The 115,343-nt window shown below is 36.6% G+C and carries 108 protein-coding genes, 1 other RNA gene, 1 pseudogene and 1 riboswitch (1 of these 111 running past the window's edge); of the genes and pseudogenes, 17 read left to right on the forward strand and 93 right to left on the reverse strand.

Going from position 1 to position 115,343, the window contains the following annotated elements; translation table 11 throughout:
- Positions 1–62: 62 nt before the first annotated feature.
- The 5 genes from purB to ACYPXO_RS06335 all read right to left on the reverse strand — a co-directional run bounded on the left by purB (position 63) and on the right by ACYPXO_RS06335 (position 7,615).
- A complete protein-coding gene (purB, locus tag ACYPXO_RS06315; protein WP_459639770.1) occupies positions 63–1,496 on the reverse strand; it encodes an adenylosuccinate lyase in 1,434 nt (477 codons plus the stop codon).
- A 16-nt stretch (positions 1,497–1,512) separates the two neighbouring features.
- On the reverse strand, positions 1,513–2,220 hold the full coding sequence (gene purC / locus ACYPXO_RS06320; protein WP_459639771.1) for a phosphoribosylaminoimidazolesuccinocarboxamide synthase: 708 nt from the start codon (positions 2,218–2,220) through the stop codon (positions 1,513–1,515).
- Between the two features lie 132 nt (positions 2,221–2,352).
- Positions 2,353–3,114 carry a hypothetical protein gene (locus ACYPXO_RS06325; protein ID WP_459639772.1) on the reverse strand — a complete coding sequence of 254 codons (762 nt, stop codon included), beginning with the start codon at positions 3,112–3,114 and terminating at the stop codon, positions 2,353–2,355.
- Positions 3,089–4,333 (reverse strand): DUF5716 family protein, encoded by a 1,245-nt coding sequence (locus ACYPXO_RS06330; protein WP_459639773.1) that lies wholly within the window; start codon positions 4,331–4,333, stop codon positions 3,089–3,091. The genes ACYPXO_RS06325 and ACYPXO_RS06330 overlap by 26 nt, the downstream gene beginning before the upstream one ends.
- Positions 4,334–4,351: 18 nt before the next feature.
- Entirely contained in the window at positions 4,352–7,615 is a 3,264-nt protein-coding gene (locus ACYPXO_RS06335) for a DUF5717 family protein (protein WP_459639774.1), read from the reverse strand.
- 116 nt (positions 7,616–7,731) lie between these two features.
- Between ACYPXO_RS06335 and ACYPXO_RS06340 the strand changes: the two genes are divergently transcribed.
- A complete protein-coding gene (locus tag ACYPXO_RS06340) occupies positions 7,732–8,826 on the forward strand; it encodes a pyridoxal phosphate-dependent aminotransferase (RefSeq protein ID WP_459639775.1) in 1,095 nt (364 codons plus the stop codon).
- Positions 8,827–8,871: 45 nt separating this feature from the next.
- Here the strand turns inward: ACYPXO_RS06340 and ACYPXO_RS06345 are convergent, their stop codons facing one another.
- The 5 genes from ACYPXO_RS06345 to ACYPXO_RS06365 all read right to left on the reverse strand — a co-directional run bounded on the left by ACYPXO_RS06345 (position 8,872) and on the right by ACYPXO_RS06365 (position 14,464).
- Positions 8,872–9,837: a calcium/sodium antiporter gene (locus ACYPXO_RS06345; RefSeq protein ID WP_459639776.1), complete on the reverse strand. Its 966-nt coding sequence runs from the start codon at positions 9,835–9,837 to the stop codon at positions 8,872–8,874.
- 112 nt (positions 9,838–9,949) lie between these two features.
- Positions 9,950–11,941 (reverse strand): FtsX-like permease family protein, encoded by a 1,992-nt coding sequence (locus tag ACYPXO_RS06350; protein ID WP_459639777.1) that lies wholly within the window; start codon positions 11,939–11,941, stop codon positions 9,950–9,952.
- Positions 11,934–12,701: an ABC transporter ATP-binding protein gene (locus ACYPXO_RS06355; RefSeq protein ID WP_459639778.1), complete on the reverse strand. Its 768-nt coding sequence runs from the start codon at positions 12,699–12,701 to the stop codon at positions 11,934–11,936. Before ACYPXO_RS06355 ends, ACYPXO_RS06350 begins: the two co-directional genes overlap by 8 nt.
- A 114-nt stretch (positions 12,702–12,815) precedes the next feature.
- Positions 12,816–13,796, reverse strand: coding sequence for a sensor histidine kinase (locus ACYPXO_RS06360; RefSeq protein ID WP_459639779.1), 981 nt, complete (start codon positions 13,794–13,796; stop codon positions 12,816–12,818).
- Positions 13,793–14,464: a response regulator transcription factor gene (locus ACYPXO_RS06365; RefSeq protein ID WP_459639780.1), complete on the reverse strand. Its 672-nt coding sequence runs from the start codon at positions 14,462–14,464 to the stop codon at positions 13,793–13,795. The genes ACYPXO_RS06360 and ACYPXO_RS06365 overlap by 4 nt, the downstream gene beginning before the upstream one ends.
- A 509-nt stretch (positions 14,465–14,973) precedes the next feature.
- On the opposite strand from ACYPXO_RS06365, the gene ACYPXO_RS06370 reads away from it, so the two are divergent.
- Complete coding sequence (locus ACYPXO_RS06370; protein ID WP_459639781.1) at positions 14,974–16,239, forward strand: peptidoglycan-binding protein; 1,266 nt, start codon at positions 14,974–14,976, stop codon at positions 16,237–16,239.
- Between the two features lie 43 nt (positions 16,240–16,282).
- On the opposite strand, the gene rseP is transcribed toward ACYPXO_RS06370, so the two are convergent.
- From rseP to gpr, 28 genes are all read right to left on the reverse strand, one after another.
- Positions 16,283–17,308: an RIP metalloprotease RseP gene (gene rseP / locus ACYPXO_RS06375; RefSeq protein ID WP_459639782.1), complete on the reverse strand. Its 1,026-nt coding sequence runs from the start codon at positions 17,306–17,308 to the stop codon at positions 16,283–16,285.
- Between the two features lie 5 nt (positions 17,309–17,313).
- Positions 17,314–18,456, reverse strand: coding sequence for a 1-deoxy-D-xylulose-5-phosphate reductoisomerase (dxr, locus tag ACYPXO_RS06380; protein WP_459639783.1), 1,143 nt, complete (start codon positions 18,454–18,456; stop codon positions 17,314–17,316).
- 12 nt (positions 18,457–18,468) lie between these two features.
- A complete protein-coding gene (locus ACYPXO_RS06385; protein ID WP_459639784.1) occupies positions 18,469–19,272 on the reverse strand; it encodes a phosphatidate cytidylyltransferase in 804 nt (267 codons plus the stop codon).
- On the reverse strand, positions 19,272–19,982 hold the full coding sequence (locus ACYPXO_RS06390; RefSeq protein WP_459639785.1) for an isoprenyl transferase: 711 nt from the start codon (positions 19,980–19,982) through the stop codon (positions 19,272–19,274). Before ACYPXO_RS06390 ends, ACYPXO_RS06385 begins: the two co-directional genes overlap by 1 nt.
- Before the next feature lie 85 nt (positions 19,983–20,067).
- Positions 20,068–20,619, reverse strand: a complete 552-nt coding sequence (gene frr, locus ACYPXO_RS06395; protein ID WP_459639786.1) for a ribosome recycling factor — start codon at positions 20,617–20,619, stop codon at positions 20,068–20,070.
- Positions 20,620–20,651: 32 nt separating this feature from the next.
- Complete coding sequence (gene pyrH, locus ACYPXO_RS06400; protein ID WP_459639787.1) at positions 20,652–21,347, reverse strand: UMP kinase; 696 nt, start codon at positions 21,345–21,347, stop codon at positions 20,652–20,654.
- Positions 21,348–21,466: 119 nt separating this feature from the next.
- On the reverse strand, positions 21,467–22,783 hold the full coding sequence (locus tag ACYPXO_RS06405; protein ID WP_459639788.1) for a M18 family aminopeptidase: 1,317 nt from the start codon (positions 22,781–22,783) through the stop codon (positions 21,467–21,469).
- Entirely contained in the window at positions 22,776–23,645 is an 870-nt protein-coding gene (locus ACYPXO_RS06410) for a phosphatidylserine decarboxylase (protein ID WP_459639789.1), read from the reverse strand. The genes ACYPXO_RS06405 and ACYPXO_RS06410 overlap by 8 nt, the downstream gene beginning before the upstream one ends.
- An 11-nt stretch (positions 23,646–23,656) precedes the next feature.
- Positions 23,657–24,274: a CDP-alcohol phosphatidyltransferase family protein gene (locus tag ACYPXO_RS06415; protein WP_459639886.1), complete on the reverse strand. Its 618-nt coding sequence runs from the start codon at positions 24,272–24,274 to the stop codon at positions 23,657–23,659.
- A gap of 13 nt (positions 24,275–24,287) precedes the next feature.
- Positions 24,288–25,322, reverse strand: coding sequence for a lysylphosphatidylglycerol synthase transmembrane domain-containing protein (locus tag ACYPXO_RS06420; RefSeq protein ID WP_459639790.1), 1,035 nt, complete (start codon positions 25,320–25,322; stop codon positions 24,288–24,290).
- On the reverse strand, positions 25,294–26,019 hold the full coding sequence (locus tag ACYPXO_RS06425) for a phosphatase PAP2 family protein (RefSeq protein ID WP_459639791.1): 726 nt from the start codon (positions 26,017–26,019) through the stop codon (positions 25,294–25,296). Before ACYPXO_RS06425 ends, ACYPXO_RS06420 begins: the two co-directional genes overlap by 29 nt.
- An 86-nt stretch (positions 26,020–26,105) precedes the next feature.
- Positions 26,106–26,861, reverse strand: a complete 756-nt coding sequence (locus ACYPXO_RS06430; protein WP_459639792.1) for a YibE/F family protein — start codon at positions 26,859–26,861, stop codon at positions 26,106–26,108.
- The gene (locus ACYPXO_RS06435; protein ID WP_459639887.1) at positions 26,858–27,928 is read right to left on the reverse strand and encodes a YibE/F family protein; all 1,071 of its coding nucleotides are present in this window, start codon (positions 27,926–27,928) and stop codon (positions 26,858–26,860) included. Before ACYPXO_RS06435 ends, ACYPXO_RS06430 begins: the two co-directional genes overlap by 4 nt.
- 75 nt (positions 27,929–28,003) lie before the next feature.
- Positions 28,004–28,432 carry a PPC domain-containing DNA-binding protein gene (locus ACYPXO_RS06440; protein ID WP_459639793.1) on the reverse strand — a complete coding sequence of 143 codons (429 nt, stop codon included), beginning with the start codon at positions 28,430–28,432 and terminating at the stop codon, positions 28,004–28,006.
- Positions 28,433–28,592: 160 nt separating this feature from the next.
- On the reverse strand, positions 28,593–28,859 hold the full coding sequence (gene rpsO / locus ACYPXO_RS06445) for a 30S ribosomal protein S15 (protein ID WP_009461013.1): 267 nt from the start codon (positions 28,857–28,859) through the stop codon (positions 28,593–28,595).
- Between the two features lie 125 nt (positions 28,860–28,984).
- The gene (locus tag ACYPXO_RS06450; RefSeq protein ID WP_459639794.1) at positions 28,985–29,902 is read right to left on the reverse strand and encodes a bifunctional riboflavin kinase/FAD synthetase; all 918 of its coding nucleotides are present in this window, start codon (positions 29,900–29,902) and stop codon (positions 28,985–28,987) included.
- Positions 29,903–29,904: 2 nt separating this feature from the next.
- Complete coding sequence (truB, locus tag ACYPXO_RS06455; RefSeq protein ID WP_459639795.1) at positions 29,905–30,816, reverse strand: tRNA pseudouridine(55) synthase TruB; 912 nt, start codon at positions 30,814–30,816, stop codon at positions 29,905–29,907.
- A gap of 10 nt (positions 30,817–30,826) precedes the next feature.
- Positions 30,827–31,774, reverse strand: coding sequence for a DHH family phosphoesterase (locus ACYPXO_RS06460; protein ID WP_459639796.1), 948 nt, complete (start codon positions 31,772–31,774; stop codon positions 30,827–30,829).
- Position 31,775: 1 nt separating this feature from the next.
- Positions 31,776–32,147: a 30S ribosome-binding factor RbfA gene (rbfA, locus tag ACYPXO_RS06465; RefSeq protein ID WP_459639797.1), complete on the reverse strand. Its 372-nt coding sequence runs from the start codon at positions 32,145–32,147 to the stop codon at positions 31,776–31,778.
- A 24-nt stretch (positions 32,148–32,171) separates the two neighbouring features.
- Positions 32,172–34,640: a translation initiation factor IF-2 gene (gene infB, locus ACYPXO_RS06470; protein ID WP_459639798.1), complete on the reverse strand. Its 2,469-nt coding sequence runs from the start codon at positions 34,638–34,640 to the stop codon at positions 32,172–32,174.
- Positions 34,641–34,657: 17 nt separating this feature from the next.
- Complete coding sequence (locus ACYPXO_RS06475) at positions 34,658–34,981, reverse strand: L7Ae/L30e/S12e/Gadd45 family ribosomal protein (protein WP_459639799.1); 324 nt, start codon at positions 34,979–34,981, stop codon at positions 34,658–34,660.
- Entirely contained in the window at positions 34,968–35,222 is a 255-nt protein-coding gene (rnpM, locus tag ACYPXO_RS06480) for an RNase P modulator RnpM (protein ID WP_459639888.1), read from the reverse strand. Before rnpM ends, ACYPXO_RS06475 begins: the two co-directional genes overlap by 14 nt.
- 41 nt (positions 35,223–35,263) lie before the next feature.
- Entirely contained in the window at positions 35,264–36,370 is a 1,107-nt protein-coding gene (nusA, locus tag ACYPXO_RS06485; RefSeq protein ID WP_459639800.1) for a transcription termination factor NusA, read from the reverse strand.
- 20 nt (positions 36,371–36,390) lie between these two features.
- Complete coding sequence (rimP, locus tag ACYPXO_RS06490; RefSeq protein WP_459639801.1) at positions 36,391–36,858, reverse strand: ribosome maturation factor RimP; 468 nt, start codon at positions 36,856–36,858, stop codon at positions 36,391–36,393.
- Positions 36,859–37,008: 150 nt separating this feature from the next.
- Positions 37,009–39,249, reverse strand: coding sequence for a DNA gyrase/topoisomerase IV subunit A (locus ACYPXO_RS06495; RefSeq protein WP_459639802.1), 2,241 nt, complete (start codon positions 39,247–39,249; stop codon positions 37,009–37,011).
- Between the two features lie 13 nt (positions 39,250–39,262).
- Positions 39,263–41,185, reverse strand: coding sequence for a DNA gyrase/topoisomerase IV subunit B (locus ACYPXO_RS06500; protein WP_459639803.1), 1,923 nt, complete (start codon positions 41,183–41,185; stop codon positions 39,263–39,265).
- A gap of 78 nt (positions 41,186–41,263) precedes the next feature.
- Positions 41,264–42,454, reverse strand: coding sequence for a stage II sporulation protein P (spoIIP, locus tag ACYPXO_RS06505; RefSeq protein ID WP_459639804.1), 1,191 nt, complete (start codon positions 42,452–42,454; stop codon positions 41,264–41,266).
- Between the two features lie 72 nt (positions 42,455–42,526).
- On the reverse strand, positions 42,527–43,492 hold the full coding sequence (gene gpr / locus ACYPXO_RS06510) for a GPR endopeptidase (protein ID WP_459639805.1): 966 nt from the start codon (positions 43,490–43,492) through the stop codon (positions 42,527–42,529).
- Between the two features lie 181 nt (positions 43,493–43,673).
- On the opposite strand from gpr, the gene rpsT reads away from it, so the two are divergent.
- Entirely contained in the window at positions 43,674–43,937 is a 264-nt protein-coding gene (gene rpsT, locus ACYPXO_RS06515; protein ID WP_459639806.1) for a 30S ribosomal protein S20, read from the forward strand.
- 369 nt (positions 43,938–44,306) lie between these two features.
- Here the strand turns inward: rpsT and ACYPXO_RS06520 are convergent, their stop codons facing one another.
- The 17 genes and pseudogenes from ACYPXO_RS06520 to ACYPXO_RS06600 form a co-directional block, all read right to left on the reverse strand.
- On the reverse strand, positions 44,307–46,331 hold the full coding sequence (locus ACYPXO_RS06520; protein ID WP_459639807.1) for a HelD family protein: 2,025 nt from the start codon (positions 46,329–46,331) through the stop codon (positions 44,307–44,309).
- A complete protein-coding gene (locus tag ACYPXO_RS06525) occupies positions 46,332–48,125 on the reverse strand; it encodes an ABC-F family ATP-binding cassette domain-containing protein (protein WP_459639808.1) in 1,794 nt (597 codons plus the stop codon).
- A 65-nt stretch (positions 48,126–48,190) separates the two neighbouring features.
- Positions 48,191–48,379 (reverse strand): alanine racemase C-terminal domain-containing protein, encoded by a 189-nt coding sequence (locus ACYPXO_RS06530; RefSeq protein ID WP_459639809.1) that lies wholly within the window; start codon positions 48,377–48,379, stop codon positions 48,191–48,193.
- Between the two features lie 7 nt (positions 48,380–48,386).
- Entirely contained in the window at positions 48,387–48,821 is a 435-nt protein-coding gene (locus ACYPXO_RS06535; RefSeq protein ID WP_459639810.1) for a hypothetical protein, read from the reverse strand.
- Positions 48,814–49,389, reverse strand: a pseudogene (locus ACYPXO_RS06540) (response regulator transcription factor); the annotation flags it as partial. The gene ACYPXO_RS06535 and the pseudogene ACYPXO_RS06540, both read right to left, overlap by 8 nt.
- A gap of 85 nt (positions 49,390–49,474) precedes the next feature.
- Positions 49,475–50,302: an ATP-dependent sacrificial sulfur transferase LarE gene (larE, locus tag ACYPXO_RS06545; RefSeq protein WP_459639811.1), complete on the reverse strand. Its 828-nt coding sequence runs from the start codon at positions 50,300–50,302 to the stop codon at positions 49,475–49,477.
- Positions 50,303–51,589, reverse strand: a complete 1,287-nt coding sequence (larC, locus tag ACYPXO_RS06550; RefSeq protein ID WP_459639812.1) for a nickel pincer cofactor biosynthesis protein LarC — start codon at positions 51,587–51,589, stop codon at positions 50,303–50,305.
- Positions 51,582–52,334, reverse strand: a complete 753-nt coding sequence (gene larB / locus ACYPXO_RS06555; RefSeq protein WP_459639813.1) for a nickel pincer cofactor biosynthesis protein LarB — start codon at positions 52,332–52,334, stop codon at positions 51,582–51,584. Before larB ends, larC begins: the two co-directional genes overlap by 8 nt.
- 5 nt (positions 52,335–52,339) lie before the next feature.
- Positions 52,340–52,954, reverse strand: a complete 615-nt coding sequence (locus ACYPXO_RS06560; protein ID WP_459639889.1) for an ABC transporter ATP-binding protein — start codon at positions 52,952–52,954, stop codon at positions 52,340–52,342.
- A complete protein-coding gene (locus ACYPXO_RS06565; RefSeq protein WP_459639814.1) occupies positions 52,944–53,864 on the reverse strand; it encodes an ABC transporter ATP-binding protein in 921 nt (306 codons plus the stop codon). Before ACYPXO_RS06565 ends, ACYPXO_RS06560 begins: the two co-directional genes overlap by 11 nt.
- 10 nt (positions 53,865–53,874) lie before the next feature.
- On the reverse strand, positions 53,875–54,708 hold the full coding sequence (locus tag ACYPXO_RS06570; protein ID WP_459639815.1) for an ABC transporter permease: 834 nt from the start codon (positions 54,706–54,708) through the stop codon (positions 53,875–53,877).
- Positions 54,701–55,684, reverse strand: a complete 984-nt coding sequence (locus ACYPXO_RS06575; RefSeq protein ID WP_459639816.1) for an ABC transporter permease — start codon at positions 55,682–55,684, stop codon at positions 54,701–54,703. Before ACYPXO_RS06575 ends, ACYPXO_RS06570 begins: the two co-directional genes overlap by 8 nt.
- A 16-nt stretch (positions 55,685–55,700) precedes the next feature.
- Entirely contained in the window at positions 55,701–57,308 is a 1,608-nt protein-coding gene (locus tag ACYPXO_RS06580; RefSeq protein ID WP_459639817.1) for an ABC transporter substrate-binding protein, read from the reverse strand.
- A gap of 198 nt (positions 57,309–57,506) precedes the next feature.
- On the reverse strand, positions 57,507–57,917 hold the full coding sequence (locus ACYPXO_RS06585) for a DUF3842 family protein (protein ID WP_459639818.1): 411 nt from the start codon (positions 57,915–57,917) through the stop codon (positions 57,507–57,509).
- A gap of 138 nt (positions 57,918–58,055) precedes the next feature.
- Entirely contained in the window at positions 58,056–58,937 is an 882-nt protein-coding gene (locus tag ACYPXO_RS06590) for a DMT family transporter (protein ID WP_459639819.1), read from the reverse strand.
- Positions 58,938–58,968: 31 nt separating this feature from the next.
- Positions 58,969–60,075, reverse strand: coding sequence for a putative NPN-dependent ornithine cyclodeaminase (locus ACYPXO_RS06595; RefSeq protein ID WP_459639820.1), 1,107 nt, complete (start codon positions 60,073–60,075; stop codon positions 58,969–58,971).
- Between the two features lie 189 nt (positions 60,076–60,264).
- Positions 60,265–61,500, reverse strand: coding sequence for an AraC family transcriptional regulator (locus ACYPXO_RS06600; protein ID WP_459639821.1), 1,236 nt, complete (start codon positions 61,498–61,500; stop codon positions 60,265–60,267).
- Positions 61,501–61,654: 154 nt separating this feature from the next.
- On the opposite strand from ACYPXO_RS06600, the gene ACYPXO_RS06605 reads away from it, so the two are divergent.
- Positions 61,655–63,337 (forward strand): ABC-ATPase domain-containing protein, encoded by a 1,683-nt coding sequence (locus ACYPXO_RS06605; protein ID WP_459639822.1) that lies wholly within the window; start codon positions 61,655–61,657, stop codon positions 63,335–63,337.
- Between the two features lie 303 nt (positions 63,338–63,640).
- Here the strand turns inward: ACYPXO_RS06605 and ACYPXO_RS06610 are convergent, their stop codons facing one another.
- The gene (locus ACYPXO_RS06610) at positions 63,641–64,237 is read right to left on the reverse strand and encodes a TetR/AcrR family transcriptional regulator (RefSeq protein WP_459639823.1); all 597 of its coding nucleotides are present in this window, start codon (positions 64,235–64,237) and stop codon (positions 63,641–63,643) included.
- Positions 64,238–64,401: 164 nt separating this feature from the next.
- Between ACYPXO_RS06610 and ACYPXO_RS06615 the strand changes: the two genes are divergently transcribed.
- Both ACYPXO_RS06615 and ACYPXO_RS06620 read left to right on the forward strand, forming a co-directional pair.
- On the forward strand, positions 64,402–66,504 hold the full coding sequence (locus ACYPXO_RS06615; protein ID WP_459639824.1) for an efflux RND transporter permease subunit: 2,103 nt from the start codon (positions 64,402–64,404) through the stop codon (positions 66,502–66,504).
- 19 nt (positions 66,505–66,523) lie between these two features.
- Complete coding sequence (locus ACYPXO_RS06620) at positions 66,524–68,863, forward strand: hypothetical protein (RefSeq protein WP_459639825.1); 2,340 nt, start codon at positions 66,524–66,526, stop codon at positions 68,861–68,863.
- A 51-nt stretch (positions 68,864–68,914) separates the two neighbouring features.
- On the opposite strand, the gene ACYPXO_RS06625 is transcribed toward ACYPXO_RS06620, so the two are convergent.
- From ACYPXO_RS06625 to ACYPXO_RS06680, 12 genes are all read right to left on the reverse strand, one after another.
- A complete protein-coding gene (locus ACYPXO_RS06625; protein ID WP_459639826.1) occupies positions 68,915–70,186 on the reverse strand; it encodes an amidohydrolase family protein in 1,272 nt (423 codons plus the stop codon).
- A gap of 54 nt (positions 70,187–70,240) precedes the next feature.
- A riboswitch (purine riboswitch) is annotated at positions 70,241–70,336 on the reverse strand.
- Positions 70,329–71,120, reverse strand: coding sequence for a GTP pyrophosphokinase (locus ACYPXO_RS06630; RefSeq protein ID WP_459639827.1), 792 nt, complete (start codon positions 71,118–71,120; stop codon positions 70,329–70,331). Its footprint overlaps the riboswitch before it by 8 nt.
- Positions 71,121–71,218: 98 nt before the next feature.
- Complete coding sequence (locus tag ACYPXO_RS06635) at positions 71,219–75,583, reverse strand: alpha-L-fucosidase (RefSeq protein ID WP_459639828.1); 4,365 nt, start codon at positions 75,581–75,583, stop codon at positions 71,219–71,221.
- A 142-nt stretch (positions 75,584–75,725) separates the two neighbouring features.
- Positions 75,726–76,271, reverse strand: coding sequence for a GNAT family N-acetyltransferase (locus ACYPXO_RS06640; RefSeq protein ID WP_009460934.1), 546 nt, complete (start codon positions 76,269–76,271; stop codon positions 75,726–75,728).
- Between the two features lie 68 nt (positions 76,272–76,339).
- Positions 76,340–77,350, reverse strand: coding sequence for a GGGtGRT protein (locus tag ACYPXO_RS06645; protein WP_459639829.1), 1,011 nt, complete (start codon positions 77,348–77,350; stop codon positions 76,340–76,342).
- A gap of 18 nt (positions 77,351–77,368) precedes the next feature.
- Complete coding sequence (locus ACYPXO_RS06650; RefSeq protein WP_459639830.1) at positions 77,369–78,061, reverse strand: iron-sulfur cluster assembly scaffold protein; 693 nt, start codon at positions 78,059–78,061, stop codon at positions 77,369–77,371.
- 185 nt (positions 78,062–78,246) lie between these two features.
- On the reverse strand, positions 78,247–78,732 hold the full coding sequence (locus ACYPXO_RS06655; protein ID WP_459639831.1) for a CinA family protein: 486 nt from the start codon (positions 78,730–78,732) through the stop codon (positions 78,247–78,249).
- A 1-nt stretch (position 78,733) separates the two neighbouring features.
- Complete coding sequence (gene pgsA, locus ACYPXO_RS06660) at positions 78,734–79,279, reverse strand: CDP-diacylglycerol--glycerol-3-phosphate 3-phosphatidyltransferase (RefSeq protein ID WP_459639832.1); 546 nt, start codon at positions 79,277–79,279, stop codon at positions 78,734–78,736.
- Positions 79,279–80,601 carry a 30S ribosomal protein S12 methylthiotransferase RimO gene (rimO, locus tag ACYPXO_RS06665; protein WP_459639833.1) on the reverse strand — a complete coding sequence of 441 codons (1,323 nt, stop codon included), beginning with the start codon at positions 80,599–80,601 and terminating at the stop codon, positions 79,279–79,281. The genes pgsA and rimO overlap by 1 nt, the downstream gene beginning before the upstream one ends.
- 59 nt (positions 80,602–80,660) lie before the next feature.
- A complete protein-coding gene (gene rpoZ / locus ACYPXO_RS06670) occupies positions 80,661–80,903 on the reverse strand; it encodes a DNA-directed RNA polymerase subunit omega (protein WP_459639834.1) in 243 nt (80 codons plus the stop codon).
- 4 nt (positions 80,904–80,907) lie between these two features.
- The gene (gene gmk / locus ACYPXO_RS06675) at positions 80,908–81,540 is read right to left on the reverse strand and encodes a guanylate kinase (protein WP_459639835.1); all 633 of its coding nucleotides are present in this window, start codon (positions 81,538–81,540) and stop codon (positions 80,908–80,910) included.
- Positions 81,541–81,552: 12 nt separating this feature from the next.
- A complete protein-coding gene (locus ACYPXO_RS06680; protein WP_459639836.1) occupies positions 81,553–82,431 on the reverse strand; it encodes a YicC/YloC family endoribonuclease in 879 nt (292 codons plus the stop codon).
- Positions 82,432–82,579: 148 nt separating this feature from the next.
- Here ACYPXO_RS06680 and ACYPXO_RS06685 point away from each other — a divergent pair, with 148 nt between their 5' ends.
- Positions 82,580–84,313 carry an Rqc2 family fibronectin-binding protein gene (locus tag ACYPXO_RS06685; RefSeq protein WP_459639837.1) on the forward strand — a complete coding sequence of 578 codons (1,734 nt, stop codon included), beginning with the start codon at positions 82,580–82,582 and terminating at the stop codon, positions 84,311–84,313.
- 20 nt (positions 84,314–84,333) lie between these two features.
- On the opposite strand, the gene ACYPXO_RS06690 is transcribed toward ACYPXO_RS06685, so the two are convergent.
- The 5 genes from ACYPXO_RS06690 to pheA form a co-directional block, all read right to left on the reverse strand.
- Complete coding sequence (locus ACYPXO_RS06690) at positions 84,334–85,815, reverse strand: DUF6612 family protein (RefSeq protein ID WP_459639838.1); 1,482 nt, start codon at positions 85,813–85,815, stop codon at positions 84,334–84,336.
- Between the two features lie 18 nt (positions 85,816–85,833).
- Positions 85,834–88,203, reverse strand: a complete 2,370-nt coding sequence (locus ACYPXO_RS06695; RefSeq protein ID WP_459639839.1) for a transglutaminase domain-containing protein — start codon at positions 88,201–88,203, stop codon at positions 85,834–85,836.
- Between the two features lie 52 nt (positions 88,204–88,255).
- Positions 88,256–88,771 (reverse strand): hypothetical protein, encoded by a 516-nt coding sequence (locus ACYPXO_RS06700; protein WP_459639840.1) that lies wholly within the window; start codon positions 88,769–88,771, stop codon positions 88,256–88,258.
- Complete coding sequence (locus ACYPXO_RS06705) at positions 88,755–89,264, reverse strand: RNA polymerase sigma factor (RefSeq protein WP_459639841.1); 510 nt, start codon at positions 89,262–89,264, stop codon at positions 88,755–88,757. The genes ACYPXO_RS06700 and ACYPXO_RS06705 overlap by 17 nt, the downstream gene beginning before the upstream one ends.
- Before the next feature lie 111 nt (positions 89,265–89,375).
- Positions 89,376–90,503 carry a prephenate dehydratase gene (gene pheA, locus ACYPXO_RS06710; protein WP_459639842.1) on the reverse strand — a complete coding sequence of 376 codons (1,128 nt, stop codon included), beginning with the start codon at positions 90,501–90,503 and terminating at the stop codon, positions 89,376–89,378.
- 87 nt (positions 90,504–90,590) lie between these two features.
- On the opposite strand from pheA, the gene ACYPXO_RS06715 reads away from it, so the two are divergent.
- The 4 genes from ACYPXO_RS06715 (at position 90,591) to ACYPXO_RS06730 (ending at position 93,002) form a co-directional block, all read left to right on the forward strand.
- Complete coding sequence (locus ACYPXO_RS06715) at positions 90,591–90,977, forward strand: putative ABC transporter permease (RefSeq protein WP_459639843.1); 387 nt, start codon at positions 90,591–90,593, stop codon at positions 90,975–90,977.
- A 97-nt stretch (positions 90,978–91,074) separates the two neighbouring features.
- Complete coding sequence (locus ACYPXO_RS06720; RefSeq protein WP_459639844.1) at positions 91,075–91,611, forward strand: nitroreductase family protein; 537 nt, start codon at positions 91,075–91,077, stop codon at positions 91,609–91,611.
- Positions 91,612–91,620: 9 nt separating this feature from the next.
- Positions 91,621–92,541 carry an aspartate carbamoyltransferase gene (gene pyrB, locus ACYPXO_RS06725; RefSeq protein WP_459639845.1) on the forward strand — a complete coding sequence of 307 codons (921 nt, stop codon included), beginning with the start codon at positions 91,621–91,623 and terminating at the stop codon, positions 92,539–92,541.
- A gap of 20 nt (positions 92,542–92,561) precedes the next feature.
- The gene (locus ACYPXO_RS06730; RefSeq protein WP_459639846.1) at positions 92,562–93,002 is read left to right on the forward strand and encodes an aspartate carbamoyltransferase regulatory subunit; all 441 of its coding nucleotides are present in this window, start codon (positions 92,562–92,564) and stop codon (positions 93,000–93,002) included.
- A gap of 54 nt (positions 93,003–93,056) precedes the next feature.
- On the opposite strand, the gene ACYPXO_RS06735 is transcribed toward ACYPXO_RS06730, so the two are convergent.
- The 6 genes from ACYPXO_RS06735 to ACYPXO_RS06760 form a co-directional block, all read right to left on the reverse strand.
- Positions 93,057–94,049, reverse strand: a complete 993-nt coding sequence (locus tag ACYPXO_RS06735; RefSeq protein WP_459639847.1) for a hypothetical protein — start codon at positions 94,047–94,049, stop codon at positions 93,057–93,059.
- 203 nt (positions 94,050–94,252) lie between these two features.
- Complete coding sequence (locus ACYPXO_RS06740) at positions 94,253–94,657, reverse strand: hypothetical protein (protein ID WP_459639848.1); 405 nt, start codon at positions 94,655–94,657, stop codon at positions 94,253–94,255.
- Between the two features lie 269 nt (positions 94,658–94,926).
- The gene (locus tag ACYPXO_RS06745) at positions 94,927–95,805 is read right to left on the reverse strand and encodes a TraX family protein (protein ID WP_459639849.1); all 879 of its coding nucleotides are present in this window, start codon (positions 95,803–95,805) and stop codon (positions 94,927–94,929) included.
- 20 nt (positions 95,806–95,825) lie between these two features.
- Complete coding sequence (locus ACYPXO_RS06750) at positions 95,826–96,344, reverse strand: hypothetical protein (protein WP_459639850.1); 519 nt, start codon at positions 96,342–96,344, stop codon at positions 95,826–95,828.
- Between the two features lie 327 nt (positions 96,345–96,671).
- Positions 96,672–96,944: a hypothetical protein gene (locus tag ACYPXO_RS06755; RefSeq protein WP_459639851.1), complete on the reverse strand. Its 273-nt coding sequence runs from the start codon at positions 96,942–96,944 to the stop codon at positions 96,672–96,674.
- 5 nt (positions 96,945–96,949) lie between these two features.
- Positions 96,950–97,561 carry a hypothetical protein gene (locus ACYPXO_RS06760; protein ID WP_459639852.1) on the reverse strand — a complete coding sequence of 204 codons (612 nt, stop codon included), beginning with the start codon at positions 97,559–97,561 and terminating at the stop codon, positions 96,950–96,952.
- Between the two features lie 202 nt (positions 97,562–97,763).
- Between ACYPXO_RS06760 and ACYPXO_RS06765 the strand changes: the two genes are divergently transcribed.
- From ACYPXO_RS06765 to ACYPXO_RS06775, 3 genes are read left to right on the forward strand one after another with little or no spacing between them, the layout of a single operon-like run.
- Entirely contained in the window at positions 97,764–98,111 is a 348-nt protein-coding gene (locus ACYPXO_RS06765; protein WP_459639853.1) for a PadR family transcriptional regulator, read from the forward strand.
- A gap of 3 nt (positions 98,112–98,114) precedes the next feature.
- On the forward strand, positions 98,115–98,534 hold the full coding sequence (locus ACYPXO_RS06770; RefSeq protein WP_459639854.1) for a DUF6120 family protein: 420 nt from the start codon (positions 98,115–98,117) through the stop codon (positions 98,532–98,534).
- Between the two features lie 17 nt (positions 98,535–98,551).
- The gene (locus tag ACYPXO_RS06775) at positions 98,552–99,019 is read left to right on the forward strand and encodes a hypothetical protein (RefSeq protein ID WP_459639855.1); all 468 of its coding nucleotides are present in this window, start codon (positions 98,552–98,554) and stop codon (positions 99,017–99,019) included.
- Between the two features lie 28 nt (positions 99,020–99,047).
- Here the strand turns inward: ACYPXO_RS06775 and ACYPXO_RS06780 are convergent, their stop codons facing one another.
- From ACYPXO_RS06780 to ACYPXO_RS06800, 5 genes are all read right to left on the reverse strand, one after another.
- Complete coding sequence (locus tag ACYPXO_RS06780) at positions 99,048–99,614, reverse strand: hypothetical protein (protein ID WP_459639856.1); 567 nt, start codon at positions 99,612–99,614, stop codon at positions 99,048–99,050.
- A gap of 16 nt (positions 99,615–99,630) precedes the next feature.
- Positions 99,631–100,093, reverse strand: an RNA gene (rnpB, locus tag ACYPXO_RS06785) — RNase P RNA component class A.
- Between the two features lie 16 nt (positions 100,094–100,109).
- Positions 100,110–100,589 (reverse strand): ribonuclease HI, encoded by a 480-nt coding sequence (gene rnhA, locus ACYPXO_RS06790; RefSeq protein WP_459639890.1) that lies wholly within the window; start codon positions 100,587–100,589, stop codon positions 100,110–100,112.
- Positions 100,590–100,594: 5 nt separating this feature from the next.
- The gene (locus ACYPXO_RS06795) at positions 100,595–102,289 is read right to left on the reverse strand and encodes a MutS-related protein (protein WP_459639857.1); all 1,695 of its coding nucleotides are present in this window, start codon (positions 102,287–102,289) and stop codon (positions 100,595–100,597) included.
- Positions 102,290–102,304: 15 nt separating this feature from the next.
- Positions 102,305–102,889 (reverse strand): HD domain-containing protein, encoded by a 585-nt coding sequence (locus tag ACYPXO_RS06800; protein ID WP_459639858.1) that lies wholly within the window; start codon positions 102,887–102,889, stop codon positions 102,305–102,307.
- Between the two features lie 181 nt (positions 102,890–103,070).
- Here ACYPXO_RS06800 and ACYPXO_RS06805 point away from each other — a divergent pair, with 181 nt between their 5' ends.
- A complete protein-coding gene (locus ACYPXO_RS06805) occupies positions 103,071–103,646 on the forward strand; it encodes a xanthine phosphoribosyltransferase (RefSeq protein ID WP_459639859.1) in 576 nt (191 codons plus the stop codon).
- Between the two features lie 41 nt (positions 103,647–103,687).
- On the opposite strand, the gene ACYPXO_RS06810 is transcribed toward ACYPXO_RS06805, so the two are convergent.
- Positions 103,688–104,713: a threonine aldolase family protein gene (locus ACYPXO_RS06810; RefSeq protein WP_459639860.1), complete on the reverse strand. Its 1,026-nt coding sequence runs from the start codon at positions 104,711–104,713 to the stop codon at positions 103,688–103,690.
- Between the two features lie 58 nt (positions 104,714–104,771).
- Entirely contained in the window at positions 104,772–106,244 is a 1,473-nt protein-coding gene (gene spoIVA, locus ACYPXO_RS06815; protein WP_459639861.1) for a stage IV sporulation protein A, read from the reverse strand.
- Positions 106,245–106,371: 127 nt separating this feature from the next.
- Here spoIVA and ACYPXO_RS06820 point away from each other — a divergent pair, with 127 nt between their 5' ends.
- On the forward strand, positions 106,372–107,298 hold the full coding sequence (locus ACYPXO_RS06820; RefSeq protein ID WP_459639862.1) for a cation diffusion facilitator family transporter: 927 nt from the start codon (positions 106,372–106,374) through the stop codon (positions 107,296–107,298).
- A 40-nt stretch (positions 107,299–107,338) separates the two neighbouring features.
- Here ACYPXO_RS06820 and ACYPXO_RS06825 read toward each other — a convergent pair whose 3' ends face one another.
- The 4 genes from ACYPXO_RS06825 to ACYPXO_RS06840 are packed head-to-tail and all read right to left on the reverse strand — an operon-like array spanning position 107,339 to position 111,657.
- Positions 107,339–108,349 (reverse strand): NAD(P)H-dependent glycerol-3-phosphate dehydrogenase, encoded by a 1,011-nt coding sequence (locus ACYPXO_RS06825; RefSeq protein WP_459639863.1) that lies wholly within the window; start codon positions 108,347–108,349, stop codon positions 107,339–107,341.
- An 11-nt stretch (positions 108,350–108,360) separates the two neighbouring features.
- Complete coding sequence (plsY, locus tag ACYPXO_RS06830; RefSeq protein WP_459639864.1) at positions 108,361–108,999, reverse strand: glycerol-3-phosphate 1-O-acyltransferase PlsY; 639 nt, start codon at positions 108,997–108,999, stop codon at positions 108,361–108,363.
- A 1-nt stretch (position 109,000) separates the two neighbouring features.
- Entirely contained in the window at positions 109,001–110,329 is a 1,329-nt protein-coding gene (gene der, locus ACYPXO_RS06835) for a ribosome biogenesis GTPase Der (RefSeq protein WP_459639865.1), read from the reverse strand.
- A 20-nt stretch (positions 110,330–110,349) separates the two neighbouring features.
- Positions 110,350–111,657, reverse strand: coding sequence for a DUF512 domain-containing protein (locus ACYPXO_RS06840; RefSeq protein ID WP_459639866.1), 1,308 nt, complete (start codon positions 111,655–111,657; stop codon positions 110,350–110,352).
- A 154-nt stretch (positions 111,658–111,811) separates the two neighbouring features.
- On the opposite strand from ACYPXO_RS06840, the gene ACYPXO_RS06845 reads away from it, so the two are divergent.
- Positions 111,812–112,978, forward strand: a complete 1,167-nt coding sequence (locus ACYPXO_RS06845) for a ribose-phosphate pyrophosphokinase (RefSeq protein ID WP_459639867.1) — start codon at positions 111,812–111,814, stop codon at positions 112,976–112,978.
- Between the two features lie 49 nt (positions 112,979–113,027).
- Here ACYPXO_RS06845 and ACYPXO_RS06850 read toward each other — a convergent pair whose 3' ends face one another.
- The 3 genes from ACYPXO_RS06850 to tgt all read right to left on the reverse strand — a co-directional run.
- Positions 113,028–114,449 carry a polysaccharide deacetylase family protein gene (locus tag ACYPXO_RS06850; RefSeq protein ID WP_459639868.1) on the reverse strand — a complete coding sequence of 474 codons (1,422 nt, stop codon included), beginning with the start codon at positions 114,447–114,449 and terminating at the stop codon, positions 113,028–113,030.
- A 279-nt stretch (positions 114,450–114,728) separates the two neighbouring features.
- A complete protein-coding gene (gene yajC / locus ACYPXO_RS06855) occupies positions 114,729–115,001 on the reverse strand; it encodes a preprotein translocase subunit YajC (protein ID WP_459639869.1) in 273 nt (90 codons plus the stop codon).
- Positions 115,002–115,096: 95 nt separating this feature from the next.
- Positions 115,097–115,343: the end of a tRNA guanosine(34) transglycosylase Tgt gene (gene tgt / locus ACYPXO_RS06860; RefSeq protein WP_459639870.1), read on the reverse strand. Its footprint extends 881 nt past the window's final position; 247 of the gene's 1,128 nt are visible here — the last part of the coding sequence; the start codon falls outside the window, past its right edge; it ends in the stop codon at positions 115,097–115,099.

A 115,343-nucleotide genomic window follows, 5' to 3' on the forward strand; every position in this document is an offset into this window, starting at 1 on the left:
CAGACTAAAGTCCATAATTTAAAAATAGAATGTGCTATGCACATTCTATTTTTACTTTCCTATTATACATTAATCTCAGCCTTCATGCCAAGTATATTTTTATTTTCTTCTAACATCGGATTTACTACATTTTTCAAGAAAGCATCTACCTGCTCTTTTGAACGACCTACATATTTTGAAGGATCCATTGTTTTCTGTAAATCTTCCAAAGTAAGATTAAAAGCGGAATCTGATGCGATTAATTCCAAAAGATTATTGTCTAATCCTTTTTCTTTTACATTTCTTCCTGCTTCCATTGAAAGTTCACGAATTCTTTCATGAAGTTCTTGTCTGTCACCGCCTGCTTTTACGGCATCCATCATAATGTTTTCTGTCGCCATAAACGGAAGTTCTGACATAAGACGTTTTTCAATTACTTTCGGATATACAACTAGACCGTCTACAACATTTAAGCAAAGGTCTAAAATACCGTCGATTGCCAAAAATCCTTCCGGCACACTTAAACGTTTATTTGCAGAGTCATCCAATGTTCTCTCAAACCACTGTGTTGCTGATGTAATTGCCGGATTCATAGCATCTACCATAACATAACGTGCCAAAGAAGCAATACGTTCACTTCTCATTGGATTTCTTTTATATGCCATTGCAGATGAACCAATCTGTGTCTTTTCAAAAGGTTCTTCCACTTCTTTTAAATGCTGAAGAAGACGGATGTCGTTAGAAAACTTGTGAGCGCTTGCTGCAATTCCTGCAAGAACATTCACTACTCTCGTATCCACTTTTCTCGAATATGTCTGACCTGATACTGCATAACAATGTTCAAATCCCATTTTCTTTGCAATCATAGGGTCGATTTTATCAATAATTTCCTGATTTCCGTCAAATAACTCAAGGAAACTTGCCTGTGTTCCCGTAGTTCCTTTTGAACCTAGAAGTTTAAGACTATTTAATACATAATCTAAATCTTCTAAATCATGCATAAACTCCTGCAACCAAAGTGTCGCTCTTTTTCCTACTGTAGTAGGCTGTGCAGGTTGAAAATGTGTAAAGGCAAGTGTAGGAAGCGCTTTGTATTCCTCTGCAAATTTTGCAAGTTCTGCAATAACATTCACTAATTTCTTCTTTACCAGTTTCAATGCTTCTGCCATGATAATAATATCTGTATTATCTCCTACATAGCATGAAGTTGCGCCGAGATGAATAATTCCCTTTGCCTTAGGACACTGCTGACCGTAAGCATATACATGCGACATTACATCATGACGGACAAGTTTTTCTCTTTCTTTTGCCACTTCATAATTAATATTGTCTGCATTTGCCTTTAATTCTTCAATCTGTTCTTCTGTAATATTTAATCCAAGTTCACGTTCTGTTTCTGCAAGAGCAATCCATAACTTTCTCCATGTTCTGAATTTCATATCAGGAGAAAAGATGTACTGCATCTCTCTACTCGCATAACGTTCTGATAACGGGCTTTGGTATCTGTCTGTACTCATTATAATCTCCTTTGAATTAGATTCCTAAACGTTTGAACACTTCGTTGTATGCTTCTTCTACATTTCCCATATCACGACGGAAACGGTCTTTATCTAATTTTTCGTTTGTGTGTACATCCCATAATCTGCAAGTATCAGGTGATACTTCGTCTGCAAGAATAATTGTTCCGTCTTTTAAACGTCCAAATTCAATCTTGAAGTCGATTAATTTCATATCTGCCTGAAGGAAGTATGCTTTTAATACTTCATTTACTTTTCTTGTATATGCTTTAATTGTGTCAATCTCTTCCTGTGTTGCAAGTCCGAGTGCCAAAGCATAATCATCATTGATGAACGGATCTCCTAAATCATCATTTTTATAACTAAATTCAAGGATTGGACAAAGAAGTTCTTTTCCTTCTTCCACACCCATTCTCTTGGAAAAACTTCCTGCTGCCACATTACGAACGATAACTTCAAGCGGAACAATGTCTACTTTCTTAACTGCTGTTTCACGGTCGCTTAATTCTTCAACTAAGTGAGTAGGAACACCTTCTTTTTCCATTAACTTAAATACATGGTTTGTCATACGGTTGTTTACAACACCTTTTCCTACGATAGTTCCTTTTTTCTCTCCGTTAAAAGCAGTTGCATCATCTTTGTAATCTACAATAACAACATCCGGATCATCTGTCATAAATACTTTCTTCGCTTTTCCTTCATATAACTGCTCTAATTTCTTCATACGTTTACACCAATCCTTTTCTTGATTTTTAACTTGTTTACACGAAGAGTATAATACAAGGCAGATAGAAATGCAACCTTTCCACCTGCCTTATATGCTTATACTATCATTATTTATTATAAATCCAATTCATTAGTTCAACTTATATACCTGCTTATATGCACGAAATACTGCCTTCGGATTTTCTATGGAAATCTGCGTTTTCCACTCTTCTTCCTTCTCTGCGAGATAACAGTCCGCCTCCTGATACATTTCATTATCAGCCAAAAGTTCTTCGTGCTCCTCAGCAGTCATATAACGGCGGCAGCAATATAGATATGCATATAGCATAGATTTTTCCTCGCAAATTTGAAACGCTGACAAAAATCTATCCCCCGCTTCCCTATATAAAAACAATCTGCCGTATGCCGTTCCAAGACATCCATACACTTTCCCATAGAATTTCGGTTCTACTGACTCATCCTGCTCTCCATGCAAAATAGAAAGATAGCCCCGAATTGCCGCCTCCGTTTCCCCGTTCTTCAAAAGACTGTCCGCCTTATATTTCTGCTTTTCTACATCCTTTTGATTTTTTAATTGCGTTAATATTCCTTCAATATGGCTGAGTTCGTTTGCCATATATATGCCGCTGTCTTTTAATATGTATAAGACAAACTGCTCAACTGAACCATGTGATTTCAGACAATCATTAAGTTGTTTTGCAAGTTTCTCCTTTTCCAGTTCTTCCTCAATCCAATCGCACAGTTTTTTATTGACTAAAGTATAATCCACTAAATAAGGAAAATTACAGATATAATAGCAAAGTTCTTCCAACGTATATATTTTTTTATGTACCCTTGTAATCTCATACGGTTGTCTTGCTTTTTTGCTATGACAAAGAATTAAACTGCCCATCTCGTCCTCCTAACTCTATCACTGTCTGCGTCTGAAATCCTGATGACTCGAAAAAGTTTCCAAACCCAATATCTTTCCATGTAATTATGCAAGTATATTCATCCTGAAAAATAACGTTTACCTGTAAACGAAGTGTATATTTTTCTCTGTCCGGAAGATTTTCAAATGGTACTTTTACTATCCTTGCAGAACGCTCCGTCAGCGATTCAACATGAATTTCTATATCATTTGTATCTTCCAAAAGTATTTCAAACTGTTTATCATTTTCGTACCATTTTGTCCCCCACTGTACAATCGGATACCATGTATCCCTGCCATTTATTCTAAGTTTAAGACAAATCTGTTCCGTCATTTTAGTATCGTCTAGATAAACAAGTCCGCCTCTTCCCTCATCCGATTTATATTGCGCTGTATAACACGCTCCCTTGCTGTACAGATTATCTCCCTGAAATGCTCTTCTTCCATTGCACAATGTTCGCAAAGAATTTGGATACCAATTCCTTTCAAATCCTTCTCCGATTAAAAATACGGAGGAAATCAATCTGCGGCTAAATACACTTTTGATAAAATGATTAAAATGCTCGTCCGCCCTTTTTTGTCCTTCTTCATCCTCCGACGGATATACTATGGAAAGTTCTTCCCATTCTACATTTGCCACCTCATCTACGGAAACAAAAGTATCACGCGTCTTTCCAAACTCCGTGTGCAATTTTTTCAACATATATGAACGTACTCCATCCCCATCACAATAAAAAAGCGCCGACTCATACTGCCAAAGTTCTTTCGGTTGGTAAAACATATAATAACAAAAACTTTCTCTGCTATCCTGCACATATATTTTTTCTTTCGGTACGCCCAATTTCTGCCCCACACTTTTTAAAAGATGTACAAGGTCCACATCTATATCCGGAAGAGTAAACGCAATCGCTTCTATATTTTGAAACTGCTTTAAAACAAGTTGAATATATAAAGATAACAGCCAAATACCCTCATATGTGTTTTCTCCCACCTGTATCAACTCATGCTTTGCCGCAAGGGAGAGAAGATCATAAATGCCTTCTTCCCCTGCTTTTTCTCCATATATCCATTCCTGTCCTTTTTTGCCAATAACAAGCGGAATGCGTTCTGCCGTTTTCGGTTCCTGCTGTCCCTCTTCACAATAACTTATCTGACAGGTATGTTGATTTAATTCTACACCGACCACATAGCCCCTTTGCATTTTTCTTCCCTCTTTCTTCTAGTATATTTCAAATAATTCTTCCGCCATCTTTTCTTCTAATCGATATTGGAAAAGCGCTTTTTCCAATTCTTCCCCATCCATTTTATTCATAGCATTCAGGCGACCGTATTTTCCAACCGTCTCAACTTTTCTTTGTTGTCTGCATACTCCGCTTTCCTCACAAATAACATTTTCTTCTTTCTGTTCTCTAAATGTGTATGAAAGACTTTCTCCCTCAAGAAGAACAAATTCTTTCACATAAATATTTGCATAAACAGGTTGAAGCGGCTCTACAATAACATCTCTTCCTGCTTTATATGTCAATTTTACTTTCCCGTCTTCTTTTGCCTTATACTGAATTAATATTTTATCGTGAAGTAAAACTTCCCGAAGCCAATCTTCCTTATATTTCAAATAGAATGGAAAAACAAGTTGTCGTTCGCAAAGTTCCTGCAGAAACAGTTTTAAACTATCTTCCATTTCACTTGTATATGGATGACCCGCATAGAATTTCAGTACCGTAATTTTGCATACTTCCGGAAGTTCTGTTCCTTTCTCATATTCATTTAAAATTACTTTTATAATCTCTTCTTTTATTTCTCTTGATTTTACGACATACTCCCGTGAAACGTACGATAAATACGCCTGTTTCAAACGAAAATATGCACTTCCTCTATAATAATCCATGAAAATCTGTTCTTCATTAAACATTGTTTCCGAATACAACATCTGCGTAATAATACGCTCGGCAAGTGCATCAGTCTTAATCTCATAATCTTTTGCAATGCTCCACACCTTTTTCATATTTTTTGTTGCACCACAATAATATTCCGACAAATAATTAAGAGTCACTTTATCATATTGACCTCTTTCCAAAAGCGAGAAACAAAGATATGTAAGATAATCATCCTCATTTTCCTCTTCCCGAATATATTTACTGCAAAAACGAAATACTTTGCCATCTCCGAAATAGTCGATACCGTATCTCTTTACATTTTCAAAAGTCAGTTCCGCTCTGCTCTCCTCTTCTCCCATTTCAAGCAGTTTTTCTTTATCCTTATACATTTCCACAAACTGCGACTCAAAACAAAGTCTTGTCAGTTCATATGGAATTGAATCCGTATAATGTCTTCCGTCATCTGCCTCCCAAACAATTCGGGAAGTCTTATGGTATAAAAGAATTTTCGCTCCCTCTTCTCTATACGCAACACGTTGACTGATTGTTCCATTTTTCTCAATGACAACAACATACTTCATATGCGGTGCATTTGTTTTTACAACATATATATGAGAAATATCGTAAATGGCTTTCATTCTCTCCATATCCAAATCCGGTTCATTACAGAAACGTTTATAAAGAAGTCTGAGATCTTCATTAATTCTTCTTTTTTCCAGTTGTTTCCATGCAAACGCTTCCATCTGCTCACAATAACTTGCAAACAGTCTGCTATCTTCATCCTCATGTGTCAGCACATTCGCATATAAAAATGCCGTATTTTTGTAATCCAATGAACTTCCGTGTACAAAGTAAAGCCATACTGTTCTTGGAAATGCTTTTTTCATTCTTTCTTTGTCGGCAGACATAATATAATATTCATACAGTTTTGCAATTCTAAGTCCCGCTTCCACCGCTCTCTCATACCATACAAAATAAGATTTTTCTTTCTTATCTCCTTTGATAAGCAATGTACAGATAGCATTTAAAATCATTTCTTCCGGATATAACTGGTAAGAACGTGCCAATATCTGATACAACCTTTCCTGATAAACCTTTTCCTGACTGGCAAGATTTGCCGTATAGAGTGCCAATTCCTTTGTAATCATGCGGTATTTCGTAGCAAAATCCAATACCTGTAATTCAAAATGTCCAAGTTTTTTTAGCAGACTGCTTCTTTCCTGAAAACAAAGATATGCTTCAATATATAAAAGAATCTGATTCGCTCCCTGTGAAAAACATTGCTGCAATACACGGATTTTTTCACTATAATTGCGATACTTCACATCTATATTCAACAACATACATAACAACTGCCATGACTCAGGATGCTTTCCGTACGCTTTATTTAGTTCTTCTGTTACTTTCTTGATATGACTTTCATCTTTTGCCAGAAGTCCTGTCAAAAACATATAATAAGAGCCTAATTCCGTTTTTTTCCCAACGGCAAACCGGTTATAATTATAATTTTCTAAAAACCATTTTCCTTCTTCTTTACAACCGCCCCTTAAATAAACATGAGCCATAAGTAATTCGTAAAACTCATTGTCCGGTGCTATTTCCTGCAACTGTTTCACAAGATCCACAGCCTGCTTTGTCCACTGTTTCAATTCTAACCTGCCCGAAACGCAAGCCATATAACTTTTTAACAGACAGCCAAACATCAATTTTTCTTCCCCATGTTTTTCTTTGTGGGCTGATTGTTGATGAACGGTTACCGGATATTCTATCTTTTCGTAAGGCGTTTCCACAACAATTTTTCCATAATTATAACCGGCGTGCAGTTTCTTTACATCAACTACATACTCTAAATAATAATCATTTCCAATAAAATCTTCTGTTGTAATCTGCTCTTTCTCAACACGCAAAAATTCACCGACCACATAAATCTTAATCGGCAAGCATCCCCATGTATTCTTTGTGACACTTACCATTTCCTTTGTTGTTTCTGTATAATAAGAAAGTTCTGCCTTTTCATCCTGAAAAAGTAAATAAATTCTTTCCTTCTGCTTAATACCAACCAAAAATTCTTCTAAAGCCTGTTCATCCAAAGACCATTTTCTCATATTGCCATAAAGAGCCGTAATTCTTTCATCTTCATACTTCAACAGTTCAGAAAACTTCTTTGAACGGAATAATTTCCACGCTTCAACAAAATCTGCCTTGGCAAGTCTTTTGAAATCTTTAAGTGTCTGTATCTTCCCGTATTCTGTTATGACAAAAGGTTTCTCCACTACGGCCGTGTAATCAATATCGTACTCTCCACCGTCGCATACTACCGTAAATTTCCCATTTTCTATATCCCCGGGTGTCATTCCCTTTCCGTCAAATGTATAGTGAACTTCTACCGGATTTCCCTGAAATCCCTGTTCCTTCAATTGTACACGAAAAGAAGACGGATAAATCAGTCCACGAATATCCCCCTCTTTTCTATTGTGCAACGTAAAACTTCCCTCGTAAATTTCCCCCTCGCTGATTTGCATCATTATATGGGTTTCCGAGAATTGTACGTCCGGTTGTATTACTTCAAAATCTCCCTTTGAAATTCTTTTAATTTTATTTTTCATGCTATCCACCTGCTACTCATTTGTTTCTTGCATTGCGTTTCATCATATTGTATTATTATAGCATTAATATTTCATTTATGGCAAGTTTTTATATTAATCGGAAAGGCGGTCTTCATATGAGTAAAATACCACAATTTCACGGTAGTGATTTAGAGGCGGTTGCTGAATATTTTCAGTTTCCTCAAGAAGAAATTATCTGTTTCGGAGCAAATGTAAATCCCCTCGGTTTATCTTTCTCCGTCAAAAAAACACTGGCAGAACATCTTGATATCATCTCATCTTATCCTGACAGAAATTATACTTCCCTAAAAAAACAGATTTCCTCATACTGCCATGTTTCCCCACAAAATATTGTTGTCGGAAACGGCTGTACAGAGTTAATTTCTCTTTTCATTCAGTTGTTAAAACCAAAGAAGGCTTTGCTCCCCATCCCAAGTTATTCTGAATACGAACGGGAAATCGTCTTATCCGGAGGTAGTGTAGAGTATTTCCCACTCCTACAAGAAGATAATTTTACTCTTTCTCTTTCTTCCTTATATAAAGCGTTAGAAAACAATATTGATTTACTTATTTTATGTAATCCGAATAACCCTACTTCAACTGCCATACAGACAGATGAATTAAAGCACATTTTATCTTTCTGCAAAGAAAGAAATATTTTTATCATGATTGACGAAACATATGTAGAATTTGTAGAAAATATAGCAGAAATTACTGCCATGCCATTGACAGATTGCTTTGATAACTTAATCGTCCTTCGTGGCGTTTCTAAATTTTTTGCCGCACCGGGATTACGTTTTGGCTATGGCGTTACCGGAAATGCTAATCTTCTCGCAGAATTAGACAGTATCAAAAACCCATGGAGTTTGAATAGCATAGGCGCTTACGCCGGAGAACTTCTTCTTTCTGATAAAAACTATATTCAAAAAACGCATTCTCTCATCTCATCAGAAAGAAAACGCATATGCAAAAAACTTTACTCCTTACCTTTTATACGGGTATATGAACCCGCTGCAAACTTTATTTTAATAAAAATCTGCAAAAATAATCTAACCTCATATGATGTCTTTGCCTTCGCCATGCAAAAAGGATTGATGATTCGGGACTGTTCTACATTTAACGGACTGAGCGGTGAATTTATTCGTTTTTGTATTATGAATCCTGAAGACAATGACAAACTTCTCGACTGTTTGGAAGAAATACTAAGATAATACAAAACCAGCCACTTCATATCAATTTGAAGTGACTGGTTTTTCTTATCTGATAAACAAGTATGCCATATATGCCGCATAAGTTGCAACCATTGTGCCACCCATAACTTTAGACACTCTCTGCTTTTTGCGGATCGGAATAAAAAATACAATGGAAACCACAATTAAAATAGCAATATCGTATAAATATGTATTCGCAACTGCCATAGGAAGAATTGTTCCTGAAACCCCTAAAATAAAGAAGATATTAAAAATATTAGAACCTACAACATTACCAAGTGAAATGTCGCTCTCTCCTTTTCTCGCTGCCACAATGGATGTAACAAGTTCCGGAAGAGAGGTTCCGAAAGCAACAATTGTAAGCCCGATAAACGCTTCGCTTAAGCCGAATGCTCTGGCAATCTCTTTTGCCCCGTCTACAACCATATTCCCTCCGATAATAATTCCTGCCAAACCGATGATACACACGATAATACTTTTTCCAAGACTATATTTTATCTCGATTTCTTCTCCATTCTCTTTATGTTCCGCTCTTCCTTTTAAACCTTCTCGTATGGCAAGATACATAAAAATCGCAAAACCGATAAGTAAAACAACTCCGTCCACTCTGCTAAGTTCCATACTCGTCTTGCCAAATAATGTGTCCATAGCAAGCACTCCTAACAATACCGCTGCAATAATAGAAATCGGATAATCTTTCTTAATCATGCTTTTCTGTACATGAAGAGGATAAATAAAAGCACTTACTCCAACTACAATCAATAAATTAAAAAGGTTAGAACCAACAACATTTCCGATAGCAATGTCATTACTTCCTTTCATCGCAGCCGATACACTTACTGCAAGTTCAGGAGCACTTGTTCCGAAAGCAACAATTGTAAGCCCGATAACTACAGCCGGTATATGTAACTGTTTTGCAATAGATGACGCTCCGTCAACAAAAAAGTCTGCTCCTTTTACCAATAAGATAAATCCAATTACTAAGCAGATAACCGCAACAAACATATTCATTTTCTTTCTCCTTCTCTTTCTCAAAAATTGCCTAAAAAATATAATAGCACTCTCACTATTTTTTTACAAGAAAAAGTACACAAAACACTTTGTTTCATGTACTTTTCTTTCGCTATTTTACAATGCGATAATATTCTTTTGTTGTAATCATAAATACAATTGTATAAAAAATAGCAAACACAATCACTGTAACTGCTGTTGTTCCCGCAATCAGTTTCACATTTTCCAATGCAAATGCTGAAAGTAATTTCGTAATAATTTTAAACGCTACTATCACATGAACAACCGCACAGGCAAGAGGAAGGTAGAACACACTCATCACCTGACTTCTGATAGAATGTTTCACTTCCTGTTTACTCATACCTACTTTCTGCATAATCGCAAATCGTTCTTTATCACTATACCCCTCTGAAATTTGTTTATAGTAGATAATCAGTACTGTTGCCATAAGGAACAATCCGCCAAAGAAAATGCCTAGGAAAAGGAACACTCCATATAATGAAAAAAATGCTTCTCTTTCCGTTTCTTTAAATTCCCCTGCAATATTACTTGCATTCATCGGAAAAGATTTTTTCAATTCCTCTGATGCTTTCATAATATTTTCTTCACTTCCTTCAAAATCCAAACTTTTGTAATAACATTCTGTCGTATTTTCCTGTGTTTTATCATCTCCAAGAAGAGTATCGATTGCTTTCTGGTCCGGAAGTACAATATAATACATATCTATCATCATCTGCAATTCTTTATCCAGATTTTTCATCTCCATTTTTTTCACATGGAACTTTTTTCCGTTAATCGACAGTTCATCGCCCGAAACATTTTCTCCCTTTGCTCCATAATAAAGAATTTCATTCTCTCCAAGCATTTCATTTCTCTTCTCAACCTGATTGAACTCTTCCAATGTCATAAAGCGAACTCCACAGTAAGAAGAAACATCCAAAGTTGTAGGTCCTATATTATCTATATTAGTCACAAGTGTATTTTTTCCTTTAGACGCATCCGTTTCCGTATAATAATAAGATGCCTCATCTTTTGCTTTCAGATTATATTTTTCCAGCACTCTATTTACTTCGCTATCGATTGTATGAATAACCTGCTCCTTATCCTCTCCTTCAATCACATCTCCCATCATAATACACTGTTTAGGAAATCTTGTGTTTAAAATATCTTCCAGTCCTGTATACAATGCCAATGTAGTCGATAACATAATTAATACCATTGTACTTAAAATACATATATTTCCAAGTCCCACTGCATTTTGCTTCATACGGTACATCATTCCCGACACAGATGTAAAATGTTTTGTTTTATAATAGTAATTTTTATTTTTTCGCAATGTTTTCAAAAGCGTAATGCTTCCCGCCGTAAATAAGGCATATGTTCCAATAATAACAAGAATGACGGCAACAAAGAAAAAGCCCAATGCATTCATTACACTTTCTGTAGTCAATGCAATGTAATATCCTATTCCTAATGAAATAACACCGATAATTGTCATAAATATTTTCGTTTTTGGTTCTCTTTCCCCTTGATTACTTCCATGTAACAGTTCTATCGGATTTGAAAGTCTTATCTGAAAAAGATTAAACACCAAACCGGCAAGGAAAATGGCTGAAAACAAAATAATCGTAACCGTAATGGCACTCGGTTCAACAGCAAACTCCATATGTGTATCAAAATGTAAAATTTTCAGCATAATCAAAAACACTAATTTTCCAAAACACATACCTCCTAAAATACCACCCACAAGACTAACAAATGCAATAATCAGCATTTCTACCGTAAGCATTTTAGCAATATGCCTTTTCCCAAGTCCCAGTACATTATAAATTCCTATTTCTTTTTTTCTCTGTTTCATCAGAAAACTATTTGTGTAAAACAGAAAAATCACCGAAAAAATGCCGACTATCGTCACACCCATGCTAAGCAGTTCACGAAATGTGTCTTCCCCCGGAACACCTACAATTCCTTTATTCAGTGTCAGTCCATAAATAATATAAAACATCATTACGGTAATTATACAAGTAATCATATATGGCACATATGTCCTTCTATTATTTTTAATATTCGTCACCGCAAGTTTCCTATAAATAGAGCTACTCAATTTTTTCACCCCCTGTAGTAATAGCCGTTAATGTATCCGAAATTTTCTGATACATTTCTTCATTGGATAAATTCCCACGATACAGTTGATAAAAAACTTCCCCATCCTTAATAAACAACACACGGCTTGCATTGCTGGCAGCCTTCACACTGTGCGTTACCATTAAAATAGTCTGTCCGTCCTGATTAATCTCTGAAAAAAGTTTTAGCAACTCATCTGATGCCTTAGAATCTAACGCTCCAGTCGGTTCATCGGCAAGAATCAATTGCGGCTTTGTAATCAATGCTCTGGCAACCGCCGCTCTTTGTTTCTGTCCTCCTGAAACTTCATACGGATATTTATTTAAAAGGTTTTCAATCCCTAGTTTTTTTGCAATCGGTACAAGTTTCCTCTCCATTTCCTCATATTTCTTTCCTGCCAACACGAGTGGAAGAAAAATATTATCTTTTAAAGAAAATGTATCAAGCAGATTAAAATCCTGAAAAACGAACCCTAAATTCTGTCTTCTGAATGCCGCCATCTCTTTTTCTTTAATTGTGGATAAATCCCTTCCTTTTAATAATACTTTTCCACTTGTCGCTTTATCTAATGCAGCTAAAATATTCAGCAATGTTGTTTTCCCCGAACCTGATTCTCCCATAATCGCAACATATTCTCGCGGTTCAACAGAAAAACTCACATCCGAAAGTGCCTTCACCTGATTCCCTCCAAATCGTGTTGTATATATCTTTTTTACATTTTTCACCTCTAAAATTGACATCTTTATGTCCTCCTTCCTATCTTTCCTCTTTATTATAAAAAAGGGAGAAATGCATTGCCATAGATTTGGCTTACATTTCTCCCTGTAAACTTACAAAATTGTAAGAATTAACTTTTACTCCCTGCTAAAGTCAATTAACACCTTTGTTCCTTTTCCAACCGTGGATTCCAACTGTAATCTATGCCCCAGTTTATTCAACACCTCTTTTGTCAGATACAAACCAAGTCCTGTAGACTTTTGATTGCTTCTGCCGTTATATCCGGTAAATCCTCGCTCCACTACTCTAGGCAAATCTTCTGCACTGATGCCTATACCTGTATCTTCTATTACAAGCAGATTTTCATTGTTTTTATCCATATAAATGGAAACACTTCCCTCATTTGTATATTTCAATGCGTTTGAAATAATCTGTTCGACTGCAAACAACAACCATTTTTCATCAGTCAGAACAGTCATTTCCATCAGTTCAAAATTCAATTTAATCTTTTGTAAAATAAATAATTTGGAATACTTTTTGATTGCTGTTTTAATTATCTCTGAGAGAGAATATCTATTCAACACCATATCCTGCGACATCTGTTTTTCCCGCAGATAATGTAACACCATCTCTACATACTGCTCTATCTTAAACAATTCCGCAGACAATATCTTTGGATCAGCCTCTCCTGACTGTAATAACAAATTCATCACGGAAATCGGAGTCTTTATCTGATGTGCCCACAACATATAATACTCTTCCGCTTCTTTCGCCGAAATATCCATGGAAGAAACCAATTCTTTTCGACTTCTATGCAATTCTTTAATCATTTCCTGATACGTTTGCTCCAAAAGTCCTTCCGGTTCAGGAAACTCTCCCATTTCATATGACAACTGTCTTTTCAAATATTCTAACTTTTTATATTTCCCTACATATTTTACAAAGTCAGCCAAACCAATCAAGCCAACACTTATCACGCAAAGAAACAACGCATAGTTCGTATCAGTTGGTTTTGCCCCATACAAAAAGGCAATTAGTTTTATCACTATCCCGCAAAATAATAAAACAAATATTATTTTCCTTTTTTCTTTTATATACGATAACACTAATTTCATCATGGAATGATATATCCTATCCCTTTCTTTGTTATGATAAACTCTTTAACACCTATTGTTTCCAACTTTTTTCGAAGTCTTGTTACATTGACAGTCAATGTATTATCATCAATAAATTCTTCATTTTCCCACAGACGCACCATAATTTCTTCTCTTGAAACTATTTTTCCTGCATTTTCTAAGAGAAGTTGCAAAATTTTATAATCATTTTTCGTCAATTCCAAGTGTTTTTCCTTATAAGATACACTCGCATCATTTAAATTCAAAACTACTCCCCTATGCTCTATCACATTTACACTACCTTGAAAAGAATATGCCCGTCTTAAAAGAGCCTGTATTTTAGCAGTAATTACATTTAAGTCAAATGGTTTTTCAACAAAATCATCCGCTCCCATATTAATAGCCATAACAATATTCATATTGTCCGAAGCGGAAGAAATAAAGACTATCGGAACTTTTGACACTTTTCTAATTTCTCCACACCAATGGAAACCATTAAAAAACGGCAATGAAATATCCAACAATACCAAATGAGGCTCAAAGTCTAAAAACTCCTGATATACTTTTTCAAAATCTGCAATACATTTCACCTCATAGCCCCATTTTTCCAAATGGCTTTCTAAAATTTTTGCAATCATCATGTCATCTTCTACAACGAGTAATTTATACATTTTCTTCCTCTTTTCCGCTAAATAATATCTGTATCGGTTCTAGTATAAAATAAAAATTATATTTACACAATGTAAAATGACTATTAATTATCTTCTATAATCAATAGCCATTTTACTTAAACACTTCAATCATTCTGTTTTACCTTTTTGGTGGTCTATACCTTCCTTTCATAAATTTGCCTTATTAACTTCCTAACTTAATAATCACATTTTCTGAAGTTGATATTTCATTTTTGTGCTATCATCGTTATGGGTTTTAATAAGGATATAACCTTTCCGTAGATTATATCTCCCTCATAAATAAAATAAATATTAGAGTATCAGTTTAGTGGTATCTGCTATTTGTTTTATTTATTTTGTTTATACTGTTATTATATCATTGTTTTTATAATTGTCAATACTTTTTTAAAATATTTTTTATTTTTTTATTTTACTTCTACTCTCTACTATAATTCACATTCGTTTACAATGAACATATATATATTGTAACAAAACAGTGTGAGGTAGTTATGCGTTCTATTCACGCAATGCAAAATAATACTGTCGATAAAGGAACTCTTCAACTAAACATTACCTCCGAAATCACTTCTTATCCGATTTCAGATGCAACCGTCAACATTTATTATACCGGTGTTCCCGATAGTCAATTAGAACAACTAACCACAGATTCTTCCGGTCAGACCGAAACCATTGAATTGGATACTCCTCCATTGGAATACAGTTTAAATCCTTCTATTGAATCTCAGCCCTATTCTGAATATACTTTTGAGATTGGTGCTCCCGGATATGAAACAATGAACATCGCAGGAGCCGAACTGCTTCCAACAGTAAAAGCAATTCAAAACGTTGCCTTAAAACCATTGGATACAAATACACAGCAGCAGGATGTTTATGTCATTCCCGGTCATACACTTTATGAAGAGTATCCTCCTAAAATCGCTGAAGATGAAATCAAACCTATGGATGAAACAGGAGAAATCGTACTTAGTCGTGTTGTTATACCTGAATTTATCATTGTGCACGACGGTTCTCCAAGAGATACTACCGCAAAGAATTATTATGTTCGCTATCGGGATTATATTAAAAACGTTGCATCCAGTGAAATATACGCAACATGGCCTATTTCCACCATTCAGGCAAATGTGCTGGCTATTATGTCCTTTACATTAAATCGAGTATATACAGAATGGTACCGGAACAAAGGGTATGAGTTTACAATTACATCTTCCACAGCGTTCGACCATAAATGGATACCAAATCGTAACATCTACAACACTATTTCCGGCGTCGTTGATGATATATTTGCCAATTATCTTTCACGCCCAAACGTTCGGCAGCCGATTCTTACCCAGTATTGTGACGGAAGACAGGTTACCTGTCCAAACTGGATGACACAATGGGGATCTTTGTCCCTAGGCGAACAAGGTTACACCCCTATTGAAATACTGCGCTATTACTACGGCGACAATATATATATCAATACCGCTCAAGAAATCTCCGGCATTCCATCATCATGGCCTGGTTATGATTTAGAAAATGGTTCTTCCGGCGATAAAGTCCGTCAGTTGCAAGAACAATTAAATGTTATTGCAGGGGCTTATCCTGCCATCCCTAAAATAAGCGTAGACGGTATTTACGGTCCGGCCACATCTGCCGCCGTAAAGAAGTTCCAATCTATATTTGGTTTAGCAGACACAGGAATTACCGATTATCCTACATGGTACAAAATTTCTCAAATATATGTAGGCGTTTCCCGCATCGCAGAACTGACATAAAAAAAGCAGAGATATGACTCTATATCATATCTCTGCTTTTTATTTACAGCAATCTCTTTATATCATTAAACAAAACAAAAATCATTAGTCCGAAAAGAAGCATCAATCCTGCAAAATGCACCATTCCTTCTTTCTCCGGAGGAACACGTTTTCCCCGTATTGCCTCAACAAACAAAAACACCAGTCTTCCCCCATCTAATGCCGGCAGAGGAAGTAAATTCATTACTCCTAAGTTTGCCGAAAGTAAAATAGATAAATTGATTAAAGAAAAGATTACAGAAGAAACTCCGTATGCCTTGTTCGTTTCGTAAGCATCTCCTACCACATCAACTATTCCTACCGGACCCGATAACTGATCCATTCCTATTTTTCCTGTAAACAACATCTTCAAACTTTCCAATGTCGTTTCGATCCAATATTCCACCTCATACAATCCATATTGCAATGCCGTAAAAGCATTTGCCTTTTTATATTTTGCCTGTGTGACACCAATTAAATACTGTCCCTGTTCGTTCTTTCTCGGAATTAATGTGGATTCATAAGTCTTTCCATTCCGCTTATATTCAAGCGTAACTTTTTCACCTTGATGAAATTGATTGTAAACAGAAATTTCTCTGAACACATGGATATTTTTCCCATTAATCTCTGTTATCACATCACCTTTTTGCAACCCTGCTTCCTGTGCTGCTGAATTTGGAACAACACTGCCTATTTCTGCTCTGTCATATCCTACCCAGCCGACAATAATTACCGATAAGATAAATGCCAAAATAAAATTAAAAATAGGACCGGCTGCAATTACTGAAATTCTTGCCCAAACTGATTTATTATTAAAACTTCTCTCATCTGTATTTTCAACATCATCTTCTCCCATCATACATGCTCCGCCTATCGGAAGCAACTTAATGGAATATTTTGTTTCTTTTCCCTGCTTACTTACAATTGTAGGTCCCATCCCTATAGAAAACTCTTCCACATAGACTCCATTTTTTCTGGCAAGAAGAAAATGTCCCAGTTCATGAAAAAATACAATAAAACTAAATAATAACAGTGCGAGAATAATTCCCATCACATTTACCACCTGCTTTCTATCTGATTATATACTTCCTGCTCTGTTTTCAATATTTCCTCAACAGATGGATTCTTAATATTTTTATGATTCCTCATACATTCTTCTATAATTTCCGGTATTTCTAAATAGCGTATTTGCCGATTTAGGAATTTGCTGACAGCCAATTCATTTGCCGCATTAAACACTGTCGGCAGAGAACCGCCCTCTTTACCTGCTTCATATGCAAGACGGAGTCCATAAAATGTTTCCATATCCGGCTCTTCAAATGTTATTTGTGACAACTTTTTGAAATCTAATCTGTCACCCGGAAGGTATCTTCTTTCTGGATAATATAATGCGTACTGAATTGGAAGTTTCATATCCGGTGTTCCAAGTTCTGCAATAATTGCCCCGTCCACATATTCTACCATAGAATGAATGATACTCTGTGGCTGTACGACAACTTCTATCTGTTCCATTTTTACATCAAAAAGCCATTTTGCCTCGATTACTTCTAATCCTTTATTTACAAGTGTAGACGAATCAATTGTAATTTTTCTACCCATCTCCCAGTTTGGATGTTTGAGGGCATCTTCCACCTGAATATTTTCCAACTCTTCTCTTTTTCTGTTTCTGAACGGTCCGCCTGACGCGGTCAGAAGGATTTTGTGAATGGCTTTATTTTCATTCCCCTGAAGAGATTGGAAAATAGCGCTATGTTCACTATCCACAGGAAGAATGGATACACCGTGTTTTTTTGCCAATGGCATAATAATATGTCCTGCCGTTACAAGCGTTTCCTTATTAGCAAGGGCAATATTTTTTCCCGCTTCAATTCCCGCTATTGTAGGACGTATTCCAATCATTCCCACAATCGCCGTTACTAAAATCTCTGTTTCAGGAAGAACTGCAATTTCAATTAATCCGTCCATCCCCGATACAACCTTTACATCTAAATCCGAAATATTTGTACGGAGTTCTTTCGCTTTTTCCTCATCCCAAACTGCTACAACCCTTGGAGAAAATTCACGAATTTGTTTTTCCAACAGCTCAATATTATTTCCAGCTGCCATTCCCACTACTTCAATATCTTTATTTTCTCTGACAACTTCTAATGTCTGTGTTCCTATCGAACCTGTAGAACCTAAAATTGCTATTTTTTTCATTTCGTTTCCTCATTATTTCATTAACATAACCGATAAGTAATATATTATTGGTGCAGTGAAAATCACACTGTCAAATCTGTCTAAAATACCGCCGTGACCAGGAATAAGTTTTCCATAGTCCTTAATATCATGGTTTCTTTTAATTGCAGAAGCCGCCAAATCTCCCACTTGGGAAATCATCGAACCTACTCCACAAATAATAGCATAGTGAAGAACATTTGCATCTGCACCTGCTGCAAATTTATTAATCGCCAATGCGTATACTGCTCCCAGCAATGCAGCACCTAAAATGCCACCGACACCGCCTTCCACCGATTTTTTCGGGCTTAGTTTTGGAGCCATTTTGTGTTTACCAATCAGCATTCCTACACAATACGCACAAGTATCACTTCCCCATGAGCAGAGGAAAATCAGCCATACAAGAAAAGCACCCTGCGGAAGCATTCTCGTCTGATATACATATGAAAGCATCATGGCAACATAGAATAATCCAAAAAATACAAACATAACCTGTTGTGCCACATATTTCGGAAATGAAAATACATAAACCGCCATAAGCAGAACAAGAAAACCTATGATAAGTGGCACAATCTGTTCTTTACTCCCAAATCGTATGCAGGTGTAATAAAGTATTCCCGCCAAATATCCTGTAAATCCAAGCAGTTTTTTATGTACATCTACCACTTTATATAACTCACTCATCCCAATTAAACTGATTACAAGCAGAACCCCAAACAATAAATCCTGTCCGGTTATAACTGTAACCAAAGCAATAATTACAAGCACAATCCCACTTAGCAGTCTTGTTTTAAACATTATTTTTCCTCCTTTGTTCCACCAAAACGTCTATCTCTATTATTATAATGCAAAATTGCCTTTTCTAATTCCTGTTTTGTAAAATCAGGCCACAAAACATCTGTGAAATAAAATTCCGTATATGCCAACTGCCATAACAGATAATTGGACAGACGCAATTCTCCGCTTGTACGAATAAGCAAATCCGGATCCGGAATATCGTGGGTATCTAAATATGTTTCAAATACATTTTCCGAAATATCTTCCACTTCTAGTTTTCCGTCTTTGCAGTCTGCCGCCATTTTCTTCATGGCGCGAATCATCTCATCTCTACTTCCATAATTTAGTGCAATTTGGAAATTTAAACCATCATTATCAATAGTTGCTTTTTCCAACTCATCAATGCGTGTACGGATATCTTCCTCCAACCTTGTCTTATCTCCTAAGACGCGGACTTTCATACGGTTTTTCGCTGCCGTTTTTAAACAAGTCTTCATATAATTGCGCAATAATTTCATCAATGCATCTACTTCTTCTTTCGGTCTGCTCCAGTTTTCCGTTGAAAACGCATATACCGTCAAATATTTCACACCCATTTTATATGCTTCTTCGCATATTCTCTCTACATTTTTACTTCCCTGTGCATGACCATAATTTCTCGGCATTCCCTTTGCTTTTGCCCAACGTCCATTTCCATCTAAAATAATTGCAATGTGTTGCGGTACATTCATACTCTTTCCTCCATTAGTTTCTTTCATACAAAGAGGGGCACAATATGCACCCCTCTCATTTTCTCTGAAAAGCAAATTGTTATTTTTATACGGTCATTACTTCTTTTGATTTCTCCTCAACCGCTTTATCAATGTCTTTGATATGTTTATCTGTCAATTTCTGCAATTCATCTTCTAAATCTTTAATTTCATCTTCTGAAACTTCTGTTCCTTTTAATTTCTTAAATGCGTCATTGCCGTCACGACGAATATTACGAATGGCAACTTTAGCCTGTTCTCCTTTTTTCTTTACATCTTTTGCAAGTTCTTTTCTTCGCTCTTCTGTAAGTTCTGGGAAAACAAGACGGATTGTGCTACCGTCATTTGTAGGATTAATTCCAATATCAGATGTAAGGATTGCTTTCTCAATCTCTTTAACCATGGATTTTTCCCATGGCTGAATCTGAATCATACGTGCTTCCGGTACAGAAATATTGGCTGCCTGCTGAATTGGTGTAGGCACTCCGTAATAGTCAACCGTTAATTTATCAAGCACGTGTGGATTGGCACGTCCTGCACGAATTGTAGCCAATTCATTTACTAAACTATTGTAAGATTTTGTCATCTTTTCATCAAATACTTTTATTCTTTCATTCATAAATCTATCCTCTGCTTTCTTCTTATTCTTTATTATACAGTCACTTTTGTTCCTTTAAATGTGCCTGTCATTGTTTCGACAATGCTATTTTCTTCATTCAAACCAAATACGAGCATTGGCATTTTATTTTCCATACAAAGTATGGATGCAGTTAAGTCTACTGCCGCCAGACGTTTATCAATCGTTTCCTGAATAGAAATCTCATCATATTTCTTAGCGTCCGGATTTAATTTAGGATCGCTGTCATAGATACCATCAATTGCTTTTGCAAGAAGCATTGCGTCTGCCTCAATCTCAATCGCACGAAGAACTGCACCTGTATCTGTTGAAAAATATGGATGACCTGTTCCACCTGCAAAGAATACAACTTTTCCATTATTTAGCGATTCCACTGCGGCATCTTTAGAAAATAAACTTGTGAATGCTCCGCATACAAACGGCGTAAACACTTCTGTCTGCATTCCAACGTGTCTGAAAATATCCGACACATAAATACAATTCATTACCGTTGCAAGCATACCAATCTGATCCGCTTTCGTTCTGTCAATTGTTTCACTTGTTCTGCCTCTCCAGAAGTTTCCTCCTCCTGTAACAATCGCTACCTGTACTCCCGAATCCACTAACTGTTTTACCTGATTAGCAACTCCGATACAAGTTGCTTCATCAAATCCTGTCTTTTTATCTCCTGCCAGCGCCTCGCCGCTTAGCTTTAACAACACTCTTTTCATCTGTTTCTCCTCGCCTTTATTTTTCTTTCAATATGTTTATTATAACATAAGGCTTTTCCTTTCCACAAGTCCAAAAATGAAACAAAGGCGTCACTCATATTTTGAATGACACCTTTTCTTTAAGCTTTTTCAATATGGTATTTTCCATTTCCGTCAGAAATAACTGCTGATTTGTAAAATTCTTTTGCTACCTCAATTAAATAATATGTGTCCTTTATTCCGCAAGTTTCGTATGGCGAATGCATTGCAAGTTGAGCAATACCTATATCCACTGTATTAACCGCCACCTGCGTATTAGAAATATTTCCGAGTGTAGAACCTCCCAACATATCCGAACGATTCACAAAATTCTGATACGGAACTTCCGCCCTGTCGCAAATGGTTTTAAACATTGCAGCAGACACTGCGTCTGTAGTATATTTTTGATTTGCACTGTACTTAATAACAATTCCTCCATTTAGATACGGACGATTTGTTAAATCTGTCTTATCACTGTAATTTGGGTGAACCCCATGTGCGTTATCCGCCGAAATCATAAAACTGTTTGCCAACGCTCTTAAGTAATCATCTTCCGTTCTGTTCAATCCACGGTTAATGCGTCCCAACGTATCTTTTAAAAATGTAGATGCCGCCCCCTGTTTTGTACCGCTTCCTACTTCTTCGTTATCTAAAACACAGTGAACACTTACCGCCTTTTTATTTTCTGCCTGTAAAAATCCCCTTAACGATGCGAAAGCACACTGCGTATCATCTAATTTTGCAGAAGAAACAAACTCTTCGTTCGCTCCCCAAATACTTCCTTTCATACGATTATACAAATACAAATCGCTTCCCAAAACATTTTCCTTTTCTACTCCTGCGCTCTCTGCAATAACTGACATAAAATCAACTTTTTCTGACATATTGCTGTAAAGTGGAAGCATATCTGTCTGTGCATTATATTTATATCCGTCATTCACTTCCCTGTTCATATGAATTGCAAGATTGGGAATCATCACTAAATCTCTGTCCACATTTACGAGTTTTGTTTCAATTGCATCTCCCTCTTTTACAAGAAGTCTTCCCGCTACGGATAACGGACGGTCAAACCATGGGGCACAGAGCATTCCACCATATTTTTCTACATTCAGTTTTGTGTATTGATTTTCTACACAAATTTCCGGATTTTCTTTTACTTTAAAAGTAGGAAAATCACTGTGACTTGCCATTATCTGAAAACCTGTGAAGTTTTCTTTTGGAATCTGAAATGCAATTAATGAAGATTCATTGCGTGATACATAATATTTTCCTCCACACTTCAACTGCCATTCCTGTGCTTCATATAATTCCTGAAAACCATTATCATTTAATTCCTCTTTCATGTTTTGAATTAAATGAAAACAACTGTAACTTTTTTCAATAAATGCTAATAATTCTTTCGCTGTCTTTTTATACATCTTTTTGTTCTCCTATCTTTTCTCCCATTCTGACCAAAGTTTCGTACGCACATTCCGTATTTCTCAAAATATCTTTATCAACACATATTCTGTTTTTCTGTGTCAACAATATAATTGTTGAGCCTCCAAAGGCGAAATTCCCTTTTTCCTCTCCTCTTTTTACTCTTCTCTCTTCGTGCCTGTTTTCAATTTTGCCGACCATCAATGCCCCAACTTCCATCATCAAAATTGTGCCGAATGTTTTTGTCTTTAGCAGAGAATACTCTCTTGTATTCTCTTTATAAATCGGGTAAACATCATTTGCCACAGGATTTACCGTATGAAAAACACCTGATATTCTTATATTTCTTGATTTTGTGCCATCAGCCACATAGCAATAACGGTGGTAATCTTCTACGGACAAACGGAAAATCCACGCATATCCACCCTCATATCTCTCTGCCAGTTTTTTATTTTTCAAAAGTTCCTCTACCGTATACGCCGTATGCTTAATCGAAAAACGACTTTTACTATTTATTGGATAAACGGTAAGTTTTGCATCGCATGGACTGATAAACACGTTTTCCTCCATGTTTATTTCCCTTGCATCTGCCCTAAATTTCCTTTTAAAAAATGCATTATATGAGTCAAATTCTTTTTTTTCACACAAAGATAAATCAATATGATTTAATTTCACAAAAGGAGGAATAAGCACTCTCGACAAAGAACTGTCCAAAATTTTCCCTCCAAGTTTTGATACAAAGGGTACTGTAAGACATTTCACAATCACTCTTCCCACCGTGCTACCATATAAACTTTTTAACAGTTTATCCTGAAAACCGTTCTCTCCCTTTAAATTTCCTTCTCTGTCTTTATATCTCATCTGTTTCTCCACTAAATAATATGTGTAAGTTTCAATACTGCCAACGCCACAACCGCAACGATAACAGCCAGAACTTTATTCCCCGGTTTTTTTAACTGAAAACGTAAAATCAGTAAAAATCCTACAACAAGCATGGCTATATGTAATATAAGTACAAAATATCCTGCCATACAAGGTTTCAGCAGATAAAGAATCGGTAAAACAATTGCCATTGTCGTAATCGGCAGACCTTCATAGTATTTTCTCGCCTCAGAAGTTTCCTGCTGTCTTTTTTCTTCCATAACATTAAAATACCCCAAACGGATAACAGAGGCAGTTCCATAAAACGCTAAAATTATAATTCCAAAAATATCCTTTAAGCCTAGGCAGTAACATAATATAACCGGAAATGCTCCAAAACATACTACATCACATAGTGAGTCAATCTGTATACCGAACTTTTTCTCGTCCTCTGTTCTGTTTTTCATTGCTCTTGCAATCTTCCCATCAAACATATCGCATAACCCTGAAAATGCAAGACAAAAAATCGCAAGTTTATAATGTCCATTTACCGTACACATCATTCCTATAATGGATGAGATAAGCCCGATATATGTTAAAATTACTGAATAGTTATAAAATCCTATCATCATTCTTCCCTCTTTACTCTATCATTTCTTTTCTTTTTCCAAGTGTAAATTGTGCAACCACCGTCATAATTGCACTGATAAATAATTGTGCGTAATAACCTAATCCCCTGCTTAAAATCATTCCGGGCAACAAAAGTGCAGGACTGAATATCGGAACAAAAATAATTAAAAATAACTGTTCACTAATACCCATCCCTCCCGGAAGCGGCAACATATCCACCGCTATCGAAATAACCGCCTGTAATAAAACGATATCAACAATGGATTTGCCTGAAAGTCCAAATGCGCAATACACAAAATATGTTGTTAAAAACAGTGCGATTCTCTGCAAAAATGTAATTGCAAGCACATTTACCATGACCATCACATGACTTTTTAAATATTTTGCAGTGTCATTATATAAATCCATGGACTCTTCCAATTTTTCCATACGTTCTTCTTTTTGTTTTAGAATATGTAGTTTTTCAAGCAGACGAAGCCCTTTTTTCATCATTGCTTTCGCAAGAACAGGATGAAACACAAGAATAAGCATAAAAGTTACGCACATAACATTTAAACCTACCCCTAGATAAAATACCGGAAGTATTCCTGTTAAATATTTTTTTACAAACCCTTGCCCAACAATCAGAAGAAATACTCCGATAAGCACAAGAACCATTTTATATGTAATGGTTACAATCATTAACACTAATGTAGACACCGGTATCGGTATCTTCTCTTTTCTCATATAATAAATCTGCATCGGCTGTCCTCCGCTTGCAGACGGAGTGATACAACTGAAAAAAAATCCAACCGAAGAAAAGAGAAAACATTTCCATTTTTTCAATTTAATTGATAGGGAACGCATTAAATAATAAATAATAATGGATTCACCCCAAATAAAAAACACAACGCATACTATACCGAAAAAGATAAACTCAAACTGTGCATTTTGAATAACCTGCACTACCTTCGTAATATCTTCTCCTTTAAATACACCGTAAATGGTCAGACCGAATACAAGAAACAGAAAGATAAGATTAAATATATTCTTCTTTACATTTTTCATTCCTATTTCCCCCTGTTTTAAAAATTCTATTGGTCATCCCTTTCCAAAAACGCATATACCCTTGATAAAATCGTGTATGTCTTGCAAACCACAACGTTGCTTCAGCTATAACAACTCCTGCAATCACATCTATAATAACGTGCTGCTTTGTTGTCAAAGTAGAAATAAATACTGCAACCGCTATCAAACACGAAGTCCACTTATACCATTTGGGAATCTTTTTCTCCCCTCTTATTCCGATATAACAAAACCAACTAACCAAACAATGAATGGACGGAAACAGATTATCCGCCGCATCTATCCTGTATAACAATCGCATTCCTTCATTCCATATTCCTCCTCCGACAATATCCGGTCGGATATTTGTTGTTGGAAACAGAAGAAAAATAGAAAAACAGATAATTCTGGAAATCATATCTGCAAAAAAGAACTGATACGCCTTCTCCTCATCCTGCTTTGCCATAATAATATAGTTGACTGCCCAAAAAATATAACATCCGAAATAAATAAACAAACTTTCTGAAATAAGTGGTATTTTCTCATCTAAGCGACTCGTCAATATATGGTGATGCCAATTTCCTGCAATAATTCTTGCACCGCTATATACCATGCTGTTAAAAATAAAAGCAAAAATAAGGATAAAAAATCTATCTATCGGCATTATTTTTTCAATACAATTTTGTATTTTCTTTCTCATATGCTCCCTCACATTCGCCTAATATCTTTTTATTATAGCAAATTTTTTTCTCAGGATAAAGCAAATATCCCAATCTTAAGAAACCTTTAAACTTTTTTAGCAAGATAATGTGACGTAAAATATGCCGAAACAGGAACTATCAATAGACAGGTAATTGCTCCAAACAGCATAACAGAAAGTTCTTGAAAGAGAAATTTAGAATTCAAAATTAACTCTAAAGAGAACTTCTCACGTTTTAAATATGCGAACAGCAACAGGGATTCTCCCAAATACGCAAATAGTAATGTATTTACCGTTGTTCCGATAATTTCCTTTCCTACCTGAATTCCAGAGTGAAAAAGTTCCTTTTCCGTTAAATTCTTTTTATGAAACGCCACTTCATGTACTGCGGAGGTTACTGAAAGAGCCGTATCAATCGCAGCACCCAAAGCACTTAATATCGTGACGGAAACTGCTATCCGCATCATACTGATTTGTATATTTACATTATAATAATACATCACATCTTCCTGTATAGACTGGATTTCATTTAACCCACCGCCACTGTATTTCCAAACACAAAAATAAATACATAGTGTAACAAAAAACATTACAACAATGACTGCCATAAATGCTGATTTTGTTTTTACATTCTTCCCATTCTGCCCAAATAATGAGATACAACTGATGGCAACCGTAGCCAAAAATAAAATGAAAAACGGAGAATATCCTGCTGCCAGCAGAATAATCGTAAACGTCAATACAATAATATTTCCCGCAAGAGCCATTATGGAAGTTGCTCCCCTTTCTCCTCCTACAACAAGCATTAACACAAACAATATAATTGCTAAAATCGCTATCATAATACCGCCTCCCCTCTTCTTTTAATTTTTAACAGAGAAGCAGCCACAAAAATAGAAATTGGAATGGCAATTACAATTCCTATACTTTCTATAAGAAATCTACAGATTTCAAACGGAATATTTAATTTTGCTATAGTAAGAAATGAAATATCATTGTTCATTCGGATAAGGAACGTAGGAATAAGCCCGCAACCAAAGGTAAATAATAGTACACTAATCATCGTTCCCATAATGTCATAACCAACCTCCCTGCCGGAACGAAACAATTCTTTCCAACGGATTGAAGGACTTTTCCTTACCAGTTCTCCCAGTGTGGCTGAAATAGTTACAGTTACATCCATAATCGCTCCTAAACCTGCAAGCATCACTTCCGCCTCAAACAATTCCGACGGGTTGTCCAAACTTCCCAAATATTCCATCGCCGCATAGTCAGTTTCTCCCGCCTTGTTCATAACCAAATGAAAAAGTCCCATGATCACCGCAAGAACACAGAGTGTAGAAATTATGGACGCCAATGTTCTTCTGTTGATACCATTTAGTAAAAGAAGAGTCCCTATCGTAAACAGAAGCACCATGATATTGCAGATTTTCAACACATCTTTTCCATTTAAGAAAAAGACAAATCCCACCATATAGATGGCAATATTCACACCTACCGTAAAGATTGTCCGAAGTCCTTGCTTCTTTGTCACTATAAGCAGTAGTAAAATCATTAACCCGAGTAATGCCGCCACTCCGGTATCTCTCTTTAATCCTTTTATATTTCCCGACAGGGTATTTGCCTTTTCCCTTATCTCTACAAATACCTTGTCATATCTTTTATATTTTTGAGAAGTTACTTCAGAGGCGGCGTATTCATTTTTTAACTGTATCGATTCTTTTTTATGTTCTCCATTTAAGACGACACCTTTTAAAAACTGTCTGTAATGTACTTCCCGTCCTCCCCGAGTTCCATCCTCTCTTTCTTTTTCTTCTGTCACAACTTCCGTAATCTTCACTATGGGAGTCTTATACAGCCATACATCCAAAGAAACAAAAACCAAAACCGCAAAGTAAATAAAAAGCATCACACACACTGCTTTTCTCTCTTTTACCTTTTGTAAAATGATACTTATATGTTTTTTCACTGACACACCACCTGACTATTCATTTAAAAAAGCAAATAAATTCAGCCCTGTCTTCTCATCAAATTTTCTATCCACTCTCCCGTCAATGACCTGCACAATCATCTCACAGGTAGCACTGACTACCGCCCTGTTCAAATGACCTCCAAAAACTTCTCCATTTTCGTTTCCTGCACTCAAATGTAGATGTGTATAAAACTCATCGTTCATCGTATTAATTGTACCCGTCAAAGATACAATCTCAAAATCCCCCTGAAAACACTTCGATTTGTACTGCTTTTCTTCGGTCTTCAAAGCACCAACCGTAAAATCTCCGATTGCTCCAATCGCCTGTACACTTGCCAATTTTATATTCTCTGCCAGAGCCAGTTCTTTTACCTTCTCCAGTATCTCTTCTCCTTTATCTATTCTTACGATAATCGTATTTTTCATTCTTCTATATTCCATATTTTCATCCTCCTAAAACAATTGCCTTTTTATTTTACCACAGTAAACCAAAAAAGTCACTTATTCTCCCCTTCATTATTGCACAAAAAAAGAAGCGGTGTTCCCGCTCCTTTAAGTGTTGTGTTGTGTGTCTATATGTTTTCCAATAATTTGGTTTAGATTATTTTCTTAATCCTAATCTCTCAATTAAAGAACGATATCTTTCAATATCTGTTTTCTTTAAGTAAGCAAGTAATCCTCTTCTCTGACCTACCATTTTAAGAAGACCTCTTCTTGAGTGGTGATCTTTTGGATTTGCTTTAAAGTGTTCTGTTAATTCGTTAATTCTTGCTGTTAAAATAGCTACCTGAACTTCCGGTGAACCTGTATCTCCTTCTGTTCTGCCATATTCAGCGATGATTGCCTGTTTTTTGTCCTTTGCTATCATTGACTTAATTCCTCCTGTTTTTCTAATTTATCGCCTGACATTAAGTAAAGGTTGGAGTTTCCATTTACTGAACATCGGCTCATTTCACACTTAGGTAGTATATCACAACTTTTCCCGTATGTAAACTACTTTTTAAAGAATCCTTCTCCCTCTTTAATATCCAAACACATTTGTTCTTTGAGTTTTTCAATTGAAGAAAACTTTCTTTCCGCCCGCACAAATTTATATAATCTAATTTGAATTTCCTTGCCGTAAGCATTTCCAACATAGTCAAATAAGAATGTTTCCACCAATTTTTCTTCTTTATCAGAAACAGTTGGTTTACATCCAACGTTACTTATTCCTTTATACTCTTTGCCGTCCAACACTACACTGCTCACATACACACCATTTGGAACGAGAAGTTTTTCTTTGACGGGAATGACATTCATTGTAGGAAATCCGAGTTTTCTTCCAAGTTGCTCACCATGTTCAACCGTTCCCGTTATTGTATATGGATAACCGAGTAATTCTCTTACTTTTTCCATATTTCCTTCCCGAACTTCTTCTTTAATAAATGTACTGCTTATTTCCCGTTCTTCATACATTTCTTTTTCTATTACGATAAGTTTATACCCGTATTCCTGCTGATATTTCTCCAGCAGATAAATATCTCCCTTTTTCTGATATCCAAATCGAAAATCTGTTCCCACAACAACATACTTTGCATGGAATTTTTTCATCAGTATTTTCTCGATAAATGTTTCCGCTTCCATTGTATGAATCTGTTCCACAAACGGACATTCTATCAGGTAATCTACTTGTTTTTCCAACCGCAGACATTTCTCTTCCCGTGTCATCAGTATATGTTTTTGTTTTCCCTGCTTCTCAAAAAAAGGCATCATATCAAACGAAAACACAACGCTTTTTATCTGTTCATCCGCATATTTTTTTACCTGCTCAATCAGTTTTTGATGGCCTCTGTGTAAACCATCGAATTTTCCCAATGTAATTGCAGTATGATTTGGGCAGTTATAGTTTTCTATTCCTCTTATATACTGCATATCTATTCACCTTTATCAAAAAACATTTTGATGAGTTTAAACATTTCTCTTTCTTCATTATAGCCATAAATCCCGATAAATCTGTCTTGATTGTCATACACTCTCACAAGTTCTGCATCTGACAAATCTGATATTCTCTCCGCCTGTCTTTTGAAAAACGGATTACCATTATACACAAGAGATACATTCTTTTCTTTAACAACAACTTTCTTATACTGAGAAAACATATCATCTATAGGCACAAGAATATCTTCCAATTTTCCACCATCTTTTAACTGTGTAATCTGTTCTAGATTAAAACTCTCTTCTATGCAGAAACGACTTACTCTTGTACGGACAAGTTCCTCCATACAACCTCCACAATGTAGTTTCTGCCCTATATCATGGCACAATGTTCTTATATATGTTCCCTTTGAACAGGTTACTTCCATTTTCACTCTCGGCAAATTGATTTCTTTTATATGAATCTCATGTATCTGTACCGGTCTTGCTTTTCTCTCTACTTCTATTCCCTGCCGTGCAAGTTCATAAAGTTTCTTTCCGTTTACTTTCAACGCAGAATACATAGGCGGAATCTGTTTGTATTCTCCCACAAATCCTTCTATTGTTTCTATAACCTGCTCTTTTGTCAAATCGTCTATTGTTTTTGTTTCAAGTACACTTCCACTTGTATCCTGTGTATCCGTCACCTGTCCTAACAATAACACTGTTTCATATGTTTTATCTTTATCTGTCAGCATATCACAAAGTTTTGTTGCTTTCCCAAGACATACCGGAAGAACACCTGTCGCATCAGGGTCAAGCGTTCCTGTATGTCCTATTTTTTTCTGTCCCACAATTCCTCTCAACTTTGCAACGACATCATGGGAAGTATATCCTTTTTCTTTATATACATTTAAAACGCCATGTATCATATTTATGCTCCTAATTCTTCTGTAACTGTAATTCTATCTGTTTTGCAATATTGTTGATAACATCGCGAGCGGTTCCTTTCATCGTAAGACCCGCTGCCTTCTTATGACCACCGCCGCCAAAATAACCAGCCACTTTACTCACATCAATCTCATCATCTGAACGAAGACTGATTTTAAATTCATGTGTCTGTAATTCATACAGGAACATAGCAACACTTACTTCGCTTGTCAATCTCAACTGGCTTACGATTCCCTCCAAATCTTTTGGTGAAGCGCCGTAAAAATCCATAATCTTTTTATCAATCACGGATACAATACATTTTCCTTCCATAAATAAAACGCTTTCAAGCAACGCTCTTCCTAAAATCTGATTTTGCACATATGTTTTTTCATAATAGGTATCGTGGATAATTTTTGAATAATCAATTCCTTTTGCCATTAATCTTGACGCCACCACCATTGTTTCAGGCGATGTGCAGGAATATTGGAATACTCCCGTATCATGCACAAGTCCTAGGTAAAGACATTCTGCAATTTCCCTTGTGATTTTCTCTTCTTCCATAAGTTCAAACACCAACTCACAGGTAGAACTGGCATCCGGTTTAATATAATTATTTTTTCCAAAGGAACGATTACTTATATGATGGTCTACACATAAAGTTTCCGATGCATTTTCAAACAATGGCGCTGAAAACCCCAAACGCCCTACATCTCCACAATCAAGAGAAATAAATAAATCATATGTTTTTTCTTTTATTTCATCTGAAATTTCTTTTGTCGCCTCAATAAATCGAAAACTATTCGGGATTTCCTCCAAATAAACATCAACTTCTTTTTCCGGATACCATGTGCGGATGTACTGATACATTGCCATACAAGACCCGACACAATCTCCGTCAGGTCTTATATGTCCACCTATTGCTACAGACTTCGCTCCTGCTAAAGTTCGCTGCAACACTCTATTCACCCTCTTCTTTGATGTCTTTTGTCACATCATCAATCTTTTTCGACATTGCCACACCGTAAGCAATGGACTGGTCTAACACAAATTTGATTTCCGGCGTATTTCTCATATTCAAATTGTGTGCCAGTTCTCTTCGGATATATCCTTCAGCACTTTGCAAGCCTTTCAATGTATCCGCCTGTGCTGCTTCATCACCAAAGACACTAATATACGCCTTACAGGTTTTTAAATCAGGAGCAACTTCTACCGCAACAACTGAAGTCATTGGTGCAACACGAGGGTCTTTAATTCCACCTCGTACGATGTTGCTCAATTCCCTCTGCACTTCCATATTGACTCTTGTATTTTTAATACTGTTTTTTCTCAATTTTACTCCTCCAATCTTCAAAAATTATCTTGGAATTTCAACCATTTTATATGCTTCTACCTGATCGCCTTCTTTTACATCATTGAATTTTTCAAATACAAATCCACATTCATATCCGGCTTTTACTTCTTTTACATCGTCTTTAAATCTCTTTAAAGATGCCAACGCACCGTCAAAGATAACTACGCCGTCACGCACGACTCTAGCCGAACAATTTCGTTCAAACACACCGTCAAGTACATATGAACCTGCGATTGTACCAACTCCCGATGCTTTAAATGTCTGACGAACTTCTGCATGACCGAGTACTTTTTCTTCAAATACAGGATCCAGCATACCTTTCATTGCTGCTTCCACATCTTCAATAGCATTGTAGATTACACGATATAATCTTAAATCTACCCCTTCACGCTCTGCTATTTCTTTTGCTGTTGCATCAGGACGAACGTTAAATCCGATAATAATTGCATTTGATGCCGATGCCAGTGTAACGTCTGATTCGTTAATTGCACCTACACCACCGTGAATGATTTTAATAACAACTTCATCATTAGAAAGTTTTACTAAACTTTGTTTTACCGCTTCCACAGAACCTTGAACGTCCGCTTTAACGATAATACCAAGTTCTTTTAAATTACCTGCCTGAATCTGTGTAAATAAATCATCCAATGACATTTTAGATTTCGTTTCTTCAAGCATCTTAACTCTTCCCTGAGAAATAAATGTTTCCGCAAAATTGCGTGCTTCTTTATCATTTGCACATCCGACAAATACTTCTCCCGCATTTGGAACATCATTTAATCCGAGAATTTCTACCGGAGTAGAAGGACCAGCTTCTTTTACACGTCTTCCTTTATCGTCAATCATCGCTCTTACACGACCGTGTGCTGAACCTGCTGCAATTGCATCTCCTACACGCAATGTACCTTTCTGTACAAGAACAGTTGCAACAGAACCCTTTCCTTTATCTAATTCCGCTTCAATAACAAGACCTCTTGCCTGTCTGTTCGGATTTGCTTTTAATTCTAATACTTCCGCTGTCAAGAGAATCATTTCCATTAAATCTTCAAGGCCTTCTCCCGTTTTGGCAGACACAGGAACGAAAATTGTACTTCCACCCCAGTCTTCCGGAATCAATTCATACTCTGTTAATTCCTGTTTTACTCTTTCGATATTAGCACTTGGCTTATCAATTTTATTTACCGCTACAATAATTTCAATTCCTGCTGCTTTTGCATGGCTGATTGCTTCTACAGTCTGTGGCATTACACCGTCATCTGCTGCAACAACTAAAATAGCAATATCTGTAGATTGAGCACCGCGAAGACGCATTGCCGTAAACGCCTCATGCCCAGGAGTATCCAAAAATGTAATTCTTTCTCCGTTTACATTTGCGACATACGCACCGATATGCTGTGTAATTCCACCTGCTTCACGATCAATTACATTTGTGTTACGGATTGCATCAAGAAGAGATGTTTTTCCGTGGTCAACGTGTCCCATAACACATACAACCGGCGGACGTTTCTCCATAGTTGCTTCGTCTTCTTCGTCTTCTTTCAATAATTCTTCAATAACATCCACAACTTCTTCTTTTTCACAAAGAACTTCAAATTCCATAGCAATTTCTTCTGCTGTTTCAAAATCCACTTCCTGATTTACCGTTACGATTTGTCCCTGCATAAATAATTTCTTTACGATTGCTGAAGGCTGGATTTTCATTTTATCAGCCAATTCTTTAATCGTAAGCACTTCCGGAATCGTAATCATTGTGATTTTCTCTTCCACTTTCTGCTCTACTTTTGGCTGTGGTTTCTGTGGCTGTGGTGCCGGTTTACCTTTCTTTGTCTGTTTTACTTTTCTGTCTTCTCTGTCATCCTGACGATAATCTTTCTTTTTATAAGCATCTTTGTCCTTTGCTTTCTGACGCTGTGGCTTCTGTTCAGGAAGTACCGGTGCCGGAATAGACGGTGTGCGTTTATCATTTCTTCTGTTATCATCACGTCTGTCATCTCTTCTCTGTGAATTGTTGAAGTTCTGTCTTCCGTTCTGATTATTATTTTGTTTTCCGCCCTGATTATTATTTCTTCTCTCACCGTTTTGGTTATTATTCTGGTATCTTCCACCCTGATTATTATTCTGTCTTTTTCCCTGATTATTATTCTGTCTTTGATTATTCTGACCGTTATTCATCTGTTTTGTATTACCCTGATTATTGTTTTGATTTTGTTTATTGTTTTGTTTTGGTCTGTTACTCTGTTTACTATTCTGAGGTCTGAATACCTGCACAATATTTTTTTTCTTATGTGCATCTTCTCCCTCAGATTTTGTACTGTTTCCTGCCATCGCACCTCTTACCATCTGCACCTGCTCATCTGACAGAGAACTCATATGATTTTTAACCTCTATTTCTTTTGACTTTAAAAAGTCAAGTAATTCTTTATTTGATTTATTTAATTCTTTTGCTAATTCATATACTCTTGATTTCGACATACTTTTTACTACCTCCTCTATGCAATTATGTTATTTTCTGCTTCTAAATGCTTCATGATTTCCTTTGCAAAACCACCGTCTGTCACTGCCAGAGATGCACGAAATTCCTTTCCCATTGCATACCCTAAGGTATCTTTATTCCCGTAAAAACAGATTGGGACTTCATAAAAATCACACATATTTTTAAACTTCTTTTTTGTATTGTCGGATGCGTCATTTGCAACGACAACGAGATGTGCTTTTCCTGATTTTGTTTCCTTCTCCGTTGCAAACTCTCCGCTCACCGTTCTTCCTGCCCTTGTAGCCAGCCCGATAAGAGATAATACTTTACTCTGTTTCAAGTGTTTCCATCTCCTTTTCCAAGATCGCGTAAACTTCCTTTGGAATCGCCTGTTTGAAAGAACGCTCCAATCCTTTATTTTTAATTGCTTTTTCCAGACACTCTTTTGATTGACATAAATATGCCCCTCTGCCATTCTTCTTTCCCGTTGCATCTAATAAAAATTCATTCTCTGAAGTTTTTAAAACACGCATCATTTCTTTTTTGCTTTTCATCTCTCCGCAACCTACACATTTTCGCATAGGTATTTTCTTTACACTACTCAAATACTCACTTCCTATTTCTATTCTTCTACAATCTCTTCTGTCGCTTCAACCGTCTGTGTATTCATATAGTCTTCCGGAAGTTCTCCTGATTCAATTGCCTGTGTTTCGTTTTTGATGTCAATTTTATATCCTGTCAAACGTGCTGCAAGACGAGCATTCTGTCCTTCTTTACCGATTGCCAATGATAACTGATAATCCGGAACGATTACACTTGCTGTTTTTTCATCCGGATCTGCCATAACTGAGATAACTTTTGCCGGGCTAAGTGCGTTTTCAATTAAAATTGCCGGATTTTCACTCCAGTTAATAATATCAATTTTTTCACCGCGTAATTCATTTACAATGGCATTTACTCTTGCTCCGTTCATACCAACGCATGCTCCTACCGGATCTACGTCAGGATCATTTGACCATACGGCAATTTTAGAACGTGAACCTGCTTCTCTTGCAATACTCTTAATTTCAACTGTTCCGTCTTTTACTTCCGTAACTTCTGATTCAAATAAACGTTTTACTAATTCAGGATGTGTACGGGAAACTAAAATCTTAGGTCCTTTTGTTGTGTTTTTCACCTCAACAACATACAATTTAATTCTTTCCGTTGGTTTAAACACTTCGCCTTTTACCTGTTCATTTTCTGTAAGCATTGCGTCTGCTTTTCCCAAATTAATACTTACATTTTTGCCTACATAACGTTGTACGATACCCGTGACAATGTCTTTTTCTTTTTCAAAATACTGGTCATAAACTACTTTTCTTTCTTCCTCACGGATTTTCTGTAAAATAAGATTTTTTGCATTCTGTGTTGCAATACGTCCAAATTCTTTTGATTCTACAGGAATCTGTACAATATCTCCAAGTTCAAATTTACTGTCAATCATTTTTGCGTTAGCAAGGCTGATTTCCATCACATCATCTTCCACTTCTTCTACAACTGTCTTTTCTGCAAACACAGAGTAGTCGCAAGTTTCTCGATCCATAATCACTTTGATATTATCCGCTTTTCCAAAATGGTTTTTGCAGGCATTAATTAATGAGTTCTCAATTGCATCCAATAATGTTTCTTTGCTAATGTCTTTCTCCTGTTCAAGAATAGTCAATGCTTCTAATAATTCTGTATTCATTTCTTTATTTCCTCCCTGTTTTAAAAATCAAATGCCAGACGAATTAAGGCAATGTCATTTCTCTCAAATGTTCTTTCTGTACCGTCTTCCATCTCAATTGTCACCGTATCTTTATCATATCCTTTTAAAATTCCGATAAATTCTTTCTGTCGGTCAATAGCACGATATGTTCTGACCTCAACTTCTTCCCCCATACTTCTTACAAAGTCCTTTTCCTTTTTTAAAGGTCTTCCCAAGCCCGGAGAACTCACCTCGAAAATATACGTATCTTCAATATAATCTTTCTCATCAAGAATATCTGAAAATGCCCTGCTTACCACTTCGCAGTCATCCACAGCAATCCCACCCGGTTTATCCATATATGCTCGAAGATACCATGTACCACCTTCCTTTACATACTCTACGTCCACCAGTTCAAATCCGTGTTCTTCCACAATTGGCAATAAAAGTTCTTCTGTCTTCTGTTCATATACTTCTCTCTTTGACACGTTCAACCTTCCTTTCTCTTCAAACAATCCCATATTGTATACGCTGCAACAAAGAAGAGTGAACGTTGCGTTCACTCTTCTGTCGATTTCCTATGTAACTAATTTATAGTATAACACCGGTTTCATATAAAAGCAAGGGGATATTTTGAACTATCCTCTTGTCTTCGTTCCTATTCCATCTCTTTTTGCAAGTTTCAATCGGTTCAATGTAACTTCTTTCTCTTTATAAGGAACTTTCACTTCCGTTCCTTCTTCAAAAAGATGTACTTTCTCCAAAATATCTTTTTTCTGCAATTTAATTCCTCGAACCCCAATTGCCCCCTTTTTCTTCTCGGCAACTTCTTCCGCCAAGAAACGAAGGAAATATCCACCTTCTGTCTGTAAGACAATATTTTGGTTATCATTTACAGGCTGTACAACTGCCAGTTCATCTTCTTCCTGTAGTTTTGTTGCAGTAATCGTCCTTTTTGCTACAATAAATTCCGAACCGTCAACCTGCTTAATCATCCCGTATTTTGTCGCAAACAACATTTTTCCCATACGGAATTGTTCCTCATCACAGATGTAAATGATATTTTCTTCTGCACTGTTATAGTTACTCAGATTATCTACAGGCGTACCCTTGTCCCTGAATTTTCCAAAAGGAATATCAAGCACTTTTACCTGATGCATTTTGCCTGTATTGGTAAACAGACAAATTTTGCCTGTATTTTTGCAGAAAATAATATATTTATTCTCACTGTCCGCCGATTCCTTATTCCTTTCATAAGTTGCCCTATCTATCGTTCTCGTATATCCGAAACGGTCCATAAGAACAACAACGTCCTGCTCTTCCACCTTCTTTTCTTCGTAAACCGCTTCCTCCGCATTTTCAATTACCGTACGACGTTTTCTTCCATATGTCTTCTTATAATAATCTAACTCTTCCATAATAACTTCCGCCATGGAATCATAATTATTTAAAATATCTTCATAACGGGAAATATTTTTCAATGTTTCCTCATGCTCCTTCTGTAATGCCTCAATCTCAAGTCCGATAAGTTTATACAGACGCATTTCCAAAATTGCTGTTGCCTGACGCTCCGTAAATCTTAGCATGGAAGCCATTTTTTTGGAAATATTAGACTTAAATGAAATATTATCCGTAACACCGTTTGTCAGACAGGCTTTTACATCTTTAATAGATTTACTTCCCCTTAAAATTTCAATAATCAAATCAATGACATCACACGCTTTAATTAAGCCTTCCTGAATTTCTTTCTTGTCTAATTCTTTTCCCAAAAGATTTTTATATTTTCTTGTAGTAAGTTCAAATTGAAAATCAACATGATGTTCAATAATTTTTTTCAAGCCCATCGTTTCCGGTTTGCCGTCTGCAACTGCAAGCATATTTACACCGAAGGTGTCTTCCAATCGTGTTTTTTTGTAGAGCATATTTTTCAAATTTTCTACATCCGTATCTTTTTTTAACTCTAAGACAATTCGGATACCTTCTTTTGAAGATTGATTGGAAATATCTGTAATATCACTTGTCTTTTTCGTTTCCACAAGAGATGCTACATCATTTAAAAATTTTCCGATTCCCGCACCAATCATTGTATATGGAATTTCTGAAATAACGAGTTTCTTTTTCCCTCCTCGTCCTTCTTCCACTTCTACTTTACCGCGCAGTTTTATTTTTCCCGTACCCGTTTCATAAATAGAAAGCAAATCATCTTTATTAACAACAATTGCACCTGTTGGAAAATCCGGTCCTTTTACATATTTCATCAACTGTTTTGTCGTGATTTCATTATTTTTCATATATGCTTTTACCGCATCTACAACTTCTCCCAAATTATGTGTCGGAATGCTTGTCGCCATACCAACTGCAATTCCTTCAGCTCCGTTTAATAAAAGGTTTGGGACACGGACCGGTAATACTTCCGGTTCTTTTTCCGTTTCGTCAAAGTTTGGGACAAAATCTACGATATCCTTATCCAAATCAGAAAGATATGCCTCCTGTGTCAGACGGGCAAGTCTTGCCTCTGTATAACGCATGGCAGCCGCACCATCCCCCTCAATCGAACCGAAGTTTCCGTGCCCGTCAATAAGCGCCATACCCTTTTTAAAATCCTGTGCCATGACAACTAACGCTTCATAAATAGAACTATCGCCATGTGGATGATATTTTCCCATCGTATCTCCTACGATACGTGCCGATTTACGATACGGCTTGTCATATTTTATTCCTAATTCATACATATCGTACAACGTTCTTCTCTGAACCGGTTTCAAACCGTCCCTTACATCAGGAAGAGCTCTAGCAACAATAACACTCATCGCATAATCTATGTATGATTTTTTCATTACTTCTGAATATTCAGTTCTTATCAGTTGTGACTCCTGCATATCTGTATTCTCCTTATATATCTAATTCCGCTTCCGTTGCATTTTCATAAATAAACGCACGCCTTGGCGGCACTTCCGTTCCCATAAGCATTTCCGTTACGCTGGACGCCATTCTCGCATCTTCAATTTCAATTAACTTCAACATTCTTGTTTCAGGATTTAACGTCGTATCCCACAACTGCTCTGCGTCCATTTCTCCAAGACCTTTATATCTTTGTAACGTGTATGCTCCCTTTTGACGTTTTCTGTATTTCTCCAACGCTTTATCATCATAAAGGTACTCTTCCTCACCTTTTTTTGTTACCGCTTTATAGAGAGGCGGCATGGCAATATATACATGACCCTCGAAAATCAATTCCGGCATAAAACGATAAAATAGTGTTAATAGTAATGTAGAAATATGTGCTCCGTCCACATCGGCATCAGCCATAATAACAATTTTGTCATATCGCAATTTAGAAATATCAAAATCGTTCCCGTATCCTTCAGAAAATCCGCAGCCGAAGGCATTAATCATAGTCTTAATCTCTGCATTTGCCAGTACTTTATCAATACTAGCCTTCTCCACATTTAAAATCTTACCTCGAATCGGCAGAATTGCCTGAAACTGACGGTTTCTAGCCGTTTTTGCCGACCCTCCCGCAGAGTCCCCCTCGACGATAAAAATTTCACATTTACTTGCATCTCTGCTCTCGCAGTTTGCCAGTTTTCCATTGCTGTCAAATGAATATTTCTGCTTTGTCAGAAGATTTGTCTTAGCCTTTTCTTCGCTCTTTCTGATTTTTGCCGCCTTTTCCGCACAGGAAAGCACCTTTTTCAATGTGTCCAAATTTTTGTCAAAAAAGCGGGTAATCTCATCATTTGTCACTTTACTTGTTGCTTTTCCCGCATCCTGATTATCCAATTTCGTTTTCGTCTGCCCTTCAAATCTAGGGTCAGGATGTTTTATGGATACGATCGCAGTCATACCGTTTCGTATATCCGCTCCCGTGAAGTTTGTATCCTTTTCTTTCAGCACACCTATTTCTCTCGCATATTGATTCATTACCATTGTAAACGTAGACTTAAATCCTGTCAGATGTGTTCCGCCTTCTGCATTATAAATATTGTTACAAAATCCAAGTACATTTTCATGAAATTCATTTACATACTGAAAAGCCACTTCCACTTCTATTCCATCCGCTTCCCCTTTAAAATATACCGGTTCATGCACAATTTCTTTTTTCTTGTTCAAATCTGCTATAAATCCAAGTATTCCGTCCGGTTCATGATATTCGATATGCTCTGTCTTATCCCCACGCTTATCTTCAAAAACAATCGTAAGTGTAGGATTCAAATATGCCGTTTCATGCAATCTGCTTTTAATCTCCTCCGCTTTAAACCTCGTCTTTTCAAATATAGTGTCATCAGGAAGGAAATTTACGGTTGTTCCTGTTTTCTTTGTCTTGGAAACAATCGGCAGAAGCCCGTTTTCCAATTCAATTGTAGGAATACCTCTCTCATAATGGTCATGATGAACCGCTCCGTCCCTACTTATCTTTACATCCATATAGGTGGAAAGTGCGTTTACGACAGAAGACCCCACACCGTGCAGCCCCCCGCTTGTCTTATAAGCGGAATCATCAAATTTCCCTCCTGCATGAAGCGTTGTGTAGACAATACGTGCCGCAGATACACCTTTTTGGTGCATTCCAACCGGAACTCCTCGTCCGTTATCACTAACGGTAGCCGAGCCGTCCTTTTCCAAAGTTACTTCTATACGATTGCAAAATCCCGCCAAATGTTCATCTACTGCATTATCTACAATTTCATATACTAAATGATTCAACCCTTTTGTAGATACACTTCCAATATACATCCCCGGTCTTACACGAACGGCTTCCAATCCTTCCAGTATTGAGATGCTGTCTGCATCATATGTATTTTTCTTCGCCATTTATCCGCATTCCTTTCCTAATTACTTTCTGCTCATCAGAGTAAAAATCGCCAAATTATCATTAGTGTATCACAAAATTCATGCCCCTACAACCGCATTTAAAATTTCCGCAAGATAATCCATCGCATTCATTATTTCCGCCACTGTGTTCGTCTGTGCTCCGCCTTCTACTAAAAGCGTCTTGGGTTTCATATGCATATTGTATCGGTATCCTTTCAAATAGATATTTCTCGTCAAGCCGGGATACCTTTTTTCTGCTTCCAACTTCATCTGTAGCGACAAAGCAAGATTATCCTGAATGTATGGATTTTGCAAAACAGTCAGTTTTCCATTTGTTCTTGTTCTGCTCATTCCGTTAAAAAACATTAATTTTGCCGTAGGTTTTCCGTTAATTTCTGTCACAAGACGGGTATCCTTTCCTACACCGTCACGATGTAAATCAATTACCATCTCGATACTCGGATTATCATTTAAAATCTTTTGAATATTTCCTTTTGCCCGCTCATATGCCTGTGTTCTATCTACTTTTCCGTTTTTCATATCGTAAATTCCTTCGTGATGCAACGTTTCAATACCATATTTTTCATTTAGCAATTTCGACAAATATCTTCCAACACCCACAATGGTTGTATTAACATCACCAGGAACAGAATCTACAAAAGCCTCCTGCGAGTGTGTATGATAAAGTAAAATTTTAGGTCCATTTTTACTTCTATCCAGTTTCATATTTTTACTTAATAATTTCTCTGCCTGTAAATCTTCCGGATTCACAAACGTTGAACTGTCCACCGTGTAAAAATGACTTCTCAAATATTCAAAATCCTTTAATTTCTCTACGGACAAATCCACCTTGCTTTTATTTACCGGCTTCGTTTCCTGTTTTGCCTCCTGCTGCACAGATTTATCTTCTTTTCCGATTAAATTACCATTCACATCTACCTCGTTTTCATCTGCCGCCTGCTTCGCCAAAATCATTTCATATGTCATCTCATCTTCTACAGCCGTTTCACATGCAGACTTCCCATTTATGTAACTGCCAAGAGGCAGCATTTCCAGCGCCTGATTGGCAATCCATTCCTGTAAATCTTTTTCTTCCCGATTTGCGTAAGTCAGGTTACTCATAAACGTGCTTTCTGCCTTTTTCTGTAATGCTTCGTTCATTTCCCCTTTTAAATCGTCAACAATCCGGATGCTTCCATTATATAAAATATAGCTCCCAAGACACAGTATTATCCCCTGTGTTAATATTTTTACCGTTCTCTTTCTCACCCGCAGTTTTCCCTCCCGCCTTTCAAACTCTATTCAAATATTTACCATTATATGAAAAACAGACATATTTTATTACGCCTGTCCATTGGAAAACAAAACATTAAGCGCCTCAGAAATCGTATAACTAATTCGTTTTATCGTATCATCAATATCTTTCGGCGTCACAAACATACCGTTTAAATGTGGAGAAATCAGTTCTCTTATCAACTCATATTTTTCTGCCGCATTATACCCCTGCAAAACAAGACCTACTCCCTTTAACATTTCTGAACTTTCCAATGCCGCCAAAAAATTCTCCATCGTATCATTAACAATAGTTGCCGCATCCACAACAGTAGGCACACCGATAGCAATCACCGGAACACCCAACGTTTCCTCCGTAATCCCTCTTCTATGGTTACCGACCCCTGAACCGGGATGTATCCCCGTATCCGCTATCTGTATTGTCCTATTCAATCTTTTCGTGCTTCGTGCCGCCAGAGCATCTATCGCAATAAGAAAATCAGGTTTTGTTTCCTTTACGATACCATTTACAATCTCCACTGTTTCCATCCCCGTCTGTCCCATTACTCCCGGAACAATAGCGCTCACCATATTGATGTTCTTTTCTCCCATCGCGTATTTGCCATATTCTTTAATAATATGTCGTGTAACCACAAGATTATCTGCAACATATGGTCCTAATGCATCAGGCGTCACTTCCCTATTTCCAAGACCAATAACAAGCACATCGTATTCCTTCTTTTTCTCCTTTATTAATCCTTGAACAATTTTCGCCAATTCTTCAGAAATCTCTCTGTGATAATCTTCATCGGGAACTATCAAATTCGGGGCTTCTAATGTAATATATGTTCCCACTGGTTTTCCCATTGTTTTTGCTCCGTTTTCTGTTTCAATAATCACTTTTGTTACTTTAATTTCTCTCTCTTCATCATATTCTTCTTCCAGTACAACTCCCTGCACTTCCACGTTATCCGACTCAAATCTCTCTTTCTCTTCCAAAGCCAAATCCGTTCTTATGCTATACTTTTCAATCATTTTATACCTCTTTCTTTATAATTTTCCCTTTTGTTCATATGTTTTACATTTTTTTCAGAAATATGTATTGACAAGCACAGTTAATTAGCCTACAATGAATGAGTATGTTTCATTAGAACGTTCCGTGTCCGGCTCTAATGAAAGGATAAATGAAAATTCACATAATTTGGAGGTGTTCAGATTGGCTAACATTAAATCTGCTAAAAAAAGAATTTTAGTAAGCGAAACTAGAGCGGCTAGAAATAAAGCAATTAAATCTAAAGTTAAAACTTGCGTGAAAAAAGTTGAGGCTGCTGTTACTGCTAACGATAAAGCGGTTGCTGCTGAAGCATTAAGAGTTGCTATCGTTGAAATTAACAAAGCAGCAAGCAAAGGTGTTTATCACAAAAACACTGCAGCAAGAAAAGTTTCTCGTTTAACAAAAGCAGTTAACGGGATTGCTTAATCAATTAATATGATAAATTTAAAACAACCACACCGTCAGTGGTTGTTTTTTTATTGTTTTGGGATGTAGGAACTTGATTTGGGGACGTAGTAAACTTCAAAAATACACTGTCCCGAATTGTATTCCACCGTATCCCAAATTTCTAAATACCCTGTCCCTTTTTACAACTAAATGAAAAAAACCTTTAAAATCGCCAGTTTCGCTAAATCATATTAAATTCTATTTGGGTTTTTCAAAAAACCAAATAAAAATAACGTATTTATGGGATTTTAAGGGGATTTAAAAATTATTTTTTTATTTCCTTTCAAAAAGGGACAGGGAAAAACTAAAAACGGGACGTAGTGAATTTAAAATTCACTACGTCCCGTTTCACATTTCCACCACATAAAGTTCATGTAATGCTCTTGTCGCACAAATATATTTTCCCTGTCGACCCTTTTCTTCATTCCATTTAGAAGAAACACCAAATACACAGTCAAATTCCAAGCCTTTTGCCATATAAAACGTTGTGACAGTTATTCCTTTTTGAAAATGCATACTGTCCCTATCCAAATAAGAAGCCTGTATATTTTTTTCTGTCAAAATTCGATAAAACTCTAATGCCTCTTTTTCTGTCATCGTAATAATAGCCATTGTTTCGTATTTTTCCTGCACTTCTTCTATTTTCTGAACAATAAAATTTACAGACTCTTCTTTATCAAGTTTTCGCTCTTCCACTTTTTTGCCATGGCGTTCAAATAGTTCCATCTCTGTATTTACCGAAATAGCATTTGCATATCGGGCAATCTCCACTGTATTTCGATAACTTTTATTCATAACAATTTTTCGTATATCTTTACCTAATATTTTCGGCAAAAAAGTCAGCACATCTCTTTCTGTCGTATCAATCGTCTGTGCTTTGTCACCCAAAATAGTCATTTTACACGAAAACAGATATGATAAAATTGTATATTGTAAATAAGAATAATCCTGCATTTCATCAATCACCAAGTGTTTTATCTGTTTATGTGTTTTTCCGCCTTCCAAGCGATATTTTAAATATAACATAGGAAATACATCTTCATATTGTAATTTCCTCTTTTCATATGGTACATCGGGAAGAAGCGGATACCCCATTTCTTCTAAAAACCAATTATAAATTTTATAAATATCTCTCGTGACATACATTTTCATAAATTTACTTGAAAGGTATTCTTTCTCATCTTCCGATAAATCTCTTCCCCTCAAAGTTTCCCATGAATCTACAAAATATTCCATCACTTCACCCATACGGGATAAAAGTGGCATCTCCTGAAATTTATTATAAAACAAGTCAATAATTTCCTGTTCGGTAAAACTCAGCCCCTTAAATTCTACATCTGTAAAATCCATCAATTCGTCTTCTAACTGTGCCAAAAATCCCTCTGCCATACCCACAAATTCCTCAGACTGTTTTACTCTGTATCTTTCCTCCTGCTCTCCATCATCTTTACACAACTGTCGTTCTATCTGATGATACCTGTCCTCACAGTCCAAAACGATATCATGAAGTTCCCGATAGGCAAATAAATCAAAACTCATTTCCTGTATATTTTCCTCATTAAGTTCAGGTAAAATATGGGAAATATAATCAGCAAAAACACCGTTCGGAGATAAAATCAATACATTTGCTGAACGAAGATTTTTTCTATCATGGTAAAGAAGATAGGCGATTCGGTGTAATGCTACGGAAGTTTTTCCACTTCCTGCCACCCCCTGAATAACAAGTATTTTATCCTTCGTGTTTCGGATAATTTCATTTTGTTCTTTCTGAATGGTTCGTACAATATTTTTCAACTGTACATCCCCATTACTTCCTAACTCCTGTTTTAAAATGTCATCGTCTATTTTCATATCGCTTTCAAAACCATACACCATTTTTCCGTTTTTGATTTTATACTGCCATTTTGCGAGAATTTCCCCTTCTAATATACCCGCAGGTGCTTCATAAGAAGCGTCCCCTTTATCGTAATCATAAAAAAGACTGCTTACCGGCGCTCTCCAATCATAAATCAACGGCGTTTTTCCTGCACTTTCCGCAAAATTCCCAATACCAATATAGAAAATCTCAGGCTCTTCTTCATCTTCATACCGAAAATCCACCCTCGCAAAAAATGGAGATTCTTTCATTTTTTCAAATCTGTATTTTAACTGAAGTTTCTCCTGATTGGCATCTGCCTGCCGAAAAAGAGCTTGCTGATTATCATAGTTTTCATAACCGTATTCATCCATTTCGGTATAATTTTCCCAGTAATATGTGTGCATATTTTCGATTTCTTTCTGTCCTTTTTCAATACCTTCTTCTAACTGCCTAATACGAGTATCTAATTTTTCTGTAATTTCCTTTAAAAAAACTGCTCCGTCTAACTTTTCCAATTAATTTTTCTGCTCCTTTATCTTTTCCGCCAAATCATTCAGATAAACCCAGCGCTCCATTTTCTCTTCCAACAACATCTCTTTCTCTTCTTTCTCCTTTGTAAGTTCAGAAAGTTTTACTGAATTTGTCGCATTTTTCATCATGTCGCTGTCTAGCCGCTCAAGTTCTTCCTCTAATTTAGCAATATCATCATCTATCGTTTCATATTCTCGCTGTTCTTTATACGAAAATTTTAATTTTTTCTCTTGATTTTGTTTCCAATCATTTTTTGCAGATACTTTTTTCTCTTTTTCCTCAGTTTCTTCTACCATCCTCTTTTTCTTTGCTTCAATATAGTCTGTGTAACCGCCCTCATACTGCTGTAAATGTCCGTTTCCGTCAAATTCAAAAATACGGTCAACTACATTATCGAGAAAATATCTGTCATGTGAAACTGTAATAACAATTCCCTGAAAAGAGTTAAGATAATCTTCCAAAATCGTCATTGTCGGAATATCTATATCATTATTTGCCTCATCAAAAATAAGTACATTTGGCGCTGCCTGCAAAATACCGAGAAGATACAGTCTTTTTTTCTCTCCTCCCGACAATTTTTCAATCGGTGCATATTGCATATCCGGTGTAAATAAGAAACGCTCCAACATTTGTGACGCCGTAATTCTTCCCTCTCTTGTAGGAATGTATTCGGCAATATCCTTCACATAATCAATGACTTTTTGCTTTGTATCCATATTCGGTACTTCCTGCGCAAAATAACCTATTTTAATGGTTTCTCCTATTTCCACTTCTCCTTTATCCGCTTCTACTACCCCTGCAATGATTTTGAGAAGCGTAGACTTTCCACAACCATTCGGTCCTACAATACCGATATTTTGATTTTTCAAGGCAATATAACTAAAATCATCAATCAGTTTTTTATCGCCATAACTTTTACTTATATGATGCAATTCTACTGTCTTTTTACCCATTCGTGTTTCCACTGAATCAATTTGAGCAACCTGCTCCTGTGTTGGCGCTTTTTTACCTTTCAACACTTCCAATCGTTCTAATCTTGCCCTCTGCTTCGTTGTTCTCGCTCTGCATCCTCTCTTTGCCCACTCTAATTCCATACGGAGAACACTCTGTCTTTTTCTTTCCGAGGCAATTTCCATTTCTTCTCTCTGTGCTTTTAATTCCAAAAACTGTGAATAGTTCGCTTCATAACCGTACAATTTCCCTCTGCTGATTTCTAAAATTTTATTTGTCACCTTATCTAAAAAATATCTGTCGTGGGTTACCATAATGACAACACCTTTATATTTTTGTAGATAATCTTCCAACCACTCAATCATCTCACTGTCCAAGTGATTTGTAGGCTCATCAAGTAGCAGTACATCAAATGAAGACGTCAACTTCTTTGCAAGAGCAATCCTTTTCTTTTGTCCGCCGGAAAGGTGTTCTATTTTTTGCTCAAAATCTGTAATTCCCAATTTTGTCAATGCACTTTTTACTTCACTTTTCGCTGTCCAATCATTTTCTCCGATACCTTCATTTACATAGGAAAGTACAGTCGCATCTTTCGGAAATGTAGGAGATTGCGGTAAATACGCTATACGGATACCGTTCTGCTTTATAATCTGACCTTCATCTGCTTCTTCCTCTCCCGCAATCAGTTTGAGCAAAGTTGTTTTTCCGGTTCCGTTAATTCCGATTACACCTATTTTCTCGCCCTCCTGTATACCATAAGAAACATCATCAAAAATAACCTTTTCCCCAAATATTTTACTAATATGTTCTATATTTAATATATTCATGTATACTAACTCCTATTTTCATTTATCGTAGACTATTTATTATAACATAAAAAATCCCGCTATGTTTACCATAACAGGATTTTTCTTTCTAATCTTTCTCCTAATCTGCTGAAAATTTCATTCGCTATCGTTCCCGATTTCTCCGCCATATCAAGAACTGTCAGTGCTTCTTCTCCCTCGCCTCCGATAAAAGTAACCGTATCTTGTGCCTGCACATTTTCTACATCCGTCACATCAAGAAGAAGCTGATTCATACAGATTTTAAACGATTAAATCATTTTTCCGTTGCTCCGCCTCTTTTGCCAGTCTTTCATTTTTCTCCATTGTAATACGAATATGATTTAACTGTTTTTCTGCACCCTTTAGTACAGGAGGAAATTCAATAAGTTCACCATTCTTCTTATATATCCCTTTAGTTGCTTCCAACACCCGCAACAAATATACAAAAGGTTTTCTCACAAAGAAATTTCCTACTAAAATCGCTCCTGAAAGTATGGATAGATTTACAATCAATTCAATATTATACTCCAAAGATTTACCTATTAAGTATAGCAAATCTTCCTCCTGCCATATGAATTGCCCAAACCACCATCTTCCTAATCCGTATCCAAGAAAAACGATACACGGACAAAGCAAAATAATATCTACCAATTTCAATATGTAGTTCCTGTAAATTTTCTTAACTTCTTTATTCAACTTTATACCCCACTCCCCACACTGTTTTTACAAATTTCGGTTTTCTCGGTGGTTCGTGCAGTTTCTCTCGCAATCTTCCGATGTGAGCCATTACCGTATTATTGCTGTCATAATATTTTTCGCCCCACACCTCTTCAAATAATTCTTCGGAAGAAACAACCTTGCCCCTATTGTCACACAAATACCACAAAACAAAAAATTCTATCGGCGTCAACTCTATTTTTTCACCAAACAGAGTACATTCATGGGTTGTCTTATTAATAGCTAAGCCACGAATATCATACTCTTCTTTTTCTTCAATGACTGTTTCCACCTGATTATACTTCGTATATCTTCTCAACTGCGTTTTAACCCGTGCCAGCACTTCCAACGGATTGAAAGGTTTCAAAATATAATCGTCCGCACCTAATGTTAAGCCCAGTATTTTATCTGCGTCCTCCACCTTTGCCGTCAGCATAATAACCGGATAAAAATATTTCTCCCTTATTTTCTGACAAATGGTAAATCCGTCTATATCGGGAAGCATTACATCTAAAATTGCCAAATCCAGTTTTGTTGTTTTGATACAATCCATTGTCTCCTAATAATTCCTTTTTAGAATAGTATACAAAAAGACTCTGCACAAACAAAATATTTCTGCAAAGCCTTTCCCTCTAATTTTTTTCCGTTACATGAATATCCATGCTACCCGAACGAAATCCCTCTAAATCTATTGTAATATAAGAATAACCAAGTGTTTTTAATTTCTCGATGACTTCTGTTTTATTCTTTAAAAGTAACGACATATCATTTTCATCCACTTCGATTCTGGCAATATCCTCATGTACTCGGATTCTCACATTATAAAATCCAAGTGTTTTTAGCCATTCTTCCCCTTCTTCCACACAACGCATTTTCCCATAATCTAATTTTGCACCGTACGGAAAACGCGTTGCCATACATGGCGTGGACGGACGATTTGCAACGGATACACCGTATTCCTCCGCCAGTTTTCTCACTTCTCGTTTTGTAAAACCACACTCTGCTAAAGGGCTTAAAATTTCCAATTCCTGTAAAGCACGGATTCCCGGACGGTATACATGAAGATCATCTTCATTTGTTCCCTCCACAATAATTTTTGCTCCCAGTTCCCCCGCCTTTTCTTTCAATCTGCTAAAAAGTAATTTTTTACAGCGATAACATCTGTCTGTCGGATTGTATCTGATACCTGCATCCTGCAATTCATCTATGCGGACAATCATATGCTCTGCTCCCGCTTCTTTTGCCACTTTTGTGGCAATCTCTATATCTTTCATCGGATGTAATTCCGTATGCACGGTTATCGCATATACCTTCTTTCCGCTTTTCTTTGCAGAGTCACAACAAATCTTCAACAAAAGGCTGCTATCCACTCCACCGGAAAAAGCAAGGACGATATTTTCATTAGAAAGGTCATCTATTTTCTCAAGAAGTTTTCTCCTTTTTTGTTCGTAACAACTCATCTATTGACACTCCTCAATAATCTGACGATACACTTCCTGCCATGATTTTCCACTTTCCCTGCAGATTTTTACAATACTTTCATGTTCTGGATAAATTCGTTCTCCCAAAGGCAGTGTGCATATTTTCACCTGCACTTCTCCCATAGATGTATCTCTTGTTTCTATTCTCCTTGGCAAAACACTTCTTTCCATATGCTGAATACGGATACCGATACTTGTTGTTTCTTCAAAAATAATTTTCTGTAATTGAGAAATCTGATTTTCTTTACAGATTACGTTTAACTGATATCCAGGCCTGTTTTTTTTCATAAAAACAGGGAAGTAATGCACATCTCTTGCTCCTGCTTCCATAAGTTTTTCCATTGTATAGCCAAGAGCCTCTCCCGTACAATCGTCAATATTGCTTTCCATTTTTACAATTTCATCTTTTTCTACCGTCCGGCTTTCCTGCTCTTCAATAAGCATGGCACGAAGAAGGCTTGGTCTTTCATAATTTCTTTTTCCCGCACCGATGCCTGTTCTTACAATACGAAAACTCTCCGGAAGTTTTTCTGATGTGCGGATTGCCGCTGCTATTGCCGCCCCCGTAGGTGTGACAAATTCTCCCTCCGTTTCTGTAATATGTAATGTAAGATTTTCCGCATTAACGATATTTGCAACCGCAGGAACAGGAATCGGAAGTATACCATGCTGACAACGAACTGTCCCACACCCTTCATAAAGTGTAGGAATGATAACTTCATCAATTCCCAAATTATCAAGACAAATGGCAACCGCCGCAATATCCACAATGGAATCTACTGCTCCTACTTCATGAAAATGTACTTCCGTCTTTGGCTTTCCATGTGCCTTTGCCTCTGCATTTGCCAAAATATCAAAAATCTTCTCAGCTAGTTCTTTTGCACGATCCGTCATTTTACTGCAACGGATAATGCCCTGAATTTCAATTAAACCACGGTGAGTATGATGATGTTCATGTGTGTGCTCATGATGATGTTCATATGTGTGCTCATGGTGATGTTCATGGTTGTGGTCATGGTGATGTCCATGTAAATACTGCATATCGTGGTCATGATTTTCATGTTCTAGTAATACATCAAAATCACAGGCATCTAATCCTGCCTTAGACACTCTGCTGATCTTTGTCTTAAATTGTCCACTAATCGAAAGACTGTTTAACGCCTCACACAGCACTTCCTTATCTGCTCCCAAATCTAAAAGAGCTGCCACTGTCATATCTCCGCTTATTCCCGAATAGCATTCCAAATATAATTTCTGTTTACTCATGTTCATGTACCCCCAGTCTGTTAATCTGCGATGCAATATAGCCCGCTCCATATCCATTATCAATATTTACGGTTGCAATACCATTTGCACAAGAATTAATCATTGTCAACAATGCTGAAATCCCATGCATACTTGCACCATATCCTATAGAAGTAGGCACTGCGATTACCGGTTTGTCCACGAGTCCTCCGATAACGCTCGCCAACGCTCCTTCCATTCCCGCTACCGCAATAACACAATTTGCACTTTGTATCATGTCTATTCTTGAAAGAAGGCGGTGAAGTCCGCTCACTCCTACGTCATATATTCTTTCTACATGATTTCCGAAAAATTCTGCCGTCTGTGCCGCTTCTTCAGCAACAGGAATATCCGCTGTTCCTGCTGTACAAACCGCAATCTTTCCAATATGCTCTTTTTCTTTTTTCTCAATTTTCAAAATACGTGACAACGCATCATATTCTACAACAGGAAGTTTTGCCTGAACAAGTTCAGCCTGTTCCTTTGATGCTCTCGTTCCAAGCACTTCTCCTTCCTGTTCATAAAGCCGTTCATAAATACTTAACAAGTGTTCATCTGCTTTTCCGCTGCAAAAAACAACTTCCGCACAACCGGAGCGCAATTTTCTATGCGTATCTAATTTTGCATATCCTAAATCTTCAAAAGGCTGTCTGCGGAAAAATTCTTCCGCTTCCGCCACAGAAATCTCTCCATTTTTTACCTGTTCCAATATTCTTTTTGTATCCATATCCGCTACCTCCGATTTATCTCACTTAAGTCCACTATTCTTGTACAAACACGCTTTGCCAAATCTATATTGTGTGTAACAATTAACATCCCGTAATTTCTCTCTTCTGCCATTTCCAGCAAAACATTCCAAATCTGTGCTTGCGAAATGACATCAAGCATTGTTGTAATCTCATCACAAATAAGAAATTTTGTTTCAGGACTCAACAATCTGACAATACAAAAACGTTGTAATTCACCACCGGAAAGTTCTCTGGGCCACCTTGTCAGCCAGTCTTTCTCAATACCGAAACGTTCCAATATTTTTTCATCGGGATTCCAGCATTCATTTAACGTCTTTTCCATTTTCCAACGCGGATTTACCGCTAACTCAGGATGTTGGTAAATCATTTGTACAGGACAGAATCCCTTTTTCTCCAAAGGTTTACCGTCCAATAAGACCTGTCCGGAATTTGCACGATTATATCCTGCAAGAATTTTTGCAAGGGTACTTTTTCCATATCCTGAAGGTCCTACAAGTCCTACCCTTTCACCTGTTTTTATTTGCAGATTTATGTCCTTTAACACCCATGGCGATTTATCCGCATATCGAAAACTTATATTTTCCGCACTAAGTTGCATGAACACACCTAACCTTTCCGCCTCTTAAATTTCTCATCGGAATTTCTCCGCAGCATTTTTCTGTCACATTTGGACAACGGTCTGCAAATAAACAACCTTCCGGCAGGTTAGCCGCATAAGGCTGCACTCCGCTGATTGCCCGAAATTCATTTTGTGGCAATGCCGAAATAAAGGCTTTGCTGTATGGATGGCGAAGTTTTTCCGAACCTGCAAGAAAATCTTCTGTCGGTGCAAATTCGACAATTGTTCCCGCATAAAACACAGCAATTCTGTCCGCTACATGAAATGCCAAATCAATATCATGAGTAATTAGGAGTACTCCGGCTCCATTATCTGCAATCTCTCTGAAATGTTTCAATGTATCCATAGCCATGTCAACACTCAATCCCGGTGTCGGCTCATCAGCGATAATCAACTCCGGAAACTCCATAACCGCTGAGGACACCAAAACTCTTCTTGCCATTCCGCCGGAAAGTTGAAATGGATACATTTCTCCTACATTTTTTTCTAATTTATACTTTTCAAACAGTTCTTCCTGTCTTTGTTTTGTAGAGTAGACGCCTGCGACCTGTTTTCCCACTTTCATTACAGGATCTAAATAATCAACCGACTGTGGAATAAACACCATTTTTCTTCCGAGAAGTTCCTTTCTTCCTTTTGCCGTCAATTCTTCTCCGTTATAAAAAATCTTTCCACTGACGTTCGCATTATTTGGCAAAAGTCCCATAATAGCGTGTGCCAAAAGACTTTTTCCCGAACCGCTTGAACCTACTACGGCGACAATCTCTCCTCTTTTCACCTCCAGAGAAAGAGAATGCACAACTTCTAATTTTTCTTTATGAAAAAATCCTTTATACATACTAAAAGATACAACAAGGTCATCTACCGTTAAAATACTTTCTTCTTTCATCTCTCTTCTCCTACTCATTTGCACTTCCCGGATTCCAGAGTTTCTTTAAATTCTCTCCAATAACATCAAATAGAATAACTGCAATCAAAAGCATTAAGCCCGGAAATAATGCAAGCCACCATTTTCCCGTAGCAATATGATTCATTGCTTCAGATAAAATCACTCCAATTGCCGGCATCTCAACCGGCATTCCAAAGCCAAGAAATGTTATAGATGCCTCATGCATAATTGCGTGTGGGAAAAGCAAAACTAATCCGATTAAATATGCCGGAAGAACATGAGATAAAATATGCTGTACCGCCACTTGTATTTTTGATTTTCCCATTTTATATGCCGCCTGTACATACTGTGCAGAACGAATCTGCATAACTTCCGAACGAACAATTCTTGTCAAGGAAGGCCAGTGCGTCAACGCTACCGCTATCGTCACACCTTTTACACCTTTTCCCATCATAAAAGAAATCAGCATTAAAAGAACAAGATGTGGAAGCCCCATGCATAAGTCTACGCACCAGTTAACAAATTTGTCCACCCATCCACCGAATACTGCAGCTGCAATTCCCGCAACCAGTGCGATAACAGAACTGACAATCGATGCCAAAACACCAATCACCAAACTATTCGACAACCCTTTCACACAGCGGTAAAACATATCTCTGCCTACAAAATCCGTACCGAACAAATGCTTAAGACTCGGTGCCATAAATTTGTCTGCGTAGTTTGAAGCATAACAAGAAGGATCCATAGATATCCCCCAAAAGAAGATTCCTGCCAGATAAATTACTGCAACACCCACTAATAAAACAACCAAAACCCTTCTATTCCAAAATTTCTTCTTATCCACGTTTGTCCCCCTCTCTGATTCTAGGGTCAAAAACGCCATACAACAGGTTAGCAATCAGATTTCCCGCAAATACAAACAATGCACTAAAAATTGCTATTCCCAAAAGAAGCGGTACATCTGCATTCACCGCAGCAGCCGTTGTCGCATTTCCTATGCCCGGATATGCAAATACTGTTTCGGCAAGTGCCATTCCTCCAAATAATTCATTAAAGGAGGCAAACTGTACCGTAACCGCCGGAAGGGCAACGTTACGCAAAACGTGACGTTTCACAAGTTGCGTCCCATTTTCTCCTCTCGCTCTCGCATACAGAATAAAATCGCTATTCATAATTTCAATTACTTTCTGTCTTGTATATAAAACAACTTCGCTGACACTTACGATTGTCAAAGTCAGCACAGGCAAAATCAGATGATAAATACGGTCACCGAGTGTAACATCTGCCGCCAGTTTGCCTGCCGGAACTGCCATACCAATCGGAAACCATCCCAACTGCACCGCAAATATTGTTAAAACAAGAAGTCCAATCCAAAATACAGGTGCAGACTTGATAACAAGACAAAATGTTTTCACTATTTTATCTAAAATTCTTCCCTGACGCATTCCACAAACGACACCCAATATAAATCCGATAATTCCCGATAGCACCCATGCCAGCATCATCAGTACAATCGAATAGGAAAATCTCGTCTTAATCACTTCGATAACAGGCTTTTTATATGTAATGGACATTCCCAAATCACCGTGCAGTGCATGTTTCACCCAAGTGATAAATCGCTCCGGAAGGGGGGCATTCAGCCCCCACTCCTCTGCGATTTCCTCCTTTGCCTCCTCGGACAATGTTGAATTTGTACCTACATAAGAAATAAGTGGATCGATAGGTGCTTTTGTAATCAGCAAAAACGCCACAATACTGACCGCTGCCAAAAGCAATATCATTCGCACACATTCCTCCAATAACTTCTTTCCGCTTTTCATTAGACTCTCTCCGGTTCTATTTCATTTTCCAATCTGCCATATTACAGATAATCGGTGTTCCGTGTCCATGCGGATGCGGAACTTGTGTATCTACAGAAATATCCAATTTATCACTGACAAAATAGCAGTGTTGAATATTGGTAATAAATAAATTGGTATAATCTTCGTCTGCGATTTTTTGTACTTCTTTCCATGCTGCAATCGCTGCATCTTGATTATTTGCGGACAATGCTTCCTTAATTTTTGCATCTACTTTCGGATTATTATATCCGACTACATTGTCATATCCGCCTGTCAAGAATAAATCTGACTGATACAAAGATGCTAACACTGTCGGAGAATACTGTCCCCAGCCCCACAGAACTGCTGATGTATTTTGTAATGTTATAATTTCTTCCCAAGTTGCTGTTTTTACTTTTATATCAATGCCAAGTTCTTTTGCGTTTTCTGCCAGTGCTACACAAAGATTATAGCGGTCTGTTTCACCTGCCGACGCATATAAATCAAATGTACATTTCTGTCCTGCTTTTTCACGGATACCGTCTTTTTCCTCTTTCCAGCCTGCATCTTCTAAAAGTTTCTTAGCCTCATCTACCTGTTTATCCGCATATGTATCTGTACTTGCCCATACAAGATTATCTGTAAAGTTCACTGACGGAAGTCCGATTCCGTCCGATGAATTGTCAATGATTTTTTGACGGTCAATTCCGATTGCAAGCGCCTTTCTTACTGCTAAATCAGAAGTTACATTATTTCCAACCGTCACTTTCTTTCCATCGGAATTTTTCATTTCGGTTACTTTTCGTACCGGAAGACTGACATTTCTAACGTCCATTGTTTCTAATTTTTCTAAAGTCATTCCCGAAATCTTTTCTTCTGCATAGTTTGTTCCAACCATGACAACATCCAATTCTCCTGCCTTTGCCGCCGCAAATGCAGAATCCATATCCATATTTACAAGAGTTACCTTTTTAATTTCCGGTGCTTTTCCAAAATAGTTCTCATTTGCCTCCAAAATAATCTGCTGATCCGCATCATACTGTACGACTTTGTACGCTCCCGTTCCTATCGGCTTTGTGTCGAATCCTTTCTTATCATAAGCATCTGACGGCACAATCTGAAGAAGTGCCGTTGTATCTAAAAATGGCGAGTACGCCTCTTTTAACTTGAATTCAACCGTATCTTTATCAACAGCCTTTACAGTATCAAGACGTGTCAAATCTACATACTCATTATCTGCCTGATTTTTCTGAACCGTTTCATATGTAAATACAACATCCTCTGCGTCAAAATCACTTCCGTCACTAAACTTTATATCTTCATTCAAATGGAAAGTATAAGTCAATGCATCTTGACTTACTTCCCAACTTTTTGCCAAATCTCCTACATATTTTGAATTGCTGTCCACTTTCAATAATGCATTATTGATAAACGGATAACCGTGAGGCAACGCCCCCTTAACCGGATCCAAACTTCCTTCAAATAATGTAGTTCCCACATACGCCTTAATTCCGTCTTGTTTTTTTGCGGAATCATCTTTCTTTTCTTTATCTCCACCACAACCGGAAATAGCCATTGACACCACAGCCGCTACACATAATATACTTGCAATTTTTTTCTTCATATTTTTCCCTCTCTTCTAAAATGAAAAAAGCATACGAACCACCCTTCTGGATATTCCTACGCCTTCTGACATTTTCTTATTCTAATTTACCAATATGATTTTTGTATTTCACCGTCTTTTCCCGTGAAATACTTCTGTATCTCCTATACGCTTCATGCTGTCTTTTCCGGTTATATACTACTCATATGATATTGCTTTCTAGCAATGAAAATATTCAATTAATTCTTCTACTACCGATGAAATCAAAAAACTCATCGATGTATTTCCAACTCCAACAATAATATTGTTACAATGATTCATCGGAATCAATAATTTTCTCGCCTCACTCTGTCCAACGGCTTCTGCCATTCTCGGAGTTATCTCTCCATACATAGAATCAGCGATTGCAATTCCAACAGGTCCTATAATCACTTCTGCTTTCCTACAACCTACCACAACTGCATTTTCACCTGTTGCAGCATGATCCGCACCCACTTTCAACATATTGGATGTTGCCACTGAATTTGTTCCCACCGCTGTTATATCCGCTGAAGGAAATTCTTCTTTAATTGCCGACACAAGTTGCTTTCCCATACCGCCACCCTGTGCATCTATAATCAGTATTTTCATCTCTGCTCTCCGTTTCTATATTATTTTATTTTATATAGTATAACAGAATAAATAGGCTACTGACAACCCTGTCATAAAGCATCGGCGGTTAAAAACCGCCGATGTCTTATACTGTTATATGTTGCTAAACAAATAACTTTATTTTGCTTTTTTCTTTTTCAGGAACGATAATTCCGTTTCTGCTATAATAATAGCGGCAAAAATTAAAACAAATCCCATGATAGAACGTGGTGTGAATTTTTCGTTGAAGAAAATTGCTCCAAATACAAGTCCGAAAATATTTTCAAAACTTAAAATAATTGAAACACTTGTCGGATTTTCTGTTTTCTGTGCGATTGTCTGTAATAGGAAACAGAGTCCCGAACAAACAATACCAAGATATAATACTCCGCCGACTGCTGCCATGTTCCACTCGATTGCTGCCGGATTTTCCATTGTTAATGTGAATACCCATGCTAAAATGGCACATACAACAAACTGAAGCATTGTAATCAATCCAGGGTCTTTATCTTTACCCCATTTTGCAATGGCAATAATCTGTGCTGCCCAGAATACAGAACTGATGATAGAAATACTGTCACCGTAACTGATGCTGAAGTTTCCTGCCACAGATACTAAAATGATACCAACCGCACACATTGTTGCTGCAATAATGTGATAAATCTTCGGTTTTTCTTTTAAAATTAACCAACCAAGAAATGGTACAAATACACAGTATGCTGATGAAAGGAAATGACTCTTCCCAGGCATCTCAAGCATAACACCGATTGTCTGTGTAAAATATGCCATAAACAGACATACACCAATAAAAATACCACTCTTTAAATACTCTTTATCAATTTGTTTTAACTTTTTAAAATTTGCCAGTGCTAAAATTATCCCCGCAACCGTAAAACGACAGGCAAGAAGTGTTCCTGCCGGTAATGTGTCCGTAGAGCCTTTGATAACAACCATGGAACTTCCCCATGCAACTGCCACGAACAATAGGGCTAACTTACCAAACATACTATTCTTCTTCATAAATTATTCTCCATTCCTATACAACGAGGAACTATTCCATTACGCCAACACCTTTAGCAACACGGGTAATGAAGTCCTGAACATTAGTTACCATAGTCGTTGCTGACAAACTTCCTCTGTCTAAAAGTTTGTTTACAACGAATTCGTCTGCGTCAACTGTGTAAAGATATACAGGACGAATTGTTCCATCTTTTAATACACGGAATGAAGGAGTCATGTTACCAACAGCAATTGTATGTAACATTGTTGCAAGACAGATAACTGTTGTTGCTTCCTTAACAATACCTCTCATTGCATTTGCTGCTTCATAAACATTTCCGTATACTTCAGGAAGTGGTCCGTCATCACGGATAGATCCTGCAAGAACGATTGGTACATTGTTATTTACGCAACTGCAGATAATACCGTCATTCAAATCATAATCTTTCATGAACTGTGGAATAGAACCGCTTCTTCTTACTTTATTTAATACATCTAAGTGATTATAGTGTCCGTTTGGCTGTGACTTCTGTGTATAAATGTCCTGTCCAAGCGCTGTATGTAATAATGCACCTTCCAAGTCATGTGTTGCTAACGCATTACCTGCTAAAAGACCATGTGCGTATCCATTCTCAACAAGTGCCTGCATTGCTGCTCTTGCATTTGCATCAAAAGCGAAAGCCGGACCCATTACCCATACAATCTTTCCACCATTCTCTTTCTCATGTTTTAACAATTCAAATAATTTGTCATAGTCACGTGCATATGATGTTTCACGGCTTCTTCCCTGACGAAATACAAACTGGTCATCTAATTTTTCTCCAGCTTCCTCAAATCCGTGACAGTGCATATATACACCTTCTTCGCATCTTTCTGTTCTTCCAAGAAGTACTTTGTCACCTTTTTTAATATTTCTTGCTTCAACAACTGCAAGATGTCCGTCATCACAAAGAATTACACAAGAATCCATGCGACTTTCTTCTGCAAGTTTCCATTCTCCATTGATTTTAAAATATTCAGGATACATTGATGTACTGTGATAATATTCAGGTACTACTCCGTCCTTCTCAGCTTCTTCGTACTTAGCATCCGGTGCGTTTACAAACATCTCCTGTGTGAAATCCGGATGATGATACTTAGGCATTTCAAAATTTGACATAATACTTACCTCCTTAGTTATATACATTATTTATGAGTTTATAAATAGTTATAATATAAATCTAACACATATTCGATTTCTTTATTAGACAATTAACTTCTTTATTTCTGTATTTTACGTTTGTTTTTATGCAAAAAATCACAAAATCAATGTTTTTCAAACTTGTTTTTGTGATTTTTTAACATATCCTTAATTTTGATTTTCCTGTATCACCACTGTCCTGCGAAATTCTCCCGCTGTTTTTCCCTTCAACTGCAAAAAATTTCTCGACAATGTTTTCTCTGTCTTATATCCCACTTCCAATGCAATTGTCAACACACTTTTATCTGTCGTAAGTAGTAGATGAGCCGCATGGTTTACACGAATAAAATTCAAAAATTCATTAAAACTCATTTCCACCTGATAAGATAAAACTCTGTTTAATTCTTTGGAAGATATTCTAAATTCATCACTTACCGACTGCAGTTGCAAATCTTCCGTATGATTTCGATAAATATATTCTACAATCTTATAAAATTCCTTTCTATCCGTAATCCGACATTTATCTCCGATAACCTGATATGTATTGCGAAATTCATTTGTTTTCATACCCATTCGTGCTTTGAACACTTTGCACATATGAGCATCATCCGTAAACCCCATAATTTCCGCCAATTCTCCTACTGTTAAATCTGTATAAAGCAGATAATTAATCATTTTACCTACACGCATCTCATTTAGCAAATCAAAAAAAGATAACCCTGTTGTGTTCTTGATATAAGAACGAATTGCGGATTCACTCATATAAAACTTCTGAGATAACATGGGAATTGTAATCTTTTCATTTAAGTGCGTATACATAAACTGCAAAACTTCGCTTCCATCCACCGCGGTTTCTTTCGGAACTCTCCTGTTGCTTCGAAGAAAAGAAACTAAAATTTCAATTAGTTTATTAATAATATATACGTTACTAAATACTTCTTCACCTTGTTCTTTTCCCTCTTCGTTCACATAGCGCAATTCATTTCCTATCTGATGAAACATATTCTGTATTTCTTTATATTTTTCTTCTCCAAATGTAATAACCGGTGCTTTTCTGAGTACCTGTATAAACGATAACTGTATTTTATCAGGATTAAAAAATGTTTTAACCAGTTCGTTAATTCTCTCAAAATGATATTGGACCACATAAAATTGAAGCGTCTTCTTTACTTCTATAATTTCCGTAATCTGCCATGGAAGTACGGATATAAGGCTTCCTTTCGTTACAACGTATTCTTTATTATTTATCAGAATTTTTCCTACTCCTTCATTTACCAGCCATAATCTTGACATTGGATGAATCAACGGCTCCGTAACTTTATCAAAAACTTCCACTTCAAAATTACATATACAGTTATTCATATTATCCGAGGTATAGAGATTCTGAATTGGAATAATTCCCATTTCTTAACTCCTCTCAAACAACTCATTTCACATCGTTACCTTTCCATAATAAACATATTATTACCTTCTGTCAAATAAGACACGCCCTTGTTTTCTTTTTGTTTTTTCATTATACTGTAATAGAATAATTTTTCCAACAAAAAGGAGTTTAACTATGTACAAATTACAAAAACAATTAGCATCCATTCATCGTAAAAGTTATCCGGCCTACAAATCATTAAAAGGTGTTTACGATTTTAAAAACTATACATTATCCATAGACCATGTGCAAGGTGACCCATTCGCTTCCCCTTCTGCCGTAAGCGTTCGCATTCCTCACCGTCTTGCCGCATTTCCTACTGAATATTTTGACCGATATGATAAAAAAATCGCTCTTCAAGACTATTTGCTCCGCCTTTTTTCCAAAAAGATTTCCACATTTAGTTTTAAAGTGAAGGGTTCCGGAAAAAGCGGTCTTATTTCTACCAGCCAATGCGGTCAGAAAATTTTAGAAAGAACCGCTTGTGAATTTACCGATAAAGAAATTATCATTCGCCTTGAAATCGGATTTGTCGCTAACGGAAGAACTATAAATGCAACCGAATTAGAAAAAATTCTTTTTGACTTTCTTCCGAAATGTATTGAATCCGTATTTTACTATAAAAAATTAAACGCTCAGGAAGTGCTTTCCGTTATTCATCTCGCAGAAGACCAAACTGCCATCCGAAGACAATTAACAAAAAAACATTTAGTTTGCTTTATTGCAAACGGCTCTATCCTTCCGAGAGAATCAGGCATCTCAGATAAACCGTTAAAAAACGCCATTTCCTTTGAAAGTCCTTCTTCCCTTCTCATAGAACTTTCTCTGCCTCGCGGAAGAAAAATATCCGGAATGGGATTAAAAAAAGGAATTACCCTTATTGTCGGAGGCGGTTATCACGGAAAATCTACATTATTAAATGCTATTGAAGCAGGTGTGTATAACCATATTAAAGGTGACGGAAGAGAATATGTCATTACAAATGATACTGCCGTAAAACTTCGTGCAGAGGATGGTCGTTGCATTAAAAACACGGATATTTCCCTTTTTATCAATGATCTTCCAAACAAAAAAGATACCCTTCATTTTTCTACGGAAAACGCCAGCGGAAGTACATCTCAATCTGCCAATGTTGTTGAGGCAATAGAGGCTGGCAGCGAACTCTTCTTGATTGACGAAGATACATCTGCCACAAACTTTATGGTACGCGATGAACTTATGCAAAACATTGTTACTCGTGACAAAGAGCCGATCACACCATTTTTAGAACGCGTAACTGATTTATACAAACAATCCGGTATTTCAACTATTCTTGTTGCAGGAAGTTCGGGGGCATACTTTTATGCGGCTGATACTATCTTACAGATGGATTGCTATCACACAAAAGAAATAACCGATACAGTAAAAGAAAAATGCAGTATGACAACCGCACCTTCCCTTTTTGCACCAAACTATAGAATAGCGCATTTTCAAAGGACGCTTTTTTCAAAAGAAACAAACTTCCGTCCAAATGATAGAATCAAATTAAAGTTTCTCGGAAAAGACGCATTTCAGATTGATAGACAAACTGTGGATTTGCGCTATGTAGAGCAACTTATTGATGCTGAACAGACAGCCTGTCTTGCTCATTTATTAAAATACACCATTTTGCATTACAGCAAAAGCAAACAGACTGTTCAAGAAATCGTTACCGAGTTGACAAAACGAATAAAAACAAAAGGGCTTTCTTCTATATGCGACGCTTCTTATGTTTCTTTAGGACTTGCACTTCCTCGCCCTCAAGAAATATATGCTTGCTTCAACCGATATAGAGAATAATAATTGGGGACGTAGTAAAATTAGGAAATGCTACGTCCCTTATTAAGATTTACCCCGTCCCTTTTTTCGTGCCCCCCTGTCCCTTTTTCTAAGAATCATATTCCAAACCATGTAAAAACGCCTAAAACACAGTGTAAACACTCACAAATTTTTAGTAACATATCTTTTTGTCTAAAAAGGCTGATTTTAAAGGATTTCTTCTAAGTAAGTTCAAAAAGGGACAGGGCATTCTCTAGTTTGGGACATAGTTAATCAAAATTGGGGACGTAGTATTTTTCAATTTCACTACGTCCCCAATTTTGATTAACACATATGATTTCTTATAATCGCCCGAATACTTGCATTTAAATACGGTTTTAATTCTTCATAACTAATCGGATCATTTTCCAATATCGTACTGTATGATGTAGAACTTGCCAACTCTATAATAAGAAACAACATTGTTTCCGGTGCTTGTAATTTTACTTCCGGCGTTTTTTCTAATAATCTGTAAAATAATTCTTTAACTCCTGTTTTTTCTTCCTTACTCTCAATTGCTTGTCTAAAAATGCCCCAACTTAAATTTTTTGATACAAACTGTAACACTGCTTTATTTTTCTGCATTTCATCCAATACATAATCTACAATGAAAATTATTTTATCTTCAAATTCCGGAATCTGTTCTTTTTCCAATTCTCTATTTGCCGCATGAAATAATTTACTCGCCGTTTTAGCAATCAGCCTATCTCGTATCTCATACTTATCTTTAAAATATAAATAAAACGTCCCTTTTGCCACTCCCGCATTTTGCACAATATCATGGATGGACGTTTTGGAAATACCTTTTGTCATAAATAAATCATAGGCGCTTTCAAAAAGCGCATCTTCTTTCTGTTGTTTGTTTTCTTCAACTTTTCCCATTTCTATCTCCCTCTTTTATCCGTTGTTTCTTTCATTATAAATTTAAAATGACTTTTAGTCAACTTTTTATTGTAAAATTATTGACTTTTAGTCATTTTCGCTGTATACTTTTTATATTCAAAAAAGTGACTGGTAGTCATGTTTATTTAAAGGAGGAATTATTTATGGTTAAAGCAGGAAAAAAAATAGTAAAATTCCGAGTTACCATTTTAATCTTAGGTTTTTTACTTTTAATCCCTTCCGCTTTAGGATACTTAAAAACCAGAGTCAACTATGACATTCTGTATTATCTGCCCGATAATATTGATACAATGAAGGGACAGGACATTTTAATGAACGATTTTGGAAAAGGCGCTTTCGCCATGGAAGTTGTGGAAGGCATGAGTACAAAAGAAGTATCCGATGTTAAAAAGAAAATAGAAGATGTGGACGGTGTTGCCGACGTCATTTGGTACGATTCGCTTGCAGACCTTTCTATTCCGATTGATGCCCTTCCAAATAAAATCAAAGATGTTTTTCAAAAAGATAATGCTACTTTAATGGCTATTTTCTTTAATGACACAACTTCTGCCGACGATACGATGGACGCTATCACAGAAATCAGAAAAGTAACAAACAAACATTGTTATTTGAGCAGTATGTCATCTGTCGTTACCGATATTAAAAATTTATCGGAAAAAGAAACACCGATGTATGTTTTAATCGCAGTTGTACTTACTTCCATTATTCTTGCGTTATGCACGAACTGCTGGATACTTCCGGTTTTCTTTATGTTAAGTATCGGAATAGCAATTGCATATAACATGGGAAGTAATTATTTCTTAGGAGAAATTTCTTATATTACAAAGGCGCTGAGCGCAGTTCTCCAGTTAGGTGTCACGATGGATTACTCTATTTTCCTTTGGCACAGTTACCAGGAAAATCAGGAACGTTTCCCAAATGATAAAGAACGTGCTATGGCACACGCCATTTCCAACACATTTTCTTCTGTACTGGGAAGTTCCGTAACAACTGTTGCCGGATTTATTGCTCTTTGCTTTATGAGTTTCACACTCGGTAAAGATTTGGGTATCGTTATGGCAAAAGGTGTTGTTTTCGGTGTAATCAGTTGTGTAACAATTCTTCCGGCATTCATTTTAACCTTTGATAAATGGATTGAAAAAACATCACACCGCTCACTGATACCAAATATGGATAAAATATCGCATTTTGTCACAAATCATTACAAAACATTTGCAGTAATCTTTCTTATTTTATTGTTTCCTGCTATATGGGGATATACAAAAGCAGAAGTTTACTATAATCTGGATGCTACTTTGCCTAAATATTTGGACAGTATCAAAGCAAACGAAAAATTAAGCGATACATTTGATATGAATGCTACACATATGGTTCTTGCAGATGCAGAACTACCACCAAAAGAAGCAAAAGAAATGTTGAATGAAATGTCAGATGTAAAAGGTGTAAAATTTGCACTCGGACTTGACAGTCTTCTTGGTTCATCTATTCCTCGTGATGTTGTTCCGTCTGAATTAACAGATACATTAAAACAGGGGGACTGGCAGTTGATTCTGGTACAGTCTGAATATAAGGCGGCTACAGATGAGGTAAATAAACAATGTACTGAATTAAATAAAATTATTAAAAGTCATGACCGCTCCGCCATGCTAATCGGAGAAGCACCGTGTACAAAAGATTTGATTACAATTACAGATAAAGACTTTAAAGTTGTTAGTGCGATTTCTATCGTTGCTATCTTCATTATTATTGCATTTGTATTTAAGTCAATTTCGCTTCCGGTTATCCTAGTTGCCGTTATTGAATTTGCCATTTTCATCAACCTCGGTATTCCTTATTTTACCGGAACAAAAATGCCGTTTATCGCTTCCATTGTTATCGGTACAATCCAGTTGGGAGCAACAGTTGACTATGCCATCTTAATGACGACAAGATACAAAAAAGAACGCTGTAAAGGAAAAGCAAAAAAAGAAGCAATTTATATCGCTCTTTCCTCTTCCATCAGTTCCGTTATTGTATCCGGACTCGGATTTTTTGCCGCAACATTCGGTGTCGGATTTTATTCAGACATTGATATGATTTCCGCACTCTGTTCATTAATGGCTCGTGGTGCAATCATCAGTATGCTGACTGTTATCTTTATTTTACCGTCTGCTCTGATGGTATTTGATAAAGTAATCTGTTCAACTACAAAAGAAATGAATTTGAAAAAAATCGAAGCAAAACAAGAGGCTTCTGCAAATGCTTAATTTTTAGGAGGTAATAAATATGAAAAACAGAGATTATAAAACCCTCGTAGCAATCGCTACTGCCAGTGCTTTAGTTGTAGGAAGTTTAGGAGTTGTTTCCCCTTCTTATGCGCAGGATGATAAAACTGTAACAACAGAAACCACAGAAAATACTGCTTCTGAAGAAATTTCCACAAAAAATTCTTCTAATATAAAACCTTTTAAATCTGAAACGGTATATGCAAAAATTGATGAAAACGGAAATATTTCTTCCATCACTGTTTCCGATCAGTTAAAAAACATTGATAATATAGGGCAGTTAAAAGACACTTCCTTTTTAAAAAATATTGAAAATGTTAAAGGAGAAGAAAAATTTTCTAAAAAGCAGGATGCTCTTCTTTGGGATACAAACGATAAAGACATCTGCTATCAAGGAACGACCGAAGAACCTTTACCTGTCGGAATAAAAGTTACTTATACTTTAGACGGAAAAGAAATTACCGCCAAAGAATTACAAGGTAAAAGCGGACATTTAGTGATGCGTTACCAATATATAAATGAAACTAATTCCGAAAGTGAATATGTTCCTTTTGCAATGGTAACCGGATTGATTTTTGATACAGACAAGATTTCCAATGTAGCATTAACAAACGCAAAGATACTTTCTGACGGTGATCGTGATGTTATTTTAGGCATGGGAATCCCTGCTCTTAAAGAACAGTTTAATGTAAATGAATTGGATATTCCTGATTATTTTGAAGTGGAAGCAGACGTAAAAAATTACGAACTTTCAGAAGGTATAACAATCGCAACAAATGATATTTTCAATGATTTAGAAACAGATAAATTTGATAGCCTTTCTGAATTAGAAGATTCGATGAAAACACTTCAGGATTCGGCAAACAAGTTAGTTGACGGTTCAGGCGAATTAAGAAAAGGGTTGGATACTCTTCTCTCCTCTTCAGGCACATTAACAGAAGGCATCCATCAGTTAGTAAACGGAGGAAACACTTTGAAAAAGGGGACTTCTTCTCTCGCATCGGGAAGTAAATCTCTTGTAAGCGGTACGCAAAGTTTAGCAAATGGTACTGCTCAATTACAGACAGGCACAAACTCATTACAGACAGGTGCTTCTCAATTAAAGGCAGGACTTTATTCTGCATCTTCAAAAACTTCTTCCGTATTGCTTGCAGGCGCTGTTCAATTAGATAACGGAGTTGCGGATATGCAGAACAAATTAACACCCGGAATGCAGGCACTTGCACAGGGTATTCAACAGTTAGATGCCGGATTAAACAATCCTCTCACTTCCGCTCAACCCGGATTAAAAGCAAGCGTTTCAGCCGTAAACGATGTAATGAACAAAGGTACTGCTGAAACAGGCGGAAAAAGTTTAAGTAAAATCGCAAAAGATACTGCAACCGCCGCAGATACATTGGCGAAAAATATACAGTCATCATCCAACATAACAATATCTGCCGACAAGGTTGCTAAAGGTAACGGTGAAGGTGAAAAGGCAATCGCCTCATTAAACGAATTGTTAAAGCGGGATGACCTTCCTGAAGATGTAAAAGCCTCCATTCAGGAAAGTATTACTTCTCTTGAAAAAGACAAACAGGCTCGCCAATCTTCCGCTGCTCAGTTAGACAAACAAATCCAAACTCAAATATCTGAGCAAAAAAAGACTTTAACAGGAACACAGGAACTTTTAAAACAGGTTGTTATCGGAACACAAACAACAAGCGCTATTGTAGATAAAGTAGCAGGCAATATGACAAAACTCAACGCCGGAACAACTCAGTTAGCACAAGGCGCAAAAGAATTAGATAAAAAAATTACAGACTCTAAATCAGGTTTAATTGCACAGGTAAATGGTGGTGTTTCTTCTCTCAAAAACGGAACATCACAACTTCGTGAAGGTATCGGTGGAAAAAACGGTTTAGCAAATGGATTAAATCAACTCGCTTCCGGTGCTTCTCAGGTAAATAACGGTGCTTCTATCTTAAATGAAAAAATGGCAGTTGCAAACTCCGGTGCAAAAGAACTATACAAAGGAGCTTCAAAACTTTCAGCCGGCGCTTCTCAATTAGACTCCGGTACCGGCACCCTTGTTTCCGGATTAAACACATTAAACCAAGGCTCTTCCGCCCTCATTGACGGTGTGAAAAAACTTGACTCCGGTGCTGTCGCTTTAAATGACGGTATGATCAAATTCAACAAAGAAGGAATTGAAAAACTTGTCAGTGTATTTGACGGTGATATTGATGGACTTTTAGATAAAGTAAATACTATTTTAGACAGTTCTAAAAATTACAAAAACTTCTCCGGCATTTCTGAAGATATGGACGGCGAAGTCAAATTCATATTTGTAACAGAATAAGTGTGAAAGGGGACGTAGTAAAACTTAAAAATACTACGTCCCCTTTCACACTTATTTCACATTTTCACCATTAATATACTTATCAACTACACATCTTTCATCTGCCAAATAAATAAGGCGTTCCACTCGTTCTTTCACAGTTAGTTTCCGCATTGTCCGTAAATGAGAATCATCCAAAACAACTGCATCAAACTCAAATCCTTCTTCAAAACTTCCCACTTTTCCAAAAAATTGTCCTCCGCCTTTTGTTGCTAAATAGAATGCCTCTTCTATCTTCAACGGAGCAAGATTTGTATCCAACAATCTCCATCTTAATTTTGAAACTTGCACCGCATCAGCCATTGCTCTTAAAATGGATAAATCAAATCCGCCTGCCACGTCACTTCCCAATCCCATTTTAATTCCCATATCCAAATATTTTCGGATTGGTGCAACACCTGAAGAGAGGTTCGTGTTTGACTGTGGACAATGTGCAATAAATACATTTTGCTTTGCCATTAATTGCATCTCTTCTTCCGTACTGTGTACGCAATGTGCCATAATAGACGGATATTTGTTTCCAAACATTCCGAATTGGTCGTATGCCTCTCCATAAAATTTTGTGTTTGGACAAAGTTCCTGTACCCAATTAATTTCTCCCATATTTTCTGATAAATGCGACTGCATAGGTAATTGATATTTTTCCTGTATGTCCGCCAATTTTTTCATCAGATCATCCGAGCAGGTCGGGATAAATCTCGGTGTCAAAATCGGTTTTATTTTATGAAAACGCCTTTTCGCTTCCTTTACCCACTCTACCGTCTGATTTGCCGAAATGTCCGCATTTTCTTCACACAGTTCTTCAGGACTATTTCTGTCCATATTCACTTTTCCAACATACCCTTTAAATCCTCGATTTTCCAGCATTTCCATTAACTTCAACGTGGCTTCAGTATGAATTGTTCCAAAAATACAAGCACGGGTTGTTGCACTTTTCATTAAATCATTTACAAAAATTTCGTATGCCTTTTCCGCATATTCCAATTGTCCATATTTTGCTTCTTCTTTAAATGTATGCGTATTTAACCAGTCAATAAGTTCCAAATCCATCCCTAATCCGCGAAATGTATACTGTGGAGCATGGACGTGTAAATCAATTAAACCAGGAATAATAATTTTATTTCCATAATCACAAAGCGGTAAATTTTTATATTTTTCCGGTAATGCTGTAAATACTCCTTTACAAATTCCATTCTCACAGAAAAGATAACTCTTTTCCTTCGTTACAAGTTCTGTTTGATTTTTGCTAAAACAAATGTTTCCTTTTAATACAAATGTACTCATATATTTCCTCCATTCTTGTTTTATCGGCAACAAAAAACTACCAATAGATAGTCTGCTGCCTTTTGCAAGGCTTATAGTAAACTATTACGGTAGTTTGTAGAAACGTCCAACCTATTATGGATCTATATAAGCATTGTTTTCATTAATCTTCTTTCAGAAACCGTTCGGCTTCTCTTTCCATCTTCATTCTTCTGAAATAAGAACTCATTTCATCCGCCATTCCCGATAAACGATTAAGCAGGGTAGAAAAGTCTTTCAGCATTGCATCATCCTGAAAATACGGATAAACAATATCATGATCAACCTCACTCCAGCCTTCCTCAAAAAGTGTTCTTCCCTGAATTTCCACGTAGTATCCCTTGTATTTAATGATATAGTGAAGAGAACGGTAAATTCCGCCCGCCTTAATCTCAATCAGATTCTCATCATAAATACGGCTATCTCCCGAACGTTTGTATACTTTCGGGCGTTCTGCAATATAGTTGTGCGTAATATCTTCATCAAAATCATGAAGTCGGTCCACAACATAGCAGTCCGGATTATTTTCAAAAATAGTTGTGATATATTTATGAAAATGTATCCAATCCTCGCGATATAAGAAAAGCACACGAATCCCGATTAAATCGGTATTATATTTATAATAATTGTCCCTGTTAATTCCAGCGTATTTTTCTCGTGACTCTCTTCTCTTACGGATAATTTTTTCTATTAAATGTCCCGCCGCTTTCGTTCTATAGCGGTAAGAATGTATACCAGCACGTTCTATATCATACAGATAATCATTGACAAATTCTTTTCCAAGTTTCCTCAACTTATCCTCAATTTCTTTATAATTATCGTAAATGGCTTCCAATTCATTCCATTCCATTTCCGCCTCACAAAACTCCTCGTCCGTGATATTGTACTCTTTCAGGAACTCTCTTTTATTCAGCATAGTTTCACCTCGTTATGAGTATACCATATAACCAAACTAATGTTCAACTAAAAGCCGAAAAGACAGAAGATTTTTCTTCTGCCTTTTCTCTTTATACATTATTTTCTTTTTCTAAGAACTGCCACAATAGCCATAAGTCCTGCTGCCATTCCTGCCATATAACCAAATGGTTCTGTAGTATCTCCTGTTTTAACAGGTGCGGTTGGTTTCTGATTATTATTTCCTAACGAAGTTTGTCCGTTTCCATTTTGTTCTCCACTTCCGCTATTTCCGGCATTTCCGGTGTTTCCTGTATTTCCGTTATTTCCGCCGTTAGAATTATCAATCGGTTTTAATTTGTCCATTGCTGTATTTAACTCTAATGTTGCTTTTGCAATTTCCTCTTCTGTTGCTTTGTCATTTGCATAAACCGCTTTTGCGTTATCTAATGCTTTGACAAATACCTCTTTTTCAGAACCGTCTTGATATTTTTTCAGGTCGATTCCATTTGCCTTATCGATAGCATTCTTCAATGCACTCTTATCTGTTGCAGGAACTTGATCTTTGTCCTCCAATTTTTCCATTGCATCTCTTAATGTCTGTGTTGCATTTGCAATTTCTTCCTGTGTGCATTTTCCTTCCTGTGCTTTTGCCAGAATATCCTTTGCATCTTTTAATGCTTTTACAAATGCGTCTTTTGCTGCTCCGTCTTTATATTCATCAAGAACAATCTTATCTGCGTCTGCAATTGCTTTTTCTAACTCAAATGTAATTAATTCAGGACTTACAATATCAAATTGATCAATCTGCGGTGCTCCTTTTTCTCCGCCTTTGATTGTCAACACACCTTCTCCCGCTGTCTTTACTTTAAATGTAATTTCTTTTTCATGTGTTGCTTTTGCTCCGTCAGTTGCTCCTACTGTCGCACTTCCGGCTTCGATTTTTCCGTCTTTTTCACTCCATGAAAATCCGTTTTCTGCCGAACCGCTTCTGTAAGTAACAATAACCGCATAGTCACCTGCTTTTTCTGCATTGTAATATAATTTGATTTCGTCATCTTTGTTTAAAGAGTTGACGAATTTTCCATTACTTGCCCAATTATCAGCCTTAACTTCCAATTTCCACTGTTCGTCATTACCACCTACATTGTGTAACTCAAGTCTTTCCGCCTCTAATCTCTTTTCACCTTTTAGAGGGAATTCAAAACGATTGTCTGCTGTAAGTTTTTCTTTTTCAAATTCGACTTTAATTGTATGAGCGGCATCTACATCTTTGAATGCATATTTTAAGACGTTACCTACTGATTCACCGTCAACCAATACATCTTTTACCATATAATCTGCATTTGGCTTCATTGTAAATTCTTTATCTGTTCCTTCAGCCACATTTACTGTTCCTGAAGGTGAAATTGTTCCGTTTTCTCCTGCCGATGCAGTAATATCGAAGTTACCCATAGCAACTTCTTTTGCAGTTACTTCAAATTTATCCAAGTTCGGCGAACCTTTTGAATCTGCTGTGAAAACAAGTTCTCCCGCTCCTTCTTTCGTAACTTTTACGTCAAAAGTTACCTCTTTAAATTCTTTATCTTTTCCATCATTATGTACATCAAGTTTTCCTAATTCTACATTTGTCCCTGACCAATTTAATGCATTTGGATTATCTGCGTTTCTTCCACTCTGCAATTTTGCCTTAAATGTATATGTTCCTTCTTTGGCTGCGTAGAATGGAAGTTTAATTTTATTTCCTTCCTCAAACCAGCCTATTTTTGCTCCGTTACTTGCAGTTGTATCTTGCTGTACACGAACATATTTATCTGCTGCAGATGTTCCTTTATCTAAAATAAAGTGTTCCGCTTCTAAGTTCTTCTTACCACCCTTTCTCTTTGGAAGTTGATATGGGTCTTTTTCTGTATATGTTGCTCTCTTTGCAAGACTTCTGACTGCCGCATCTAATTTTCCGACTGCTTCAGCACATTCCTGTGCAGATGGTTTTGCTTTTTTCGCTACTTTTTCCGCAAACTGAATTGCATCCTGTAATGCTTTATAACTTGCGTCAGTGTAGTTTCCCTCTTGATAATTTGCTTTCTTCACTTCATCTAACTTTTTCAATAATGCCGATTTGTCAAACTCTTCCGAGTCCGCAATTGTAATACGTGTAGGGGTATTAAATCCTGTAAGCACTTTATTTGTTGGATTTACTAATTCTGCTGTAAAAGATAAGTCACCTGTTTTTGCCGGAACACGTTTTGTCGTTACATATGCCTCTGCTTCTGTTTCTCCATCTTTTAATACTAATTCCATATTTCCGTCTGCATTAAAGTGATCTTGCCATGCACTACCCGGATTTACTTGGAATGTTACCTTTACTTCGCCTTTTGCTCCTCCGACACGTTTTACCTTAATCGGCACTTTACTTGCTTCATTTACACGGTAAGAAGGATATTCAATATCTAACATACCTTTTCCGCCATTGTTTAATGAAAGTAATGCGTCAATGCCGATTGCCTGATTGCCTGTTCCTGTGTTTACAATCTTTAACGTATGTTCTTTATTTTCCAAAGTTTCAGATTCAAAAATTCTTTGTCCTAATTTTCTTGTTGCCCCATTTGTATTGATAGATGCTACCTTCTGACCATCAATATAAATATCTGCAGGTCCATGGCTTTTATCAATTGTTCCGACTAACCATGCCTTTGTTCCTGTAAACTTAACTTCTGCCTGTGCATTTGGTTTACACCACATCCCTGTGCCTTCAATAAACTGCTCGTTAGTTTCCTGTGTCCAACCATTTGCTGTAAACTGTCTGTCATCGGTTATAGTCAAGCCTTCCGGAATACCGTTTCCTAAAGCCATATCGTCTGTCGCTTTGTACACACCGATTTCGCTTAACATTGGCACTTTATGCTCTGCTTTCTCATCTGCCGTTACTGTAATACGAACTTTTTTACCTTTTACAGCATTTTTTCTAGCCAAACGTTTCGCTCCGATTGTCTTGCCTTCGTCAAATTTCTTCCATTCTCCGCTTTCTGTTTGATACTCGATTTTGTATGAACCAATTCTCTGTCCAAATTCAATAGATTCCTCAACTGAAACAACATCAAATGTTTTCAATCCACCTAAGTCGATGGTAAGAGTACCTGTTTTTTTGTCATCATCAACTGTCCAATATGTATCATCTTTTCCGTCTAATACATTTTGTGGAGAGAATTTTTTATCATTTCCACGTACTGTACTTGCTGTTACTTTAGCATCTTTTGCCAAATTGTTTTTAAACGTATCTTTAATGGCTTTTCCAAATTCAGATACACGATTTAAGATAGCCGTATCCACTTTTCCTTCTTTATTTGGCGGAACATTTAATAATAACGGTGCATTATGTCCTACAGAACGGAAATACATTTCTGATAATGCCTTCATATCCTTTGGAGTCTTTTTGCTTTCTCCCCAGAACCATCCTGATGTGATACGAGCATCTGCTTCCGGAACAGTCCACTGATTACCGTCTACAAATCCTTTTGTATAACCATCTTTTGTATTGCTGTCAATTGTATTTTTCTTTTTATCTACATTTGATTTTGACCATGTTTCCGAATCAGCATATCCGTTCTCATTTCCAATCCAGCGTACTGTTGTGTATGCCTCCGCACCAAACAGAAGACAATCATCTTTCTGTTCTCCTTTTTTTCCTTCGTATTGTTGAATTGTATCAAACCACTTTTCAAATGTATAGTTCTGGACTGCTGAACCGGAACCTTTCGCTCCATCCATCCATACTTCTACAAAACGACCATTATTTCCATACTTTTTATTACCTAAAATCTCTTTTAACTGATTGTTATAGTATTCATTATAGTCGTCAACATCCAACGCCTCAACTTCTTCCCAAGACTTATTATCTAGTGGCTTTCCATTCTTATCACAAAGTGGTTTTCCGTCTTTATCATAATAACCGTAACTTTTAGCATTCACATCCCAAGGTGAGAGATATAACCCCATGTCCATATTATATTTTGTACAAGCCGTCGAGATTTCTGCCAAAACATCACCACTATATCCTGCTTTCTGTGAATCGTGTTCTGTATATTTGCTTGGCCAAATACAAAATCCGTCATGATGTTTAGCCGTAACAATTAACTTCTTAAATCCAGCTTCATGAAGTGTTTTTACCATTGTTTCTGCATCAAAATCGTTTTTCAATGCAAACTGCTCCGGTTTCTCCTTTCCATTTCCCCACTCACTACCGGTGTAAGTGTTCATACCGAAATGACAAAATGCTGCCAATTCATCTTTCTGATATTTATACTGGTTGGCACTTGGTATTACTTTGTCTTTTTCAGGTGCATTTGTATTATTGTCTGCTAAATCTTCTGCTGTTACACCTTCTTTTGTCGCTGCTGAAACATCAAGGGTTGCTATTCCTGAAAAAACACTCGAACCCATAAGGGTTGCTGCTAACAGTAAACTAACTACTTGTTTCTTTTTCATAACTTTTCCTTTCTTTTTGTGTATTTTATCGATTACATCCACATATATCAAATGCAATTTGTTACAATTGTATCACATGACACAAAAAAAGAAAAGGGTATTATTACTTTTTTATTTATTTTCACATGATTCAATAGTATTTTTATCTATTTTTACTATATTCAACTTCCAAAATAGACATGAAAATATCATCTGCATATTTTCCCTCATCTAAAACCGCATCTCTGCGGATACCTTCCACTTTAAATCCACTTTTTTCGTATAAGTGTTTTGCTCTCTCATTAAAGGAAAAGACATCCAATTCTAAACGATGCAGTTTTAATTCTTCAAATGCAAAACAAATTGCCGTTTTCACCGCCCAACTTCCAATTCCTTTCCCCCTTTCTACAGAATGAAAAATGCAAATGCGATAATTCGCACTCTTTACTTTCCAATCTATATCGTTAATGACACTTTCACCTATAATTTTTCCCTCCGGTGAAAAAATAAGGAAATCGTATCTATCCTCGGAGATTAAACATTTTTCATAAAAAGAGAGGACTTCTTCTCTCGTGAATGTTTCCTTACAACCAGTAAATCGGGCAACCTCCTTATCCAGCGGATTGAAATTTTGCTCATAATACGCTTCTTTGTCTTTTTCTTCTGCCTGACGAATAATATATCCGTCCTTTTCCCATATTTTTTTCATTTTCCCACCCCTTTTCATACAGAAAAAGACACATCAATATGATGTGCCTTTATCTATTATAATCCTAATTAAAATCTTCCTTCTTCTGCTGCTTCCTGAATAGAAACTGCAACAGCAACTGTCATACCAACCATTGGGTTGTTACCAGCACCAATAAGTCCCATCATTTCTACGTGAGCAGGTACTGATGAAGAACCGGCAAACTGAGCGTCAGAGTGCATACGTCCCATAGTATCTGTCATACCGTATGAAGCAGGACCTGCTGCCATGTTATCCGGATGAAGTGTACGTCCTGTACCACCACCAGATGCTACTGAGAAGTATTTTTTACCCTGTTCGATACATTCTTTTTTGTATGTACCTGCTACTGGATGCTGGAAACGAGTTGGGTTTGTTGAGTTACCTGTGATAGATACATCAACACCTTCTTTGTGCATGATTGCAACACCTTCTGTTACATCATTAGCACCATAGCAGTTTACTTTAGAACGAAGTCCGTCAGAGTATGATTTTCTGAATACTTCTTTCACTTCTCCTGTATAGTAATCCATCTCTGTTTCAACAAATGTAAATCCGTTGATTCTTGAGATAATCTGTGCAGCGTCTTTTCCAAGACCATTTAAGATAACACGTAATGGTTTTTTACGAACTTTGTTTGCTTTTTCAGCAATACCGATTGCACCTTCAGCAGCAGCGAATGATTCGTGTCCTGCTAAGAATGCGAAACAATCTGTTTCTTCTTCAAGTAACATTTTTCCTAAGTTACCATGTCCTAAACCAACTTTACGCTGGTCAGCAACTGAACCCGGAATACAGAAAGCCTGAAGCCCTTCTCCGATTGCAGCAGCGGCGTCAGCAGCTTTTCTACAATCTTTTTTGATTGCGATTGCAGCACCTACAATGTAAGCCCAGCAAGCATTTTCAAAACAGATTGGCTGGATTCCTTTAATCTGGTCATAAACATTAAGTCCAGCGTCTTTTGTGATTTTTTCTGCTTCTTCAATAGAAGCAATACCATAACTATTTAATACGCTATTGATTTTGTCAATACGTCTTTCATATGATTCAAATAATGCCATTTTTACGTCCTCCTTCTCTTACTCTGCTCTTGGATCGATAATCTTAACAGCATCAGCAACACGACCATACTGTCCTTTTGCTTTTTCCCATGCTGTGTTAGGGTCATCGCCTTTTTTAATAAAGTCTGTTAATTTTCCAAGACTTACGAACTGGTATCCGATAATTTCATCATTTTCATCTAAAGCGATACCTGTTACATAACCTTCAGCCATTTCAAGATAACGAGGTCCTTTTGCTAATGTTCCGTACATTGTACCAACCTGAGAACGAAGTCCTTTTCCTAAATCTTCAAGACCTGCTCCTACTGGAAGTCCGTCTTCAGAGAATGCACTCTGTGTACGTCCGTAAACAATCTGTAAGAATAATTCTCTCATTGCTGTGTTGATAGCATCACAAACTAAGTCTGTGTTCAATGCTTCTAAGATTGTTTTTCCCGGAAGAATTTCAGAAGCCATCGCTGCTGAGTGAGTCATTCCTGAACATCCGATAGTTTCTACTAACGCTTCCTGAATGATACCGTCTTTTACGTTTAATGTTAATTTACAGGCTCCCTGCTGAGGTGCACACCAGCCCACACCGTGTGTTAAACCTGAAATATCTTTTACTTCTTTTGCTTTTACCCATTTTGCTTCTTCTGGGATTGGAGCTGGTCCGTGATTAACGCCTTGAGCAACTGGACACATTGTTTGTACTTCATGTGAATAAATCATGATAAAACTCCTTTCAATTATGTATGATTTTTTCTTTAACAGTGTTTGTTATATCTTTAACACCATATATAACTTTATTCTCTCACAAACTTATCTTTTCGTCTATAACTTTTTTCATATTTTTTTATAATTCGACAATCTACGCTATAGTTTACCCGATTTTTAGAAAACATTGTTAAATATGACTATACCTTTTTTTCATTTTGGGAAAGAGTTTCCAAAAAGAGTTTCAACACCTCTTCCACTGTCTTGATGCGATTTTCTTCCCTTTTTCCTTTCAAATGTAATTCCCTGACATAAACCTGCCCGCAAATGAAACAGGCTACATAAATCAATCCTACCGGTTTATCTTTTGTCGCACCGGTAGGACCTGCAATCCCTGTTGTGCTGAGAGCTACATTGGCATTTGCTGTCTTTGCCGCACCCACAGCCATCTCTTTTGCTGTTTCAGCACTGACTGCGCCATATTTTTCAAGTGTATCATGGGAAACATTTAAAATCTTTTCCTTCGCCGCATTTGAATAAGTAATATGACCTTCCTCATATACGGAAGACGCTCCCGACACATTTAAAATTCTTCCTGCCAAAAGACCACCCGTACATGACTCTGCCGTTGTTATTGTCCATTTTCTTTCAATCAGTTTATGAACAACCTGTTCCTCTAATTCCATTTTACATACCACCCTGTGTCAAAACCTGCTTATTTTTAGCAATATAGTCTACAAGGGAAATAATTGTCAATGCAAGGGAAACATAAATCAAAATCGTTTCCACCGTAGCAAACACTCCTCCTAAATCAATAATTAAGAAAATAACCATAAGCATCTGAAATGTTGTCTTAAATTTTCCCCAGTAACTTGCTGCAATAACAATTCCATTATCAGATGCAACCAAACGGAAACCACTGATAATAAATTCACGGCTAATAATAATAATAACTATCCATGCCGGAAGTTTTCCCATTTCTACAAGGCAAATCATTGCTGAACAGACAAGCAGTTTATCTGCCAGCGGATCCATGAATTTTCCGAAGTTTGTAACAAGATTGTATTTTCTTGCAATCTTTCCATCCAACAAATCAGTCAAACTTGCCACAATAAAAATACTTACGGCAATCCATTTGCTTGCATCTCCGGCAATTCCCGCATTTAACATAAATATAACAAACGGGACAATCATTATCATTCTTACTACTGTCAACTTATTTGGTAAATTCATTATATAATCTCTCCTATCAAATCATATTCTAACGCACCCGTCACTTTTACTCTCGCAAAATCTCCCGACATCAATTCCTCCTCTGTATTGACAAAGATAAGTCCATCCACATTCGGTGCATCCTTATACGTTCTTCCCACATAAGCATTCTCATCTGCCACTTTTCCTTCAATGAGAACAAGCACTTCTTTTCCAATCATATCTTCCGCCAAATCAAACGCAATATCCTGTTGTAATTCCATTAACTCAGCCTGTCTGTCCTCTTTCACTTCCTCTTCAATCTGATTGTCCATAAGTGCAGCAGGAGTGTCTTCTTCCGGAGAATAAGTGAATACACCTAAACGGTCAAATTCCATTTCATCCACAAATTCCATTAATTCTTCGTGCTGTTCTTCAGTTTCTCCCGGAAAACCGGTAATTAACGTTGTACGAAGAGTAATATCAGGAATTTCTTCACGAAGTTTACCAATAATCTCCTTTAACTGTGCTTTTGATGTACGTCTTCCCATACGTTTTAATATTTCATCACTTGCGTGCTGAATAGGTAAATCCAAGTAATGACAAATTTTCTTTTCCTCTTTCATTACCTGAATCAATTCATCCGTAATTTCTTCAGGATAACAATACAAAATACGAATCCACTGGATTCCTGCAATTTTACATAATTCTTTTAACAATTTATGTAAAGATTTCTCTCCATAAATATCTTTTCCATAGAGAGTTGTTTCCTGTGCAACTAAAATTAATTCTTTAACACCCTGTTCCGCCAGTTCTTCCGCCTCTTTTATCAGTCTTTCCATCGGAACACTTCGGAAGTTTCCGCGTATCTTCGGAATAATACAGTATGTACAATGCTTGTCGCACCCTTCTGCAATCTTCAGATAAGCAAAATGTCCTCCCGTCGTTACAAGACGTTTTGTATCTACATACGGAAGTGCATCAATATCCGCCATTTCCACATGATGATGTCCTTTCAACGCTTCATCAATGGCATCCAATATTTTATCATAAGAAGTTGTCCCTAAAACCGCATCTACTTCCGGAATTTCCTCAATAATTTCTTCTTTATATCTCTGTGCAAGACATCCGGTTACAATAAGTGCTCTCAAACGTCCTTCCTTTTTCAATTCTGCCATTTCTAAAATATTCTGAATGCTTTCTTCTTTCGCATCATGAATAAAACAGCACGTATTAATTACAATGACATCGGCATCCCTCTCATCATCAACCATCTGATGTCCCTTAGACGCTAAAAGACCGAGCATTACCTCCGTATCTACCAGATTTTTATCGCACCCAAGTGAAATAAATAATATGTTCATTTGTTTTCTCCTCTATACCTAACAGGGCAGATACCTTCTGGCATCTGCCCTTTGCTTTTTTATTGTTCTGAATCTTCTGCAACAATTTTAATTTTTGCATTGTTTAATTCGTCAATGGCAATGGATAACGGTTTTTCTCCGTCCTTTGTAGGAACTAAAGGTGTATCTCCGTCAATAATCTGTCTTGCTCTCTTAGACGTTGCAAGTACGATAGAATAACGGCTATTTACAATCTTTGTTGCACCTTCCTCTACATCTTGGTTTACTACTTTCATCAAATCTGTATATGATGGGTGTAACATAATCTTATTCTCCTTTCGCTTCTCCTCTTAATTCTTCTTCTATTTGATTCATCAAATCTTCATTGCGAAATCCTCTACTGTGTTCGCTCTGTATAATATTATGCATCTCTTCCACGCAAATATCCAAACTGTCATTCACGACAATATAGTCATAAGCACTCATTCCTTCCGCTTCTTCCGCCGCACGTTTCATGCGGGACTCTATCACTTCCATTGTTTCTGTTCCTCGTCCGATTAAGCGTCTTTCAAGTTCTTTGGCATTCGGTGGTGTGATAAAGAGAAGTAATGTTTCAGGATACTTTTCTTTTACTTTCAATGCACCCTGAATTTCAATTTCCAGAATAACGTCCATTCCTGCTTCCAACTGTTTTTCTACATAAGCACGTGGAGTGCCATAATAATTACCTACATATCTAGCATACTCTATTAATTCATCTTTCGCAATCATTTTTTCAAACTCTTCAACAGTTTTAAAAAAATATTCTCTTCCATCCTGCTCTCCCTCACGGGCCTTTCTCGTTGTAGCAGAGATAGATAACGCATAATTATCATAGCGTTCTAAAAGTGCTTTCATTACCGTTCCTTTGCCAGCTCCCGAAAAACCGGATACAACAATTAAAATTCCTTTTCTCTTCATCTTCTTCATCCTTTACTCAATATTTTGAATTTGCTCTCTCACTTTTTCTATGCCCGTTTTCAAATCAATAGCATAATTTGATACTTCCAAATCATTCGCCTTAGACAAAATCGTATTTGCCTCACGGTTCATCTCCTGAGCAATAAAGTCTAGTTTTCTTCCGATTCCTTCTGCCGATTCCAAAGTATCTTTCATATGCGCTATATGGCTTCTCAATCTGACAGTTTCTTCATCCGTACAAATTTTATCAGCAAAAATCACTACTTCTGATGCAATTCGTGATTCTTCAATTTGTGTATCCGCCAACAGATCCTTCACTTTTTCTTCTAATTTTTCCCGATACTCAACGACAATTTCAGGAGAACGTTTCTCCACTTTATCAACAAGCACGAGCATATCATCTAATTTTGCAAGAAGGTCTTTTTTTAATGCTTCCCCTTCCGTTATTCTTGTGGAAACAAACTGCGAAAATGCACCTTCCAACGCTTTCTCAAGCACATTCCATATTTCCTCTTCATCCATCATCTGCTCTTCCATTGTCAGTACTTCCGGATAACGTGAAAGTGTAGATACACGAATATCATTTTCAAGAGAAAACTTCTCTTCCATCTGCTTAAAATACTTCAAGTACTCTTCTGCCAATGTTTCATTATACTTTAAAGAAACCTGATTTTCTGAAAAATCTTCATATGTAATGAAAATATCCACTTTTCCTCTCTGTGCGTATTTTTTTAACAGATTACGAATAGATGCTTCAAAAAAATTCAACTTTTTCGGCATACGGATATTTACATCTAAATATCTGTGATTTACCCCTTTTAATTCTACCGTAAACTTACGCTCTGCTTCGGAAATCTCACATCTTCCGAAACCCGTCATGCTTTTTATCATTTTATTACCCTCTTATCGTTTATTCTATTGCAATGCTAACTTTTATTATAATCTATTTGGAAACTATCGTCAATTCATTTACTCATGAATAAAGTCATGCTATACTAGATCGGTAAATGTTTAAATAACAGCAGAAAGGATTGAACTTATGGCTTTCGATGGAATTACCATTTCAACTATCGTACAAGAATTAAATACGACTTTAAAAGACGGGAGAATTAATAAAATCGCACAGCCTGAAGCCGATGAACTGCTTTTGACAATAAAGACACCAAAAGGACAGAAAAGGCTTTATCTCTCAGCCAGTGCGTCACTTCCGCTTATTTACCTAACCGATACAAACAAACCAAGTCCTATGACCGCTCCTAACTTTTGTATGCTTTTAAGAAAACATATTAATAACGGACGAATTACTAATATTTATCAGCCAAAACTGGAAAGAATTATTTGTTTTGACATCGAGCATTTAGATGAACTTGGAGATTTGTGTAAAAAACAGTTAATTGTGGAAATTATGGGGAAACATAGTAATATTATTTTCTGCAATGACAAAGGGATGATTATTGACAGTATCAAGCATGTTTCCGCTCAGATGAGTTCCGTGCGTGAAGTTCTTCCGGGACGCACATATTTTATTCCCGACACAATGGAAAGACATAATCCGCTTACCGTAACTAAAGAGGAATTTCATACTCTTCTGGCAGATAAACCAATGCCACTTGGGAAGGCTGTCTATACTTCCTTTACCGGAATCAGCCCGATTATCGCAGAAGAAATCTGTCATTTATCAGGAATCCCTTCGGAGATAACTCCACGAGATTTGTCAGACGATATGTTTCTGCACTTTTTCAATCAATTTTCCCTTTATTTTGAATCGGTAAAAGAAGGAAACTTCCACCCTGTCATTTACTATCGTGGACAAGAACCTGTTGAATTTTCCTGTCTTCCGATTTCACATTACAATCAGTATGAGGTAAAGACTTTTGAATCCGTTTCCGTACTATTGGAAACATATTACTCAACCAAAAACACCATTACCCGCATTCGCCAGAAATCTTCTGATTTACGGCGCGTTGTTCAAACTGCACTCGAACGAAATCGCAAAAAATATGCTCTACAGACAAAGCAACTTCGTGATACGGAAAATCGCGAGAAATATAAAGTATACGGTGAACTTCTTCACACATACGGATATAATATAGAAAAAGGTGCAAAGCAATTGGAGGCTCTCAATTATTACACAAATGAAATGATTACCATTCCACTTGACACTATGAAAACACCTATGGAAAATGCTCAAAAATATTTTGATAAATACAATAAACAGAAACGTACTTTTGAGGCATTAAGCGAACTTATTGAGGAAACAAAAGATGACATTACTTATCTGGAATCGGTAAGTAACGCTCTTGACATTGCGTTAAGTGAAGATGATCTTTTGCAAATTAAGGAAGAGTTGATTGAGGCAGGGTATGTGAAACGTAAATTCACGAAAAAGAAGATAAAAATCACAAACAAACCTCTACATTATATTTCCAGTGACGGTTTTCATATGTATGTCGGAAAAAACAATATGCAAAACGAAGAACTTACCTTCCACTTTGCCGTTGGAAATGACTGGTGGTTTCATGCAAAAGGAGTCCCGGGCTCTCATGTTATTGTAAAAACAAATGGAGAAGAACTTCCCGACCGCACTTTCGAGGAAGCCGGCCGACTTGCCGCATATTATTCTAAAAATCGGGGAAATGAAAAAGTGGAAATCGATTATATCGAGAAAAAGCACGTTAAAAAACCGGCAAAAGCAAAACCGGGATTTGTTATCTATCATACAAATTATTCACTTATCATTAATTCTGACATATCAAAATTGGAGCAGGTTTAAATCCTGCTCCAATTTTAATGTTAACGTGCTGACCAATATCCTTTTACTAATGTTCCGGCTGATGACTCCTGTCCTTCAGGATATGCTGTTGACTCAAAAACATAATCTTTAAAACCTTTTACCATTGAGAAACAGCCACGCATTTTATATGTGTTTCCCGGATAGAATTTTTCTTCGTCACTTCTTACTTTCATTTCTGTAATACTTCCCATACCGATATATGTGTGTGTTCCGTCTGCGCTTGGAACACCGCCACCACTTTTATTTTTTGCACTAAAAGTAATATCCGGTTCTACCATTCCGTAATCCGGTGCAGGAAATTCCTTCGGAACCATTACTTCATAGTCGAATACACATAACTCAACGTCTGCCGGTAACTTCATCTGATTTACATCGATTTTTCTTCTTCCGAATTGGTTATGTTGCTGAATTGCCTGATTGACATAATTAGCATCTTGACTCATTGTTGTTACTTTATTGATTCTTACATAAACTGTATGATATAAATTATCTTCTGTAGCATAACGTGTTGTCTTAACCCATTTATTTAGCGGTGCAGGTGATGTCATAGACGTCTTTGTCAAATCAACTGCATCTTTCACATCTACATTTGCACTTTGACCACTGCTCTGTTGATTATCATCATCTTTATCATCAGACTCAAAATCTTCATCATCAAAATCTAATCCGCTGCCAAACCCCTCTGTTTCTTTTAAAACATCTTTAGGCACTTCGATTTTTTTCAATTTATTGAAGTCACCGTAACTGATTTCCATTTTGAATTTTTCAATATCTAAATCTGCGGTTTCACTCATTTTTCCAAAAATCTCTTTCATATCAAGTGTAACTTTTGCAGGAAGAAGTTCTTCTTTATAAATAGCCACTGTACAAGGTACCTTTATATCCTCATCTTCATCTGAGAGGTATTTGTCTAAGTCTGCCTCTTTTGACATATCACTACTCATAAGGTATTCCATAATTTCCGAACTGACCTCGCCCTTTAATTCAAAGCATTCTTTATCGTTTACTTTCACAAGATCTTCGTTTAATTTAAATTTTTCAAAAGATTCTTCAAACTCGCCAAATAAATCTGTTGACGGTTTTACTACCTCGTCTTCATCTACTTTTTCTTTTTTCCATTTTCCTTGCTGGTTAACATAATTGATATACTCATCATCTTCTTTAACAACATAACTTTCTACTTCTGTGGAAGCACTCTGTCCTAAAAGTTTCACACCGACTTCGCCTTCTGTATGGGTTTCTCCTGTCTTCATAATAGTTTCTACATCCATTTCCATGTTCATCTCTGCCGTTTGTCCTTCTTGTGACATTTCCATGTTTAAAATCAAACTTGCTTCTGTCGATTTCATACCTTCTAACTTTTTATTCATATCTGTAAGTAAAGATTCCGGTGTTGCCTTCTTGCCGCATCCTGCTGCCAATGCCATTGCCATCACTGCCACAATTCCAATAGTTGCCAATCTTTTCATTCTTTTCTTCATAACTTTGTCCTCCTTTGACTATTTTGTAATATAAATAACTCCCAACCAATAAGTTCCCTGCAATTTATTATTTCCAAGTCCGGTTACAACCTGACCTGCAATTTGATTAAACTCTTCTTCCGTAAGCCCATATTCAGTTCTAAGCGTCGCTTTTCCGTTTGTTCCGACTTCTTTTACAAGAGAATTTGCAATGGCACTTTTTTCAAAATATTTATTATTGATATGATAGTATTCTTTTGTGTCTTCTTTTGCCGTGTAATCCGAAATAACTGAATTCACTAAATATCTGTCATCTTCCACAAGAACTCTGTCCGCTTCCGCATTCGGCAGATTCAATAATGCGTTTGTTAAAATTTCATTATCATTATTCGTTGTATCCACTATCTGCCATTTTCCGTCAACCTTTACTTTATTCCATGCGTGTGGAAGATTTCCTTCCAAATATCCCGTTACAACGATACATTCTAATCCCGCTTCCTCTGCGAGAAGTTTGTATGCACCTGCATAACTTGCACATACCCCATTTTTATTAACCAAAACACCGTATGGGGTAAAAGAATCGTTAAATTCCTTATCTACCTTTTTGAAATTATTTTTCTCTGCATTTTTCAATGCGTCATCATCATATTTTGCATTCTCGCAAAGATAATTATTTAGGGCAATTTCTTTTTCCAGTTCCGTCATATCATCTTTAACAACTTCTTTTACTACCCTTTTTACTTCTTTTACAATTTCTTCCTGTTTTTTACGCATCACTTCCGGAGAATCATCATATTTAATAATGAGATAATCTCCCGCAATAGAGGCACTTCTCACTCCCAGCGCCAGCGGATTTTGATATGTCGCTTCCTGCCATGCATCCAATAATTGTGACTGGTCTTTCGCTTCTTTGAAATCTGAGAGGTCAATCATCGCATTTCCCGCAACCATGTTCCTTCCAATATACTCGCTGAGTGCAGAAGTTGCCGTAATCTCATAATCAGTTGCGTAAATATTTTCTTCTGCTTTTTCTTCTTTCTCCTCTTCCACTTCAAACTTGGCATCTGTACGTCCACCTCTTGCACGAAGTGTATCCTGCCGCTCTTTTAATGCCTTCAAATCTGCCTTTACAGTTGATTTATCGTACTGTTCCACTACAGCCACATCTTTAAATGCTGTTCCTTCAATCTGATATGGAATTTTTACAATATCTACCTGTACATTCTTCAAATCTGACATATCCGGCTTTTCATATTGTCCCCATGTTTCCGTCTTTTCTTTGGCATTCTCTATATCATATGTAATTAATTTCTGAGCAAGACGTCCGTCACACATGGTTACCCAAGCATATGAAGGAAGTTCATTAAAACTTTTTGCATATCTTGAACCTTCCTCTTCTCTTGATTTCTTTCCTTCCACATTACTTGCTATCATCTTTGCCAACTGATGTTTACTGAAAGAATTGCTGATTGCGGAAGTTCCGTCTTCATTTGCGGCAACAACGCAATACTTCTGTTCCTTTAAATTATTTTCAGTAACAACCGGTCCTGTTCCCTGTCCATATTTATCTACAACCCATTTTTCATTTCTGGACACTTCTGCCACAGTAAATGTATTGAACATAATATTGCTATCCGGTGACCATGATGTCTTATCCGTTATCCCTCTCGTCATACCCACCATACTGTAGCCGCGTTCATCATCATAATCATATTGTACAACATAGTAGGCTTTTGCACCTTTTACTTTCTCCCAGTAAAATTCAGGTTTTCCTTCCTCATTCACTCTAAATTTTACTTCCGGTGCTTTTTTCACTTCATTTTTAATTGTAAACGGAGTAATAATCGGTTTTTCCAACTTTTCCCCTGTTTCAGGATTTACATAAAGCGCCATGTAATATTGTGGAAGGTTTCCCCAATCCTCAAATTCATCTTTATCAAAAAGAACATTAGATACTTTATCATATCCGAAAATCAAATCTTCATCTTTCTCCACCTGCTGTGGCGTCACGCTAATCTGTGCCGTAGACCAGCGTGGTGGTTTGATTTTCAACATCTGAGTTTCTGCGTTCCATTCAAAATGTGTTCCGACTCTCTGCGTTAATTCGGGGTCTTGGTAAACCGCCACCAATTCCGTATAATTTTTAAACTGCCCGTTCTTAATATCAAATCCAAATTGAACCGGAACCTTTTCATTTCTCTTTACGTCCTCTATCGTATCTTTATAAATATATTTCTCAGAGTCCTCATACTTTTCTTTTATCTTTGACGATAACTGTTTTGACGTTGTCATCTCCGCTTTTTCTTTTTCCTTACTGCCACCACTTTTCTTCTCCGTCTGACAGCCTGTCAGCATCAATGAAAATGCCAATATCGCACAACAGATACCCGTTACTTTTCTTCTCTTCATAGGCCTTCCTCCCTTGCTTTATAACAATAATACCCTGACACTTCAAAAAAGGTTACAACATTTTCCTTAAAAATATTAAAAATTCTTTTTCTGTCACATTTTTACCATAAACATAAAAATAATTTTCTTTCTCTTCATAGGCAGCATAATAATTGTCTGTTCCTTTCTCTTTGCAAATATAGATATTCTTACCATCTATCCTACTTGGTTTCGCTTTCAAGACTTCTTCCGGTATATTCTCTTTCCCGTCCAATTCTTCCCATTCGATTTTAGTTGTCTGTTTATCTTCAACATCCTGCTTTCCACCAAGTGAAAGTCCCGTTTCCCAATCAGATGACTCACGGAATACAACTGTCTGCACCTCTACATTATTCTGTATCTTACCCACATAAATATATCCGCCTAAAATCGTTATACAGACACAGGCTGCCACCGCTGTACCTATCCATATATGTCTTTTTGCCTTTTTCTTCTTTCTCGTTTCTGTCTGTATCTGTTGTCTTGTTCTCTCTATCAAGTCTTTTGGAGCATGAATGTTATCTATCTCATGTCTATACTGTTCCCGCATATTCAACTTCTCCTTTCAGGTGATTTCTAAGCATATCTCTCGCCCTTGACAGCCTTGTCTTTACTGCCGTTTCCGACTGTTCGAGAAGCATACTGATTTCCTTTATGGAATATTCCTCATAATAAAACAAATGAATAACCGTCCGATAATTTTCCGGCAGTTTCTGCACCGCTTCTGTCACACTCTCATCCTTTTCCTCCATCTCGTAGGAGTCTTCCATATCATACTCCAATGATGCCCTATGTCTGTTCCACGCACTGTCAAACTGTTTTTTACAACAATTTACCGTAACTTTGATAAGCCACGCTTTCAAATGTTCTTCTGTGGAAATTTTATCTGAATTTTTAACAAATCTTAAAAAAACTTCTTGAAACACGTCTTCCGCATCTGCCTTATTTTTCATATGAATAATGGCAAGTCTGTACACCATATCGGCATATTCTTCCAGTACCCATTCTGCACAGAAATTTGCCCTTCTGCTCTGTCCACCCATAGAAGCCTCCTCATTCACGTCTTTTCTTTTAGTAATAATGGTATTATACCTTCTACATCTATTTTGCACAAGAAAAATTTCTTTTTCAAATAATTTTTATGCATTTTGCCGTTAATAATTTCCGAGAATACGCAAATTCCTTGTTTCATCACGCAAACCACGAATCGCATTTTTCACGGACGAATCCGCCATATTCCCCTCAAAATCCACAAAAAAGCGATATTCCCAATTTCTATCTTCTATCGGTCTGGACTCTATTTTTGTCATATTTAAATCATTATAAATAAAATGCGAAAGGAGATGATACAGCGAACCGCTCTCGTGAGGAATTTCAAAACAAATACTTATTTTCTTTGCTCCCTCCAGAAATACTTTCTGGTTTGTCACTATAATAAATCTTGTAGAATTATTCTCACTGTGATTAATAGAGTGGGCTAAAACTTCCAAACCATACAATTCTGCCGCATATTCACTACATATTGCCGCTTCCGTGCGTTTACCGATTTCCAACACCCTTTTTGCCGCCACTGCCGTGTTTTCCACGCTTATCTGTTGCCAGTTTCTATGTTCCGCCAAAAACTTCTCACTCTGCATAAGCCCTTGCGGATGAGAATATACCCGTTCTATGTCCGATAATGTCGCTCCTTGTACTCCGACAAGAGCATGGCGAATAGGAATGATAACTTCGCCTACAATATAATTTTCAAATTCCACAAGCAAATCATATACTTGACTGACTGCACCTGCCGAAGAGTTTTCGATAGGAAGAACCGCAAAATCCACAGATCCTTCTTCTATCGCTTCCATTGCATCACGAAATGTATCTACATGAAAAACATTTTCACTGTTTCCGAAATATTGTCTAAGTGCCTGCTGACTATACGCACCGTCCGTTCCCTGAAAAACAAGTCTGGCATTCCTACTCTCCAGTTCTTTCAATTGAATAAATGCAGTTTTTCCGTACACGCCGTTTTCTCCTAAAATCTGATACTGCAATTTTCTGCTCATAGACATAATCTGCTCAAACAATTCACGAATACCCTTTTTATTTCTCTCGTTTGATGCCTTCTCACTCAGAACAGCCAATTTCTCTTCCTCTCTTTTTCTGTCGTATACTTTCTTACCCGTCCTTAATTTGTCTTTTCCCACCTGCTCACACAATTCCATTCTTCTCTCATAAAGGGATAAAATCTGTTCATCTATATCGTCCAATTGTTCACGTATTTTCTGTAATGACATATGTCCCACCTCTTCCTCATTTATTATTTCTGACTATTATAATATACATCAAGTTTAAAATCTATCTTTTACGGCAATACTTTCCCTATGAAAAATAAATTTATCTTATGTGGAACAGTTGGCTGGTGTATGGAAATCATTTTCACTTCCATACATTCTTTATTTCGCAAAGACCCTAAACTTATCGGACGGACGTCCATTTGGATGTTTCCTATTTACAGTTTGGCAGGGCTTCTTACCCCACTTTGCAGATTTCTTAAAAATAAAAGCGTAATGATTAGAGGTGTTATATATACTTTCTGCATTTTCCTCTGCGAATTTCTGACAGGCTCTCTTTTAAAGAAATATAATGCTTGCCCGTGGGATTACACCGATGCCAAATTAAATATTAAAGGATTAATCCGTTTAGATTACGCTCCTCTATGGTTCGGGGTTGGGCTTCTATACGAAAAACTTTTAAACAGACAAAAATAGGACGGGAATTTTTTCATAATTCCTGTCCTCACCTGTTGAAAATCTTCTTATTTTATTATATGATATATAAAACTTTTCACATAGGAGGAAAAATATTATGAACACTGTGGAATGTATCAAATCTCGAAGAAGCATTCGCAAATATAAATCCGACAAAGTAGACTATGCACTACTTGAATCGATTATCTCTACCGCTTCTTATTCTCCCTCTTGGAAGAATACACAGATTACACGCTATATAGCAATTGAAGACACATCTATCATCAACAAAATTGTTACCGATTTCACCCCAGAATATAATGCAAATATTATTCGCCAAGTACCAATGTTAATTGCAGTAACAATGGTAACGGGACGCTGCGGTTTTGAGCGTGACGGTTCATTTTCAACAAAGAAAGGCGACCGCTGGCAAATGTTTGATGTGGGCGTTTCCTGCCAGTCTTTTTGTCTTGCAGCACATGAGGCGGGACTCGGTACGGTTATAATGGGAATTTTTGATGAAGACGGCATAACGGAATTACTGAACATTCCCGAAGGACAGGAACTGGTTGCTCTTATCGCTCTTGGCTACCCTGATATCGACCCTATAGTTCCAAAGAGAAAAAGTGTAGAAGATTTATTAACATACAAGTAGGAGGAATTTATGAAACATTTATTAAACCCATTGGATTTATCCGTAGAGGAAATTGATGAAATTTTAGACTTGGCAAATGATATTGAGGCACATCCCGAAAAATACGCTCACGCCTGCGAGGGAAAAAAACTTGCCACATTATTTTATGAACCAAGTACAAGAACAAGATTAAGTCATGAAGCAGCCATGATGAATTTAGGCGGAAATGTACTCGGATTTTCTTCTGCTGATTCAAGTTCCGCTACAAAAGGGGAAAGCGTATCGGATACAATTCGAATGATTGCCTGCTATGCCGACATCTGTGCTATGCGCCACCCTAAAGAAGGGGCTCCTATGGTTGCCAGCCAACACTCTACTATCCCGATTATCAATGCCGGGGACGGAGGACATCAACACCCTACACAGACATTAACAGATTTGCTTACTATCCGTTCCGAAAAAGGACGCTTGCACGACATCACTATCGGGCTTTGCGGTGATTTAAAATTCGGACGTACAGTACACTCTTTAATTCACGCACTTGTACGTTATGAAAATGTGAAATTCGTATTGATTTCTCCTGAAGAACTCAGACTTCCAAGTTATATCCGCAAAGATGTTTTGGACAAAAACAACATTCCATATAAAGAAGTGGTACGCTTGGAAGATGCTATGGGCGAACTTGATTTACTTTACATGACCCGTGTACAGAAAGAACGTTTCTTCAATGAAGAAGATTATGTACGCATGAAAGATTTTTATATTTTAGATTCTGCAAAAATGGCATTGGCAAAAGATGATATGCTCGTTCTTCACCCTCTTCCTAGGGTAAATGAAATTGCTGTTGAAGTAGACAAAGACCCTCGTGCCATTTATTTCAAACAGGCACAATATGGCGTATATGTCCGTATGGCATTAATTTTAACATTACTGGAAATCAAAGTTTCTTAAAAACGATAAGGAGAACCATTATGACAAAGAATACACTTAACGTAAGTTCCATTGAAGAAGGTTTCGTACTCGACCATATCCAAGCAGGAAAAAGTATGGATATTTACCGTTACTTGAAATTGGATAAATTAGACTGTTGTGTTGCCATTATTAAGAATGCAAAAAGTAATAAAATGGGCAAAAAAGATATTATGAAAATCGAATGTCCGATTGATATTATTGATTTAGATATTTTAAGTTTTATCGACCACAATATTACAATCAATATTATTCAGAATGATAAAGTTGTTGAGAAAAAACGTTTGGAACTTCCAAAAGAAATTACCAACGTAATCAAATGTAAAAATCCTCGCTGTATCACTTCTATCGAACAGGAGCTTGACCATGTTTTTGTTTTGACAGATGAAGAAACACAGGAATACCGCTGTAAATACTGTGAAGAAAAATATCATAGAAAATAATAGAAAAATAGAAGTTATAAAGTTTTCCACTTTATAACTTCTATTTTATTTCCCTTATTGTTCTTTTACCAATCTATAATTTGTGAAATAGTATTCTTTAAACTGGTTATCCAACCATTCCTCTTCTCCCGTTTTCAGATTCACTTTACCGATTTTGCCATTGAATTTATATAAATACTCACTTGCCTCGTCTAAATAGAAAGCTTTATCCAATCGTTCCAAGCCCTTTACTTTCTCTGTCTTATCCTCTTTCAGATTATAACGATATACGCTATTTCCATTCACATCTGATTGAACTCCAAACAAAAGGTCGTTTTTATTTGCAACAAGTCCGTTAGACTGTGGCATCTTTTGCTCAAACAAATAGTTCATTTTACCGTTTTCATACTGATAGTAATAAAACGGTATTTCTAATTCTTCATCTTCCGAATGGTTTTCTGCTCTGTTCCATTTGTCACGCAACGTATATTCTTCCGATTCACTGTATGTCTGTAAAACAAGACCGTCTGTTTCCGGTACATATGCGACCTGCCAAACAGACATATCCTTATGTTTATCATGTGGAATTTCAATCTGTTTTATCTTATTTGAATCACGATCAACAGACCAAAGCATAAATTCTTTAGAATCGTTCGGTGTCTGTGGAACACCTACTACAATATAATCATTTTCTCTTGGTATAATGCTGTTAATTCCCCAAAGATTATTTGTTAACTGCTCGGTTTTCTTTGTTTCCAAATCGTAACGATACACTTCATCGTTCCCTTTTTCATCTTTTGCCGAATATAATACGGCTTTCCCCTTATCATCAACTACAGCAAAATTAAACTGTGTTGCCAAATCAATTTTATACTTTGACGAATTCATCTTGTCTTTTTCAAAGTCATATGTATTGTTTTCTACAACAATCTGATTTTCATTTAACCTATCGGCATTTGATGTAATTAAACGATAATCTGTTAATTCGGATTTCTTTTCAGAAGTCTGACACCCTGTAAGCATTAAGGCTGTCACTGTTAATAATAAAATTTGTTTTCCTCTCTTCATGATGAGTTCTCCCCTTTCGTATTTCCTTGTTCATTCTGTGCCATGTTGGTTTATACTTTTTCTCTCTTTTCCACTCCCCCCTTTTATATATTCATGTAATAATTTTATATCTAATTTTCCATTATTCGCACAAACACTATGATGAGCCTTAATATGACATAGAAACATCTAAATTATTGTCTTTTGTTAAAAAGTAGTTAATCTTACATATTATATTTTTTTAATAATATATATTTTACAAAATTGAAATACCCCAAAATCAATACAAAAGATATAGCACCTATTTGAACCATTTTTTCTTCCCCTAAACCAGAACTTAGAATCTTAGCAACTGAAATCCCACAGATTCCAAATAACAAAAGCACCCAACGAGTTGCCATTTTTTTCATTGGAACTGAAACATAGGCATTTCTTTTAATTAAATATATAGTAATAAGTATAAAAATTAATAACATAATCAAATATAAGCCCAACAAAACTACTATATATTCTAAATGGTATCTCGATTCAATGGTAGATAACATCAAAACACTGCATCCATTTCGTATATTTCTTTTCTTTTTATTTTCTATTCCGTATAATAAAAATTTTTCTAATTTTTCATTCATAACATTCTTCCATTTTTCAAATCTTTTATAAATTCAAATTCTATTTTATCAATATTACATTGTCATTTGTTAAAATTATAAGCGATATTATTCTCCTACTATTGTTCTTTTACTGTTGGATTTATGTAAGACCTATATTTTTACTTCACTTTATATGAGTATAATCTCTCATCTTCCAATTCTACTTTATCTGGATTCGGAATGGAACGATTTGGAATGTTTTTCAAATAAACTGTTGTAACCCCGTTTTCTTCTTTTATATTTCTCCACTATCCTATAACAGTTCCAATGAAACTTAGTAAATATAAATGTATCGGATAATACAGATAGAAAAAATATTTCCATTGTTTTTTCGGTTTCTGATACTTATCTTTTTTTCTATAAAATAAACTCATCAGTGGTAATGCAAATATCATCATCCATTGAAAATTTTCAAGAAAGAAATAGGAAATATCAATCTGCCTATACATAGAAGTCAAACCTATATCCCTTGCTATAGTTTCTAAAATAGGAAAATATACATAATCTGTCCTTAAATTTATTCTCGGAATAATCTGCAGAAATCCGAAAAGCGAAAACAATACGCAAAAAACAATATACCATATTTGAAATTTTCTCTTATCCTCTTTCCATATATATATTCCCAACCCTAAAAAACTAAATGTCAGACTTTCCATTCCTAAAAATAATCCTAATACCGAAGAAATACACTGTATAATCAATTCACTATCAAGAACTTCCACATAAGTCAACCAAAACATCAGTCCGCTTAGAACTATTTCTATCAAAAAGAATGCTGAAAATAACAGAACTCTTTTCCGAGTATTGTTCCTTGTTGTATCATATATGTAAATCATAACGGTCATCAAAAACAGTGTTCGGAATATATTATTATCTACATTTATATTGCTAAAAACAGAAAACAAGTAGTTTATCATTCCCATAGCAACATTCGCCAAATATAACCGTGTCATATATTTTTTTCGATTTCTTGTGAAATCCATAGACCACGCACAACAGAAAACAAATATCGGTGCTGAAAGTCTTCCAATCCACCTGAATAAAATCGGTGTTCCGAGTATAAATGCACCTATATGGTCTATTGTCATTAAAATCAATGCTATAATTTTTAAACTCCTACTTGTCATAAATTATTTAACCCTTATTTTTACTTCACTTTATATGAGTATAATTTCTCATCTTCCAACTCTGCTTTATCTGTATTCGGAATGAAACGATTTGGAATATTTTTCAAATAAACTGTTATAACCTCGTTTTCTTCTTCAAAATATGTTTCTATGTCAAAACATTTATCAGGACTTTCTCCCTGCTGTTTCTTAGGATACATCGTTTCCATAACGATTGCATTCATTTCTTTGTTATATACAAGAATTTTAGCACACAATCTGTCATCTACAATGGTAGCAATTTTTAAAATACCCTTTTTCTTATTTTTCGCATCTTGCAAAAAAGACTGTATCTCTTTATTTTCTGTATTCATAACTTTTGATACATCAATATAACCTTTTTGTTTTAAGTCCTCCATTGAAACATTGGATTTCAAAGACATCAGTTCTTCCCACGCATCATTTTCTGAATATCCCTGCTTTCTGACTATCCAAATAGCTAATATCAAAATAATTAAAATACTGATTAACAAGATAATTTTTTTATTTTTACATTTCATATTTTACTCCTTTTATGTAATATATATGTAATATTTTTTAAATAATTTTTAATGTTTTCTGTTTTTTATTTATTTTTGTGGTTGTTTTCTGTTTTTACGCCTTTATATTAATATACCTTATGTTTTTAGTCAATAATTATTTATTACTCAACAAAATTTTTTATAAAATTAAATTCCTTAACAAATAAGGAGACACATAAGGCTAAACCTCTTATTGTCTCCTGCTTTTTATACAATTCTTAGGGAAAATATTTCCGCTAAATTTATAAAGAAAAGTTCTCTGCAGTATATCAACTTTTTATCGTATTACTTTTTTTCACTCTGTACCTAGTCCTTCATTTTTTTATATCCTACTACCGCAATAATATCACTATTTTCATTTATCACATAAGCAATTTCTCTTGATTTCAAAATATTGCAAGCACACTTTTGATCTGCGTCCAATGATAAATTTATTTTATCAAAGCAAACACAACACGAATACTCTTGTGAATATACTACTTCATTATCTAACGCATTCAAAACCATTTTTTCTAAAGCAACAAGTGAAATTTCTCTTGATAATTCATACGCAAATATATCTGTAATTTTATATTTCATATCGACTATTTTTTCACAATTTTAGATTTACTTTGAAAGGATCCGCCCGCTCCTGCTTTTGTAGTAAATGTTACCCCTGAATAACCAACCAATACTTCCTTTGAATTTCCTACATTAATATCTGCTTTTATAGTACTACTTGTCTTATGCGAGCCACTCAAATTCTTTGAAAAACTGTCATTATAATATGTTGAACCAAACACACTTACCGATTTTACATACGCTCTTCCCCTCACCCTGTCTAATGCCTCATCCGCTTCTATATCATAATACAAATCTCCTCTTTTTCCACTCCAATTTCTAAATCCAAGATGAAAAACTGCCCATTCTAATTTGCCATCTGAGACTTTTGTTAATTGTGGTACATCATCTAACTTATCAAAAACTGTTTCTGTACACGTTCCATCCGAATTAAAACGTAATAATACAGTTATTCCATCTTTTAATTCGTCTAACGTTACATTAATATTAATCTGAGATGAATTTTGTATCTTTTCCGATGATGCCAATGATTGTATTGGATATAACAACATCGATCCAATCATTAATAAGGAAAGTAAAAATTTCATTTTTGTGTTTACCCTTGCTTGATTTGTGTATTTTTTTCTTTTCTTCATACCACACTCTCTCCTTCTTTTACTAGAGGTTTACATCAATATGCAAACTCTCAATAATCTTAAATTTTATTTTCAGAAGATCTTCTTTATATTTTTATATTACTATACCACATTATATTAGTCAATAACTATTTAGTTTTTCTAAATATTGATTTATCAATATTTTAAATGCTATAATTCAATATGTAGAAAGGAAGATACTATGGACGCTAAAAGTAATTTCAGACGTGGTTCTGTAGAATTACTCGTTTTACATTTACTACAGGAAAAAGATTACTACGGTTACGAGTTATCACAAAATATTAAATCACGTTCAAACGGAATTATCGACATTCCTGTCGGTTCTCTATATCCTGCTCTCTATAAATTAATTGATAACGGATATATTACAGACTACAAACAACAGGCAGGAAAAAGACTTGTACGCGTATACTATCACCTTGAACCTGAGGGAAAAGAACGACTCAATTTACTCTTAGAAGATTATTACGCTACAAATGCAGGGATACAAAATATCCTAAATTACGAATTGAAAGAGGGGGGAAAATAATTTATGACTAAAACACAGAAAAAAATCATCAAAGACTATAAACGTGAAATCAAAAAACTTTTACCTATTTTCACAAAGAACGAGAAACATTTTCTCAATGATATATCTGTTTCTATTAAAGATTATGCTACTTCAAACGAAATTTTTTCTAAAGAATCACTTATAGAAAATATAGGCGAACCTAAAGATATTGTTGCAAGATACCTGACTGATATGAATGCAGACTCACTCCGTAAAGTTTTATCTCGAACAAGATACATTCGTATTGCTACAGTATTGGTAATTTCTATTGCTATTTTTACAGGGGCTTTTAGAATTGTAACCTTATATCTGAATTATAAAGGTGCTGAAGAAGCCTATATTCATCGGGAAATTATAGAAACAACAGAGTATATTGAAGTTCCTGAATCAGACAACAAATAAAAAGGAGTTTTACATTCATGAAAAAATTTTTATGTTTACTAACATCTGTCATCTTATCTTATTCTCTAACTTTTTCCTGTTTTGCATATACTTCAGACACTCCCAAAACAATCTCTAACGAGTATACGCAAAATAGATATGTTTATGAAATTACAACCACTGAATACAACCATTCTTTTTATAAAGACCAAACAAAAACCGTTTCTCGCACTGCAACATATAAAACCCCAGCAGGAAATTCTTTATGGAGCATGACACTTATCGCTACTTTTAAATATAACGGTGTTTCTTCCTCCTGTACTTCCTCTAAAGTAGAAACTAAAATTTATCACTCTGCTTGGAAAATAACAAACAAAACAAGTTCCCACTCTAAAAATACTGCAACAGCCAAAGTAACTGCTAAACTTTATAATGGAAGTGCTTCCATACAAACAAAAACTAAAACACTAACATTAACCTGCTCTAAGACAGGAGTTATTTCATAATACAAAAGGTTCATAAACAGTTTTTCCCCTAACTGTTTATGAACCTTTTTTCAATCTGTTCTTTTAACTCTTTAATTTTAAAGCCAAATGTAACTCGCCCATTACTATAATATGAACCCACTAATTTTTCTTCATCATTTTGCAAAGTAATATAAAGCAACTTCTGTTTCATTTCTATCTTGGTAATATCTGCTATTTTATAACAATAAAAATCTGCCGTTCCATATCCCCAGCCATATATTGCCTTTTCAGATAACACACATTGCATATGAACAATACTTCCTTTACACCATAATGTATCGGCTACACGGTAAACAAAATCATCTATTTCCCGTAATTCTTCCGCCGAAACCATGTCACAAACTTTTTCCATATGTGCTATTTCCACTTGTTTTTCACATTTATGTAAAGCAAATACAATTACAGCATAATATAACAGCAGAATGAGAAAAATACTTCCCACCAAAATCATATCCCATTTCTTAAAGACAAACGTGTAATATCCCATAATGAATAAAAAGAACATTATTATGCCAATAATTGTTCTCTTCTCTGATTTCCGTTTTCTTTTTTTCATATGAATTAAGTATTCCATATTTTTCCTTTCAATGTATGTAAGCAAGACGATAAGCCGGGTTATGTCGTTGGACGGTCATCTATCTAGACCTATCGTTGCCAATAAGTTCAAGCAACCTACCTAAAACGTGGCGGGCAACCACAATGTTTTCATTCGGTTTTGCTTCGGGTGGGGTTTACATATGCCCCTGTTGTTACCAACAGGGCGGTAGTCTCTTACACTGCCCTTCCAACCTTACGCCAAAAGAGTTGTACGGTAGGATAAGTTGTAAAACAACTAACCCTACACGGCATTTGCCGTATACCCTCCTGCAAGTATATGGANNTCCATATACTTGCAGGAGGCTGCACATCTCGTTACTAACGCGGTACATTTCTGTTGCACTATCCTTAGAGTCGCCTCCACCGGACGTTATCCGGCACCCTGCCCTATGAAGCCCGGACTTTCCTCACCTGCGGTCTTTCGACACTTGCAGCTGCGACCGTCTGTCTTACTTACATACAGTTAGATATTTTAACACACTTCTACTACATCGTCAATTAAGTTTTCGCCATCAGCAGATGATGTCGCCAAAAAATCACATCGTTCATTCTGCATATGACCATCATGACCTTTTACCCAAACAAATGTTACTTGATGAGGCTCTTTCGCTTTTAATAAGCGTTTCCACAAATCAATATTTTTTACAGGCTCATTTTTTCCTCGTTTCCAGCCTTTTTTTATCCAACCGTCAATCCATTTTTGGTTAAAAGCGTCTACAACATATTTTGAATCCGAATATAATTCAATTTCACACGGGCGATTTAACGCTTCAAATCCGGCAATAACTGCCATTAATTCCATACGGTTATTTGTCGTTTTCTTATATCCTTGAGATAATTCCTTTGTATGCAACTCTCCTTTTGTATCCACATACTCTAAAACTGTTCCGTATCCCCCCGGACCGTCAGGATTTCCTCTCGCTGCTCCATCCGTATATATTTTTACCTTCATCATATCTATACTCTCCATTCTCCAGTTTTTAGAAAATGCATTGCCGTATGCTCTGCATTTTCAATAATCTCTTTATCATATCCAATCATACTCAATAATTTTATAGCATTTCTTGAAACCGCTCTTCCACGGTACAACTCATAATTAAATAAAATATCATTCTCCTGAATTTCCTCTTGAAAATGATAATTACTGTACTCATTTTCCAGCATATGTGTTAATTCTATATCATGTGTTGCCGCAAAACAAAGCACCTGCTTTTTAGAAAGACTCTTTAAAATCTGTGCCGATGCCGATATACGTTCTACCGTGTTCGTTCCGCGAAGCACTTCGTCCACAAAACAAAGCATAGGTATCCCTTCATCTGCATGACTTAAAATTCTCTTTAATGATTTGATTTCTACTATATAATAACTTTCATTCCCTTGCAAGTTATCTTTTAATGCCATAGAAGAATAAATTTGAAAGAAACTTGCACGATAAAATGAAGAGATACTTGTATATATGGTCTGAGATAAAATAGCATTAATCGCCACCGTTTTTAAAAACGTAGATTTTCCGGAAGCGTTTGATCCGGTAATCAGCACATTCCTGTTCTCTGCTATGGAATTTGCCACCGGATTTACAATAAGAGGATGATATACATCTTTTACATCCAAAAATGCCTCCTTCGTTTCCCTTAATTCCGGAAGGCTATAAAATGGAAGACTTTTCCGAAAAGACGCTACAGAAATAAGCGCATCCAATGTACCTATATTTTCTACCAACTCATCTATTGTATCCGCATTTCGTTTGATTTCTTCCAGCATGGAATTGAATTTTAACAAATCAATATGTGTTGCCACACGGATATAATCCAAAAATGCCTCTGCCAGACTACCCGTTTCTCGTTGTGTAGACATTAAAAGAGATGAACCAAAACGGAACTTTTTGAATTTCTTCCGAATACTTGCAATATTATCTACATAAGTTTGCACTTCATTAATCTTTAATTGGGAAATCTCCTTGCTGACGTCCAACATTTTCAGTATATGGGAAAAAGTTGTTAAATAAGGCTGTATCTCCCCTTTTCTTTTATAATAACGCACAACGTCAAACACCAAAAGCATGAGCATAACAGCAAATCCAACACCAACTTCAAAAACAGTCATCAAGATAAGTCCAATCGGAATAGTACACAGCGCTATATAGTGTTCTACATTGCTTTCTTTTTCCAATGTAACAAGCAGATCAATATAATCATTTATAGAAAATCTTCTTGTCTTTCCTATCTGTTGAAAGCAGACTTCCAACTCCACTCTCTCACTTTCGTGTGTAGCAAAAAAATGTATGAGTCGTTCCCTCTCATCCAACGTTTTCTGCTCTGTCACAGGTATTCTCAACAGGTAATATAAATATTCCTCTCCCGCAGAACATTTCGTATTGTTTGCATAGGCAAAAACATTATCCATATCCAAATCATTCCATGTAATGTCATCAATATGAGGTTTTCTGATTTTTCCTTTCTTCAACTGATATTCAAAATATCTTGAAATCTTCTCTAATTCTTCTTCATCATACTCTCTTTGGGGAATTTTCCCCCATTCTTTTAAAAACTTTTCTCTCCAAACTCTTTTTGCTTTCTTTCCGCCGACATACATATGCACAATCCCGAAAACAATAAGAGCAAATATGGAAGCCACTATAAATTCTACCTGCATTTAAGTTTTCCTCTATTATTCACAAATATTACCCAGTTGAATATTCTTCTCTACGATTCTTTGCATTTCTTCCCATATCGTTTCTGAAGTGTCTGCAATTCTCTCATTTCTTTTATAGATCTGTTCTTTCTTCACCTGATGTTCACTCCAACTTTTGCCCTTTGACGCATCATTTAACAGCATTGGCTGAAAATTATCAAGCAGATGAGCGTATTTGGCGTCCTCCGTTTCATATGACTCAAACTCTTCCCATAGTTCTCTGAAATACTGTCCCTGCTCTGTCGGAAGTATATTGAAAATGCGATCCGCTGCCTTTTCTTCACGCTCTCTTTTATCTTTCGCTCCCACACTGTCATAGGCATATGTATCCCCTGCGTCAATCTCCACAATGTCATGAATCAGCACCATCGTAATTACTTTGAGAAGGTCAATCTCTTCACTGACGTATTCTTTCAGTAAAATAGCAGACAATGCAAGATGCCACGAATGTTCCGCATCATTTTCTTTCCTTTCCCCATCAGCCAAATACGTCTGTCTAAAAATATTTTTCACTTTATCCACTTCAACAATAAACTGTATTTGCTTCTCCAATCTTGTCATTTTTCATTTCTCCTTTTCCGAAATAATTATGTATCATTTTACCACGAAAGAAAAAGAAATACTACTCCCCTTTCATTTTCTAAAATTTAACATTGAAAAAAATCTGATTATGCGTTATCATGAATAACAATATAAACTTACTATAATCAGAGTGAATTTTGATTAGGAGAGGAACAGAATTATGCAACTTTTAAAAGAACGAATTTTAAAAGACGGTGTTGTTAAACCCGGAAATGTACTGAAAGTAGACAGTTTTTTAAATCATCAGATGGACATTAACTTAATCAATGAAATCGGAAAGGAATTCAGAAGAAGATTTCCTTCTGATAAAATCACAAAGATTCTCACTATAGAGGCATCCGGAATCGGAATCGCCTGTATCGTTGCACAGTATTTCAATGTACCTGTTGTTTTTGCCAAGAAAGCACAGAGTATCAATATTGACGGTGACGTATATTCGACAAAAATCGAATCTTTCACACACAAACGTACATATGATGTTATTCTTTCTAAGAAATTTTTGACAAAAGATGACCATGTACTTATTCTTGACGATTTCCTTGCAAACGGATGTGCATTACTTGGATTAATCGACATTGTACATGAAGCAGGTGCTACAATCGAAGGGGCAGGAATTGTTATTGAAAAAGGAATGCAAGATGGCGGTAAGAAAATCCGTGAAAAAGGAATTCACTTGGAATCCCTTGCCATTGTGGAATCCATGACAGATACAGAACTTACATTTAAAGAAGATTAACCGCAAAACAGATTGTGTCAATTGACACAATCTGTTTTACTTTACATATCACTGAGAAGTGCTTCTACATTCTCCTCTTTTGTCGCCCAACTTGTGCATAAACGGATAACGCTGTTCTTCTCATCATATCTCTCTTGATAAGTATATACATATTTTTCTTTTAATTTTTCTAATTTTTCATCGGGAACAATAACAAACTGTTGATTTGTAGTGCTGTCCAATAAAAACTTATATCCTCTTTCTGCAAGACCATTCTTCAGACGCATTGCCAGACGGATTGCATGGTTTGACATTGTAAAGTAAAGTCCATCTTTAAACAATTCTCTAAACTGTAATCCTAGCAGTCTTCCTTTTGCCAGCATTCCGCCTTTCTGTTTCATAATGTAGCGAAAATCTTCTTGTAAATCCACATTACATATAACAATCGCCTCTCCAAACAACGCCCCGACTTTTGTTCCTCCGATATAGAAAACATCACAGTTTTCTGCAATAATTTCCAAATCCAAATCATTATCTTCAGCAGATAAACCGTATCCGAGTCTGGCTCCGTCCAAATACAGATACATACCGCACTCGTCACAAACTGCACGCAAGTCTTCTAACTCTTTCTTCGTATATATCGTTCCCAGTTCAGTCGGATTGGAAATATAAACCAACTTAGGCTGTGTCATATGTTCAAAAGCAGAATCATTTTTATGGAGTGTATACACTTCTTTGACCTGTTCTGCAGAAATTTTCCCGTCATCACTTGGAACTGTCATTACTTTATGTCCACACGCTTCAATCGCACCCGTTTCATGTACATTGATATGTCCGCTCACGGCACAGAGCGCCGCCTGATGCGGTCTTAGAATAGAAGAAATCACTGTGAGGTTTGCCTGCGTTCCCCCTACCATAAAATGCACTTTCGCTTCCGGTGACTGACATAACCCCTTAATAATAAGTTCTGCTTCCCGACAATATGAGTCTTCTCCGTAACCTGCCGTCTGTTCCATGTTCGTTTCAATTAACGCCTCTAAAATACGTGGATGTGCTCCTTCGTTATAATCACAATTAAATGCTATCATTTGATGTCCCTCCTAACTTTCGACTATATTTTTATTATAGCACAAAAGCAGAAACATTTTAAATAATAATACACACAAGACCGCCATTGCTGTCATTTACAATTTTCTGCATAGTATCTTGTAATTTCACCTGACTTTCATCATTAATCATCATCATTTTATTATGCATTCCCTCTGTAACTAATTCTTCGATAGATTTCCCGAAAATATTTGTTTTCCACATTCCTTCTTCTGTTTCCTTTGCTTCTTTAATATATTTCACCAAATCTTCTGCCTGCTGCTCGCTTCCCACAATCGGTGCGATATCCGTTTCAATATTCGCTTTAATCAGATGTACAGACGGCGCTTCCGAATGTATTTTCACTCCGAATTTATTGCCCTGTTTAATGATTATCGGCTCTTCCAATTTAATTTCTTCCTTAGACGGAGAAACAACCCCATATCCTTTTAATCTTACCGACTCCATCGCATCTTTCACGCCTTCATACTCTTTTCGCAGCATGGAAAGTTCTTTCATTGTCCCAATCAAATCATATTCACTTGTAATATTTTCTCCCGTAACCTCACTAAGCACTTCATAATAAAATGCTTCCCCAATCTGAATGCGAACTTTTACACTCCCCGAATCCATTTTTACTTCCTCAATCCGCATTTCCTCTATGTAGTCGCTTTCCGTTTCTTTCCATTCTTTTTTCAAATCCTTCACTTGCGAAAAAGTATTCAGCATTTCCTTTACATGAAGAAGCAAATCTTGTTTGATTCTGTGGTTTATTGGGAGCATTTCAACCCATTTCGGTATATAGAACTGTACTTCGGCTATTGGAAATTCAAATAAAACACTCTGCATAATCTGATGAATATCTTCCTGCCTTAACTGTTCACAATTTACAGTCAGCGCCGTCACTCCATACTGTGATTCTATCTGTTCCTTTACCGTCTTTGCTTCATCTCCATAAGGTTTTTTAGAATTTACTAAAACAATAAACGGTTTTCCGATATTCTGTAATTCCCGAATCGTATTTTTTTCTGCTTCTATGTAATTCTCCCTTTTCAATTCCCCGATACTTCCATCTGTTGTAATTACAATTCCTATTGTAGAATGTTCGCGTATCACTTTCTGCGTACCGATTGTTGCTGCCTTTGTGAATGGAATTTCGTGTTCAAACCACGGTGTTTTTACCTGTCTTTCTTCCTCATTTTCAATATGCCCCACCGCTCCTTCTACCATGTATCCGACACAATCTATCAGACGGATATTTGCCGTAATCCCTTCCTCTAGTTCAATGGCTGCCGCTTCTTTCGGAATAAATTTAGGCTCTGTTGTCATAATTGTTTTCCCGGAAGCAGACTGTGGCAATTCATCTCTCGTCCGCATTCTCATATGTTCATCTTCCATGTGAGGCAGAACAAGTAAATCCATAAATCTTTTGATAAACGTAGATTTTCCGGTTCGCACAGGTCCTACCACTCCAATATAAATTTCTCCGTTTGTTCTCGCCTGTATGTCTTTGTATAAATGAAACGTATTCATAAAATACCCCCTTGTTATGCTGATAATAATGTATGTCAGGTTTTTCTTTTTTAGAAGTCACCGCATTGATTTTTTCCCATAAAAGTCGTACAATGAAAACAAAAAAGATAAGGCTGGTGTTACATATATGCATGCAACTCGAACAAAACAGAAAAAAGAGCGTTCCGCTCTGAACATCTCGCTAATTGCCGGACTTGTTTTCGCTCTTCTGGAAATTATCATCGCTCTATATACCCGCTCGCAAGCCGTTCTTCTTGACGGTTTTTATGATAGCGTGGAATCTGTCATGATTCTCATTTCCATTGGAATTGTTCCGTTACTCTATCGCTCTTCTAACGAAAAAAGACCTTTTGGCTATCTGCAAATCGAATCTTTCTTTGTGGTGATTAAAGGTTTTACAATGGTCGCAATCACTATTGGGCTTATTGCCACCAATATTGAAATCGTACTAAACGGAGGTCGACATATTTCTTTCAGTAACATTGCGTATTTTGAACTTTTTGCAGCATTGCTAAGTATATTGGTTATCTTCCTTCTAAAAAGGAAAAATGCCAAAACTCACTCACCTCTTGTAACAATGGAAATTCAAGAATGGATTATTGACGGTATTGCCTCATTAGGTATGGCTGCCGCCTTTTTTCTTCCACTTCTTATCAAAGTAAGTTGGTTTTCCCATATTGTTCCTTATTTGGATCAGATTATAGCCATTTTACTTTCACTATTTATGTTACCTACGCCAATCCGTGCCATTATTACGGGACTTAGAGATATTTTCTTAATTGCTCCTGAAGAAGAAACCGTTGCCGAAATCAAAAACATCGTTAATCCGATTTTAGATTCCTACGGATACGAGCAATTATATTATGACATTGTACGCACGGGACGGAAACTTTGGATTAGCGTTTACATCACGTTTGATAAAGATATGATTTCTATCTCACGTCTTCGCAATGTGCAGGGGCTGATTATTGATGCCCTTAAAAAAGAATATCAGGATTTTTATTTTGAACTGCTTCCTGATATTGAATATTTAGGAAATACAGAAGTACTTTAGGAGAGGACTATAAAAATCCTCTCCTTCTTCCATCTTCTTCCTATTCCCACGGTAATGTAGGAATTTCTATTCTTTTATCTCGCAACATCAACTCTTTTACCGCTTCCCCCGGATTTTTCCCTTCAAATAATACGGCATTTACCTGTTCAATAATCGGAATAGACACATTGTATTTTTCAGCAAGTTTCACTGCCGCTTTTGTGGAATAAACTCCTTCCACAACCATCTGCACTTCTTCCATTGCCTCTTCCATTGTTTTTCCCTGTCCGATTAAAACCCCCGCTTTTCGATTACGACTATGCACACTTGCACAGGTAACAATCAGGTCGCCAATTCCCGTAAGTCCGGTAAAACTTTCTAGTTTTCCGCCCATTGCAACTCCAAGCCTTGCAATCTCAGCAATTCCTCTTGTAATCAAAGCTGCCTTTGTATTATCTCCATAGCCAAGTCCATCTGCAATTCCCGCTGCTAATGCAATAACATTTTTCAGTGAACCTCCAATTTCTATTCCAAGCATATCGGGACTTGTATATACACGAAACACTTCATTCATAAATGCTTCCTGCAAATATTCCGCCGTCTTTTTCGTCTTCGCTCCTACAACACAGGTTGTCGGAAGTCCTCTTCCTACTTCCTCGGCGTGACTTGGTCCGGAAAGAACGGCCACATCTGCCTGTGGAATTTCCTCATGAATCTGCTGTGACAAAGTCATAAGCGTATCTTCCTCAATTCCTTTTGCCACGTCCACAATAATCTGATTTTCCGCCACAAACGGTTTCATACTGCGTGCCGTTGCTCTCGTAAACGGAGAGGGTACTGCAAGCACCATAAAATCTTTTCCTTGAATTGCCTCTTCCAATACATTCGTAAACTGCATATCCTGTGGAAGTTTTACCCCCGGAAGTTTACTTTTATGCTCTCTTTCCTTTGAAAGCATTTCCACCTCTTCTTTTGAAATTGACCAAACAGTCACCTGATGACCGTTTTTGTGAAGTAATAATGCTAATGCAGTTCCCCAACTTCCTGCTCCTAATACACCTACATTTGCCATATCCTATTCTCCTACTTCTTTCCAAACTTTAACTTGTTTTCAGTTCCATTACATAATCTTTTTATATTTTCACGATGTTTATATACTGCTAATATCACTAAAAACGCTGAAAGCACATACAATTCATACTGTTGTGACTGTGTAAGAGTTGTTCCGAAAATTTCTCCCTGCACAACCATTCCGATTCCAAAAATCACAACTAAAATGATAGAACCAAGTGAAACATATCTCGTCACGCCTACCACAACAATAAATGTAAGCATTGCCACAAGCGCTACTTTAGGATTTACTGCGAGAAGAAGTCCCGCTGTGGCTGCAATTCCCTTTCCTCCTTTAAATTTTAAATAGAAAGGAAAATTGTGTCCGAGAACTGCACCCATTCCGGCGTACATCGCCAGTAACTCAAACATTTCACTGTGATTTTTCCCGTAAATTATATACGCAATCCCCACGGCAAAAACACACTTTAAACTGTCACCCAAAAAGGTTATCACTCCTGCTTTCCAGCCGAGTGTACGAAGAGCATTTGTCGTTCCCGCATTTCCGCTTCCGTGATTTCTAATATCTATATGATGTAATCTACCATAAATATACCCTGTCTGAAATAATCCGCAAACATATCCGAGTATCAGACAAACTAAACGTTCCATATTATTTATCCTTATCCTTTCTCTCACGAATAAAGAATTTCAACGATGTACCCTTAAAACCAAATGCTTCTCTGATTTTATTCTCCAAATATCTTGTATATGAAAAGTGCATCAACTCTTTGTCATTTACAAAGATAACAAATGTTGGCGGTTTCACCGATACCTGAGTAATGTAGTATAATTTCAGACGTTTTCCTTTATCCGAAGGTGGCTGCTGCATAGCAACTGCCTCCATCATAATTTCATTTAATACACCTGTCGCAACACGGAGTGTCTGGTTTTCGATAACCATATCGATTTTTTCATATAATTTATTCAAACGCTGTCCCGTTTCAGCCGAAACATACATAATTTCTGCATACGGCATATAAGATAATACTTGGCGAACCTGCTTTTCGTACTCGTACATTGTCTTATCATGTTTCTCAATGGCATCCCATTTATTTACAACAATAATAATACCTTTTCCACGCTCATGAGCAATTCCCGCAATCTTGGCGTCCTGTTCAGTTACTCCTTCTGTCGCATCAATAACGATTAAAACAACGTCTGCTCTTTCCACCGCCGTAACTGTACGGATAATACTGTATCTTTCCAATTCTTCCTTAATCTTATTCTTTCGGCGAAGTCCTGCCGTATCAATAAATACATATTCTTTTCCATTATAAGTAATCGGTGTATCAATGGCATCTCTTGTCGTTCCGGCAATGTTCGATACAATTACACGGTTATCACCTTGTAATTTATTGATAATAGATGATTTACCTACATTTGGCTTACCTACAATAGCAATACGCGGTCTGTCGTCTTCCACTTCTTCCCCTGTTGTTTCCGGAAAATGTTTTACAACCTCATCAAGCATATCTCCAATTCCCAAACGTGAAGATGCCGAAATCGGCAACGGATCGCCAATTCCCAAATTATAAAATTCATACACATCTGTCATAAACTTTTGGAAACTGTCCACTTTATTTACAACTAAAACAATCGGCTTTCCTGAACGGCGAAGCATATCAGCAACTTTAGAATCAGAATCTACAAGCCCCTGCTTTACATCTGTGAGAAAAATAATCACATCTGCCGTATCAATGGCAATCTGTGCCTGTTCACGCATCTGTGATAAAATAATATCTTTACTGTCAGGCTCAATCCCTCCTGTATCAATTAATGTAAATTCTTTATCAAGCCAGTTGACTTCCGCATAAATGCGATCTCTTGTCACACCGGGTGTATCTTTTACAATTGAAATCATTTCTCCCGCCAACGCATTGAACAATGTGGATTTCCCCACATTCGGTCTTCCTACGATGGCTACTATCGGTTTACTCATACTTGTTCTCCTTCTATATCTTATTTTATAATTGCTTCCACAAAATCTTGTCCGCTTGATTTTACAATATCTATATCTACTTGTAAAGCCTCTTTCACATCCGTAAGTGTCACATCATCGAGCAGCACTTCTTCCCCATCTCTTAACATATTGCAAGGAAGCAACAAAGTATCTCCCAAAGGCTGACCTTTTAACTGATCGATTAAATCCTGTCCTGTAATCAATCCTGCAACTGTAATCTTCTCTCCAAAAAAATGATTGATAATCTTATATAAATGCACGGTAATATTCGGATATTTTGTCTGTAGTTTTTCAATCATTTTCTTTAAGTACGGATACGCAAGCACTCCTGTAGCCATAGAAATTTCTTTTTCTCTGTTATCTCCTGCAAGAGCATTAAATGTTTCCTCAAATTCGTTCTGCAAAAGACGCAACATCCCCACTCCGTTTTCCAACTGTAAATATCCGTCATATCTCTCCTCTTCAGGCACTTCCTCCTCCGCAAGAATATACCATTCATCGCCTGCATGAATAAAATGTGTTCCATGCTCTTCATAAATCTTCTTCTGCCATTTATGAATGGTTTTCAATACTTTCTTCGCATCATCTTTTTCAAAAGACTCCAGCGGATACAGTCCCTCTCGGTATTTTGTAAGTCCTACAGGCACAACCGATACACTCTGTAAATATGGAAGATATTTCGTCATATCCCGTATACTTCTCTCCAACTCTTCCCCATCATTCTCTCCTTTGCAGAGAACAATCTGCCCATTCATTGTAATTCCGCCTTCATATAAAATGTCGACTTTTTTCAGTGCATCTCCTGCAAAACGGTTATGCAACATTTTACACCGCAACTCCGGATTTGTCGTATGAAAAGAAATGTTAATAGGCTCTAAATGATATTTCACAATTCTTCTCACATCATCATCACTCATATTAGTCAACGTAATATAATTTCCCTGCAAAAATGACAATCGGGAATCATCGTCTTTAAAATAAAGTGTATCTCGCATTCCTTTCGGCATCTGGTCTATAAAACAAAACATACACTTATTTCTGCAGGAGCGATACTCATCCATAAGTCCCTGCTCAAAACTGATACCCAAATCTTCCTCGTAGTCTTTCTCTATCTCCAACTCCCATTCTTCGCCATCCGGTTTCTCTATTAGCACAATCAATTCTTCATCATTTACTAAAAAATGATAATCAAATACGTCCTCAATCTCGTTATCATTGATACTGATTAATTTATCTCCTGCTTCTATCCCCAATTCCCATGCAATGCTTCCTTCTTCCACACTGCGAATGATATGTTCTTTTTTCATGTTTTACTCCTGTCATCAAACAAATCTTCTTTATCCCCTATATCATACTAAATTTTTAAAGAAAATGCAATTTTTAACACTGTCTTGTTGAATCCATCGTTCTTTTTTGCTAAAATATTTTTGAAAAAAGAAACATATAGAAACGGAGGCCACTATGCCAAATTTAAAAGTATTAGAACAAAGTTTACCGATAGCACCTCTTAAAATCGCAGCGTTGGAAAGTTGCACGGACTTAGCAAAAAAGGTAAATGACTATATTGTACAGTTTCGTCATGCACCTGTTGTAGATTCTATCAATCCTGCATTATTTGCCAATCATCAGACAGACAACTATCTTGCAAGCCTTTCCTGCCCTCGCTTCGGTTCAGGGGAAGCAAAAGGTATGTTTCATGAATCTATCCGCGGATGTGATTTATTTGTTATGGTCGATGTATGTAACTATAGTTTAACTTACAGTGTAAACGGACACTTAAATCATATGTCACCGGATGACCATTATCAAGATTTGAAACGTATTATTTCCGCAGCAACGGGAAAAGCACACCGTATCAACGTTATTATGCCTTTCTTATACGAAAGCCGTCAGCACAAACGTACAAAACGGGAATCTTTAGACTGTGCTTTTGCATTGGAAGAATTAACAAATATGGGCGTTTCTAACATTCTTACTTTTGACGCTCATGACCCGCGTGTTCAGAACGCTATTCCACTTAAAGGATTTGACAACTTTACTCCACCATATCAGTTTATGAAAGCGCTTTTCCGCTCTGTTCCTGATTTACAGGTGGACAAAGACCACTTAATGATTATCAGCCCTGACGAAGGCGCAATGCACCGTGCAGTATACTTCTCTAATGTACTTGGAGTAGATATGGGTATGTTCTACAAAAGACGTGACTACTCTACTGTTGTCAACGGCAAAAACCCTATTGTTGCTCATGAGTTCCTCGGTGATGACATTCGCGGCAAAGACTTAATTATTATCGATGACATGATTTCTTCCGGAGAAAGTATGCTTGATGTAGCAAAACAATTAAAGGCTCGTGGAGCCGGTCGTGTATTTGTTTGTACAACATTCGGTTTGTTTACGGAAGGTTTTGCAAAATTTGATGAATACTATGAGAAAGGTTATATTGACCGCGTAATTACAACTAACCTTACTTACCTTCCAAAAGAAATCTACGAAAAACCTTATTTCGTAACTGCAGATATGAGTAAATTCCTTGCATTAATCATCGATTCTTTAAATCATGATCTAACAATCGGTTCTGTTTTAAATCCTACAGACAGAATCCATCAGTTACTCGCAAAACATAAATAGGTTTAAAAAATGGTGTAACCTGATTAAAAGGCTACACCATTTTTATATTCTATTTGCGGAAGTGTGAATAACTTGCGCCATTTTCCATTGCAATTCCTCTCGCTTCTGCCAACTCACTTACTGTCACTAACTGGTACCCCCTCTGAATCAGCATTGGAATTAACTGTACTGCCGCTTCAACAGATTGTTTATGAATGTCGTGCATAAGTACAATATCGCCGTCTTTCGCATTTTTCAATACGTTGTTAATCGTACTTTGTACATTTCTTGTTTTCCAATCAAGCGTATCAATGGACCACATAACAATCGGCTGTCCCACTGTCGCTTTTACCGTATCATTTTTCTTTCCATACGGAGGTCTTACTAATGTTGTCGGAAATCCTCCCGTTACTTTCGATACTGCATGGGCGGTTGTGGAAATTTCTTTACGAATTTCGCTCGGTGTAAGTGTTGTCAATGCCGTATGCGTTGTTGAATGATTTGCCAATTCACAACCTATCTCCTGCATTTTCTTTACGGCATTCGGATATTTTTCCACTTTCGGAGCGAGCATAAAGAATGTGGCTCTTGCCCCATTTGCCTTGAGTGCATCTAAAATCTTCTCTGTTTCCGGTCCCGGACCATCATCAAAGGTAAGAGCAATCATCGGTTTGTTTGGGTCTATCGAATTTTCTTCCGAAATTAACTTTCCATCTTTGGCAAATTCACATTTTTTCGTGCCGATTTGTTGTTTTCCCGTAACTGCTTTACCATCTTTATCAAAATAATACTTATCGTCTTTAATCTTCTGCCAGCCTACCGCCATGCTTCCGTCTTCTTTTAAGTAAATCTTTATACCGTCTTTTTTATGCCAACCTGTCTGCATAACACCGCTTTTATTAAAATAATAAATTTGTCCGTCCTTTTCCTGCCAGCCTGTCTGTTTCTTTCCGTCTGTTCCCATATAATAAGTTTTCCCTTTTGAAAAAACAAATTCATCAACTGCATATCGACCGTCATTTTTCTTAAATTTACCTTTTTCCCACTGCCCGTATTTATTCTTCACAGTAACTTTACCGTCTTTCAAATCAATTCTGACTTTCCCAAGCCAGTCCTTTGAAAGAGAATCCTCAATCTTCTCAGACAATTTTATTTTAATCGGAAACTCCCCATCTGTCTTTCCATCCACATTACATGAAATCTGATAATGATTTCCTTTGTTAAAACTGTCCAATAAATCTTGCACCGTATATCCGGTATCGGCATCCAAAACAAGTTTTAAATCTCCGTTTCCAATTGCTTTCGCCGTAATTTCAGGCACTTCCTCCTCCTGCATCATTTCCACCGATTCAGGTCCGAGTGTAATCACTGCCCGCTCACTTTCCTCTGCTGCTGTTGATGTCTTCAACACACCCATAACCACAAAACATAGTACTAAACATGTCACTACTTTCCATATATGGTTATCTCTTCTCAGTTTATCCCTTATCATTCGTATCTCCCCTATACTATTTCAATTTCGCTTTCTATTATAAACTATCCCCCATTCCTATGCAACAAAACAACATTTAAGTTTTCTTTAAAATTGTTAACTTTTTGTAACTATTCAGCCATGCAAAATTGTATACGGCGTTTAGCCCCAACTGAAAATTTCGTGACAACAGACACGGGGAACGCGTAGCAGAGTCGCCATTTTCTTCTCCTCCTGTCAAACGACAATAAAGGCGAAACTCTTATAAGTTTCGCCTTTATACCTGTTTCTCTTAATTTTCTAGTTTTCTGCACCTGGTTTTTCAACCTGACTAATTGCTGCTTTCTGCATTGGAATACGGCAATTTTTATTATTACCAAATTCTACAACAACATCGTCTTCCTGTACGTCAATAATCACTCCATAGAAACCGCTTGTTGTTAAAACAGTATCCCCTACCTCTAATTCCGCCAACATTAATTTAATTCTTTTCTGTTCTTTCTTCTGAGGACGCATAAGTAAAAACCAAAATCCTCCTAAGATTACTGCATAAACAATAATGATACTTAACATTATCTTTTCCTCCTAAATTTTTGCGATATTACCAATATACACAATAATATTCTTTTCATCAAGGCTTTTCCATAAATTTCATAAAAACTTTATATCTATTTACCTGACATACCGTCCAATTTTTGTTTCTTGTATTCTTTATATCTGCCTTGTTCAATCGCTTCTCTGATTTCTTCCATCATTGTATTATAGAAATAAAGATTATGAAGAACACACAGACGCATTCCCAACATTTCTTTCGCTTTTAAAAGGTGTCTGATATAGGCTCTGCTATATTTTCTACAGGCAGGGCATTGACAACCTTCCTCAATCGGTCTGTCATCCAATTCATATTTCGCATTA

The sequence above is a fragment of the Faecalimonas canis genome (assembly GCF_054601575.1).

Bases quoted from the DNA above. Each gene is read 5' to 3' on its own strand.
- truB (WP_459639795.1), bottom strand. From the start codon at position 30,816: ATGATACATGGCGTTTTAAATGTATATAAAGAAAAAGGATATACTTCC.
- ACYPXO_RS06820 (WP_459639862.1), top strand. From the start codon at position 106,372: ATGCATGCAACTCGAACAAAACAGAAAAAAGAGCGTTCCGCTCTGAAC.
- ACYPXO_RS06500 (WP_459639803.1), bottom strand. From the start codon at position 41,185: ATGGCGAAGAAAAATACATATGATGCAGACAGCATCTCAATACTGGAA.
- ACYPXO_RS06800 (WP_459639858.1), bottom strand. From the start codon at position 102,889: ATGACAAGATTGGAGAAGCAAATACAGTTTATTGTTGAAGTGGATAAA.
- rseP (WP_459639782.1), bottom strand. From the start codon at position 17,308: ATGGGAATTATTCTCGCACTGTTATTATTTAGTTTTATTGTATTTTTT.
- ACYPXO_RS06335 (WP_459639774.1), bottom strand. From the start codon at position 7,615: ATGAAAAATAAAATTAAAAGAATTTCAAAGGGAGATTTTGAAGTAATA.
- ACYPXO_RS06565 (WP_459639814.1), bottom strand. From the start codon at position 53,864: ATGAAAGAAGAAAGTATTTTAACGGTAGATGACCTTGTTGTATCTTTT.
- ACYPXO_RS06745 (WP_459639849.1), bottom strand. From the start codon at position 95,805: ATGACAAGTAGGAGTTTAAAAATTATAGCATTGATTTTAATGACAATA.
- yajC (WP_459639869.1), bottom strand. From the start codon at position 115,001: ATGTTAAGTATCATTATTGTTTATGCAGTAATCTTAGGAGGATTTTGG.
- ACYPXO_RS06560 (WP_459639889.1), bottom strand. From the start codon at position 52,954: ATGCAACTTAGTGCGGAAAATATAAGTTTTCGATATGCGGATAAATCG.
- ACYPXO_RS06760 (WP_459639852.1), bottom strand. From the start codon at position 97,561: ATGAAGAAAAGAAAAAAATACACAAATCAAGCAAGGGTAAACACAAAA.
- ACYPXO_RS06795 (WP_459639857.1), bottom strand. From the start codon at position 102,289: ATGCAGGTAGAATTTATAGTGGCTTCCATATTTGCTCTTATTGTTTTC.
- ACYPXO_RS06590 (WP_459639819.1), bottom strand. From the start codon at position 58,937: ATGAAGAAGAATAGTATGTTTGGTAAGTTAGCCCTATTGTTCGTGGCA.
- ACYPXO_RS06715 (WP_459639843.1), top strand. From the start codon at position 90,591: ATGAAAAATAAATTTATCTTATGTGGAACAGTTGGCTGGTGTATGGAA.
- ACYPXO_RS06775 (WP_459639855.1), top strand. From the start codon at position 98,552: ATGAAAAAATTTTTATGTTTACTAACATCTGTCATCTTATCTTATTCT.
- pgsA (WP_459639832.1), bottom strand. From the start codon at position 79,279: ATGAATTTACCAAATAAGTTGACAGTAGTAAGAATGATAATGATTGTC.
- ACYPXO_RS06615 (WP_459639824.1), top strand. From the start codon at position 64,402: ATGGTTAAAGCAGGAAAAAAAATAGTAAAATTCCGAGTTACCATTTTA.
- gpr (WP_459639805.1), bottom strand. From the start codon at position 43,492: ATGATTGAAAAGTATAGCATAAGAACGGATTTGGCTTTGGAAGAGAAA.
- ACYPXO_RS06345 (WP_459639776.1), bottom strand. From the start codon at position 9,837: ATGAATATGTTTGTTGCGGTTATCTGCTTAGTAATTGGATTTATCTTA.
- ACYPXO_RS06705 (WP_459639841.1), bottom strand. From the start codon at position 89,264: ATGGGTGGACAGAGCAGAAGGGCAAATTTCTGTGCAGAATGGGTACTG.
- ACYPXO_RS06730 (WP_459639846.1), top strand. From the start codon at position 92,562: ATGACAAAGAATACACTTAACGTAAGTTCCATTGAAGAAGGTTTCGTA.
- ACYPXO_RS06625 (WP_459639826.1), bottom strand. From the start codon at position 70,186: ATGAGTACATTTGTATTAAAAGGAAACATTTGTTTTAGCAAAAATCAA.
- ACYPXO_RS06740 (WP_459639848.1), bottom strand. From the start codon at position 94,657: ATGAATGAAAAATTAGAAAAATTTTTATTATACGGAATAGAAAATAAA.
- ACYPXO_RS06370 (WP_459639781.1), top strand. From the start codon at position 14,974: ATGCGTTCTATTCACGCAATGCAAAATAATACTGTCGATAAAGGAACT.
- ACYPXO_RS06325 (WP_459639772.1), bottom strand. From the start codon at position 3,114: ATGGGCAGTTTAATTCTTTGTCATAGCAAAAAAGCAAGACAACCGTAT.
- ACYPXO_RS06415 (WP_459639886.1), bottom strand. From the start codon at position 24,274: ATGATAGGATTTTATAACTATTCAGTAATTTTAACATATATCGGGCTT.
- ACYPXO_RS06765 (WP_459639853.1), top strand. From the start codon at position 97,764: ATGGACGCTAAAAGTAATTTCAGACGTGGTTCTGTAGAATTACTCGTT.
- gmk (WP_459639835.1), bottom strand. From the start codon at position 81,540: ATGAAGAGAAAAGGAATTTTAATTGTTGTATCCGGTTTTTCGGGAGCT.
- larE (WP_459639811.1), bottom strand. From the start codon at position 50,302: ATGAGTTGTTACGAACAAAAAAGGAGAAAACTTCTTGAGAAAATAGAT.
- ACYPXO_RS06495 (WP_459639802.1), bottom strand. From the start codon at position 39,249: ATGCAGGAGTCACAACTGATAAGAACTGAATATTCAGAAGTAATGAAA.
- dxr (WP_459639783.1), bottom strand. From the start codon at position 18,456: ATGAAAAAAATAGCAATTTTAGGTTCTACAGGTTCGATAGGAACACAG.
- ACYPXO_RS06810 (WP_459639860.1), bottom strand. From the start codon at position 104,713: ATGATAGCATTTAATTGTGATTATAACGAAGGAGCACATCCACGTATT.
- ACYPXO_RS06735 (WP_459639847.1), bottom strand. From the start codon at position 94,049: ATGAAGAGAGGAAAACAAATTTTATTATTAACAGTGACAGCCTTAATG.
- ACYPXO_RS06825 (WP_459639863.1), bottom strand. From the start codon at position 108,349: ATGGCAAATGTAGGTGTATTAGGAGCAGGAAGTTGGGGAACTGCATTA.
- rpsO (WP_009461013.1), bottom strand. From the start codon at position 28,859: ATGATAGCAAAGGACAAAAAACAGGCAATCATCGCTGAATATGGCAGA.
- ACYPXO_RS06430 (WP_459639792.1), bottom strand. From the start codon at position 26,861: ATGATAGCGATTTTAGCAATTATATTGTTTGTGTTAATGCTTGTTGTA.
- ACYPXO_RS06630 (WP_459639827.1), bottom strand. From the start codon at position 71,120: ATGCTGAATAAAAGAGAGTTCCTGAAAGAGTACAATATCACGGACGAG.
- rnhA (WP_459639890.1), bottom strand. From the start codon at position 100,589: ATGAAGGTAAAAATATATACGGATGGAGCAGCGAGAGGAAATCCTGAC.
- ACYPXO_RS06640 (WP_009460934.1), bottom strand. From the start codon at position 76,271: ATGAAAAAAATATGGGAAAAGGACGGATATATTATTCGTCAGGCAGAA.
- ACYPXO_RS06605 (WP_459639822.1), top strand. From the start codon at position 61,655: ATGTACAAATTACAAAAACAATTAGCATCCATTCATCGTAAAAGTTAT.
- spoIVA (WP_459639861.1), bottom strand. From the start codon at position 106,244: ATGAATACGTTTCATTTATACAAAGACATACAGGCGAGAACAAACGGA.
- nusA (WP_459639800.1), bottom strand. From the start codon at position 36,370: ATGAATACAGAATTATTAGAAGCATTGACTATTCTTGAACAGGAGAAA.
- ACYPXO_RS06580 (WP_459639817.1), bottom strand. From the start codon at position 57,308: ATGAAGAAAAAAATTGCAAGTATATTATGTGTAGCGGCTGTGGTGTCA.
- ACYPXO_RS06685 (WP_459639837.1), top strand. From the start codon at position 82,580: ATGGCTTTCGATGGAATTACCATTTCAACTATCGTACAAGAATTAAAT.
- ACYPXO_RS06525 (WP_459639808.1), bottom strand. From the start codon at position 48,125: ATGAATATATTAAATATAGAACATATTAGTAAAATATTTGGGGAAAAG.
- ACYPXO_RS06690 (WP_459639838.1), bottom strand. From the start codon at position 85,815: ATGAAGAAAAGAATGAAAAGATTGGCAACTATTGGAATTGTGGCAGTG.
- der (WP_459639865.1), bottom strand. From the start codon at position 110,329: ATGAGTAAACCGATAGTAGCCATCGTAGGAAGACCGAATGTGGGGAAA.
- ACYPXO_RS06330 (WP_459639773.1), bottom strand. From the start codon at position 4,333: ATGCAAAGGGGCTATGTGGTCGGTGTAGAATTAAATCAACATACCTGT.
- ACYPXO_RS06365 (WP_459639780.1), bottom strand. From the start codon at position 14,464: ATGTATAAATTACTCGTTGTAGAAGATGACATGATGATTGCAAAAATT.
- rnpM (WP_459639888.1), bottom strand. From the start codon at position 35,222: ATGCGAAAATGTGTAGGTTGCGGAGAGATGAAAAGCAAAAAAGAAATG.
- ACYPXO_RS06360 (WP_459639779.1), bottom strand. From the start codon at position 13,796: ATGATGAAATTAGTGTTATCGTATATAAAAGAAAAAAGGAAAATAATA.
- ACYPXO_RS06390 (WP_459639785.1), bottom strand. From the start codon at position 19,982: ATGAATGTACCGCAACACATTGCAATTATTTTAGATGGAAATGGACGT.
- pheA (WP_459639842.1), bottom strand. From the start codon at position 90,503: ATGTCATTACAGAAAATACGTGAACAATTGGACGATATAGATGAACAG.
- purB (WP_459639770.1), bottom strand. From the start codon at position 1,496: ATGAGTACAGACAGATACCAAAGCCCGTTATCAGAACGTTATGCGAGT.
- ACYPXO_RS06385 (WP_459639784.1), bottom strand. From the start codon at position 19,272: ATGTTTAAAACAAGACTGCTAAGTGGGATTGTGCTTGTAATTATTGCT.
- ACYPXO_RS06845 (WP_459639867.1), top strand. From the start codon at position 111,812: ATGCCAAATTTAAAAGTATTAGAACAAAGTTTACCGATAGCACCTCTT.
- ACYPXO_RS06805 (WP_459639859.1), top strand. From the start codon at position 103,071: ATGCAACTTTTAAAAGAACGAATTTTAAAAGACGGTGTTGTTAAACCC.
- larC (WP_459639812.1), bottom strand. From the start codon at position 51,589: ATGAGTAAACAGAAATTATATTTGGAATGCTATTCGGGAATAAGCGGA.
- ACYPXO_RS06405 (WP_459639788.1), bottom strand. From the start codon at position 22,783: ATGTATAAAAAGACAGCGAAAGAATTATTAGCATTTATTGAAAAAAGT.
- ACYPXO_RS06340 (WP_459639775.1), top strand. From the start codon at position 7,732: ATGAGTAAAATACCACAATTTCACGGTAGTGATTTAGAGGCGGTTGCT.
- ACYPXO_RS06750 (WP_459639850.1), bottom strand. From the start codon at position 96,344: ATGAAATGTAAAAATAAAAAAATTATCTTGTTAATCAGTATTTTAATT.
- ACYPXO_RS06695 (WP_459639839.1), bottom strand. From the start codon at position 88,203: ATGAAGAGAAGAAAAGTAACGGGTATCTGTTGTGCGATATTGGCATTT.
- ACYPXO_RS06575 (WP_459639816.1), bottom strand. From the start codon at position 55,684: ATGAAAAGCGGAAAGAAGTTATTGGAGGAATGTGTGCGAATGATATTG.
- plsY (WP_459639864.1), bottom strand. From the start codon at position 108,999: ATGGAACGTTTAGTTTGTCTGATACTCGGATATGTTTGCGGATTATTT.
- ACYPXO_RS06410 (WP_459639789.1), bottom strand. From the start codon at position 23,645: ATGAGATATAAAGACAGAGAAGGAAATTTAAAGGGAGAGAACGGTTTT.
- ACYPXO_RS06635 (WP_459639828.1), bottom strand. From the start codon at position 75,583: ATGAAAAAGAAACAAGTAGTTAGTTTACTGTTAGCAGCAACCCTTATG.
- ACYPXO_RS06655 (WP_459639831.1), bottom strand. From the start codon at position 78,732: ATGGAATTAGAGGAACAGGTTGTTCATAAACTGATTGAAAGAAAATGG.
- infB (WP_459639798.1), bottom strand. From the start codon at position 34,640: ATGTCGAAATCAAGAGTATATGAATTAGCAAAAGAATTAAATAAATCA.
- ACYPXO_RS06645 (WP_459639829.1), bottom strand. From the start codon at position 77,350: ATGGCATTATTTGAATCATATGAAAGACGTATTGACAAAATCAATAGC.
- ACYPXO_RS06610 (WP_459639823.1), bottom strand. From the start codon at position 64,237: ATGGGAAAAGTTGAAGAAAACAAACAACAGAAAGAAGATGCGCTTTTT.
- ACYPXO_RS06595 (WP_459639820.1), bottom strand. From the start codon at position 60,075: ATGTCAAATTTTGAAATGCCTAAGTATCATCATCCGGATTTCACACAG.
- ACYPXO_RS06600 (WP_459639821.1), bottom strand. From the start codon at position 61,500: ATGGGAATTATTCCAATTCAGAATCTCTATACCTCGGATAATATGAAT.
- ACYPXO_RS06425 (WP_459639791.1), bottom strand. From the start codon at position 26,019: ATGAGAAAGAAAATACAAAATTGTATTGAAAAAATAATGCCGATAGAT.
- ACYPXO_RS06620 (WP_459639825.1), top strand. From the start codon at position 66,524: ATGAAAAACAGAGATTATAAAACCCTCGTAGCAATCGCTACTGCCAGT.
- ACYPXO_RS06720 (WP_459639844.1), top strand. From the start codon at position 91,075: ATGAACACTGTGGAATGTATCAAATCTCGAAGAAGCATTCGCAAATAT.
- ACYPXO_RS06355 (WP_459639778.1), bottom strand. From the start codon at position 12,701: ATGTCAATTTTAGAGGTGAAAAATGTAAAAAAGATATATACAACACGA.
- frr (WP_459639786.1), bottom strand. From the start codon at position 20,619: ATGAATGAAAGAATAAAAGTATTTGATGAAAAGATGACAAAATCTTAC.
- ACYPXO_RS06435 (WP_459639887.1), bottom strand. From the start codon at position 27,928: ATGCTTTTTATTTACTTTGCGGTTTTGGTTTTTGTTTCTTTGGATGTA.
- ACYPXO_RS06440 (WP_459639793.1), bottom strand. From the start codon at position 28,432: ATGGAATATAGAAGAATGAAAAATACGATTATCGTAAGAATAGATAAA.
- ACYPXO_RS06700 (WP_459639840.1), bottom strand. From the start codon at position 88,771: ATGCGGGAACAGTATAGACATGAGATAGATAACATTCATGCTCCAAAA.
- ACYPXO_RS06450 (WP_459639794.1), bottom strand. From the start codon at position 29,902: ATGCAGTATATAAGAGGAATAGAAAACTATAACTGCCCAAATCATACT.
- larB (WP_459639813.1), bottom strand. From the start codon at position 52,334: ATGGATACAAAAAGAATATTGGAACAGGTAAAAAATGGAGAGATTTCT.
- ACYPXO_RS06755 (WP_459639851.1), bottom strand. From the start codon at position 96,944: ATGAAATATAAAATTACAGATATATTTGCGTATGAATTATCAAGAGAA.
- ACYPXO_RS06840 (WP_459639866.1), bottom strand. From the start codon at position 111,657: ATGAAAAAAGAACATATCATTCGCAGTGTGGAAGAAGGAAGCATTGCA.
- ACYPXO_RS06530 (WP_459639809.1), bottom strand. From the start codon at position 48,379: ATGAATCAGCTTCTTCTTGATGTGACGGATGTAGAAAATGTGCAGGCA.
- ACYPXO_RS06420 (WP_459639790.1), bottom strand. From the start codon at position 25,322: ATGAAAAATGTAAAGAAGAATATATTTAATCTTATCTTTCTGTTTCTT.
- ACYPXO_RS06680 (WP_459639836.1), bottom strand. From the start codon at position 82,431: ATGATAAAAAGCATGACGGGTTTCGGAAGATGTGAGATTTCCGAAGCA.
- rpoZ (WP_459639834.1), bottom strand. From the start codon at position 80,903: ATGTTACACCCATCATATACAGATTTGATGAAAGTAGTAAACCAAGAT.
- ACYPXO_RS06650 (WP_459639830.1), bottom strand. From the start codon at position 78,061: ATGATTTATTCACATGAAGTACAAACAATGTGTCCAGTTGCTCAAGGC.
- ACYPXO_RS06850 (WP_459639868.1), bottom strand. From the start codon at position 114,449: ATGATAAGGGATAAACTGAGAAGAGATAACCATATATGGAAAGTAGTG.
- pyrB (WP_459639845.1), top strand. From the start codon at position 91,621: ATGAAACATTTATTAAACCCATTGGATTTATCCGTAGAGGAAATTGAT.
- pyrH (WP_459639787.1), bottom strand. From the start codon at position 21,347: ATGAAAAGAGTGTTGTTAAAGCTAAGCGGCGAGGCGCTGGCAGGAGAT.
- ACYPXO_RS06780 (WP_459639856.1), bottom strand. From the start codon at position 99,614: ATGGAATACTTAATTCATATGAAAAAAAGAAAACGGAAATCAGAGAAG.
- ACYPXO_RS06585 (WP_459639818.1), bottom strand. From the start codon at position 57,917: ATGAAAATACTGATTATAGATGCACAGGGTGGCGGTATGGGAAAGCAA.
- purC (WP_459639771.1), bottom strand. From the start codon at position 2,220: ATGAAGAAATTAGAGCAGTTATATGAAGGAAAAGCGAAGAAAGTATTT.
- ACYPXO_RS06770 (WP_459639854.1), top strand. From the start codon at position 98,115: ATGACTAAAACACAGAAAAAAATCATCAAAGACTATAAACGTGAAATC.
- rimO (WP_459639833.1), bottom strand. From the start codon at position 80,601: ATGAACATATTATTTATTTCACTTGGGTGCGATAAAAATCTGGTAGAT.